At 61.4% G+C, this 114,297-nt stretch carries 104 protein-coding genes (2 of these 104 running past the window's edge); 66 read left to right on the top strand and 38 right to left on the bottom strand.

The window, feature by feature from the left end; genetic code table 11:
* The 9 genes from AX760_RS00740 to dhaK form a co-directional block, all read left to right on the top strand.
* Positions 1–456: the 3' end of an ABC transporter ATP-binding protein gene (locus AX760_RS00740; protein WP_071830911.1), read on the top strand. 642 nt of this gene lie to the left of the window's left edge; 456 of the gene's 1,098 nt are visible here — the last part of the coding sequence; the start codon falls outside the window, past its left edge; the stop codon is at positions 454–456.
* The gene (locus AX760_RS00735; protein WP_071830910.1) at positions 449–1,459 is read left to right on the top strand and encodes an ABC transporter ATP-binding protein; all 1,011 of its coding nucleotides are present in this window, start codon (positions 449–451) and stop codon (positions 1,457–1,459) included. The genes AX760_RS00740 and AX760_RS00735 overlap by 8 nt, the downstream gene beginning before the upstream one ends.
* Before the next feature lie 72 nt (positions 1,460–1,531).
* Positions 1,532–3,178 carry a dihydroxyacetone kinase subunit DhaK gene (locus AX760_RS00730; RefSeq protein WP_071831034.1) on the top strand — a complete coding sequence of 549 codons (1,647 nt, stop codon included), beginning with the start codon at positions 1,532–1,534 and terminating at the stop codon, positions 3,176–3,178.
* Positions 3,175–3,813, top strand: a complete 639-nt coding sequence (dhaL, locus tag AX760_RS00725) for a dihydroxyacetone kinase subunit DhaL (RefSeq protein WP_245294902.1) — start codon at positions 3,175–3,177, stop codon at positions 3,811–3,813. The genes AX760_RS00730 and dhaL overlap by 4 nt, the downstream gene beginning before the upstream one ends.
* A complete protein-coding gene (gene dhaM / locus AX760_RS00720) occupies positions 3,810–4,211 on the top strand; it encodes a dihydroxyacetone kinase phosphoryl donor subunit DhaM (protein ID WP_071830909.1) in 402 nt (133 codons plus the stop codon). The genes dhaL and dhaM overlap by 4 nt, the downstream gene beginning before the upstream one ends.
* On the top strand, positions 4,208–4,564 hold the full coding sequence (locus AX760_RS00715; protein ID WP_083531021.1) for an HPr family phosphocarrier protein: 357 nt from the start codon (positions 4,208–4,210) through the stop codon (positions 4,562–4,564). The genes dhaM and AX760_RS00715 overlap by 4 nt, the downstream gene beginning before the upstream one ends.
* Positions 4,536–6,137, top strand: a complete 1,602-nt coding sequence (locus tag AX760_RS00710; protein WP_087149123.1) for a putative PEP-binding protein — start codon at positions 4,536–4,538, stop codon at positions 6,135–6,137. The genes AX760_RS00715 and AX760_RS00710 overlap by 29 nt, the downstream gene beginning before the upstream one ends.
* A gap of 2 nt (positions 6,138–6,139) precedes the next feature.
* Positions 6,140–6,550 (top strand): hypothetical protein, encoded by a 411-nt coding sequence (locus AX760_RS00705; protein ID WP_071830906.1) that lies wholly within the window; start codon positions 6,140–6,142, stop codon positions 6,548–6,550.
* Positions 6,551–6,643: 93 nt separating this feature from the next.
* A complete protein-coding gene (gene dhaK, locus AX760_RS00700; protein WP_071830905.1) occupies positions 6,644–7,639 on the top strand; it encodes a dihydroxyacetone kinase subunit DhaK in 996 nt (331 codons plus the stop codon).
* Between the two features lie 21 nt (positions 7,640–7,660).
* On the opposite strand, the gene AX760_RS00695 is transcribed toward dhaK, so the two are convergent.
* Positions 7,661–8,992, bottom strand: a complete 1,332-nt coding sequence (locus AX760_RS00695) for an NAD(P)/FAD-dependent oxidoreductase (RefSeq protein WP_071830904.1) — start codon at positions 8,990–8,992, stop codon at positions 7,661–7,663.
* A gap of 116 nt (positions 8,993–9,108) precedes the next feature.
* Complete coding sequence (locus AX760_RS00690) at positions 9,109–10,143, bottom strand: LacI family DNA-binding transcriptional regulator (RefSeq protein WP_071830903.1); 1,035 nt, start codon at positions 10,141–10,143, stop codon at positions 9,109–9,111.
* A 138-nt stretch (positions 10,144–10,281) separates the two neighbouring features.
* Here AX760_RS00690 and AX760_RS00685 point away from each other — a divergent pair, with 138 nt between their 5' ends.
* From AX760_RS00685 to AX760_RS00650, 8 genes are all read left to right on the top strand, one after another.
* Complete coding sequence (locus AX760_RS00685) at positions 10,282–11,322, top strand: Gfo/Idh/MocA family protein (RefSeq protein ID WP_280950743.1); 1,041 nt, start codon at positions 10,282–10,284, stop codon at positions 11,320–11,322.
* Positions 11,322–12,224, top strand: coding sequence for a sugar phosphate isomerase/epimerase family protein (locus tag AX760_RS00680; protein ID WP_071830899.1), 903 nt, complete (start codon positions 11,322–11,324; stop codon positions 12,222–12,224). Before AX760_RS00685 ends, AX760_RS00680 begins: the two co-directional genes overlap by 1 nt.
* A gap of 64 nt (positions 12,225–12,288) precedes the next feature.
* A complete protein-coding gene (locus AX760_RS00675) occupies positions 12,289–13,521 on the top strand; it encodes an ABC transporter substrate-binding protein (RefSeq protein ID WP_071830898.1) in 1,233 nt (410 codons plus the stop codon).
* A gap of 115 nt (positions 13,522–13,636) precedes the next feature.
* Positions 13,637–14,539: a carbohydrate ABC transporter permease gene (locus AX760_RS00670; RefSeq protein WP_071830897.1), complete on the top strand. Its 903-nt coding sequence runs from the start codon at positions 13,637–13,639 to the stop codon at positions 14,537–14,539.
* Positions 14,536–15,363, top strand: a complete 828-nt coding sequence (locus AX760_RS00665) for a carbohydrate ABC transporter permease (RefSeq protein ID WP_071830896.1) — start codon at positions 14,536–14,538, stop codon at positions 15,361–15,363. The genes AX760_RS00670 and AX760_RS00665 overlap by 4 nt, the downstream gene beginning before the upstream one ends.
* Positions 15,360–16,424: an ABC transporter ATP-binding protein gene (locus tag AX760_RS00660; RefSeq protein ID WP_071830895.1), complete on the top strand. Its 1,065-nt coding sequence runs from the start codon at positions 15,360–15,362 to the stop codon at positions 16,422–16,424. Before AX760_RS00665 ends, AX760_RS00660 begins: the two co-directional genes overlap by 4 nt.
* Before the next feature lie 123 nt (positions 16,425–16,547).
* A complete protein-coding gene (locus AX760_RS00655) occupies positions 16,548–17,285 on the top strand; it encodes an SDR family oxidoreductase (protein ID WP_071830894.1) in 738 nt (245 codons plus the stop codon).
* Between the two features lie 53 nt (positions 17,286–17,338).
* Positions 17,339–17,728: a winged helix-turn-helix domain-containing protein gene (locus tag AX760_RS00650; protein ID WP_071830893.1), complete on the top strand. Its 390-nt coding sequence runs from the start codon at positions 17,339–17,341 to the stop codon at positions 17,726–17,728.
* Here AX760_RS00650 and modC read toward each other — a convergent pair.
* The 3 genes from modC to modA all read right to left on the bottom strand — a co-directional run bounded on the left by modC (position 17,703) and on the right by modA (position 20,375).
* The gene (gene modC, locus AX760_RS00645) at positions 17,703–18,779 is read right to left on the bottom strand and encodes a molybdenum ABC transporter ATP-binding protein (RefSeq protein WP_071830892.1); all 1,077 of its coding nucleotides are present in this window, start codon (positions 18,777–18,779) and stop codon (positions 17,703–17,705) included. The genes AX760_RS00650 and modC overlap by 26 nt on opposite strands.
* Entirely contained in the window at positions 18,776–19,477 is a 702-nt protein-coding gene (gene modB, locus AX760_RS00640) for a molybdate ABC transporter permease subunit (RefSeq protein WP_071830891.1), read from the bottom strand. Before modB ends, modC begins: the two co-directional genes overlap by 4 nt.
* 103 nt (positions 19,478–19,580) lie before the next feature.
* Positions 19,581–20,375, bottom strand: a complete 795-nt coding sequence (gene modA, locus AX760_RS00635) for a molybdate ABC transporter substrate-binding protein (RefSeq protein WP_071830890.1) — start codon at positions 20,373–20,375, stop codon at positions 19,581–19,583.
* A gap of 187 nt (positions 20,376–20,562) precedes the next feature.
* Here modA and ung point away from each other — a divergent pair, with 187 nt between their 5' ends.
* On the top strand, positions 20,563–21,264 hold the full coding sequence (gene ung / locus AX760_RS00630) for a uracil-DNA glycosylase (protein ID WP_071830889.1): 702 nt from the start codon (positions 20,563–20,565) through the stop codon (positions 21,262–21,264).
* Here the strand turns inward: ung and AX760_RS00625 are convergent.
* The 3 genes from AX760_RS00625 to AX760_RS00615 form a co-directional block, all read right to left on the bottom strand.
* Positions 21,261–22,163: a DMT family transporter gene (locus AX760_RS00625; RefSeq protein ID WP_071830888.1), complete on the bottom strand. Its 903-nt coding sequence runs from the start codon at positions 22,161–22,163 to the stop codon at positions 21,261–21,263. The genes ung and AX760_RS00625 overlap by 4 nt on opposite strands.
* A gap of 114 nt (positions 22,164–22,277) precedes the next feature.
* Complete coding sequence (locus tag AX760_RS00620; protein ID WP_071831032.1) at positions 22,278–23,540, bottom strand: HlyD family type I secretion periplasmic adaptor subunit; 1,263 nt, start codon at positions 23,538–23,540, stop codon at positions 22,278–22,280.
* A gap of 65 nt (positions 23,541–23,605) precedes the next feature.
* Positions 23,606–25,381: a type I secretion system permease/ATPase gene (locus AX760_RS00615; RefSeq protein WP_245294901.1), complete on the bottom strand. Its 1,776-nt coding sequence runs from the start codon at positions 25,379–25,381 to the stop codon at positions 23,606–23,608.
* Positions 25,382–25,591: 210 nt separating this feature from the next.
* Between AX760_RS00615 and AX760_RS00610 the strand changes: the two genes are divergently transcribed.
* The 14 genes from AX760_RS00610 (at position 25,592) to AX760_RS00545 (ending at position 43,780) form a co-directional block, all read left to right on the top strand.
* A complete protein-coding gene (locus tag AX760_RS00610) occupies positions 25,592–26,182 on the top strand; it encodes an ANTAR domain-containing response regulator (protein ID WP_071830887.1) in 591 nt (196 codons plus the stop codon).
* Positions 26,183–26,241: 59 nt separating this feature from the next.
* The gene (locus AX760_RS00605) at positions 26,242–27,534 is read left to right on the top strand and encodes a CmpA/NrtA family ABC transporter substrate-binding protein (RefSeq protein WP_071830886.1); all 1,293 of its coding nucleotides are present in this window, start codon (positions 26,242–26,244) and stop codon (positions 27,532–27,534) included.
* 354 nt (positions 27,535–27,888) lie between these two features.
* Positions 27,889–29,181: a CmpA/NrtA family ABC transporter substrate-binding protein gene (locus AX760_RS00600; protein WP_071830885.1), complete on the top strand. Its 1,293-nt coding sequence runs from the start codon at positions 27,889–27,891 to the stop codon at positions 29,179–29,181.
* A 63-nt stretch (positions 29,182–29,244) separates the two neighbouring features.
* Positions 29,245–30,138, top strand: a complete 894-nt coding sequence (ntrB, locus tag AX760_RS00595; RefSeq protein WP_083531019.1) for a nitrate ABC transporter permease — start codon at positions 29,245–29,247, stop codon at positions 30,136–30,138.
* A gap of 14 nt (positions 30,139–30,152) precedes the next feature.
* Positions 30,153–30,950, top strand: coding sequence for an ABC transporter ATP-binding protein (locus tag AX760_RS00590; protein WP_071831029.1), 798 nt, complete (start codon positions 30,153–30,155; stop codon positions 30,948–30,950).
* 10 nt (positions 30,951–30,960) lie between these two features.
* Complete coding sequence (gene nirB, locus AX760_RS00585; RefSeq protein ID WP_071830884.1) at positions 30,961–33,408, top strand: nitrite reductase large subunit NirB; 2,448 nt, start codon at positions 30,961–30,963, stop codon at positions 33,406–33,408.
* Complete coding sequence (gene nirD / locus AX760_RS00580; protein ID WP_087149122.1) at positions 33,405–33,761, top strand: nitrite reductase small subunit NirD; 357 nt, start codon at positions 33,405–33,407, stop codon at positions 33,759–33,761. Before nirB ends, nirD begins: the two co-directional genes overlap by 4 nt.
* 116 nt (positions 33,762–33,877) lie before the next feature.
* Positions 33,878–35,272: a siroheme synthase CysG gene (gene cysG, locus AX760_RS00575; RefSeq protein ID WP_083531024.1), complete on the top strand. Its 1,395-nt coding sequence runs from the start codon at positions 33,878–33,880 to the stop codon at positions 35,270–35,272.
* Positions 35,269–39,369 (top strand): bifunctional nitrate reductase/sulfite reductase flavoprotein subunit alpha, encoded by a 4,101-nt coding sequence (locus tag AX760_RS00570; RefSeq protein ID WP_071830882.1) that lies wholly within the window; start codon positions 35,269–35,271, stop codon positions 39,367–39,369. The genes cysG and AX760_RS00570 overlap by 4 nt, the downstream gene beginning before the upstream one ends.
* 70 nt (positions 39,370–39,439) lie before the next feature.
* The gene (gene cobF, locus AX760_RS00565; protein ID WP_071830881.1) at positions 39,440–40,210 is read left to right on the top strand and encodes a precorrin-6A synthase (deacetylating); all 771 of its coding nucleotides are present in this window, start codon (positions 39,440–39,442) and stop codon (positions 40,208–40,210) included.
* Positions 40,211–40,330: 120 nt separating this feature from the next.
* Positions 40,331–41,650: a precorrin-3B synthase gene (gene cobG / locus AX760_RS00560; RefSeq protein WP_071830880.1), complete on the top strand. Its 1,320-nt coding sequence runs from the start codon at positions 40,331–40,333 to the stop codon at positions 41,648–41,650.
* A gap of 2 nt (positions 41,651–41,652) precedes the next feature.
* Positions 41,653–42,285 carry a precorrin-8X methylmutase gene (locus AX760_RS00555; protein WP_071830879.1) on the top strand — a complete coding sequence of 211 codons (633 nt, stop codon included), beginning with the start codon at positions 41,653–41,655 and terminating at the stop codon, positions 42,283–42,285.
* Positions 42,282–43,019: a precorrin-2 C(20)-methyltransferase gene (locus AX760_RS00550; RefSeq protein ID WP_071830878.1), complete on the top strand. Its 738-nt coding sequence runs from the start codon at positions 42,282–42,284 to the stop codon at positions 43,017–43,019. The genes AX760_RS00555 and AX760_RS00550 overlap by 4 nt, the downstream gene beginning before the upstream one ends.
* Positions 43,016–43,780, top strand: coding sequence for a precorrin-3B C(17)-methyltransferase (locus AX760_RS00545; protein WP_071830877.1), 765 nt, complete (start codon positions 43,016–43,018; stop codon positions 43,778–43,780). The genes AX760_RS00550 and AX760_RS00545 overlap by 4 nt, the downstream gene beginning before the upstream one ends.
* Here AX760_RS00545 and AX760_RS00540 read toward each other — a convergent pair.
* Entirely contained in the window at positions 43,744–44,514 is a 771-nt protein-coding gene (locus AX760_RS00540; RefSeq protein WP_071831027.1) for a cobalt-precorrin-6A reductase, read from the bottom strand. The genes AX760_RS00545 and AX760_RS00540 overlap by 37 nt on opposite strands.
* Here AX760_RS00540 and cbiE point away from each other — a divergent pair.
* Together cbiE and cobM are read left to right on the top strand one after the other, a co-directional pair.
* Positions 44,513–45,775, top strand: coding sequence for a precorrin-6y C5,15-methyltransferase (decarboxylating) subunit CbiE (gene cbiE / locus AX760_RS00535; RefSeq protein WP_087149121.1), 1,263 nt, complete (start codon positions 44,513–44,515; stop codon positions 45,773–45,775). The two genes, AX760_RS00540 and cbiE, sit on opposite strands and share 2 nt — an antisense overlap.
* Position 45,776: 1 nt before the next feature.
* A complete protein-coding gene (gene cobM, locus AX760_RS00530) occupies positions 45,777–46,541 on the top strand; it encodes a precorrin-4 C(11)-methyltransferase (RefSeq protein ID WP_071830875.1) in 765 nt (254 codons plus the stop codon).
* On the opposite strand, the gene mnhG is transcribed toward cobM, so the two are convergent.
* The 7 genes from mnhG to AX760_RS00495 are packed head-to-tail and all read right to left on the bottom strand — an operon-like array spanning position 46,538 to position 52,889.
* Positions 46,538–46,918 (bottom strand): monovalent cation/H(+) antiporter subunit G, encoded by a 381-nt coding sequence (gene mnhG / locus AX760_RS00525; protein WP_071830874.1) that lies wholly within the window; start codon positions 46,916–46,918, stop codon positions 46,538–46,540. The two genes, cobM and mnhG, sit on opposite strands and share 4 nt — an antisense overlap.
* Positions 46,915–47,196 carry a K+/H+ antiporter subunit F gene (locus tag AX760_RS00520; protein ID WP_071830873.1) on the bottom strand — a complete coding sequence of 94 codons (282 nt, stop codon included), beginning with the start codon at positions 47,194–47,196 and terminating at the stop codon, positions 46,915–46,917. Before AX760_RS00520 ends, mnhG begins: the two co-directional genes overlap by 4 nt.
* A complete protein-coding gene (locus AX760_RS00515) occupies positions 47,193–47,681 on the bottom strand; it encodes a Na+/H+ antiporter subunit E (RefSeq protein WP_071830872.1) in 489 nt (162 codons plus the stop codon). The genes AX760_RS00520 and AX760_RS00515 overlap by 4 nt, the downstream gene beginning before the upstream one ends.
* Positions 47,682–47,685: 4 nt before the next feature.
* Positions 47,686–49,308, bottom strand: a complete 1,623-nt coding sequence (locus AX760_RS00510) for a monovalent cation/H+ antiporter subunit D (RefSeq protein ID WP_071830871.1) — start codon at positions 49,306–49,308, stop codon at positions 47,686–47,688.
* Positions 49,309–49,315: 7 nt separating this feature from the next.
* A complete protein-coding gene (locus tag AX760_RS00505; RefSeq protein WP_071830870.1) occupies positions 49,316–49,651 on the bottom strand; it encodes a Na+/H+ antiporter subunit C in 336 nt (111 codons plus the stop codon).
* Positions 49,651–52,578 (bottom strand): monovalent cation/H+ antiporter subunit A, encoded by a 2,928-nt coding sequence (locus AX760_RS00500; protein WP_425348798.1) that lies wholly within the window; start codon positions 52,576–52,578, stop codon positions 49,651–49,653. The genes AX760_RS00505 and AX760_RS00500 overlap by 1 nt, the downstream gene beginning before the upstream one ends.
* Positions 52,575–52,889, bottom strand: coding sequence for a hypothetical protein (locus tag AX760_RS00495; protein ID WP_071830869.1), 315 nt, complete (start codon positions 52,887–52,889; stop codon positions 52,575–52,577). Before AX760_RS00495 ends, AX760_RS00500 begins: the two co-directional genes overlap by 4 nt.
* Before the next feature lie 64 nt (positions 52,890–52,953).
* Here AX760_RS00495 and AX760_RS00490 point away from each other — a divergent pair, with 64 nt between their 5' ends.
* From AX760_RS00490 to AX760_RS00480, 3 genes are all read left to right on the top strand, one after another.
* On the top strand, positions 52,954–53,670 hold the full coding sequence (locus AX760_RS00490) for a response regulator (protein ID WP_071830868.1): 717 nt from the start codon (positions 52,954–52,956) through the stop codon (positions 53,668–53,670).
* Between the two features lie 3 nt (positions 53,671–53,673).
* Complete coding sequence (locus AX760_RS00485) at positions 53,674–54,930, top strand: ATP-binding protein (RefSeq protein WP_071830867.1); 1,257 nt, start codon at positions 53,674–53,676, stop codon at positions 54,928–54,930.
* Between the two features lie 84 nt (positions 54,931–55,014).
* Positions 55,015–55,434: a DUF3830 family protein gene (locus tag AX760_RS00480; protein WP_071830866.1), complete on the top strand. Its 420-nt coding sequence runs from the start codon at positions 55,015–55,017 to the stop codon at positions 55,432–55,434.
* A gap of 45 nt (positions 55,435–55,479) precedes the next feature.
* Here AX760_RS00480 and AX760_RS00475 read toward each other — a convergent pair whose 3' ends face one another.
* From AX760_RS00475 to AX760_RS00445, 7 genes are all read right to left on the bottom strand, one after another.
* Positions 55,480–56,901, bottom strand: coding sequence for an efflux transporter outer membrane subunit (locus tag AX760_RS00475; protein ID WP_071830865.1), 1,422 nt, complete (start codon positions 56,899–56,901; stop codon positions 55,480–55,482).
* Between the two features lie 781 nt (positions 56,902–57,682).
* Positions 57,683–58,024, bottom strand: a complete 342-nt coding sequence (locus AX760_RS00470; RefSeq protein ID WP_071830864.1) for a hypothetical protein — start codon at positions 58,022–58,024, stop codon at positions 57,683–57,685.
* Between the two features lie 448 nt (positions 58,025–58,472).
* Positions 58,473–61,121: a bifunctional diguanylate cyclase/phosphodiesterase gene (locus tag AX760_RS00465; RefSeq protein WP_071830863.1), complete on the bottom strand. Its 2,649-nt coding sequence runs from the start codon at positions 61,119–61,121 to the stop codon at positions 58,473–58,475.
* 154 nt (positions 61,122–61,275) lie between these two features.
* Positions 61,276–62,904 (bottom strand): cisplatin damage response ATP-dependent DNA ligase, encoded by a 1,629-nt coding sequence (locus AX760_RS00460; protein WP_071830862.1) that lies wholly within the window; start codon positions 62,902–62,904, stop codon positions 61,276–61,278.
* Positions 62,904–63,914, bottom strand: coding sequence for a ligase-associated DNA damage response exonuclease (locus AX760_RS00455; RefSeq protein ID WP_071830861.1), 1,011 nt, complete (start codon positions 63,912–63,914; stop codon positions 62,904–62,906). Before AX760_RS00455 ends, AX760_RS00460 begins: the two co-directional genes overlap by 1 nt.
* A 70-nt stretch (positions 63,915–63,984) precedes the next feature.
* On the bottom strand, positions 63,985–64,938 hold the full coding sequence (locus AX760_RS00450; protein WP_071830860.1) for a nucleoside hydrolase: 954 nt from the start codon (positions 64,936–64,938) through the stop codon (positions 63,985–63,987).
* Between the two features lie 98 nt (positions 64,939–65,036).
* Positions 65,037–66,272: an NAD(P)/FAD-dependent oxidoreductase gene (locus tag AX760_RS00445; protein ID WP_071830859.1), complete on the bottom strand. Its 1,236-nt coding sequence runs from the start codon at positions 66,270–66,272 to the stop codon at positions 65,037–65,039.
* Between the two features lie 314 nt (positions 66,273–66,586).
* Here AX760_RS00445 and AX760_RS27540 point away from each other — a divergent pair, with 314 nt between their 5' ends.
* Positions 66,587–67,540, top strand: a complete 954-nt coding sequence (locus tag AX760_RS27540; protein WP_245294899.1) for a hypothetical protein — start codon at positions 66,587–66,589, stop codon at positions 67,538–67,540.
* A 42-nt stretch (positions 67,541–67,582) separates the two neighbouring features.
* On the opposite strand, the gene lysS is transcribed toward AX760_RS27540, so the two are convergent.
* From lysS to AX760_RS00420, 4 genes are all read right to left on the bottom strand, one after another.
* Complete coding sequence (gene lysS / locus AX760_RS00435; protein WP_071830857.1) at positions 67,583–69,079, bottom strand: lysine--tRNA ligase; 1,497 nt, start codon at positions 69,077–69,079, stop codon at positions 67,583–67,585.
* A gap of 198 nt (positions 69,080–69,277) precedes the next feature.
* Positions 69,278–70,735: a glutamate--tRNA ligase gene (gene gltX / locus AX760_RS00430; protein ID WP_071830856.1), complete on the bottom strand. Its 1,458-nt coding sequence runs from the start codon at positions 70,733–70,735 to the stop codon at positions 69,278–69,280.
* A gap of 272 nt (positions 70,736–71,007) precedes the next feature.
* Complete coding sequence (locus AX760_RS00425) at positions 71,008–71,763, bottom strand: TerC family protein (RefSeq protein ID WP_071830855.1); 756 nt, start codon at positions 71,761–71,763, stop codon at positions 71,008–71,010.
* Between the two features lie 198 nt (positions 71,764–71,961).
* Positions 71,962–72,669, bottom strand: a complete 708-nt coding sequence (locus AX760_RS00420; RefSeq protein WP_071830854.1) for a TetR/AcrR family transcriptional regulator — start codon at positions 72,667–72,669, stop codon at positions 71,962–71,964.
* Positions 72,670–72,799: 130 nt separating this feature from the next.
* On the opposite strand from AX760_RS00420, the gene AX760_RS00415 reads away from it, so the two are divergent.
* The 6 genes from AX760_RS00415 (at position 72,800) to AX760_RS00390 (ending at position 81,549) form a co-directional block, all read left to right on the top strand.
* Positions 72,800–74,023, top strand: coding sequence for an HlyD family secretion protein (locus tag AX760_RS00415; protein WP_071830853.1), 1,224 nt, complete (start codon positions 72,800–72,802; stop codon positions 74,021–74,023).
* 39 nt (positions 74,024–74,062) lie between these two features.
* Positions 74,063–75,673 (top strand): DHA2 family efflux MFS transporter permease subunit, encoded by a 1,611-nt coding sequence (locus AX760_RS00410; protein ID WP_071830852.1) that lies wholly within the window; start codon positions 74,063–74,065, stop codon positions 75,671–75,673.
* A 92-nt stretch (positions 75,674–75,765) separates the two neighbouring features.
* A complete protein-coding gene (locus AX760_RS00405) occupies positions 75,766–76,833 on the top strand; it encodes a LacI family DNA-binding transcriptional regulator (RefSeq protein ID WP_071830851.1) in 1,068 nt (355 codons plus the stop codon).
* Positions 76,834–76,854: 21 nt separating this feature from the next.
* Positions 76,855–78,312, top strand: coding sequence for a xylulokinase (gene xylB / locus AX760_RS00400; RefSeq protein ID WP_071830850.1), 1,458 nt, complete (start codon positions 76,855–76,857; stop codon positions 78,310–78,312).
* Positions 78,313–78,387: 75 nt separating this feature from the next.
* A complete protein-coding gene (gene xylA / locus AX760_RS00395) occupies positions 78,388–79,698 on the top strand; it encodes a xylose isomerase (protein ID WP_071830849.1) in 1,311 nt (436 codons plus the stop codon).
* Positions 79,699–80,037: 339 nt separating this feature from the next.
* The gene (locus AX760_RS00390; RefSeq protein WP_071830848.1) at positions 80,038–81,549 is read left to right on the top strand and encodes a globin-coupled sensor protein; all 1,512 of its coding nucleotides are present in this window, start codon (positions 80,038–80,040) and stop codon (positions 81,547–81,549) included.
* A 75-nt stretch (positions 81,550–81,624) separates the two neighbouring features.
* Here the strand turns inward: AX760_RS00390 and AX760_RS00385 are convergent, their stop codons facing one another.
* Positions 81,625–82,656: a LacI family DNA-binding transcriptional regulator gene (locus AX760_RS00385; protein ID WP_071830847.1), complete on the bottom strand. Its 1,032-nt coding sequence runs from the start codon at positions 82,654–82,656 to the stop codon at positions 81,625–81,627.
* Between the two features lie 166 nt (positions 82,657–82,822).
* On the opposite strand from AX760_RS00385, the gene AX760_RS00380 reads away from it, so the two are divergent.
* The 9 genes from AX760_RS00380 to AX760_RS00340 all read left to right on the top strand — a co-directional run bounded on the left by AX760_RS00380 (position 82,823) and on the right by AX760_RS00340 (position 92,690).
* On the top strand, positions 82,823–84,349 hold the full coding sequence (locus AX760_RS00380) for a sugar ABC transporter ATP-binding protein (RefSeq protein WP_071830846.1): 1,527 nt from the start codon (positions 82,823–82,825) through the stop codon (positions 84,347–84,349).
* A gap of 90 nt (positions 84,350–84,439) precedes the next feature.
* Complete coding sequence (locus AX760_RS00375) at positions 84,440–85,444, top strand: ABC transporter permease (RefSeq protein WP_071830845.1); 1,005 nt, start codon at positions 84,440–84,442, stop codon at positions 85,442–85,444.
* A 114-nt stretch (positions 85,445–85,558) separates the two neighbouring features.
* Positions 85,559–86,509 carry a substrate-binding domain-containing protein gene (locus tag AX760_RS00370; RefSeq protein WP_071830844.1) on the top strand — a complete coding sequence of 317 codons (951 nt, stop codon included), beginning with the start codon at positions 85,559–85,561 and terminating at the stop codon, positions 86,507–86,509.
* A gap of 242 nt (positions 86,510–86,751) precedes the next feature.
* Entirely contained in the window at positions 86,752–87,804 is a 1,053-nt protein-coding gene (locus tag AX760_RS00365; protein ID WP_071830843.1) for a sugar phosphate isomerase/epimerase family protein, read from the top strand.
* 178 nt (positions 87,805–87,982) lie between these two features.
* Positions 87,983–89,167 (top strand): Gfo/Idh/MocA family protein, encoded by a 1,185-nt coding sequence (locus tag AX760_RS00360; RefSeq protein ID WP_071830842.1) that lies wholly within the window; start codon positions 87,983–87,985, stop codon positions 89,165–89,167.
* Between the two features lie 83 nt (positions 89,168–89,250).
* Complete coding sequence (locus AX760_RS00355) at positions 89,251–89,499, top strand: type II toxin-antitoxin system ParD family antitoxin (protein ID WP_071830841.1); 249 nt, start codon at positions 89,251–89,253, stop codon at positions 89,497–89,499.
* A 73-nt stretch (positions 89,500–89,572) separates the two neighbouring features.
* On the top strand, positions 89,573–90,946 hold the full coding sequence (locus tag AX760_RS00350; protein ID WP_071830840.1) for a GH1 family beta-glucosidase: 1,374 nt from the start codon (positions 89,573–89,575) through the stop codon (positions 90,944–90,946).
* Positions 90,947–91,014: 68 nt separating this feature from the next.
* Entirely contained in the window at positions 91,015–92,259 is a 1,245-nt protein-coding gene (locus AX760_RS00345) for an aconitase X (protein WP_071830839.1), read from the top strand.
* Positions 92,250–92,690 carry an aconitase X swivel domain-containing protein gene (locus AX760_RS00340; protein WP_245294898.1) on the top strand — a complete coding sequence of 147 codons (441 nt, stop codon included), beginning with the start codon at positions 92,250–92,252 and terminating at the stop codon, positions 92,688–92,690. The genes AX760_RS00345 and AX760_RS00340 overlap by 10 nt, the downstream gene beginning before the upstream one ends.
* Positions 92,691–92,715: 25 nt before the next feature.
* Here the strand turns inward: AX760_RS00340 and trhO are convergent, their stop codons facing one another.
* Both trhO and AX760_RS00330 read right to left on the bottom strand, forming a co-directional pair.
* Positions 92,716–93,660 carry an oxygen-dependent tRNA uridine(34) hydroxylase TrhO gene (gene trhO / locus AX760_RS00335; RefSeq protein WP_071830838.1) on the bottom strand — a complete coding sequence of 315 codons (945 nt, stop codon included), beginning with the start codon at positions 93,658–93,660 and terminating at the stop codon, positions 92,716–92,718.
* Positions 93,661–93,723: 63 nt separating this feature from the next.
* Positions 93,724–94,191, bottom strand: coding sequence for a CYTH domain-containing protein (locus tag AX760_RS00330; protein WP_071830837.1), 468 nt, complete (start codon positions 94,189–94,191; stop codon positions 93,724–93,726).
* A 197-nt stretch (positions 94,192–94,388) separates the two neighbouring features.
* Here AX760_RS00330 and AX760_RS00325 point away from each other — a divergent pair, with 197 nt between their 5' ends.
* The 3 genes from AX760_RS00325 to AX760_RS00315 all read left to right on the top strand — a co-directional run bounded on the left by AX760_RS00325 (position 94,389) and on the right by AX760_RS00315 (position 96,330).
* A complete protein-coding gene (locus AX760_RS00325; protein ID WP_071830836.1) occupies positions 94,389–95,027 on the top strand; it encodes a 2-dehydro-3-deoxy-phosphogluconate aldolase in 639 nt (212 codons plus the stop codon).
* Positions 95,028–95,158: 131 nt separating this feature from the next.
* A complete protein-coding gene (locus AX760_RS00320; RefSeq protein ID WP_071830835.1) occupies positions 95,159–95,935 on the top strand; it encodes a tellurite resistance TerB family protein in 777 nt (258 codons plus the stop codon).
* Between the two features lie 179 nt (positions 95,936–96,114).
* Positions 96,115–96,330, top strand: coding sequence for a hypothetical protein (locus tag AX760_RS00315; protein ID WP_071830834.1), 216 nt, complete (start codon positions 96,115–96,117; stop codon positions 96,328–96,330).
* Between the two features lie 23 nt (positions 96,331–96,353).
* Here the strand turns inward: AX760_RS00315 and AX760_RS00310 are convergent, their stop codons facing one another.
* The 3 genes from AX760_RS00310 to AX760_RS00300 form a co-directional block, all read right to left on the bottom strand.
* On the bottom strand, positions 96,354–97,355 hold the full coding sequence (locus AX760_RS00310; RefSeq protein WP_071830833.1) for a nickel/cobalt transporter: 1,002 nt from the start codon (positions 97,353–97,355) through the stop codon (positions 96,354–96,356).
* Entirely contained in the window at positions 97,349–97,990 is a 642-nt protein-coding gene (locus tag AX760_RS00305) for a DUF1007 family protein (RefSeq protein ID WP_071830832.1), read from the bottom strand. Before AX760_RS00305 ends, AX760_RS00310 begins: the two co-directional genes overlap by 7 nt.
* Positions 97,991–98,075: 85 nt before the next feature.
* Positions 98,076–98,969 (bottom strand): LysR family transcriptional regulator, encoded by an 894-nt coding sequence (locus AX760_RS00300; RefSeq protein WP_071830831.1) that lies wholly within the window; start codon positions 98,967–98,969, stop codon positions 98,076–98,078.
* A gap of 701 nt (positions 98,970–99,670) precedes the next feature.
* Between AX760_RS00300 and odc2 the strand changes: the two genes are divergently transcribed.
* The 3 genes from odc2 (at position 99,671) to AX760_RS00285 (ending at position 102,612) form a co-directional block, all read left to right on the top strand.
* A complete protein-coding gene (odc2, locus tag AX760_RS00295; RefSeq protein ID WP_071830830.1) occupies positions 99,671–100,804 on the top strand; it encodes an ornithine/lysine decarboxylase in 1,134 nt (377 codons plus the stop codon).
* Positions 100,805–100,890: 86 nt separating this feature from the next.
* Positions 100,891–101,481 (top strand): GNAT family N-acetyltransferase, encoded by a 591-nt coding sequence (locus AX760_RS00290; RefSeq protein ID WP_071830829.1) that lies wholly within the window; start codon positions 100,891–100,893, stop codon positions 101,479–101,481.
* Positions 101,482–101,592: 111 nt separating this feature from the next.
* Positions 101,593–102,612: a serine hydrolase domain-containing protein gene (locus AX760_RS00285; RefSeq protein WP_071831024.1), complete on the top strand. Its 1,020-nt coding sequence runs from the start codon at positions 101,593–101,595 to the stop codon at positions 102,610–102,612.
* Between the two features lie 16 nt (positions 102,613–102,628).
* Here AX760_RS00285 and AX760_RS00280 read toward each other — a convergent pair whose 3' ends face one another.
* The 4 genes from AX760_RS00280 to AX760_RS00265 form a co-directional block, all read right to left on the bottom strand.
* A complete protein-coding gene (locus AX760_RS00280) occupies positions 102,629–103,306 on the bottom strand; it encodes a spermidine synthase family protein (protein ID WP_071830828.1) in 678 nt (225 codons plus the stop codon).
* A 46-nt stretch (positions 103,307–103,352) separates the two neighbouring features.
* On the bottom strand, positions 103,353–104,342 hold the full coding sequence (locus tag AX760_RS00275) for a WD40 repeat domain-containing protein (RefSeq protein WP_071830827.1): 990 nt from the start codon (positions 104,340–104,342) through the stop codon (positions 103,353–103,355).
* Positions 104,342–105,484 carry a CobW family GTP-binding protein gene (locus tag AX760_RS00270; RefSeq protein WP_071830826.1) on the bottom strand — a complete coding sequence of 381 codons (1,143 nt, stop codon included), beginning with the start codon at positions 105,482–105,484 and terminating at the stop codon, positions 104,342–104,344. The genes AX760_RS00275 and AX760_RS00270 overlap by 1 nt, the downstream gene beginning before the upstream one ends.
* An 81-nt stretch (positions 105,485–105,565) precedes the next feature.
* A complete protein-coding gene (locus AX760_RS00265; RefSeq protein ID WP_071830825.1) occupies positions 105,566–106,369 on the bottom strand; it encodes a creatininase family protein in 804 nt (267 codons plus the stop codon).
* A 94-nt stretch (positions 106,370–106,463) separates the two neighbouring features.
* Between AX760_RS00265 and AX760_RS00260 the strand changes: the two genes are divergently transcribed.
* The 3 genes from AX760_RS00260 (at position 106,464) to AX760_RS00250 (ending at position 109,091) form a co-directional block, all read left to right on the top strand.
* A complete protein-coding gene (locus tag AX760_RS00260) occupies positions 106,464–106,958 on the top strand; it encodes a MarR family winged helix-turn-helix transcriptional regulator (RefSeq protein ID WP_071830824.1) in 495 nt (164 codons plus the stop codon).
* 104 nt (positions 106,959–107,062) lie between these two features.
* Positions 107,063–108,097, top strand: coding sequence for a LacI family DNA-binding transcriptional regulator (locus AX760_RS00255; RefSeq protein WP_071830823.1), 1,035 nt, complete (start codon positions 107,063–107,065; stop codon positions 108,095–108,097).
* A 22-nt stretch (positions 108,098–108,119) separates the two neighbouring features.
* The gene (locus tag AX760_RS00250; RefSeq protein ID WP_071830821.1) at positions 108,120–109,091 is read left to right on the top strand and encodes a 2-hydroxyacid dehydrogenase; all 972 of its coding nucleotides are present in this window, start codon (positions 108,120–108,122) and stop codon (positions 109,089–109,091) included.
* 5 nt (positions 109,092–109,096) lie between these two features.
* Here the strand turns inward: AX760_RS00250 and AX760_RS00245 are convergent, their stop codons facing one another.
* Positions 109,097–109,852 carry a gamma-glutamyl-gamma-aminobutyrate hydrolase family protein gene (locus AX760_RS00245; protein WP_071830819.1) on the bottom strand — a complete coding sequence of 252 codons (756 nt, stop codon included), beginning with the start codon at positions 109,850–109,852 and terminating at the stop codon, positions 109,097–109,099.
* Between the two features lie 470 nt (positions 109,853–110,322).
* Between AX760_RS00245 and AX760_RS00240 the strand changes: the two genes are divergently transcribed.
* From AX760_RS00240 to AX760_RS00225, 4 genes are all read left to right on the top strand, one after another.
* Positions 110,323–112,629 carry a putative bifunctional diguanylate cyclase/phosphodiesterase gene (locus tag AX760_RS00240; RefSeq protein ID WP_071830816.1) on the top strand — a complete coding sequence of 769 codons (2,307 nt, stop codon included), beginning with the start codon at positions 110,323–110,325 and terminating at the stop codon, positions 112,627–112,629.
* A 239-nt stretch (positions 112,630–112,868) separates the two neighbouring features.
* Positions 112,869–113,624 (top strand): N-acyl amino acid synthase FeeM domain-containing protein, encoded by a 756-nt coding sequence (locus AX760_RS00235; protein ID WP_071830815.1) that lies wholly within the window; start codon positions 112,869–112,871, stop codon positions 113,622–113,624.
* A gap of 211 nt (positions 113,625–113,835) precedes the next feature.
* Positions 113,836–114,060 carry an aa3-type cytochrome c oxidase subunit IV gene (locus AX760_RS00230; RefSeq protein WP_071830814.1) on the top strand — a complete coding sequence of 75 codons (225 nt, stop codon included), beginning with the start codon at positions 113,836–113,838 and terminating at the stop codon, positions 114,058–114,060.
* A gap of 202 nt (positions 114,061–114,262) precedes the next feature.
* Positions 114,263–114,297, top strand: partial view of a Re/Si-specific NAD(P)(+) transhydrogenase subunit alpha gene (locus AX760_RS00225; protein WP_071830813.1) — the start only. 1,123 nt of this gene lie beyond the right edge of the window; the window shows 35 of its 1,158 coding nt (coding positions 1–35); its start codon is at positions 114,263–114,265; its stop codon lies off the right edge, out of view.

Below are 114,297 nucleotides of genomic sequence, written 5' to 3'. Positions count from 1 at the left end.
TTCGGCACGCCGCAGGAAATCTACAATCGCCCGGCCTCGATGTATGTCGCTGATTTCATCGGCTCGCCGCCGATGAACTTCCTGAAGTTCACGGCAGGGGTTCAGAAGGGTGATCGTTCGATCTCGCTCGAAGGCGTGGACGTCGCGCTGCCGGAAGTGCATCAGGATCTGGCACCCGGTGAACTGGCGCTCGGCGTGCGACCGGAACACATCCGTTTCAGCGACAGCGCTGCGCTGCGCGGTTCTGTCTATGGGGCCGAATATCTCGGCACCAACCAGATCGTTGCCGTCGAAACCGGCAAGGGTCTCCTGAAGGCACGCGTGCCGGCCGACCGGACGTTCAGGATCGGTGAGACCGTCGGCCTCGAACTCAACAGTGAAAAACTCTCCCTGTTCGACTGCGCTTCCGGTCGCGCCGTCCTGTCCTCGCTTCATACGGAGGCCCGTCATGGCTGAAGTTACGCTTCAATCCATCTCCAAGTCCTTCGCTGACAATCTGGCCGTGCAGGATCTGACGCTGACGATCCGTGATGGCGAATTCGTCGTCTTGCTCGGGCCGACCGGTGCCGGCAAGACGACGACGCTGCGGCTGATCGCCGGGCTGGAAAAGCCGGACAGCGGCCGGGTGACGATCGGCGGACAGGACATGGCAAGCCTTGCCCCTGCCAGTCGCGACGTCGCCTTCGTCTTCCAGCAATATTCGCTCTATCCGCATCTGACCGTCTACGAAAACCTCGCCTTTCCCCTGCGGTCTCCGGCGCGGCGGCTGTCCGCAGACGAGATCGATCGACGCGTCCGGGAAGTCGCCGGCATGGTGCGGATCGACCACAAGCTGGAAAACCGTTCGACGCGCCTGTCGGGTGGTGAGATGCAGCGCGTCGCGATCGGTCGTGCTTTGGTGCGCAAGCCGGCGATCTACCTGATGGACGAACCGCTGTCATCGCTCGATGCGAAGCTGCGGGGTGAATTGCGGCTGGAGCTGAAACGCATCCAGCGGGACCTCGGCTCGACGATGCTCTACGTCACCCACGATCAGATCGAGGCGATGACGATGGCCGACCGGATCGGCATTCTCGATAGCGGAAAGCTGGTGCAGATCGGCACGCCGCGGGACATCTACAGCAATCCGGCCAACCTGCATGTCGCCGCACGCCTCGGGCAACCGCACATCAATCTCCTGCCGGCAGGGCTTGTGCCGGGCGCGCAAGCGCCGCCGGGCACAAAGACGGTCGGCGCCCGCACCGAGCATCTGGAAATCCAGGCTGCCAACGGCAATGCCAATGCCCAGATCGACTGGATCGAACATCTGGGAGACCAGAGCCACCTGCACATGCGGATCGCCGGCCACAAGCTGGTGACGCTCGCCAATCCCTATGTTCCGGTCAAGCCGGGCGACAATATCACCTTGACGCTGAAGGATCCGCTCTATTTCGGTGCGGATGGGCAGCGCTTGATGTGATGCAGAACAGGCGATTGCTTTCTTTCCCGTGCGCGGAAAGGATGCCGATTGGAAACACACTGGATGAACGCGATGAAACACTTTTTCAACCGCAAGGAAAACATCGTCACCGAAGCGCTCGACGGGCTGCTGCGAACCACGCCTGCCGGCATGCTGGCGCGGCTGGACAGCTATCCGGAGATCAAGGTGATCCTGCGTGCCGACTGGGACAAGTCCCGTGTTGCGGTCATTTCCGGCGGCGGTGCCGGCCATGAGCCCTCGCATGCCGGTTTCGTCGGCAGGGGCATGCTGACGGCGGCGGTGTCCGGCGAAATCTTTGCCTCGCCCAGTGTCGATGCGGTGCTGACCGCGATCCGGGCCGTGACCGGCAGGCCGGGCTGCCTGCTGGTCGTCAAGAATTACACCGGTGACCGCCTGAACTTCGGTCTTGCGGCGGAGAAGGCCCGTTCCGAAGGTTTTGATGTCGAGATGGTCATCGTTGCCGACGATATTGCGCTTCCGGAGATCAACCAGCCACGCGGTGTCGCCGGCACGCTCTTCGTGCACAAGATTGCCGGTCATCTCGCTGAAAGCGGCGCCAGTCTTGCGGAAGTGGCAGCGGCTGCGAGGGCAGTAGCGCTTGATATCGTCTCTCTCGGCGTGTCGTTTTCCTCTTGCTCCATCCCTGGCCAGGGGTTTGAAGACCGGCTCGGGCCGCAGGAGGGTGAACTCGGCCTTGGCATTCATGGCGAGCCGGGGATCGAGCGCATTGCCGTCCAGCCGGCCGATGACATTCTTGCAACCATGATCGATCGCCTGTCCGCCGAGATGACGCCGGATGTGCCCCATGCCCTGCTGATCAACAATCTCGGTGCCGTTCCGCCGCTCGAGATGACGCTGCTTGCCAATGCGGTTCTGGCCGGACCGCTTGGTAAGACAGTGTCGCTGACGATTGGTCCGGCGCCGATGATGACGGCGCTGAACATGAACGGCTTTTCGCTCTCTCTCGTCCGTCTCGATGCAGCGCGCGAACAGGCGCTGCGCGCGCCCGTTGCGCCGCATGCCTGGGTCCCGGCGGTTGCCTGCCACGATATCGCGATCGTCGCCGCGCCGCAGGGGGCGGTTGGCGAAGGTGCTGTTGAAGCCAGCACGGATGCTGCAGCCGAGCGTGTTCTCGTTCTCGTCTGCAATCGTCTGGTCGCACTCGAAGCGGATCTCAACCGTCTCGATGCCAAGGCTGGCGATGGCGATACGGGCTCGACGATGGCTGGCGGTGCGCGCAGCATTCTGGCGCAGACGGCGCGCCTTCCGCTTGCCGACCGGGGAGCGACGTTGGCGCGGATCGGCGATCTGCTCGGCACCAGCATGGGTGGATCGAGCGGTGTGCTGCTGTCGATCTTTTTCACCGCTGCCGCAAAGGCATATGCCGCCAAGCCGGATATGCCGGCAGCACTTCTGTCGGGTCTGGAGCGCATGACATTTTATGGCGGCGCCCATCCGGGGGATCGCACCATGGTCGACGCACTCGAACCGGCCCTGAAGGCACTGGCTGAAACGGGATTGCGCGCCGCTGCGCTGGCGGCCGCGAAGGGCGCCGAGGCGACGCAATCGATGCGCAAGGCCAGGGCCGGTCGCTCTGCCTATATCGGCGAGCGCGAACTCGACGGCGTCATGGACCCGGGCGCGCATGCGGTTGCGCAGGTCTTTGCGGCCCTTGCAGACGGTCTGGATCCTGCATGAACGCGGCCTGCCAGATCGCTCCGATGCCCGTTCTGGTCCGGATCGGTCCCGTGATCGCTGCCTGTTGTGCGGACATTGCGCGGCATGCCGATCGCCTCAACCGGCTGGATGGTGCGATTGGCGACGGTGATCATGGAACCAACATGCAGCGCGGCTGCGAGGCGCTTCTGGCCGAGAGCCAACGGCTCGAAGCCCTGCCGCTTGCCCAATCCCTGGCGGAAGCCGGCCGCATACTCGTGATGACGATCGGCGGGGCTGCAGGGCCGCTTTACGGAACGCTTCTGATGGAACTGGGCAGGGCGATGTCGGAAACCAGCGGCACGGATGATTTTCCGACAGCCTTCGCGCATGCGGTGAACGCTGTTGCGAGACGGGGAAAGTCAGGGACCGGCGACAAGACGCTTCTCGACGTCCTGTTTCCGCTCAGCGATTTGCTGGCTGCGGACAACAAGTTTGAAACCACGCCGGCGAAGGTCGCGGCCTTGGCAGAAATGACGGTTGCCATGCGGGCAAGGCGCGGGCGTGCGTCGTTCCTGGGGGAGCGGTCCATCGGCCATATGGACCCGGGCGCCGCCAGCTGCGCGCTGCTGGTCGCGGCCGTGTGTCGGGAAATCAACGGGGGACGCCGGGCATGAGCGCTGCCACCCCGAATGTCGGTATCGTCATCGTCTCCCATTCGCCGCTGATCGCCAGGGGGGCGGCCGACATGGTGCGCCAGATGGTTGGCGACAGCGTGCCGCTCGCCTGGTGCGGCGGCAATCCGGCTGGTGGCCTCGGAACCGATATGGCCGCGATCCTGCAGGCGATCGAGGCTGCCTGGTCGGAGGCCGGCGTGGCAATCTTCGTCGATCTCGGTGGCGCTGAAACCAACAGCGAGATGGCTGTCGAGGCGATCGGCGCGCCACGGTCGGCGCGCATTGCCATCTGCAATGCACCGATCGTCGAGGGCGCTGTGATGGCCGCGGCCGAAGCCTCAGGCGGCGCATCGCTGGCGCGGGTCGTTGCGACCGCAGAGGAGCTTTCCCCCTCATGACGGAGAAACGGCCAAGTCTACAGGCAGAGGTGTCGTCTCCCGGGCCAGCTGCATCGGTCGAGCTGCTGATCACCCATGGGGTCGGGCTGCATGCCCGCCCGTCTGTACTGTTCACCCGGCTTGCCAAGAGCTTTCCCTGCACGATCGAGATCGAGGTCAACCGTTCCGGCCAATGGCTCAACGCCAAGAGCATCGTCAAGGTAATGGGCGCGCGCATCCGCAAGGGATCGACGCTGCGCATCCGGGCGCAGGGCCTGAAAGCGCAGGAGGCCATAGAGGGCATCGAGGCGCTGTTTGCGAGTGATTTCGGCGAGCCCGGCGCTGATGAAAGATCGCATGTCCGGGGCGCGTGACCTGCGCGGGCAGGGCAATGGCATCGGCCTTGCCGTGGGGCAGGCGCATCTCGGCGCAGATCCCTTCATGACAGTGCCAGCCATTCAGTCCGGCAGTCCGCAGACGCTTGTGATGGCGATTGATGCGGCGATTGCCGACCTCCAGGCGTTGATCGCCGTGTCGGAGCGCCGCAGCCGCGACATTCTTGAATTCCAGGTCGAAATGCTGTCCGATCCTGTCACCCGCGCCATGGGCGCGGATCGGCCGGATGCAGCGTCCGACGCAGTCCTTGCCTGGGTCTCTGCGATCGAGGACTATATTGCCGGCTTCGAAAGCTCGGAGGATGCCGATATCCAGGCCCGGGCCATGGATGTGATCGACATGCGAAACCGTGTCCTTGATGTCCTGAATGGCACCAGAGCGGACGATTTTCCGGCCGGGTCCATCTTCGTCGGGGTGGATATCGCGCCGAGCCATTTTCTGGCGCATGACTGGACTGCGGGTGGCGGCATCGTGCTGAGCGCCGGCAGCACCGCAAGCCATGTCGCGCTGCTTGCCCGTGCGCTGTCGGTGCCGATGGTCGTCGGCTCGGACCCGTTTTCTGTCGAGAATGGTACGCTTCTTTTGGTCGATGGCCGGCGCGGGCTGGTGATGATCGAGCCCGGCGAGGCGGCTATTGCGGCGGCTATGCTGGCTTCTGATCGGGCTGCCGATGCCGAAAGGGCAACGTCGCCTGCCTCTCTTTTTTCTTCGGCTGACAGCACGCAAGGCGATACGCTCTGCCTCGTCAATATCGACCATCCCGCGGAGCTTGCTGCTGTGCCTGCGGATTGTGCCGGCATCGGGCTGTTGCGCAGCGAGTTGCTGATGGCATCGGGTGCGGATCTCGCCAATGAGGAGCGACAATACCGTCTCTATGGCGAAGTCCTGCGCTGGGCCGGCGCGCGGCCCGTGACGGTGCGGCTGCTGGATCTGGGTGGTGACAAGGCGCTGGGCGGATTTGGCGAGAGCGAGCGCAACCCGTTCCTCGGATTGCGGGGCATCCGCCTGCTGCTCGCCCATCCCGATCTTTTGCGGGTGCAGGCGCGCGCCTTGCTGCGGGCATCGGTGCTTGGAAATCTCAAGGTCATGCTGCCGATGGTCACGGTCCACTCCGAGATCGTTGAAGCCCAGCGCATCTTTGCCGAGGAAGCGCAGGCCCTTGCGCGCAGGCACATCGAGGCACGCCTGCCGGATATCGGCATGATGGTGGAGGTTCCGGCGGCGGCGCTGATGCTCGACAGTTTTACAACTGCCGATTTCTTTTCCCTTGGCACAAATGATCTCGCCCAGTATCTGGCGGCCGCTGCCCGGGACAATGCGGCCCTGTCCAATCTCTACGACCAGACCCGGCCGGCATTGCTGCGGCTGGTCCGGCAGACGGTGTCGACGGCGCAGGCGATGGGCAAGCCGATCTCCATCTGCGGCGATCTCGCCGGTCGTCCGGACGCTTTGCCGGCGCTGCTCGACTGCGGGCTGCGGCAGTTTTCCGTTGCCCCCCGACAGCTTGCGGCCCTAAAGACAGCGCTTCATCATGCGAAGACGGGAAGCTGACAATGGCGCGCGACGCAAACGAAGATGCGATCACCGGCTATAAGGCGATTCTTGCCGCGATCATCGACAACCGGCCGTCCGGGACGCGCCAGCGCCTGGCCGCGGCTCTCGGCAAACATCGCAGCTTCGTTACCCAGATAACCAGCCCGAGCTATTCCACCCCCCTGCCGGCGCGACACCTGGCAACGATCTTCCAGGTCTGCCATGTCAGCAAGGCGGAGCAGGATCGCTTTCTGGACGCCTATCAACTGGCCCATCCCGGAAAGCTGCCGGATCTCGGCCATGCTGCAGGCCTGCGACAACTGACGCTGATGGTCGCGGATTTCGGGGATGACAAGAAAAACCAGCTGCTCGATGAGGCCATTCAGGATTTTATCCAGAAGATGGTCTCGCTTTCGCGCGAGGCCGATTAGTATGCGGTCTGCCAAAATTCTCCAGCAGAGCCTTGCTGCGACGGGACTGGAAAATTTCCGCTGCTCGGGTACGATCGGTAGCGGGGGAGCGCGATGAAGAAATTCATGAACGAGGCGGGATCGCTGGCGGCCGATAGCCTGGACGGTTTTGTCGGGGCCCATGACGATCTGGTTGCGTTCGGGCAGGACAGGAAACATGTACGTCGCCGAGTTCTGTCGCCTGGCAAGGTCGCCATCATTGCCGGTGGCGGCGCTGGCCATGAACCGATGCATGTGGGCTTTATTGGCAAGGGCATGCTGGATGCCGCCTGCACCGGCCACGTCTTCACTTCGCCAACACCGGATCAGATCCTCGGCGCAATCCGGGAGACGGACAACGGCGCCGGCGTCCTTCTGATCGTCAAGAATTATGATGGCGACCTGATGAATTTCGAGATGGCGGCGGAAATGGCTGTTTCCGACGGGGGGCACCGGATCGAAACCTTGATCGTCAACGACGATATTGCCGTCGAGCGGACCGCGCGCGGAACCGGGCGCCGGGGTGTGGCCGGCACGCTCGTCGTCGAGAAAATCGTCGGCGCTGCGGCCGAGGCCGGTCTTGATCTTTTTTCGCTGAAGGCTGTCGGGGAAAGCGCAATCGCTGCGACCCGCACCATGGGCGTCGCCCTGAAGGGCGCGACCGTTCCGCAGACGACGCGGGAAACCTTCGTGCTTGGCGAAACCGAGATGGAGGTGGGCGTCGGCATTCATGGCGAACCCGGTCGCTCGCGGCAGGACATCGCCGATGCGGCAACGATCGCAAGCCTTATCTGCAGGCAGATCCTCGATGACCTCGAGCCTGCGCAGGGACAGCGCATCCTGCTGTTCGTTAACGGTCTCGGCGCAACGCCACCCTCCGAGCTCTATCTGATGTTCGGTCTCGCGCGGCGCTTCTTCGAAGCGCACGGTCTGGTCGTCTGTCGCAAACTCGTCGGCACCTATGCCACCTCACTCGACATGGCCGGCATGTCCATTACCGTGACCCTTTTGGACGATGCGTCGCTCGGATTATGGGATGCGCCTGTTCATAGCGCTGCCTTGCATTGGTAAGTCTATACTGTCACTAGGCCATCAAACTGGCCCGGCGATCTCGATCGGCGTTCCGTCCGAAAAGCGCGAAAAGCGGAAGGGCAGGGGATCAACGATCGGTGGATTGCCCATCACCAGATCGGCTGTCAGATGGCCGGCGCCGGGTCCGATGCCGAAACCATGGCCGGAAAATCCGGTGGCGATGGTCAGTCCGGGGACGGTATCGACAGTCGATATCACAGGCACAGCGTCGGGCGTCACGTCGATCAGCCCGGCCCAGATCTGCAAGGGCTGCGCGGCCTTCAGAACGGGGATCGCTTCTGCTGCGGCCTTCAGGGCGGACAGGGCCGAGCGTCCGTCGGGCTTCGGGTCAAGGATGCGATGCCGCTCGAACGCGCCTGGCCGATCCAGTGCCGGTGCCGACAGCTCGAAGATTTCCTGCCAGCTGCGGGCGCTCAGTCCCACTTGCACGCTGTCACCTTCGGCCTTGCGGGCCGGTTGGAAATCCCGGTAGAAAACCAGGCTGTCAGGCACGATCGCGTGCTGGTTTTCGGCGCTGTGGGCAATCGTGTAGCCGCCGTCGAAGCGCTTCCGATAGGCATAGGTTCCGTCCGCACCGGCGCCGTCCGGTCCGCCGTCGACGGGGCTGGTGCGGAGCACGGAATTGCGCACCTTGAGCTGCGGCAGCCGCAGGCCAAGCCCCTTGCAGAACAGCCTTGACCAGGCGCCGCCGGCCAGAACAATCGCCGATGTTTCAATGCGGCCTCGTTCGGTGATGACGGCGGAAATCCGGCCGGCCTGTTTCTCGACGCCGCGCACGGCGCAGCCGGTCACGATCCGGGCGCCGGCCTTGCGCGCGCCGGTGGCGATCGCGGGAACTGCCTTTTGCGGTTCGGCGCGGGCGTCGCTTTTGGTATACATCGCGCCCTTGTAGCGGGCGACGGCGCCCGGCATCAGGGTGGCTGTCTCGTCCATGCCGATCAGGCGGCTGTCGAGCCCGTTCGCCCTTGCATGGGCGAGCCAGGCCTGATGCTCTTCGATTTCCCTGTCTGTCTGCGCCAGATAGAGGATGCCAGAGCGCCGAAACCCGGTTTTCCCGCCGACGCGTTCGTCCAGGCCGTCCCAGATTTTGAGCGATTCCACCGCAAGCGGAATTTCGCGGCGGTCGCGACCCATGACGCGCACCCAGCCCCAGTTGCGGCTCGATTGCTCGCCGCCGAGCACGCCCTTTTCACAGAGCACGACATCGACACCGCGCTCCGCCAGAAACAGCGCGGTACTGACGCCGATGATGCCGCCACCGATGATGACGACGTCAGCTTTGGTGGGTAGGGCGTGGTCTGTTTCCGTGGTGTCGAGGATCGGGCCGGGCATGCAAGTGGTCTCCGCCTTGGGCAAAACAGTCGATCTGGCTTTGCATGCTCCGTACTGTCTTTCAAGACGGAAAATCCGGCAGATGAAGACATAACATCGGCATCTGGCACCGCGTTTCAGGCGGGAAGGGTGTGGGCGTCGCTTTCGCCTTCGATCAGGTCTTCGGACCACACTTTGCGCGGGTCCGCGTCGGGATAGAGGTGGCTGAAGGCAGGCATGGTTGCCAGCAGCGCTTCGGCCAGCGCAATGCCGAGATCGCGGCGCGACAGGGTGAAGCCAGTCAGGCTGGGCGACAGGAAATGCGATTGCGGGCTCTGCCGCCCGATGATCGCGATATCACGGCCAGGTTTCACCCCGGCTTCGCTCAATCCCCTGTAAAACCCGATGGCGATGGTTTCATTGACCAAGAGAATGGCCGTCGGCCTGTCTGTCATTGCAAGCAGTTGCCGGGCGACCTGATAGCCGCCGGCCTCGTTGGGCAGGGAGCTGAAGATCAGCTCCGGATCGAGTGCGAGCCCGTGTCCAGCAAGCGCCCTTGCGCTCTGGTCGACGAAGAGATGACCGAGATTGACGTCGTCATGCGGACGGGTGACCGCGATGCGGCGGTGGCCCCTTGCCACGAGACGGTCGATCGAGATTTGCGCCATGCCTTCGAAATCGAGGTCGAGCCAGGGCTGGCCGACATCGGTCAGGCTGCGGCCGAGCGTGACGAAGGGAATTTTCCGCTTCGCCAGAAACTCGAAACGCGGATCGTGGCGCTGCGTGGCCGAGAGGATGAGGCCGTCGGCAAAACCGCGCGCCACGACACGCTTGAGATAATCGTCGGGATCCTCCGATGAGGAACACAGGAGGGCGACAAGATCGAGCCTGTGCCGGGCGAATACGGTCTGGATGCCGTCAAACACGCTCATGAAGAACGTGTCGCCCTGACCGGTGATTTCCGTACCGGTCTGCATCATGAAGCCGATAATGTTGGTTGTGCCCTGGCGCAGACTGCGGCCCGACTGGTTCGGCACATAGCCAAGTTCGGTTGCCGCCTGGAGAACGCGTCGGCGGGTTTCCTCGTTGACGTCGGGGCGGCCGTTCAGCGCCCGCGAGACCGTGCCGATCGAAATATCGAGATGTTGTGCAAGCCTGCGTATGCCGGTCATTTCACCTGCGTCCAACGTATGATTTCAGCCCCACTGAGACTCCTCTCTTGACACGTTTCAAAAATGGAACATAGTACCGTAAACGTTTACGGTGGTCAGGTAGGAGTGAAAACCGTAAGCTTGCAGGAGGAAGATCCGATTTTAAACGCTGTTCTATGCGGGTGCGGAGCTATGGCCAAAGGTTGGCTGAAAGCGATCGCGGAAACCCCGAAGCTGAAGTCGACGGTGCGCATTGTCGGGCTGGTGGATGTCAATCCGCAAGCGGCGCAGGCACTGGCGCAGGCCTTCGATTTGACCGACGTCGTCATCGGCTCCAGCCTGGAGGCAGTGCTCGTCGAAACCCGTGCCGATATTCTCTTTGACGTCGTCATTCCTGCTGCCCGCCATGACGTCGTCTCCACCGGCTTGCGGCTCGGCTGTCATGTTCTCAGTGAAAAACCGATGGCCGTTTCCTTGGAAGAGGGCAGCGATCTGGTGCGTCGTGCCGAGGTTGCCGGCCGTATTCATGCCGTCGTGCAGAACAGGCGTTATATATCCGGGATCCGGCGCCTGCGGGCATTTGTCGACAGCGGTGTCATTGGCGACCTCACGGGCATCCATTGTGATTTTTTCATCGGCGCGCATTTCGGCGGTTTCCGCGAGGCGATGGACAATGTGCTGCTGCTCGACATGGCGATCCACACCTTCGATGCCGCGCGCTTCGTGGCCAACAAGGTGCCGCTTGCCGTCTATTGCCACGAGAGCAACCCGAAAGGCTCCTGGTACGGCCGGGATGCTGCTGCGAACGCAATCTTCGAATTTTCCGATGACGTCACCTTCACCTATCGCGGCTCCTGGTGTGCCGAGGGCGCCAATACCAGCTGGGAAAGCCAGTGGCGGGTGATCGGCACGAAGGGCACCTTGCTTTGGGACGGTAACGACACGTTTAGCGCGCACCGCGTTGTCGGAAGCGATGGTTTTCTGCGCGAACTCGAGCCAGTCGACGTCCCGCATCTATCAGACGATGCCCGGACGCATGGCCATGCCAGCGTCATTGCAGACTTCATCGCCGCCATCCGCGACGGCTCGAAGCCGGAAACGGAAAGCAGCGACAATATCAACAGCCTAGCCATGGTCTTTGCGGCGATCGAAAGCGCCCGCAGCCGGCAACGCGTGACCCTTCAGAACAGGACAGTTTGATGAGCAATCCGGCAAAATCCATCCGTATCGGTACCATGGTCAGCGCATCCGCCGGCAAGGCCGCGGGCCGCATCGGCCAGATCGCCGATATGGGGTTTGAAAGCTTCGAGCCGTTTTTCTGGCAGAGCACCAACGGCCAGGACCTCGCCGAACTCGGCAAGCGCTGCATCGAGGCAATCGGCGACCGCGACATCACGATTTCGACGCTTGGCATGTTCGGCAATCCCCTCGAAGAGACCGACATGGACCTGCAGACCCTGCAGGGCTGGAAGGACTGCATCGACAATGCCCATCATTTTGGTGCGACCTGCATCGCCGGTTTCACGGGGCGCATCCGCAACAAGCCGCTGACCGACAGCCTGCCGCGCTACACGGAAATCTGGAGCGAGCTTGCCAGGCGCGCCAGCGACAAGGGCGTCAAGATCGCCTTCGAGAATTGCGCCATGGATGGCAACTGGGCGAGCGGCGACTGGAATATCGCGCACAATCCGGATGCCTGGGAGCTGATGTTCAACGAGACGCCGCACGACAATATCGGGCTCGAATGGGAGCCCTGCCACCAGATGGTCTATCTGATCGACCCTTTGCCGCAGATCCGCAAATGGGCGCCGAAGATCTTTCACGTGCATGGCAAGGACGCGACGATCCGCTGGGACGTGATCCGCGAACACGGGATTTTCGGCAAGGAGAAATTCGTCTTCATGCGTACGCCGGGCTTCGGCGATACCAACTGGACGGACGTGATTTCCGAATTGCGGCTCGCCGGCTGGTCCGGCTCCATCGATATCGAGGGCTGGCATGATCCGGTCTACCGCGATGCGCTGGAAATGACCGGCCAGGTTCATGGCCTGAATTATCTGAAGACATGCCGGGGCGGCGATTTCATCACCGATCCGGAGTGAAACGTGCATGCCGTGCCGGCATGGAGGATGCCGGCATTCTTGGGATAACCAACAGGAGGAAAAGATGGGTATCCGAAATCTCGTAATCATGGGGGCTTTCGCCCTTGCAAGCGTGTCTGTCTTCGCAGTTTCGGCGAAAGCCGAGGATGTGACGATCAACGTCTGGTCGCTCGACCGCGATATTCAGCCGGCGCCCACCCTGGTGGCTGATTTCAACAAGCTGAACACCGGCATCAAGGTCGAATATCGCCAGATCCAGTTTGACGATGTCGTCAGCGAGGCGATGCGCGCCTATTCGACCGGTCAGGCGCCTGACATTATCGCCATCGACAATCCGGAACACGCGCTGTTTTCGTCGCGCGGGGCGTTTCTCGATCTGACGGACATGATTGCCAAATCCACTGAAATCAAGACGGCAAACTATTTCCCGGGGCCTCTGGCATCGACGATGTGGGACGGCAAGAATTACGGCGTACCGAAGGCGACCAATACGATTGCGCTCTACTACAACAAGGATATGTTCAAGGCGAAGGGGCTCGACCCGAGCAAGCCGCCGCAGACCTGGGACGAACTGCTTGACGCGGCGCGCAAGCTGACTGACCCGGCGGCCAACGTCTATGGTCTCGCCTTCTCGGCCAAAGCCAGCGAGGAAGGCACCTTCCAGTTTCTTCCCTGGGCGCAGATGGCTGGTGGCGGCTATGAGGCCATCAACTCCGAAGGCTCGATCAAAGCGCTCGACGTCTGGAAGACGATCATCGAGGAGAAGCTCGCCTCACAGGATAGCCTGACCCGCGGCCAATGGGATTCGACCGGCACATTCAATTCCGGCAATGCCGCCATGGCGATCTCCGGTCCGTGGGAGCTCGACCGGATGCTGACGGAAGCAAAATTCGAGTGGGGCGTAACGCTTCTACCGGTGCCGGAAGCAGGTGCCGAACGGTCCTCCGCCATGGGCGATTTCAACTGGGCGATCTTCTCCAACACCCAGCATCCGGCAGAAGCCTTCAAGGTGCTGGAATATTTCGCCTCGCAGGATACCAGGATGTTCTCGGATTTCGGCCAGTTGCCTGCCCGCTCGGACATCGCCATTCCCGCGACCGGCAAGCCGCTCAAGGACGAGGCGCTCAAGGTGTTCATCGAGCAGCTGAAATATGCCAAGCCGCGTGGTCCGCATCCGGAATGGCCAAAGATCTCCAAGGCGATCCAGGATGCCATCCAGGCTGCCCTGACCGGCCAGATGAGCTCGAAGGACGCGCTCGACCAGGCGGCCGAGAAGATCAAGGCCGTGCTCGGTTGATCAAGGGCGCGCCGGACACGGGGCGCCATCTCACCCGTCTTTAAGTTTCCTCCCGGAAGGGGCTGTCGCTGCGCTTGCGTGACCGGCAGCCCCGTTCGGAACGGACGAGGGCACCATGAAACGACTTCTATCCAGCATCACGGACGGCAAGGGCTTCGACATCCTGCTCGTGGCCTTTCCGCTCGGCTACCTCTTTCTGATGTCCGGCCTGCCGCTTCTCTACAATGTCCTGATGAGCTTTCAGGAGGTCGACATGTTCAGCCGGGGCAGTTTCTGGCGACCCTTTGTTGGCCTGAAAAACTATCGGGATCTGTTTGCCATGCCCGAAACCCTGCCGATCCTCTACAACACCGGCATTTTCGTTGTGGCCTCGATTGCAGGACAATTCCTGCTCGGCTTCGGACTGGCACTGTTCTTCTGGACCAATTTTCCGGGCGCCACATGGCTGCGCGGCCTCTTCCTGGTGTCGTGGGTCATGCCGGGCCTTGTCGTCGGCGCGATCTGGAACTGGATCCTGTCGGGCGATTTCGGCGTCCTGAACTTTCTGCTGCGCGAAACCGGTATCATCGACGGCAACATCTTTTGGCGCTCCGACCCGGATTTCTCGCTCTGGGCTGTCATCATCGCCAATATCTGGCTCGGCATGGCCTTCAACATGATCCTGCTCTCGGTTGGCCTCTCGGCTATCCCAAAGGACCTCTACGAAGCAGCCGAACTTGATGGTGCGAACGCCTTCCAGCGCTTCTGGACGATCACCCTGCCGATGATGCGCTCGACGATTGGCGCGATCATTTCGTTGGGGCTGATCTTCACCCTGCAGCAGTTCGACCTGTTCGCCGCAATCACCTCTGGCGGGCCGAACAACTCGTCCAACGTCACCCAGTACTGGGCCTGGGATCTTTCGTTCCGGCAGTATGACTTCGCCAAGGGGGCGACGATCTCGGTCATCATGATCATCTTCGTGATGTTTGCCTCGGTCGTCTATGTCCGATCGACACGCCATGAGGTGCGGGGATGAGCAACACGATGCACAACCGCCTGATGCTGATCATCGCCCTTATCCTGGCCGCGGTCTATCTGTTTCCCCTCTACTGGATGTACATCACGGCGCTGAAGACCGGCTCGGCGATGTTTGCGACACCGCCGCAATTCTGGCCGAGCGATCCGCAATGGCAGATCTATGGCGATGTCTGGCGGAGCCGGAACATGGGCCGCTATATGGTCAATTCGCTGGTCATCGCATTTGGGGCCGTCTCGCTCATCTGCGTGCTGGGCGTCGGCTGCGCCTATGTTTTGGCGCGCTATCGGAACGTCTGGGTCGATATCGGCCTGTTCCTCATCCTGATGCTGCAGGTGCTGCCGGCGTCGCTGATGATCACGCCGATCTTCGTCGGCTTCTCCCAGATCGGGCTGCTCGCCAGCCCGCGTTTTGCTGTCATCCTGGCCATTGCCGCGAAAAGCATGCCGTTCTTCGTCGTTCTCGTGCGGGCTACCTTCATGAGCGTGCCGCAGGAACTGGAGGAGGCAGCGCTGGTCGACGGCAATTCGCGCATCGGGGCTTTCTGGCACATTGTCCTGCCCCTCGCGCGCAACGGCATCCTTGTCAGCGCGATCCTGATCTTCATGCAGGCCTTCGGCGAATTCGTCTATTCGAAGTCGATCATCCAGGCCGTCGAACTTCAGCCGGCCAGCGTCGGGCTCAATTCGTTCATGGGGCCGAACACCAATGAGTGGAACAACATCATGGCCTACGCGACGATGTATGTAACGCCGATCCTCGCCATCTTCGTCCTTCTGCAGCGCCGTATCGTTTCCGGCCTCACCTCGGGAGCCCTCAAATGACCCTTCAGATCGAACTTTCCGGCGTCAACAAATATTACGGCGCCTTCCACGCCCTGAAGAATATCGACCTGGCGATCGAGAAGGGCACGTTCGTGGCGCTCGTCGGGCCGTCCGGTTGCGGCAAGTCCACCTTGCTGCGCTCGCTCGCCGGCCTCGAGAGCATTTCGACGGGCGATCTTCGCATCGCCGGCGACCTGATGACCACTGTGCCGCCGCGCAAGCGCGATGTCGCGATGGTCTTCCAGACCTATGCGCTCTATCCGCACATGACGGTCGAGCAAAACCTGACCTACAGCCTGCGCATTCGCGGTGCGAGCAAGGCCGCAATGAAGAAGGCGGCGGCAGATGTGGCTGCGACCACCGGTCTTTCGGACTTGCTCGGCCGCTATCCGCGCGAACTCTCGGGCGGCCAGCGCCAGCGTGTCGCCATGAGCCGGGCAATCATCCGCAATCCCAAGGCGTTCCTGTTCGACGAACCGCTCTCCAATCTCGATGCGGCGCTTAGGGTGCACATGCGCAAGGAAATCCGCATGCTGCACGACCGGCTGGGCGCCACCTCCGTCTATGTCACGCATGACCAGATCGAGGCGATGACCATGGCCGACCATGTCGTCGTCATGCGCGACGGCATCATCGAGCAGCAGGGGCGACCGCTCGACCTCTATGATCGGCCGGCCAACAAGTTCGTCGCGGGTTTCATCGGGTCGCCGGCGATGAATTTCATTCCGGCCACCGTCGGTTCGGACGGTTTTTCGCTGGTCACCCATGTTGGCGAGCCGCAGACGATCGTCCTGGACCGCGCGCTCGATCCTGGCCGCAGCGTCGTTGCAGGCCTGCGACCCGAGCATCTGACTGTCGTTGATGGTGGCGGCATGTTTCGGTTTCCGGTCGGGATTGTCGAGACAACAGGCTCTGCAACCTATATCTCGACGGCAACAACACCGGAGATCACCATCGTCGATACGGCCCGCCGCTCGATCCGGACGGGCGACGTGATCGAGCTGACGATCCGTCCCTCGGATGTGCATGTCTTCGACACAAAGACCGGAATGCGCCTCTGATCAGTGGGCCGTTTTTTCTCGATAAAAATACGTTTTGGCGACTTGACAGGAAAAACCCTGCCGATATTCCTTGTGCCGAATTTAAGAGAACGGTTCTCCGGGACCGCGACAGGGAGGACTATCATGGCTGGACTACTCGCGGGCAAACGCGCCGTCATCACCGCTGCAGCACAGGGCATCGGGCGCGCCGCCGCAGAAGCCTTTCAGCGGGAGGGCGCCATTGTCACGGCGACGGACATCAACGCCGAAAAACTCGCTGAACTTAAGGCGCTCGGCATGAATGTCGCGACGCTCGACGTCACCAGCAAGGATGCGATCGAAGCCTTTGCCGCGGAGACGGGCACGATCGACGTGCTGTTCAATTGCGCCGGTGTTGTCCATGGCGGTGCCATTCTCGATTCCAGCGAACGGGACTATGATCTGGCCTTCGACCTCAACGTCAAATCCATGTTCCGGATCATTCGCGCCTTCCTGCCCGGCATGCTCGCCAACGGTGGCGGATCGATCATCAACATGTCGTCGGTGGCCGGCGTACCGGCGGGCGTGCCCAATCGTTTCGTCTATTCGGCAAGCAAAGCGGCGGTCATCGGACTCACCAAATCGATCGCCATCGACTACATCAAGCAGGGCATCCGCTGCAACGCGATTGCACCGGGCACGGTTCAGTCGCCGTCGCTGGAAGAGCGCATGAGGGCGCAGGGCAACTACGAAGAGGCGCGTGCGGCCTTCATCGCCCGCCAGCCGATGGGGCGCCTTGGCGAACCCGAGGAAATCGCAGCCCTTGCCGTCTATCTCGGCAGCGACGTCTCTGCCTATACGACCGGGCATGTGCATGTCATCGATGGCGGGCTCAGTCTTTAGGCGGGGTTTTTCCTGCCGGTGTACAGGGCGTGGCGGCGCGGTATAATCCGCGCATGACCGAGACAAAACCCCTGCCGCTCCACCCGGTGCTCCGCATCGATTTTCCGCAGGCCGAAAGGCTTGGGCGCGGCAAAATCCTGCTTCTGGAGCATATCCGGGAGACCGGCTCGATTTCGGCCGCTGGCCGCGCCATGGACATGTCGTACCGGCGCGCCTGGCTGCTGGTCAGTGCGCTCAACGCCATGTTTTCGCAAGCATCGGTCGAATCCCAGCGGGGCGGGAAACAGGGTGGGGGAGCCGCCGTGACACCGTTCGGTGAAGAACTGATCCTCCGGTTCCGGGCGATGGAGGCGAAGCTTGCGCAGGCGATGGCGGAGGATCTCCTGTGGCTGGACGATCATCGCGCCGACGGGACGGCTACTGCTCCAGCGCCACGCTCTTGATGACGACGTGGATGGGCATGCCCGCCTGAAGCGCGAGCCGTTCGGCCGAATGGGCGGTGACGCGCGAAACGATGGTGTTACCGCCGCAATCAACGCGAACGTCGATCGCCCCTTGCGCCTCCGCGCCGATTTCCAGGATCCGGCCTTCGAAGATGTTCAGCGCGCTTAGGCCTTGCGGGGCGCTTATGGCAAGAAGGACGTCCCGGGCTGCGATGTGCAGCCGGATCGCATGGCCGGCCGGCAGGGAAACCTTCGGCACCCGGAAAAGCGTTTCGCCGGCACGGATCACCGTCAGTCGCGGATCATCGCCGGCATCCGGTTCAATGTTTGCCTCGATCACGCAGCCAGCCTCCCTGCGCCCGATCATCGAGGTCAGCGCCGACAGGCTGAGGACAGTGGCGGCATCGCCTGAAGCGCTGACCCGCCCGTCTTCCAGCGCCACCACTCTGTTGGCAAGGCGGGTCACCTCTGCGACCGAATGGCTGACATAGACGATGGGAATGTCGGTTTCATCGCGCAGGCGTTCGAGATAGGGCAGGATTTCGGCCTTGCGGGCCTCGTCCAGCGCTGCGAGCGGTTCGTCCATCAACAGCAGGCGAGGGCTGGAGAGGAGTGCGCGACCAATGGCGATACGCTGTTTTTCTCCGCCCGACAGGTTCGTTGGCGCGCGCTCCAAAAGGGCTTCGATGCCCAGCAGGTCGACGATCCTGTCGAAATCCTGCCCCGTCTGGTTTGCGGGCGCGAACCAGCGGCCATAGGTCAGGTTGTGGCGGACGCTCAGATGCGGGAAGAGCCGTGCCTCCTGGAAGACCGAGCCGAAACGGCGCTGGTGCGGGGGCGTGAAGGAGCGGTTTCCACTGTCCATGATGATGTCGCCGTCAAGCACGATCCGGCCGCTATCGGGGCTCAGAAGGCCGGCGATGATGTTGATCAACGTGGTCTTGCCCGAGCCGGATTTTCCAAACAGGGCGGTGACGCCCCTGTCCGACGAAAAGGCCGCGTCCAGCGAAAAGCCACCCAGCCGGTGTGTCGTCTGGACCTCCAGCGTCATGTGCGCTCCACCCGGCGGGCGGCCATGCCGGCCAGCACTTCCGATACCATCAGGGCGGCCATGGAAATGACGATCGAAACGATCGTCAGGCGCATGGCCCCCGCATCGCCGCCCGGTACCTGCGTAAACGTATAGATGGCGGCAGACAGCGTTTGTGTCTCGCCGGGAATGTTGGAGACGAAGGTGATGGTGGCGCCGAACTCACCCATGGCCTTGGCGAAGGACAGGATCATGCCGGCGATCGCGCCTGGAATGATCAGCGGAAGCGTGATGGTGAGGAAAACCCAGATTGGCCCGGCGCCGAGCGTCGAGGCTGCCTGTTCAAGCTTGCGGTCCACCGCTTCGATCGACAGCCTGATGCTGCGCACCATCAGCGGAAAACCCATGATGGCGCAGGCAAGCGCGGCACCGGTCCAGCGGAAGGACAAGACGAGCCCGATTGTTTCCTCCAGGAACGACCCGATCGGGCCGCGCCTTCCAAACAGCATGAGCAGCAGATAGCCAGTGACGACAGGTGGCAGGATCAGCGGCAGGTGCACGAGGCCGTTGACGATCGATTTCCCCCAGAACCGGCCGCGGGCAAGCAGCATGGCGACCGCGATCCCGAATGGCAGGCTGACGAGCATGGCGACACTGGAAACGCGCAGGCTGAGCCGGATCGCCGTCCATTCCGCATCGCTCAAAACCAGCCAATCCAAACAAACGCTCCGTATCAAGTGGCCACAATGGCGCTCTGTCTTGCCTGTCGGTTTACGGCCGACGATAGGTGCTCCGGCGATGGGCCGCCAGCGCGCGATCGACTTATTTCAAGAGCGTGAAGCCTTGGGCTTCGAACAGAGCCGCAGCCGCGTCGGACCTGATGAAAGCGATATAGGCCGCTGCTGCCGGGCTCTTGCTGTCCGCAGTCACGGCGATCGGATAGACAATCGCTGGATGGCTGTCTTCCGGGAATGTGCCGACGATCCTGACGCCGGGATCGGCAATCGCATCCGTCCGGTAGACGATGCCATAGGGCGCCTCGCCCCTGGATACGAGCAGCAGGGCTGCCCGAACGTTCTCTGCACCGGCAATCTTTGCCTCGACCGATGACCAGACGCCGAGCTTTTCCAGGGCAGCCTTGCCGTATTTTCCGGCCGGAACCGAATCGACGGCACCCATGGCAAGCTTGCCGTCGCCTACCAGCGTGGCGAGATCGAAGCCTTGCCTGATATTGACTGCGGCCATGTTGTCGCTGGCGCCCACGAGAACCAGCTGATTGCCGAGCAGGTTCGCACGGCTGTCTTGCCTGATGCGCCTGCTTTCGGCGAGATAGTCCATCCAGGCCTGGTCGGCGGAAATGAAGACATCGGCAGGGGCGCCGGCCTCCACCTGCTTGGCAAGTGCCGAACTCGCGGCATAGGAGACGATCGCTTCGTTGCCGGTTTCCTTCTGCCATTCCGCGTTGACCATATCGAGGGCGTTTTTCAGGCTTGCGGCGGCAAACACGGTGATTTTGTCTTCAGCGAAAGCGTTGGAAGCCAGCGGCAAGATGGCAAGGCACATGCCGGCAAGGGCTGCTCCGAACGATTTCAGAAAAGTCCGACGGACAGGCCGCATCTTTTCCTCCGATGGCTGCCGAGATATTCTTGTGAATATAGCGATCTATGGGCAATTGACCAGCGCTATGTTTTCTCGGATATAGCGTATCGCCAGCACATGACCTGGCGTATTGGTACTTGTCTCGACTGTCGCCCGCACTACAGTCTGCCGCTCAGCACGCAGCGGAACGACAAGGGCCAACCGGATGGAAAATGATGTTAAGCTTGGGGAGGCTTGGAAGGCCGCACTCGCGCCGGAGTTTTCCGCTGATTACATGGCGGGCCTGAAGCAGTTTCTGCTGGGAGAAAAACAGGCCGGAAAACAGATCTTCCCGAAAGGGCCCGAATATTTCCGGGCACTCGATTTGACGCCGCTCGACACGGTGCGCGTCGTCATTCTCGGACAGGACCCCTATCATGGCGATGGTCAGGCGCACGGATTGTGTTTCAGCGTCCGGCCCGGTGTCCGCACGCCGCCATCGCTCGTCAACATCTACAAGGAACTGCAGACCGATCTCGGCATTGCGCCGGCCCGACACGGTTTTCTCGAAAGCTGGGCGAAACAGGGGGTTCTTCTCCTGAACAGCGTGCTGACGGTCGAGCGGTCTCTGGCGGCTTCACATCAGCGGAAGGGCTGGGAACGCTTCACCGATGCGATCATCCGCGCCGTCAACGAGCAAGCGCATCCGGTGGTCTTCCTGCTCTGGGGGGCCTACGCGCAGAAGAAGGCGGCTTTTGTCGACCAGAAGCGCCATCTTGTGCTGCGGTCTGCCCACCCTTCGCCCTTGTCGGCGCATGCGGGGTTTCTCGGATCCAGGCCGTTTTCAAAGGCCAACACCTTTCTCGTCTCGAAAGGGTTCGACCCGATCGACTGGGCATTGCCGGAGACGCCGGACGTTCTGTCCTAATTTCCCGGCCTGCCCTTGTCGGCCGCTTTCGCCAGGCGCCTTGAAACGACATGCTCGCGCCAGACCGTGAAGATGCCGGCGCTGACGACGATGACCGATCCGGCGACCATGGCGAGACTGAGGGTTTCGCCGAAAATGGAGACGCCGATCGCGCAGGCAAAGACCAGCTGGAGATAGGTGAGCGGCTGAACTTCCGCCGCATCGAGATGTTCATAGGCCTTGATCAGGAAGAAGTGGCTGAAGGTGCCTGTCGCGCAGAGCAGCAGCATCCATCCCCAGTCCGGCGTAGACAGCGTCGTCCAGTAGAAGGGGCCGACCAGGCTGATGGTGATTGCCCCGGCGACGCCGGTGTAGAAAAAACTGGTCATCGAGGAATCGTCGCGGCTGACCAGGCGCGTCGCAATCACGTAGATCGCGAACAGAAAGGCGCAACTCAGCGGCAGAAGCAGGATCAGTTCGAACTCGCCGCCATCCGGATTGAGGATCAGGAGAACCCCGAGCATGCCGACGATGATCGCGGTCCAGCGCCGCCAGCCCACCCTTTCGCCGAGCAGGGGCATGGAGAGCAACGCCACGAACAAAGGGCCGGCGGCAAAGATCGCCTGCGAATGGGCAAGCCCCACGCGGGAAAACGATGTGATGACGAGAACGATCTGCAAGACCAGCAGCACGCCACGCAGGATCTGCAATTTCGGCTTGCGGGTCCGGACTGCCGCTTTCAGGCCGCCGTTCGAGCGTGCCGCCAGAACGATCGCGAAGCTGGCAAAGGCCCAGTAACGGATCATCGTGATGAACACCGGCGGATACAGACTGCCGAGATGTTTGGAAATCGCGTCCTGGATCGAGAAGATCACCAGGGCCAGGAGGACGAAGATATAACCATTGCGCTTCGATTGCATGGATCTATCTTACAGCCGCCGGGACAGGGAGAGCCACGGATTTTTGCGCTGCAGCACAGATTCGCTGCAGACAGCGTTTTCGGGCAACACAGGCTGCGCTGCCGTCGCCTGGTCTCACTCCTCGCGGAAGGTGTGCTGGATCTGCTCCGTTAGCGGCTTTGCCAGATAGGACATGACGGTGCGGTCGGCGATCTTGATGAAAACCTCCGCCGGCATGCCGGGATAGAGCGTCAGGTTCTCGAGCTTGGCGATGCTTTCGGCTGTCGGGCGGATGCGCAGGGCATAATAGCTGGCACCTGTGCGCTGGTCGGTGATCAGATCCGGCGCGATGGTCGCCACTTCGCCGATCACCAGCGGCGTGGTGCGTTGGTTGAATGCGCTGAAACGCACGTCGACCGGCTGTCCGAGGCGGATCTGGTCGATGTCGTGGGTGGCGATGCGAGCCTCGATCGTCAGGCTGTCTGCTTCCGGAACGACCAGCATCAGCGTTTCGCCCGGATTGATCACGCCGTTCACGGTATGCACGGCGAGCTGATAGACGCGCCCACTGAGCGGCGCGCGGATGTCCAGCCGTTTCAGCTGGTCCACGGCTGCGATCCGGCGGTCCTCGTATTCCGCGATCTTGCCCTCGACGTCGGTCAGTTCCTTGGCGATCTCGGTTCGACGGTCCTCGTCGAGCTGGAGTATCTGCAGGTCGATTTCACTGGCCTTACCAGCGGCCTGCGCCCGCGCTGCGATCCGGGCTCCACGCTCGCCTTCGAGCTGGGCGCGATTGCGCTTCAGTTCCGTCAATCGCTGCATCGAGACCAAGCCCTTCGCATAGAGCTTTTCCAGTCCGACGAGTTCCTCGTTGATCAACGTTAGCGCATCTTCGATGGCAGCCAGCTGAACGGTCTGGCCCTTGTTTTCGTCTGCCAGCTGGTCCTTGCGGGAGGCGAGCTGGCTTTTCATGCCGCTCAGCGCATTCCGGCGGCTGATGAACAGCTTGCGCTCGCTGGCTTCCAGTGTCTCTGCCGACGCGCCGTTGGTCAATTCCGTCAGCTTTTCCGGAATGCTGAACGTATCGGCGGCAATCTGCTCTGCCAGCAAGCGGGCGCGCCGGGCATAGAGCTGGGCCAACGTGTTCTGAACGATCGACAGGTTGGCCTGAACTGTCGTGCCGTCGAGCTTGATGAGGATCTGGCCCGCGTCGACGCGGTCGCCCTCCTTGACGGTCACGGCGCCGACGATGCCGCCTGTCAGGTGCTGGATCTTCTTGACATTGCTGTCGACGATGACAGTGCCGGAAGCGACGATTGCACTCGACAGCTCTGTCGTCGCGGCCCAGCCGCCGATGCCGCCGACCAGGGCGACAGCGAGAACCGTCACGGCGGTCATGTGGCGCGCCAGCGAACGGCGGGCGCTGACGGGTTGTTTTTCCTCGGGGCCGGTGTCCTGATTGCTCACGATGCGCTGTCCTGTCCTTCGCCGACCACCTTCAAGGGTGAAGCGCGTTCAATCTGAGGCTGGCGGCCCTGGTTTTCCTTGCGGAGAATCTGCGACAGAACCTCCTCCTTCGGTCCGAAGGCCTGCATGCGCCCCTCGTTCATCATCAGCACCATGTCGGCGCTGGCGAGGGCGCTTGGTCGATGGGCAATGACGACGACGATGCCGCCGCGCGACCGGACCGTCATGATCGCCTCGGAAAGCGCCTGCTCGCCCTCGGCATCAAGGTTGGAATTCGGCTCGTCGAGAACGACGAGGAAGGGATCGCCGTAGAGCGCACGTGCGAGGGCGACACGCTGGCGTTGACCTGCCGAGAGGGCTGCACCGCCTTCGCCGATGTCGGTTTCGTAACCGTTCGGCAGCTTCAGGATCAGATCGTTGACACGAGCCGCGCGCGCCGCAGCGACAATGGCTTCGGACGTTGCGTCTTCGGCGAAACGGGCAATGTTCTGCGCGACCGTGCCGGCGAAGAGCTCGACGTCCTGGGGCAGGTAGCCGATATGGCGACCCAGCATGTCGCTGTCCCACTGGTCGAGGGCGGCGCCGTCGAGCCGCACCGCGCCGCGGTGGGCCGGCCAGATGCCGATGAGTGCACGCGCCAGCGAAGACTTTCCCGAAGCGCTCGGGCCGATCACGCCCAGCGCGCTGCCCGCCCGGACGGTGAAATTGATCTCGGCGAAGGTCAGCCGCTGGGCGCCGGGTGGGCCGCCCGCCAGTGCTTCTGCACTCAGCCGCTCCCGGGGTGCCGGCAGTTCGAGCGGGGCCTCCCGCTCGGGAAGGGCCTGCAGAAGATCCTTGAGGCGCTGCCAGCTTTGCCGGCTGGCGACGTAACCCCGCCAGTTGCCGATCGCGAGTTCAACGGGTGCCAGTGCACGGGCCGTCAGGATGGAGCCGGCAATGATGATGCCGGGCGACGCCGCGCCCTGAATGACGAGAACGGCGCCTGTTGCGAGCACTCCGGACTGCAAGGCCATACGGAACACTTTCGACACCGCGCCATAGCCATTGCCGACATCCGACGTCAGTCGGTTCTGGTCACGATAGGTGCGGTTGCGCCGTTCCCAGATTTCCGACATGCGGCCGAGCATGCCCATGGCCTGCATCACTTCGGCGTTGCGCTGCGATGCCTGGGCAAAGGCATTGCGGCGGTTGCCGGCTTCCGAGGCAGCGCGCGATGGGCCCTGCGTGCCGGCATTTGTCAAAAAGGTGAGGCCAATCAGGATGAGCGAGCCGACAATGGCGACATAACCGATCATTGGATGAAACAGGAAGCAGATGCCGATGTAGAAGGGCAGCCAGGGCAGATCGAAAAACGCGGCCGGTCCTGTTCCCGACAGGAACGAACGAACCTGGTCGAAATCACGCAGCGCCTGCAGGCCATCGCCCTGGGTCCTGAGTTTGAGCGGCGCCTGTACGACGGCGCGATAGATACGGGCGCCCATCGCTTCGTCGAGGGCACCGGCAATGCGCACGAGCATGCGTCCGCGCATCATTTCGAATGCCCCCTGGAACGCATACAAAAGGAGTGCCAGCAGGCAGAGGGCAATCAGCGTCGGGATGCTGCGGCTCGGCAGGACGCGGTCATAGACCTCGAGCATGAAGAACGATCCGGTCAGATAAAGGATGTTCACGAGCGCGCTGGCCATGAACACGCCGATAAAGGCGGTCTTGCAGTTCCGCAGCGCTGCGCCGGGCTCCGCAGAGCCCGTTTTCAATTTCGGATTTTTCGTCACAAGCACGTCCTCAAATAATCCAGTTGCTCAAAAAAGCTTTCACGTGTCGTGTATCTTATCAAATTTTTTGCCTGACAGGCCTGTAACCGCGGGAACTGTCGCGAGTGTACGATACTTGCTGGCAATCTTGAAAAACAATTCGGAATATATAGCGGTCATAAGGATGATTTTTGCATTGCACAAGAAGCCGCTTGTGGGCAGACTCGCACCATGTCGGCCAAACCTTTATCCATTCTGGTTATCGATGAAAACCATATCCGTGCCTCGATCATCGAGACAGGCCTGCGCGAGGCGGGTCATGAGCACGTGACGGTGCTGCATGAAATCGTCGGATTGGCGCGCCAGATCGAAGTGATTGTGCCTGATGTCATCGTCATCGATATCGAGAATCCGAACCGCGATATGATGGAGCACCTGTTCCAGTTGACACGGGCTGTCAGCCGACCGATCGCAATGTTTGTCGACAGGTCCGATACCGCCTCGATCGAGGCGGCGGTCGAGGCCGGCGTTTCCGCCTATATTGTCGACGGGCTGAAAAAGGAGCGGGTGAAGCCAATACTGGACATGGCCGTCAGCCGTTTCAACGCGTTTAGCCGCCTGCAGCGGGAACTGGCGGATGCCAAATCGGCGCTCGAAGAGCGCAAGATCATCGAGCGGGCCAAGGGCATTCTCATGCAGATGCGGCAGATTTCGGAAGAGGAAGCATTCACCATGCTGCGGCAGACGGCGATGAACGAGAAGAAAAAGCTGACCGATATCGCGCAGAGCGTGGTGACGGCCGCCGGATTGCTGATGCGATGAGCGGCGCTATCTGATGACGGACAGGATAACAGCAAGCAGGATATGTCAGGGTGTACAGAATGAAAGCGCGTGACGATCTGAGCCCTGGCGGCCATGCTGCCGGCGGTGCGGTGGCAGCGCCCGAGCGGGTGCGCAGCGAAGGCGCGCGGGTCGTGCGCGCGGGCTTCATCCCGCTTGTCGATGCGTCGGTGCTGATTGCCGCCGCGGAGTTCGGTTTTGCGGCGCGCGAGGGCATTGCGCTTGATCTCGTGCGCGACGTTTCCTGGGCAAATGTCCGCGACCGGCTTGCCTTCCGCCAGTTCGACGTGGCGCACATGCTGTCGCCGATGCCCGTTGCGGCAGCGCTTGGGCTGGGCTCCAATCCGTCGCCGACGATCACGCCGTTTTCGCTTGGTCGCGGCGGCAATGCGATCACGCTGTCGACACGGCTCTATGCCCGCATGCAGGCAGAGGCGGATCTGGCGGGCGGCGAAACGGCTCTTGCCAATGCCGAGGCGCTGGCGAAAGTGATCGTCCGCATGAAGAGGGATGGCGAGGCGCTGCCGACCTTCGGCATGACCTATCCGTTTTCGTCCCATAATTACGAACTGCGTTACTGGCTGGCGGCCGGCGGTATCGATCCCGATACGGATGTGCGCCTGATCGTCGTGCCACCGCCACTCACCTCGGATGCCCTTGCAGCCGGGGCCATCGACGGTTTCTGCGTCGGTGCGCCGTGGAACATGGTCGCGTCCGAGCGCGGCGTCGGGCGTATTGTCGCTGCAAAACAGGACCTGTGGCCGTCAGCGCCTGAAAAGGTCATGGCCACTCGTCCCGAATGGGCCGACAGCCACCCGGAAACACTGTCGCGCCTCATCGTGGCTCTGGATGCGGCGGCCCGATGGTGCGACCAGCCGGAAAACCGCGATGCACTCGCCGATGCGCTGGCCGATGCCCGCTACGTCGCCGCACCCGTCGATATCATCCGACGCGTCCTGCGCGGCGAATTCACCGTCGATCCGCAGGGCAGCCAGCGGGTCATCGACAATTATTTTATCTTCCATAACAACCTTGCGAACTATCCGCGGCCGAGCAAGGCGCTGTGGATCTACAGTCAGATGATCCGCTGGGGACAGATCGGGCACTCTGCCGAAGGCGAACGGCTTGCATCATCCGCCTATCGGCCGGATCTCTACCGCGCAGCACTCGGTCCATTGCCCGATCCGGCGGACGACCGGCGTATCGAGGGTGCCGTGGCCGGCGACACTTTCATCGACGGCCACGTTTTCGACCCGTCGGGCATACCCGCTTATGTGGCGGGATTTCCGATTCGAGTGGCCGATGCTGCCCCCCTTTCCCGGGATGATATCTGAACGAGCTCTGCATAAGAATGCTGCAATCGCTTCTGTGCGCTGCACAAATCGAAGGCCGATACGGCCATTGGTGAAATTTTGAGCATGCCAAAATACTTGAAAATACTCAATTAAAACAATATATTATAAAATAAAATACAAACTGGCACGCTGTTTGCTTTGTTTAAAACGCCGAGGTCAACGAAGATCTTGGCGCCATTGAACGGCATGCCGTTCAATCAGTGACATCGACGTCGCAAGGCTTTCTGCATCGAGAGGGACTTCTCCCATTCTCTCGACGCGTATGCCGAGCGGCGTTTTTTTGTGCGTTTTTTTTGGGCTTCGGGCCTTCGGGCAACAGAGAGGGAATCGACAATGAGCAGGATCCTGTCGGGCGGACTGACCCGCCGCAACATGTTGAAAACCACAGCCGCAACGGCGCTGATGGGTGCCGTGAAAATGGCTTTTCCCTCCGGCGCATTTGCGCAGGGCGCGGGGCCCGAGACGACGAAGGCCGTGCTCGGCTTCATTGCACTCACGGATTCGGCGCCGTTGATCATCGCCAAGGAAAAGGGCTTCTTCGAGAAGCACGGCATGCCGGATGTCGACGTCGTCAAGCAGGCATCCTGGGGGACGACGCGCGACAACCTCGTGCTCGGCTCGGACGGCAGCGGCATTGACGGGGCGCACATCCTGACGCCGATGCCCTACCTGATCTCCGCCGGCAAGGTGACCCAGAACGGCCAGCCATTGCCGATGGCGATCCTTGCCCGCCTCAATCTTGATGCACAGGCGATTTCCGTCAGCAGCGCCTATGCCGATCTCAAGGTCGGCATCGATGCCGGTGCCCTCAAGGAAGTCTTCGCCAAGAAGAAGGCCGATGGTGCGCCGGCCAAAGTGGCGATGACCTTCCCGGGTGGTACACATGATCTATGGTTGCGCTACTGGCTGGCTGCCGGCGGTATCGATCCGGACAGCGACGTGGAAACCATTGTCGTTCCGCCGCCGCAGATGGTTGCCAATATGAAGGTCGGCACGATGGACTGTTTCTGTGTCGGCGAACCGTGGAATGCGCAGCTCGTCAACCAGGGCATCGGCTATACGGCGACGAATACGGGGGAAATCTGGGCGAAACATCCGGAAAAGTCGTTCGCCATGCGCGCCGACTGGGTCGAGAAGCACCCGAACGCCGCCAAGGCGATTACCATGGCCATCATGGAGGCGCAGCAATGGTGCGACGACATGGCCAACAAGGAAGAACTGGCGACCATCGTTGGCAAACGCGCCTGGTTCAACGTCCCGCCACGCGATCTCGTCGGCCGCCTCAAGGGGGAATACGACTATGGCAACGGCAAGGTCGTGGAGAACAGCCCGCATTTGATGAAGTTCTGGATGGACCATGCGTCCTATCCCTTCCAGAGCCACGATGCCTGGTTCCTGACGGAGGACATCCGATGGGGCAAGTTCGAACCCGGCACGGATATCAAGGGCATGATTGCCAAGGTTAATCGCGAGGACATCTGGCGCGAAGCCGCAAAGGGCCTTGGCATCACCGATGTTCCGGCCTCCACCTCGCGCGGCATAGAGACCTTCTTCGATGGCAAGACCTTCGATCCGGCCAATCCGGAAGCCTATCTCGCCAGCCTCGACATCAAGCGTTTCGCCTGATCCATTTTCCCGCAGCCGGCGTTTCGCCGCCGGCTGTCTCCCGATCGATTACAGGAGACCGGCATGTCCGTGACCAATCTCAACATCAAGTCCGAAACGGCGGCGAAGCCGTCTGCAAGCGTCGTCACTTTGGCGCGTGCGGCCCGTCCATCGGCTGGATTTCGCCTCCCGCCTTTCGTCAAGACGCTTGCGGACAACGTCCTGCCGCCGCTGATCATGCTGGCCGTGCTGCTCGGCGCCTGGGAGCTTCTCTGTTCTTCGCCGACATCGAGCCTTCCGGCGCCGTCGCGTGTCCTTGAAGAGAGCTGGGCACTGATCGTCGATCCGTTCTATATCGGACAAGGTACCGACCAGGGCATGTTCTGGCATATTTTCGCCAGTCTCCAGCGCGTGGCGGTGGGTTATGCGCTGGCTGCGATCGCCGGCATCGCGCTTGGAACGCTGATCGGCCAGAGCGACCTTGCCATGCGTGGTCTCGACCCGATCTTCCAGGTTCTGCGCACCGTTCCGCCGCTGGCCTGGCTGCCGCTGTCGCTTGCCGCCTTCCGCGACGGCAATCCTTCGGCCATCTTCGTCATCTTCATCACCGCCGTCTGGCCGGTGATCATCAACACGGCCGTCGGTATCCGCAATATCCCGCAGGACTACCAGAATGTCGCCAAGGTCCTGCGCCTGAACGGTTTCGAATACTTCACCAAGATCATGCTGCCGGCCGCCGCCCCCTATATCTTCACCGGCCTGCGCATCGGTATCGGCCTCTCCTGGCTTGCCATCGTTGCCGCTGAAATGCTGATCGGCGGCGTCGGTATCGGCTTCTTCATCTGGGATGCGTGGAACTCCTCGCTGATCAGCGACATCATCGTCGCCCTCGTCTATGTCGGCATTGTCGGCTTCATGCTCGACCGTGTCATCGCCCTCATCGCCAACGCCGTCACCCGCGGCAACGTCAAAGCTTGAAGGAGCGCATCATCATGTCCAAAAGCTATCTCTCGCTGGAATTCATCGACAAGAGCTTCGAGCGCAACGGCGTTCGCAGCGAGGTGCTGAGCCAGGTGTCGCTCGGCGTCGAAAAGGGCGAATTCATCTCGATCATCGGGCATTCCGGCTGCGGAAAGTCCACCCTGCTCAATATCGTCGCCGGCCTCACTGAGGCGACAACCGGTGTCGTCTTCCTCGACGGACAGGTCGTCGATGCGCCCGGTCCGGATCGGGGCGTGGTCTTCCAGAACCATTCCCTGCTGCCGTGGCTGACCGTCTACGAAAATGTCTCGCTCGCCGTCGACAAGGTGTTTTCGCGAAAGAAGACGAAGGCCGAGCGTCATGACTGGGTGATGCGCAACCTCGACCTCGTGCAGATGGGACACGCCCGTGACAAGCGCCCCTCGGAAATCTCCGGCGGCATGAAACAGCGCGTCGGCATTGCAAGGGCGCTGGCCATGGAGCCGAAGGTGCTTCTGCTCGATGAGCCATTCGGTGCGCTCGATGCGCTGACCCGGGCACATCTGCAGGATCAGGTCATGCAGATCCATGCCGAACTCGGCAATACCGTGATGATGATCACCCATGATGTCGATGAGGCCGTGCTGTTGTCGGACCGTATCGTGATGATGACCAATGGTCCGGCTGCCCGGATCGGCGAAGTGCTGGACGTGCCGATCGCGCGCCCGCGCCGCCGCATCGAACTGGCCACCGATCCAACCTATATCCGCTGCCGTTCGGCCGTTCTCAAATTTCTCTACGAGCGCCACCGCCTCGTCGAAGCGGCGTGAGGAGACGACGATGAACCGCGAAAAACTGGTGATTATCGGCAATGGCATGGCGCCGGGGCGCATGCTGGAAGAGCTGTTCGAAAAGGCGCCCGGCCTCTACGACGTGACGATCTTCAACGCCGAGCCGCGCGTCAACTACGACCGCATCATGCTCTCGCCGGTGCTGTCAGGCGAAAAGGCCTATGATGACATCATCATCCATGGTGACGACTGGTATCGCGACCATGGCGTGACGCTGCATCGTGGCGCCAGGGTGGGTGCCATCGACCGCGTCGCAAAGACGGTGACGGCCGAAAACGGTATCGTCGCACCCTATGACCGGCTGGTGATCGCGACCGGCTCGCTGCCCTTCATCATTCCGGTGCCGGGCCATCAGCTGCCGGGCGTTCTCGCCTATCGCGACCTCGATGATGTCGAGAAGATGCTCGACATTGCCAGGAACAAGGGCAAGGCAATCGTCATCGGCGCCGGCCTTCTCGGGCTCGAGGCTGCCTACGGCCTGAAACGGCAGGGCATGGACGTGACCGTCGTGCACCTGATGCCGACGATCATGGAACGCCAGCTCGATCCGGCTGCCGCCTATCTGCTCGAGAAGGCGCTGACCGAACGGGGCATCGCGATCATCACCAAGGCGGACACCAAGGCGATCCTCGGCACCGACAGGGTTGAAGGCGTCGAACTCAAGGATGGTCGCATTCTCGACGGAGAAATGGTCATCATGGCAGTCGGCATCCGTCCCGCCTCGGCGCTGGCCAGGGATGCCGGCATTGCCGTCAATCGCGGCATCGTCGTCGATGACGGTATGATGACGTCGGATCCCAACATCTATGCGCTGGGCGAATGCGCTGAACATCGCGGCACCTGCTACGGCCTTGTCGCGCCGCTCTATGAAAGCGCGCGGATCCTGGCCGATCGGCTCTGCGGCGGCAACGGCGAATATGGCGGCTCCGTCACCAACACCAAGCTCAAGGTCACCGGCATCAACCTGTTTTCGGCCGGCGATTTTGCGGAAGGCGACGACCGCGAGGAAATCGTCCTGCGCGATGCGACGGCCGGCGTCTACAAGCGTCTGGTGCTGAAGAACGACCGGATCATCGGTGCCGTGCTCTATGGCGATACCACCGATGGCTCCTGGTATTTCGATCTGATGAAGCGCAGCGTGCCTGTGACCGAGATGCGCGACACCCTGATCTTCGGGCAGTCCTATCAGGGCGGCACGACGCTTGATCCGCGGGCCGCGGTCGCGGCCCTGCCGGCAGAGGCTGAAATCTGTGGCTGCAACGGCGTCTGCAAGGGCAAGATCGTCGATACGATTGCCGCCAGGGGGCTGACGACGCTTGATGAGGTTCGCGCCCACACCAAGGCGTCGGCGTCCTGCGGCTCCTGCACAGGTCTGGTCGAGCAGTTGATGTCGATCACGCTGGGCGACGCATTCAATCCCCATGCCGTGAAGCCGATGTGCGGCTGTACCGATCTCGGCCACAGCGATGTGCGCCGGCTGATCGTGGCAAAGCAGCTGAAGACCATTCCGGCGGTCATGCAGGAACTGGAGTGGAAGACATCCTGCGGCTGCGCCAAGTGCCGGCCGGCGCTCAACTACTACCTCGTCTGCGACTGGCCGGACGACTATGCCGACGATTACCAGTCGCGGTTCATCAACGAGCGGGTCCACGCCAATATCCAGAAGGACGGCACCTATTCCGTCGTTCCACGCATGTGGGGCGGTATGACGAGTTCGTCCGAATTGCGGGCGATTGCCGATGTGGTCGACAAGTTCGAAATCCCGGCTGTCAAGGTCACCGGCGGCCAGCGCATCGACATGCTCGGCATCCGCAAGGAAGATCTGCCGGCCGTCTGGGCCGATCTCGGCAAGGCTGGCTTTGTCTCAGGTCAGGCCTATGCCAAGGGACTGCGCACGGTGAAAACCTGCGTCGGGACCGACTGGTGCCGTTTCGGTACGCAGGATTCGACCGGGCTCGGCATTCGCATCGAGAAGTTCATGTGGGGCTCCTGGACGCCGGCCAAGCTGAAGATGGGCGTGTCCGGCTGTCCGCGAAACTGCGCCGAAGCGACCTGCAAGGATATCGGCGTCATCTGCGTCGATTCAGGCTTCGAGATCCATTTTGCAGGCGCTGCCGGCCTCGACATCAAGGGCACCGAAGTTCTCGGTCTGGTCCGGACCGAGGACGAAGCGCTCGAATATATCGTGGCGCTGACGCAAATGTACCGAGAGCAGGGCCATTACCTGGAGCGCATCTACAAATGGGCCAAGCGCATCGGTCTCGATGAAATCCGCCGGCAGATCATGACCGACGCCGAAAAACGTCAGGGCTATTTCGAGCGTTTCGTGCTGTCGCAGAAGGTGGCGCAGGTCGACCCCTGGTCGGAGCGCGTCTCCGGCAAGGACAAGCACGAATTCATGCCGATGTCTGAACTCAAGCTGGAGGCCGCAGAATGAACACGCATATGAACAGCTGGTTCGATGTCGGATCGATCTCCGACATTCCGCGGCGCGGCGCACGCTGTGTCACGACCGGAACCATGACGGTGGCGGTCTTCCGGACGGCGGACGACAAGGTCTTTGCGCTGGAGGACAAATGTCCCCACCGCAAGGGACCGCTGAGCCAGGGCATCGTCCATGACGGCTGCGTTACCTGCCCGCTGCACAACTGGGTGATCTCGCTCGAAACCGGCCGTGCGCAGGGCGCCGACGAGGGAGAGACGTTGTCCTTCCCCGTGCGTCTGGAAGGGGATCGCATCCTTTTATCGTTGATGCCGCAGACGGCGGAAGCGGTCATCGCGGCGGAATAGACGGGTCGTTCGAACAGGAGATCGGTGAGATGAACAGGGATAGCGATACACGGGCAATGACTTCGGGCACGCGGGTGCCGGACACTGCACCGGCAGGCCGCAAGCGCCCGGAGCGCATGCAACCGCTCGCCGTCCTGCCCATCTTTCTGCCGCTGAATGGCCGCAAGGCTATCGTTTCCGGCGGCACGGAGGCCGCTGCGTGGAAGGCCGAGCTTCTGGCTGCGGCCGGTGCCGATGTAGCAGTTCTCGCCGGCCAGCAGGTGTTGTCCGGCGATATGCGCGCCCTGCTTGAGGAGGGCAGGGTGCGCGTTCATCATCGTCCGTGGGGTCTGGTCGATTTCGACGGGATAGCGGTCGCCATCGCCGATGCGGAAACCGACGAGGCTGCGCGCACCTTCGCCTGTGCCGCCAGAATGGCCGGCGTTCCCGTCAACATCATCGACAAGCCGGCCTTCTGCCAGTTCCAGTTCGGAACGATCGTCAACCGCTCGCCGGTCGTCGTCGGCATCTCGACGGATGGTGCCGCACCGATCCTCGGGCAGGCAATCCGCCGCCGGGTCGAAACGCTTCTGCCGCCATCGCTGAAGGATTGGGCGGGTCTTGCCCGCTCCCTGCGCGACACGGTTGCCGAAAAGCTCAATCCCGGCCCGCAGCGCCGGGCCTTCTGGGAGCGCTTCGTCGACCGTGCATTTGGCGGGCAAAGCCCGGACGCTGCGAGCGTCGCCGATATTCGCGATGATCTTTCCCCGCCGCAGCATGCGGGAAGCGGCCGGGTGACGCTGGTCGGCGCCGGGCCTGGTGATGCGGAACTGCTGACATTGAAGGCGATGCGGGCGCTGCAATCGGCCGACGTCATCCTGTTCGACGATCTGGTTTCCGACGAGGTTCTGGAACTGGCCCGCCGCGAAGCCAAGCGCATGCTGGTCGGAAAACGCGGTGGCCGCGAAAGCTGCAAGCAGGACGACATCAACCGGATAATGCTGACCTTCGCCCGGCAGGGCAAGCGCGTCGTGCGGCTGAAATCGGGCGATCCGGCCGTCTTCGGTCGCGCCGGCGAGGAGATCGCCTTCCTGGAGCGACATGGAATTGCCGTCGACATGGTGCCGGGCATTACCGCTGCCAGCGCCATGGCGTCGCGCCTCGGCGTCTCGCTCACCCATCGCGACCACGCCCAGTCCGTGCGCTTCGTCACCGGCCATTCCCGGCATGGCGCCCTGCCGGCGGATCTCGACTGGCGAGCAATCGCCGATCCGCGAACGACGACGATCTTTTACATGGGGGGCCGCACGGCCGGCGAGATTTCGACGCGCCTGCAGGAGCATGGGCTTGATCCGCGCACACCGGTGGCAATCTGTTCCTCCGTCTCGAGGGCCAGCGAGAAACGCTGGTTCGGAACGGTCACCGAGATGGCGCATGGTATCGGCGAGATCGGTTATGACGAGCCGGTGCTGATCGCCGTCGGTGGCGTCTTTGCACGCCAGGAACAGCAGGCGGTGGCGCTCAGCGCATGAATATCCACACGTCGTCCACCCGCAAGGTCAAGAGTGCCTGCCCCTATTGCGGGGTCGGCTGCGGCATCGTCATGGAGGTCGCCGGCAACCGCGTCACCAAGGTCACCGGCGACAAGGATCATCCCGCCAATCGCGGCCGGCTGTGCACAAAGGGCATGACGAGCGCCCAGGCGATCGAGGCGACCGGACGGCTCGACCGCGCCTTCATTCGCGCCGATCGCAACGGCGAGCAGGTGCCGGTGGCGCTGGACAGGGCGCTTTCGGAGACGGCCGAGCGGCTGAAGGTGATCCTCGAGCGGGACGGGCCCGATGCGATCGCGCTCTATGTTTCCGGCCAGATGTCGATCGAGGCGCAGTACCTCGCCAACAAGCTCGCCAAAGGTTTCATCCGCACCCAGCATATCGAATCCAATTCGCGTCTGTGCATGGCCAGTGCGGCCAGCGGTTACAAGCTTTCGTTGGGTGCCGATGGTCCTCCGGGCTCCTATGACGATATCGACAAGGCGGATCTCTTCCTCGTCATCGGCTCGAACATGGCCGATTGTCATCCTGTCCTTTTCCTGCGGCTGATGGATCGCGTCCGGCAGGGGGCAAAGCTGATCGTCGTCGATCCGCGCCGGACAGCCACGGCGGAGAAGGCCGGCCTTTTCCTGCAAATCAAGGGCGGTACGGACCTGGCCCTCCTCAATGGCCTGCTGCATCTGCTTCACGACAGCGGCCGGATCGATACCGATTTCATTTCGGCCCATACGGATGGCTGGGCGGACATGCTGGATTTTCTCAGCGCCTATGCGCCGGATGCGGTTGCCGCCATCACCGGGCTTGCGGCAGAGGATATTCGCAATGCCGCCGAGATGATCGGCAATGCCGGCAATTGGATCAGCCTTTGGACCATGGGGCTGAACCAGAGCACACACGGCACCTGGAGCAGCAATGCGCTCTGCAACCTGCACCTGGCGACCGGGGCGATCTGCCGTCCGGGAAGCGGACCGTTTTCGCTGACCGGCCAGCCGAATGCCATGGGCGGCCGGGAGATGGGCTATATGGGACCGGGTCTGCCCGGCCAGCGTTCGGCGCTTGTTGATGCCGACCGGCAGTTCGTCGAGAAACGCTGGGCCTTGCCAAAGGGCACCATCCGATCCGATGGCGGCGGCGGCACGATCTCCCTGTTCGAGGATATGCGCTCGGGCCTTATCAAGGCCTGCTGGATCATCTGCACCAACCCAGTTGCCTCCGTCGCCAACCGCGCGACCGTCATCGACGGGCTGAAGAAGGCCGAACTGGTGATCACCCAGGACGTGTTTCTCGACACCGAAACCAATATCTATGCCGATATTCTCCTACCCGGTGCGCTCTGGGCGGAAGCCGAAGGCGTGATGGTGAATTCCGAGCGCACAATGACGCTGATGGGCAAGGCTGTCGAACCGCCCGGCGAGGCGCGCCCGGACTGGTGGATCATCGCCGAGATCGCCTGTCGCATGGGGTATGCCTGGGCTTTCACCTATGCTTCGGCAGCGGAGGTCTTTGACGAAATCCGTGGTTTTGCCAATGCCAAGACCGGCTATGATATTTCGGGTGCCACCCACGGGCGGCTTGCGGAAAGCCCGCTGCAATGGCCTGTTGCAAAAGGTGGAACAGATCGCAATCCGGTGCGCTACCGCGACCCGGCAAAAGGTTTCCAGTTTCCGACGGCAAGCGGCAAGGCGCAGTTTTTCGCCCGACCGCATCTCGACGCCTCGGAAATGCCGGACGAGCAATTTCCGTTCGTTCTCAATACCGGCCGCCTGCAGCACCAGTGGCACACGATGACCAAGACGGGAAAGATCCAGACGCTGAACAAGCTCAATTCCGGACCCTTTGTCGAGATCCATCCGCAGGACGCGCAGGCCTTCGGCGTGAGCGATGGCGATCGCGTCGAAATCCGCTCAAGGCGTGGTTTTGCCATCCTGCCGGCAATTGTCACCGATCGCGTCTTGCCGGGGGCCTGTTTCGCGCCGTTTCACTGGAACGACATTTTCGGCAACGACATAGCCATCAATGCCGTTACCTGCGATGCTGTCGACCCGATCTCGTTGCAGCCGGAACTGAAGGTCTGTGCCGTCGCGCTGTCGCCGGTCGGGCAGCCAAGCAAGGCGACGCCTTCAACGAGCACGCTCGTGCAAAAGGTCCTGCAGCCCGTCACCACCGGTGGATGGCTGGCGGCCGGTGCCGATCGATTTGCGAGCGCTGTCGGCCTCAAGGCCCCGGAACCGCTGGTTCTGGCGGGAGCGGAGAGGGCCTATCTCGAAGGCTTTATCCTCGGCTTGCGGATCGACGATCGCGCACCCTCAGGCGTGCCGGTCCTGCCGCCCAACGCACCGTTGCCGCTCGAGAAGCGCCAGCGGCTGAACGGTCTTCTGGCCGGGCTGTTTTCGCGGGACGGACCGAGCCTTGACGCTGTGCAAACCGCATCCGCCTCTCTCGAGGAGAAGCGCAATGACGGTATCCTGATGCTCTGGTCCTCACAGACCGGGACGGCTGAGGAACTGGCGAAACGCTGTGCCGCCGACCTTGGCGAGCATGGCCTGAAGATTCGGCTCGCCTGCATGGAAGAGTGTGCAGCCGATGCGCTTTTGCGGGAGAACCTGCTTCTGGTCGTCACCAGCACCTTTGGCGATGGCGAGGCGCCGGACAATGGAGCCGGATTCTGGCGCCACTTGCAGAACAGCAAGGTTCAGCTGCCGGATCTGGGTTTTGCCATTCTGGCACTCGGCGATTCGAGCTATGGCGAATTCTGCGGCTTTGGTCGGCGGCTCGATGAAAAGCTCGAGGCTTTGGGTGCGCGCCGGCTTCTGTCGCGGATCGATTGCGACGGGGACGGCGAAGACAAGGTCGATGGGTGGCTGGATGCGGTCATCGAAGCCCTGACGGATGACGATCCGGATCCGCTGGACACAATGACGGTTGCAAAACCAGCCCCGCTGCCGGCGATCACTTCCGGTACGCTCCGCGAGAAGGCGAGCACCGTCCGCCTCATCCGCAATCTCAGGCTGAATGGGGCCGGTTCAGCCAAGGAGACCCGGCAGATCGGTTTCGATCTCCGCGATACCGGGCTCAATTACGAGGCCGGCGATGCGCTCGGTATCCGTCCGTCCAATTGCCCCGCTCTGGTCGCTGAAATTCTCGACACAACGGGGCTTTCGCCAGAGGCCTTGGTCATCGTTCCCGATGCCGGAGAGATGCCGCTCGCCGATGCACTGGCCGATCATTTCGAGATTGCCCGGATCACACCCGATTTCCTCCGGTTTGTCGCGGAGCGGAGCAGGAATGAGGGGCTCAATGCGCTGCTGCATCGCGACAACAAGGCTGGCCGCGAAAACTGGCTCTGGGGACGGCAGGTGGCCGATGTTCTGTCCGAGTACAGGCCGCGTGTCGATGCCGGTGATTTTCTCTCCAGCCTGAAGCGGCTGCAGCCGCGGCTTTATTCGATCTCCTCCAGCCCCAAGGCGCATGCGGGAGAGGTCCATCTGACGGTCTCGACCGTGCGCTATGCGCATCAGGGCCGCGCGCGGCATGGGGTCTGTTCGGTTTTTCTCGCCGACCGGGCGGAGCAATCCGGCGCGTCGATTTTCGTGCGTCCGGCCCCGGGCTTCCGATTGCCGGGCGATGCAGAAAGGCCCGTGATCATGATCGGTCCTGGAACCGGCATCGCGCCTTTCCGGGGGTTTCTCGCCGATCGTGCGGCGTCCGGTGCCACCGGGAGAAACTGGCTGTTCTTTGGCGAGCAGCACGCAAGCAGCGATTTCTACTATCGGGACGAGCTTCTTGATTGGCAGCACTCGGGCGTGCTGACCCGCCTTGATACCGCCTTTTCGAGGGATGGCACCGACAAGGTCTATGTGCAGGATCGCATGCTGGAAAAGGCCGCGGACCTCTGGCGCTGGATCGAGGAGGGAGCCTCTGTCTATGTCTGCGGGGATGCCTCGCGCATGGCCCGAGACGTCGATGCTGCCCTGAAGGCCATCGTCGCCGGTCAGGGGCAGATGAGCGACGACAAGGCGGCCGATTATGTTGCGCGTCTCGCTCGCGACAAACGCTATCTGCGCGACGTCTACTGATCGCGCGGAAACCCTTGCATCCCGCCAGCCGATCCGTCAAAGACGCGTCCACAAGCGCAGGGGTGGATGCATGAGACAGTTACTGATCGTCGGCATCGGGGCCGGCAATCCCGAACACATGACGGTGCAGGCGATCAATGCGCTGAACCGCGCCGATGTTCTGTTCATCCCCACCAAGGGCGAGGCGAAATCGCAGCTTGCCGATATCAGGCGCGATATCTGCGATCGCTATGTCACCCGCGCCGATGGTCGTATCATCGAGTTTGCAGTGCCGGTGCGCCAGACGGCGGGCCGATCCTATGACGCCAGCGTCGATGGCTGGCATGCGGCGATCGCGCAATCCTATGAGCGGCTATTGCTCGACGAACTAGGCCCCGAGCAGACGGGCGCTTTCCTTGTCTGGGGCGATCCGATGCTTTACGACAGCACGATCCGCATTGTCGAGCGTGTGCGGGCGCTTGGCACGGTCGATTTCGACTATGCTGTCATTCCCGGCATCACCAGCGTGCAGGCGCTGACTGCGAGCCATCGCATTCCGCTCAATCTCGTTGGAAAACCGGTGCAGATCACCACCGGCCGGCGTCTTGCCGAGAGCTTTCCGGGGCTGGCCGAAACGGCGGTTGTGATGCTCGACGGCGAGCAGGCCTTCATGGCGATCGATGATCCCGAGGCCTTCATCTATTGGGGGGCCTATCTCGGCACGCCGCAGGAAATCATCCTGTCGGGCCGGGTGTTGGAGGTTCGCGAGGAAATCCTCAAGACCCGAAGCCAAGCCCGCGCCCGCCATGGCTGGATCATGGATGTCTATCTGCTGCGAAAAGGTGCCGATTTCGACGCATAGTCGGCGGGTTGAAAGCGGACGCATGTTGGCCCGCACGTTACAATCCTGTATGGACGGCGGATGGAGCGGAACGCAGGGCATCTGGCAAGGGAGAGGCAACCGGCAGGCGGTGCAGCAGAGATGCGGCGCGGCGCCTGTCCGACGCTGGCTACGCCCATGCAGACCGGCGATGGTCTGCTTGTCCGCCTGCGTCCGGTTCGATCCGGTTTCGCCCTTTCGGAGATCGTGACGCTGGCCAGCGCGGCGCGCCGGTTCGGCAATGGCATTCTGGAAGTCACGGCGCGTGGCAATCTGCAGATCCGGGGTCTTGTCCCGGAGACAGTGCCTGCTCTTGCGGCTGTCATCGCCGATGCGGATATCGACATTACCGACGGTGTGGCGATCGAAACGCCGCCGCTGGCCGGCATGGATCCGGCCGAAATCATCAATCCGCTGCCTTTGGCTTTGCAGATCCGGGCTGCGATCGCGGGCCATCGGCCGGCGCTCCTTCTGGCACCAAAACTGTCGATCATTATCGATGGCGGCGGAGGTCTGCATCTTGATCAGACAAGCGCGGATATTCGCCTGCGTGCCTTTCGCGTCGGCTCCGACGTGCTGTGGCTCCTGGGCATTGCCGGAACGGAGAAAACGGCGGAACGCATCGCCGTGCTGCCGGCGGCTGACGTCGTTCCGGCGGTCCTGCTCATCCTTGCCGAACTGGCGCGGCGCGGACGCGATGCCCGTGGCCGCGATCTCGACGGCGGCATGCTTGCGCGCGTCCTCGGGTCCACTGAGGGTTTGCAGGTGATCTCGTCGAGGGAGCCGGCACCCTTGCCCGCCGGCATTCATGACTGTGGTGGGAATGGCCCGGTTCTCGGCCTTGCGCTTGCCTTCGGCCAGACCGACGTCGAAAGCCTGCTGGCGCTTGCAGACCGTCTGGAGCGGCTGGGCGTCCATGAAATCCGCCTCGCGCCCGGTCATGCGCTGCTCGTTCCGGGGCTGAAGCACGGCGACGTACCGGAGACCCAGGCCTTTGCGCGCACCCTTGGCTTTCTGATCTCGCCCGATGATCCCGGCAATCACATTGCCGCCTGTGCGGGCATGGGGGCCTGCGCCTCGGCGCTGCTCGACACCAAGGCCGTTGCGCGCCTGTTCATCGACACAGCGCCGGAGGTTCTGGACGGCTCGCTGGCGGTGCATCTGTCCGGCTGCGCCAAGGGGTGCGCCAGGCCTTCCGCCGCGACACTGACCATGCTGGGTGCGCCATTAGGCTATGGGCTTGTCGTAAATGGCCCTGCCTCGGCTGCGCCCAACGCCTACATCGAACAAAAGACTATCAAAACCGCGGTCGTGCGCCTTGGTGCCCTGGTGCGGGATAACAAACACGCTGGCGAATCGGCACGGTCCTGCCTTACACGGCTGGGGACCGACGTCGTGATCGCCGCGGTGCAACAGGGATAGAGATGCCAGACTACGATTACATCCGGGATGGCGATGCCATCTATGAGCGCTCCTTTGCCATCATCCGCAGCGAGGCGGATCTTTCCCGTTTTGCAGAGGACGAGGCGGATCTTGCGGTGCGCATGGTGCATGCCTGCGGTCTGGTCGAGGCGGCCAGGCAGTTCGAGTTCGCGCCGGGTTTTGTTTCCGCGGCCCGCACGGCGCTGCAGGCCGGTGCGCCGATCCTCTGTGATGCCTTCATGGTGGCGCATGGCATTACCCGCGCGCGCCTGCCGGCAAACAACGAGGTGATCTGTACGCTCCGGGAGGCCGAAACACCCGTGATCGCAAAAGAGATCGGCAATACCCGCTCGGCGGCCGCGCTCAGGCTCTGGATCGATCGCATGGCCGGTTCGGTCGTTGCCATCGGCAATGCGCCAACGGCGCTATTCTATCTGCTTGAACTTCTGCGGGACGGTGCCCCGAAGCCGGCGGCAATCATCGGCATGCCGGTCGGTTTCGTCGGTGCGGCGGAATCCAAGGATGCGCTGGCCGAGCATTCCTACGGCGTTCCCTATGCCATCGTGCGGGGCCGTCTTGGCGGCAGCGCGATGACGGCAGCGGCGGTCAATTCGCTGGCGAGGCCGGGCCTTTGAGCGCGCCGCTTTCGGGAAAACTGATTGGCGTTGGAACAGGACCCGGTGATCCGGAGCTTCTGACGGTCAAGGCCGTCAAGGCGCTGGCGGCCGCCGATGTGCTGGCCTATTTCGCCAAGGAAGGCCGACGCGGCAATGCCCGTGGCATCGTTGACGGCATGCTGAAAGCCGACCTGATCGAACTGCCGCTTTATTATCCCGTCACCACCGAGATCGACAAGGAACACGACGACTACAAGAGCCAGATCACGGGCTTTTACGACGTGTCTGCCGCAACCGTCGCCGCGCATCTGGACGCCGGCCGGACCGTCGCCATCCTCAGCGAGGGCGACCCGCTGTTCTACGGCTCCTACATGCATCTGCATGTGCGTCTGGCCGGACGCTTCCCGGCAGAGGTCATACCCGGCATTACGGCCATGTCCGGCTGCTGGTCGATGGCCGGCCTGCCGATCGTGCAGGGCGATGATGTTCTCTCGGTTCTGCCCGGGACCATGGCGGAGACCGAACTGCTCCGCCGTCTGTGCGATACGGAAGCGGCGGTCATCATGAAGGTTGGCCGCAACCTGCCGAAGATCCGCCGTGCGCTGGCAGCGTCCGGAAAGCTGGCGCAGGCGGTGTATGTCGAGCGCGGCACGATGGCGAGTGCGGCGATGATCCCGCTTGCCGAAAAGGCCGACGATGTCGCGCCGTACTTTTCGCTCGTGCTGGTCGCAGGCTGGAAGGGCAAGCCATGAGCGGCACGCTCTATGTCGTCGGTACTGGCCCTGGGGGCGCGCAGCAGATGACCCCCGAGGCGTTGCAGGCCGTGTCGAGGGCGACGGAGTTTTTCGGCTATGGTCCCTATCTCGACCGGCTCGACCTGCGGCCCGACCAGCGCCGCATCGCATCGGACAACCGGGAAGAACTGGATCGCGCGCAGGCGGCCCTGACCCGCGCTGCGGCCGGTGTCGACGTTTGCGTCGTCTCTGGCGGTGATCCCGGCGTGTTTGCCATGGCTGCCGCCGTCTGCGAGGCGATCGATGCCGGACCGTCGGAATGGCGGGCGCTTGATCTGGTCGTCACACCGGGCGTGACGGCGATGCTGGCGGTCGCGGCGCGTATCGGCGCGCCGCTGGGTCACGATTTCTGCGCGATCTCTCTTTCCGACAATCTCAAACCCTGGGATGTCATCACGCGGCGCCTGCGGCTGGTGGCAGAGGCTGGCCTTGTGATTGCCCTCTACAACCCGATCAGCAAGGCCCGGCCCTGGCAACTCGGCGCTGCCTTCGACATTCTCCGTTCCGTTCTGCCGCCATCGACTCCGGTGATTTTCGGGCGCGCTGCCGGTCGGCCAGACGAGCGCATGCAGGTTATGTCGCTGATCGAGGCCGATGCCGGGCGCGCCGACATGGCCACCTGCGTAATCATCGGCTCGGCCCTGACCCGGGTCATCGAACGGCCCGGACGGCCGGATCTCGTCTACACGCCGCGCTTCATCGCAGGAGAGAGCAAGTGATCGATCCGGTCGAGAGCATCGGCAAGCGTTCCGACCGATGGCAGATCGACCGAATCCTGCCGCTCGACCATCACCACGTCGATGCCGAGCTCGCGCGCTGCAGCGATCTTGCCATAGGTGGCGTTGCCGCCGCTGTTCTTGGCGACGATGACGGCGATACGGTTTTCGACCAAAAGCCTGCGTTCGTCGGCTGGATCAAAGGGACCGGCCGCAAGGATATAGCGCACCCGGGGAACATCGAGCTGCGGTGTCACCGGATCGACGCTGCGGACGAGATAGTGGTGCTGTGGCGCCTGTTCGAACAGGAAAGCCTCCTGCCGGCCGATGGCAAGGAAGACATTGCGCGATGCGGTTCCGAGCGCCGATACGGCGTCTGCCATGGTCGACACCGAGGTCCAGCGATCGCCGGGCTGGCGCTCCCAGGCAGACCTGCGCAGCGCAAAGGCGGGAATGCCGGTTTGCCGGGCGGCGCCGGCCGCATTGGCCGATATGCGCGTGGCGAAGGGATGGGTGGCGTCGATCAGCAGGCCGAAATCATTGTCCGTCAGGAACGCTGCCAGGCCGTCTGCGCCTCCGAAACCGCCGCTGCGCACCGGCACCGGCTGAGTCATGGGTTCGGCCGTACGCCCGGCAAGGGAAAGCAGCACGTCGTAATCGGTGCGGCCCGCAAGCCGGGCCGCCAGTTGCCGGGCTTCGGTCGTGCCTCCCAGTATCAGAATGCGGTGTCTGCCCATGCATGATGCTTTCGTGTTTTCCCCTGGCCTGCAGGCGCCGTGGCTGACGATCATCGGTCTTGGAGAAGATGGTCTAGCGGGTGTCGGCGATGAGGCCAAGCGCTGCATTGCTGCGGCAAGCGTGATCTTCGGCGGTCACAGGCACCTGGAGCTTGCCGGTGAGCTGATTACCGGGGAGAGGCATGCCTGGATGAGCCCGTTCGAGCGGTCGATCGAGGCCGTTGTCGCGCTGCGCGGCTCGCCCGTCGTGGTTCTGGCATCCGGCGATCCACTCTTTTTCGGCGTCGGCGCAACGCTGGCGCGCCGGATAGACCCTGCCGAAATGCGGGTCCTGCCGTTCCCGTCCGCCTTCAGCCTCGCTGCCGCAAAGCTTGGTTGGGCACTACAGGATACCGCGACCGTTTCGCTGCACGGCCGTCCTGTCGACCTGATCCGCCCGCATTTGCATCCCGGTGCGCATATCCTCGCCCTGACCTCCGATGCTAGCGGCCCGGAAGCTTTGGCACGATTGTTAATCGAGAGCGGATTTGGTCAGTCATCGCTTACGGTTCTCGAAGCGCTTGGTGGACCCGAGGAGCGTGTCACGCGGCATGTCGCGGCGCAATTCTCGCAGTCGGACGTGCATGCGCTGAATATCTGCGCGGTGGAGGTCGTGGCCGAAAGCGGCGCGCGCATCCTTTCGCTGGCCAGCGGTCTCGATGATGCCTTGTTCGAACATGACGGGCAGATCACCAAGCGTGAAATCCGCGCGCTGACGCTGTCGGCGCTAGCACCGCGTCGCGGTCAACTGCTGTGGGACATTGGCGCCGGATCCGGCTCCATCGCTATCGAATGGATGCTGAGCGATCCGTCCCTGCGGGCTGTGGCGATCGAGGTCTCCGCAGAGCGTGTCGCCCGCATCGGCCGCAATGCGACGCAATTCGGGGTTCCGGGCCTGGTCGTCGTCCATGGCGGCGCTCCCGGTGCGCTGCTGGACCTGCCGCAACCCGACGCGATCTTCATTGGTGGCGGCGGGAGCGGCGACGGGGTAATGGAGGCTGCCATCGCGGCATTGCGCGATGGTGGACGGCTGGTTGCCAATGCGGTGACTACAGAGATGGAGGCGGTGCTTCTGTCCTGCCATGGCCGCCTTGGCGGTAGCCTGATCCGTATCGACATCGCACGGGCATCGCCCGTCGGAGCCATGACAGGATGGCGCCCGGCAATGCCGGTAACGCAATGGTCCTGGACCAAACAAGAGACGACGTCTGAGAGGATATGACATGACAGTGCATTTTATTGGCGCAGGCCCCGGCGCTGCCGACCTGATCACGGTGCGCGGACGCGACCTCATCGCCCGCTGCCCGGTTTGCCTCTATGCGGGCTCGATTGTTTCGCCGGACCTTTTGCAATATTGCCCGCCCGGTGCGCGCATCGTCGATACCGCGCCGATGTCGCTGGACGAGATCGAAGCCGAATATGTCAGGGCCGCTGCCGATGGTCAGGACGTCGCCCGGCTGCATTCCGGGGATCTTTCCGTCTGGAGCGCTGTCGCCGAACAGGTCCGCCGTCTGGAAAAGCACGGCCTCGACTATACGATGACCCCCGGCGTTCCTGCTTTTGCCGCAGCGGCCGCAACGCTCGGCCGGGAACTGACCATTCCGGCTGTCGCCCAGAGCCTGGTGCTGACGCGGGTTTCCGGCCGCGCCTCGCCGATGCCGAATGCAGAGACACTGGCCGGCTTCGGTGCCACCGGTGCGACGCTTGCCATCCACCTGGCGATCCACGCGCTGAAACAGGTTGTCGACGAGTTGACGCCGCTTTACGGGGCAGACTGCCCAGTCGCCATCGTGGTCAAGGCGTCCTGGCCGGACGAACGCGTCCTGCGGGGAACGCTTGCCGATATCGAAGCCAAGGTCGCCGCCGATCCGATCGAACGCACGGCACTGATCTTTGTCGGGAAGACCCTGGGCGTGACCGACTTTCGCGAAAGTGCCCTCTATGACGCGGGTTATCAACGGCGCTTCCGCGGTCGCGACGGGCTTTAAGGGGTTTCCGTTTCTGGCGTTGGCAGATCCGGTGTCGTCTTTCGCGGGACGCCGTCTTTTTCTTCGATCCGGTCGCGGTAGAGCGCGGACTGCCCCAGCAGCATCAATGTTACCGGGGTTGTCAGGATGATGAAAACGATGATCAGGACCTCGTGGAAGATCCAGCGGTTTTGCAGAACGGCAAAACACAACATGGACGCGAGGCAGATCATGATGACGCCGGCACTGGCGCCGAGCGTCGGCGCGTGCAGTCGGCTGTAGAAGCTTTTCAAACGCAGCAGCCCGATCGAGCCGATCAGCGTGACGATGGATCCTGCCAGGAGAAGCAGGCAGACGGGAATGGCGGCCCAGAGCGGCAGGTCGGTGAGATGGCTCATTCGATCACCTCGCCGCGCATCAGGAATTTGGAAAAGGCGATCGAGGAGACAAAGCCGAGCAGGGCGATGATCAGGGCCGATTCGAAATAGATCGTGTTGGCGGTGCGGATGCCGAAGGTCAAAAGCAGCAGCATGCCGTTGATATAGAGCGCGTCGAGCCCGAGGATGCGGTCTTGTGCTCGCGGCCCCTTGACCATCCGGAACAATGCGCAGCCCATGGCCAGCCCGAGGATGATCTGGGAGCCGAGGATCGACCAGATGATGAACAGTTCGGTCATTCGAATAGCTCCTTCAGGGGCGCTTCGTAGTGTGTCCGGATCAGATCGGCCCAGGTCGGGCCGTTTTCAATGTCGAGCACATGCAGCAGCAGGACCCGCGTCTGGCTGTCGAACTCGATCCAAGCGGTGCCGGGTGTCGCCGTCAGGATACAGGCCAGCAGGGCGATGGAATTTTCGTCGCGAAGCGTGATGTCGATGGCAATGAAGCCGGAGCGGACCGGCCGTCGTTTGCTGCGCAGGATGGCACGCATCACGGCGAGATTGGATCTGGCCACGTCGACGGTCACCTGTCCTGCAAGGCGGGCGACCAGCCAGGCCTTCTTCGTATGGGTCTTGCTCGGCCTCAGATTGACCATCAGCCAGGCATGCGAAATGCCGAGCGCAGCGCCGAGAAGAATCTGGGCGATGGACAGCGACTGGTTGATCAGCAACCAGAAGACCATGAGGGCGAAGGACAGCAGCGGATAGGGAAACCAGTAGCGCATGGCGTCAATCGCCTCCGGCCGGGCGAACGCGGGGTGCCGAAAGCACCCGGTCGGTATAGTTTTTCGGATTGGCGAGCGCATTGGCCGTGGCATCCATGTAGCGCATCGCCGATCCCGCCTGCAGGCTGAGGAAGATCGTTGTCAGCAGGAGCAGCAGCACCGGAGTGATCTCGATGAGGAAGACGCGCGGGATGGTGCCCTCAAGCGAGGTCCAGAACGTGCGGATGCCGATCCGGTTCATCGCGATCATTGCGGAAAGCCCGGACAGGATGAGCAGTGCCACAAAAGCCCACTGCGCCGCCCTGATCGGCAGGTTTCCGCCGAAACCGTTTTCGTTGAAGAGTTCGTGCAGCATGGCGAACTTGGCGAGGAAACCCGAGAGAGGCGGCAGGCCGGACATCAGGATGGCGCAGATGCAGAAACACAGGCCAAGCACTGCAAGCGTGCCCGGCACGGCCACGCCGACTTCCTTTTCCTCCTCGTCCTCATCCATGTCGCCATAGGCCTCCATCGTGACCGCCAGAACGTCGGCACCGGCGTCGCGGCCGCGCTCCACCAGTTCGATCAAGAGGAAGAAGGCGCAGATCGTCAGTGTCGAGCTGACCAGATAGAACAGGGCGCCCCCGATCACGGCACTGTTGCCAAGGCCGATGGCCGCCAGAAGGGTGCCGGAGGAGACGAGCACGCTGTAACCGGCAAGCCGGCCCATCGCCTGCGAGGCCAGCACGCCGATCGCCCCGAAAGCAATCGTCAGCAGGCCGCCGCACAGCAGCAGCGTCTGGCCGAAACCGGTGGAGGTGCCGGCTTCATGGCCGAACAGGAGCATTGACAGGCGGAGGATGACATAGAAGCCGACCTTGGTGAGGATGGCGAAGATGGCCGCGACCGGCGGCGTTGCGGCGGAATAGGCGGTGGGCAGCCAGAAGCCGAGCGGCCACATTCCGGCCTTGACGAGGAAGGCTATGCCAAGCAACGCCGCTCCCGATTCCATCAGCATGCGGCTTTCCGGCCCGAGCGTGGTGATGCGCACCGAGAGATCGGCGATGTTGAGCGTGCCAGCCGCGCCGTAGATCAGGCTGACGCCGATCAGGAACAGGGAAGATGCTGCAAGATTGACCGCGATGTAGTGCAGGCCGGCCTTGACCCGCAACGGGCCGGAACCATGCAGAAGCAGTCCGTAGGATGCGGCCAGCATCATCTCGAAAAAGACGAACAGATTGAACAGATCGCCCGTCAGGAAGGCGCCGTTGAGACCGGCGAGCAGAAGCTGGAACAGCGAGTGAAAGTGATAGCCGGCGGTGTGCCAGCGCGCCATGGCATAGACCTGTGCCGCGAGGCCCAGCACGGTGCTCAGGACGAGCATCAGCGCCGAAAGCCGGTCCAGCACCAGGACAATGCCGAACGGGGCCGGCCAGTTGCCGAGCTGGTAGACATAGGTTCCGCCTGTCGTCGCCTCGGAGGCGGCAATGCCCAGAAGAATGATCGTCGCCGCGAAAAGCACCAGCGTGGAGACGAAACTCAGCACACCCTTCAGGGTCCGGTTCCGCTCGTCGATCGGGATCATGGCCGCGGCTGTCGCCATCGGAAACAGGATCGGCAGTATGATCAGGTGGTTTGCCCAACTCATCGTGCGATCACTCCCTGCCGTCCACGTGGTCGGTGCCGGTGAAGCCGCGCGACGCCAGAAGGACAACGAGAAACAAAGAGGTCATGGCAAAGCCGATAACGATCGCGGTGAGCACGAGCGCCTGTGGTATTGGGTCCGTATGGGTGAGCAAACCGCCGGTGCCGCCGGGTTCCAGCACCGGCGGGGCGTTGACGCGCAAGCGGCCCATGCCGAAGATGAACAGATTGACCGCGTAGGACAGAAGCGAAAGGCCGATGATCACCTGATAGGTACGTGGGCGAAAGAGCAGCCAGACGCCGGAAGCTGTCAGGACCCCGATGCCGATCGAGAGGACGAGTTCCATTACGGGGTTTCCTTTCCGGCCATGCGCGCGGCCTTGACCTGCGCACGCGGGGCGCGCACGGACTGGTGGGCAAGGGCGATCAGGATCAGCACGGTTGCACCGAGCACCAGCGAGAAGACGCCGAGATCGAACAGGATCGCCGTTGCCAGCGGAATTTTTCCGATGAGCGGCAGGTTGGCATACTGCATGTGCGACGTCAGGAACGGATAGCCGAAAAGCCAGGAGCCAAGGCCGGTCGCCATGGCAACGAGAAGGCCGATGCTCATCCAGCGCAGCGGATGGATGCGCAACCGCTCCTCGACCCAGCGCGTGCCGCCGGCCATGTATTGCAGGATGAAGGCGATCGACATGGCGATGCCGGCCGCAAAGCCCCCGCCGGGAAGATCATGGCCGCGGAAGAACAGGAAGGCTGTCAGCATGCCGATAACCGGGAACATCCAACGCATGATGACCGATGGTATCAGCAGATATTCGGCGATGCTGTCGCCCTTCTTGCGGTCGGGATGATCGTCGTCGAAGGCATTCTGGATTTTTTGCTGTTCAGGCTTTTCAAGGCTTTCGGTCGCCGGTCGAAACCGCCGCAGCAGCGAAAACACGGTGAGGGCCACAATGCAGAGCACGGCAATCTCGCCGAGCGTGTCGAAGCCGCGGAAATCCACGAGAATGACGTTGACGACGTTGGTGCCGCCGCCCTCGCTATAGGCACGCTCCAGGAAGTAGCTGGAGATCGTGTCGGGTATATTGCGCGTCATCATCGTATAGGAGACGAGCATCATGCCGACCCCGCAGGCCAGTGCCAGGGCCAGGTCGCGCAGGCGCCGCAGGCGGACCGGAAAATTCATCAGTTCCGGGTCGTTCGGGTCCTCGATGCGTTTGGGCAGCCAGCGCAGGCCGAGCAGGATCAGAACCGTGGTGACGATCTCCACCAGCAACTGGGTGACAGCCAGGTCCGGCGCCGACAGCCAGACGAAGGTGATGCAGGTGACAAGACCGGCGCCGCCCAGCAGCACCAGCGCCGCCAACCGGTGGAACTTCGCCTGGTAGGCGGCACCCACCGCGCAGATGATGCCGATGATCCAGAGCAGCGCAAAGGCCGGATCGACGCTGCGCAGGGCCATGGCTGAAGGCTTGAAGCCCTGCAGCAGCAGCGGGAGCGTGCCGGCGACAAAGGCGATGAAGACGAGGATCCGCATCTGCGGCTGCAGCCGGCGCGAACTTGCCGTCCGTTCCAGCCAGCGCGCCCATTTCCAGGAGAGGGTGACCAGCACGCGTTCGAAGATTCGCTGTCCTTCCAGCCGCCGGAAGAAGGGCGGCCCCTCGATGCTGGTGGCAAGATAGGATTTCATCAACAGAAACAGCACGACGCCGCCGATCAGCGCGACGAGGCTCATGGCGAGCGGCAGGTTCCAGCCATGCCAGACAGCCAGGCTGTAGACCGGCGTCGAGTCTCCGAGCACGGATTGCACGGCAGCATGCAGGAAGGGACCGATCGTGAAGGCCGGTATGACGCCGACGACGAGGCAGGCGAGCACCAGGAATTCGATCGGTGCCCGCATCCAGTGCGGCGGCTCGTGGGGTATCTTCGGCAGGTCCTTTGGTGGTGGGCCGAAGAAGACACTGTAGATGAAGCGCAGCGAATAGGTGACGGCAAACATGCTCGCCAGCGTCGCGACATAGGGCGTGATCGTATCGAGTATGTTGTAGCGGTGCGTCTCGATTGCTTCGGCGAAGAACATTTCCTTCGACAGGAACCCGTTCAGAAGCGGTACCCCGGCCATGGCGGCACTGGCGACCATGGCAAGCGTCGCGGTGAAAGGCATGTACCGGAAGAGGCCACTCAGCTTGCGCATGTCGCGCGTCCCGGTTTCATGGTCGATGATGCCGGCGGCCATGAACAACGAAGCCTTGAAGGTCGCGTGGTTCATCGTGTGGAAGATCGCCGCGACTGCCGCCAGCGGACTGCCAAGGCTCAGGAGGACGGTGATCAGGCCGAGATGGCTGATCGTCGAATAGGCGAGGAGCCCTTTCAGGTCCTGCTGGAAGATCGCAAAATAGGCGCCGAGCAGCAGCGTCGTCAGGCCGGCGCAGCCGACGATCCAGAACCAGGCGTCGGTTCCCGCCAGCACCGGCCAGAGCCGGATCAGCAGGAAGACCCCGGCCTTAACCAGGGTTGCCGAATGCAGATAGGCGGACACCGGCGTTGGTGCGGCCATGGCGTGGGGCAGCCAGAAATGGAAGGGAAACTGCGCGCTCTTTGTCAGCGCACCCAGCAGGATCAGGATGAGCACAGTCGTGTAGAGCGGGTGTTCTCGAATGACATTGCCGGAGGACAGGACGGCGTCGAGATCGTAGCTTCCGACGATATGGCCCATCAGAATCAGGCCAACAAACATGCACAGGCCACCCGTGCCGGTGATCGTCAGGGCCATGCGCGCGCCGTCGCGGGCCTGGGCATTGTGATGCCAGTAACCGATCAGAAGAAAGGAGGTGATGCTGGTCAGTTCCCAGAAAACCGCCAACTGGATGATGTTGCCGGACAGCACGATGCCCAGCATGGCGCCCATGAAGGCCAGAAACATCGAGAAGAAACGCGGCACCGGGTCGCTGGCGGACATGTAGTAGCGGGCATAGACGACGACCAGCAGCCCGATGGCCGTAATGATGCTGGCGAACATCCAGGCGAAACCATCCATTCGCAGGGTGATGTTGAGACCCAGTTCCGGCAGCCATTGCAGGTCGTATCGCAGCACGCCGCCGGATGCGACCAGAGGATAGAGGCCGGCGACCAGCAGCTGGCACAGAAGCGCAACGGCCCCCGAAAACCACGCGGCGGCAGTCCCCTTGTCTGATGGTAGGAAGATTGCAGCAAGGCTTCCCGCAAACGGTGCAAGGCTCAGAATCAGAAGCAGGGGTGCGGCGGTCTCTATGTCTGTGTTTCCTCGATCGTACCGAATGAAGGGGAGCACATCGGCTCCGCGAAGGTCCGCCCGGCGATGTGGCCGGAACCGTTGTCCGAAGCATGCCGCATTGCAGCAAAATCGACATGCAATTTATGTCCGGTTTCGGCCCGCATGCCAACCCGGAGAAGCCATAAAATCCTGCGCTTGATCGCTTTTTCGCATGCTGTTCGAGAGACCTGATCGATCGTCGACGGCTGCGGCAAACACGGCTTGCGAAATGAAAGGCGGGTATTTTGTAACGAAATGTATTTTGCCCGCTGCGGGAAATATTCGGACATGCAATTTCCGTGGTGTCGCCAGCCGGGACCGTGCGTTTGCGCAAGCGTCCGGGTATAAGGCGTCATGGAAAACACACCGCATATTCTCGTCGTGGACGATGATCTGGAAATCCGCCGCCTGCTTGGAAAATACCTGGATGGCCAGGGATTTCGGGTCAGCCTCGCCGGCAGCCGCGCCGAATGCGAAGCAAAGCTTGCGGAACTGAAGATCGACCTGGTCGTGCTCGATGTCATGCTGCCGGACGGGTCGGGGCTTGATCTCTGCCGGTCGCTGCGCGAGCGCAGGCCGCAACTGTCGATGATCTTGCTCACGGCCCTGAAGGAGGATGTCGATCGCATCATCGGGCTGGAGTTCGGCGCTGACGACTATCTCGGCAAGCCGTTCAATCCACGCGAACTGGCCGCGCGCATCCGTGCTGTGCTGCGGCGGGGGCGCAGCGAACCGGCCGCGCCGGGTACCGAGCGTCGCTTCGTCTTTGCCAATTATGTCGCCGATGTCGAAAGCCGGTCGCTGACGGCGCCGGATGGAACGACTGTCGATCTCACCGGCGGCGAGTTCGAGTTGCTGATGGTCTTCCTGCAGCGGCCCGGACGCATCCTGTCGCGCGATTCTCTGCTTGACCTGACGCAGGGCCGAACCGCGGATCCGTTTGACCGCTCGATCGATATCCTTGTCAGCCGGTTGCGCCGGAAGCTTGGCGATGCCAGCGTCTTTCATCTTCTCAAGACCATTCGCAACAAGGGCTACCAGCTGGCGGTTCCCGTCGAACGCGGGCACTAGGCCATGTGGTCGCTGCGCACCCGGTTCACGCTGCTGCTCGTCGTCGCCGTTGTTCTGGTTCTGGTCGCCGCGGCGTTCGTCACCGCGCAATTGCTGCGCAAGCCGGCGGCGGCACGTTTCAATCTCGCAATATCCGAAAATGCAGAACTTGCTTCTGTCCTCCTGCGTGCCGACCCGGCGGCTGCGGCAAGGCTGAATATCCCGATTGGAAGCCGGCCGACTGAGGATCGCATCGACGCGTTTCCAACACGCTTGCTCAATGCCGACCGGATGAACAAAGGCTACACCTCGGAATTGCTGCTTCTGCACGACAAGGGCCCGAATGCCCGCAATCTGGCGGTGCATATCGACGGTAACCGTTGGGCTTTTCTCAATTTTCCGGGGCCGGGGCCGTTTCCGCTGGTCCCGCTTGCCGCCTATCTGACGCTTGTCGCTGCCGGCATGATCGGTATTGCGGTCTATGCCAGTGCGGTGATGATGCGCCCCCTTCGGATCCTCGACGAAACGATTGCCAAGATCCGCCCCGATGGCGTCATTCCCGATATTCCGGAGACTGGTCCCATGGAGGTGCGCACGACGGCCCAGACCATCAACCGGCTGGCGGCCCGCCTCAATGCCGCGATCTCAAGTCGCATGCGACTGGTGGCAGCGGCAGGCCACGATCTGCGCACGCCGATGACCCGCATGCGGCTGCGCGCAGAATTCGTCGCTGATGCCGACGAGCGCCAGTCCTGGCTCAAGGACCTCGACGAACTCGATCACATAGCCGACAGCGCCATCCGGCTGGTTCGCGAGGAGGTCAGCAATGCGGCCGACGAGACCGTACGGCTCGACAGGATCATCGAGGAGATCGTCTCGGAAATCCGCGAGACGGGGCTTGATGTCGATCACGGTCCGCTTCTGCCCGTCGTCGTCACAGGCGCACCGTTTGCCCTGAAAAGGGCGATTCGCAATCTGGTGATCAATGCGGCGACCCATGGTGAAGGGGCCTGCCTTTCGCTTGGCGGTATTGCAGATGGCGATGCGGTCCTGACGATCTGCGACAATGGCCCCGGAATACCGCCGCATCTGCTCGACCGGGTGTTCGAACCCTTCTTCCGCGTCGATCAGGCCCGCCGCCAGATCGTGCCCGGTGCAGGTCTCGGGCTCGCCATTTCCCGGGAGATCATCGAAAACAATGGCGGTTCGGTTGCCATCGTCAACAGGCCGGAAGGCGGGTTATTGCAGACCGTACGGCTGCCGGTCTCCCTTGCGGATTGAGGGAAGACATGCCGCTTCATTTGCCCCATGGGTGCTGCTAGAAGAAGTCTTTCTCAGGCACAAGATGACAGGGCAAACACGGGAATGACAGACAACCTCATCGTCAGGGCAGGGCCCTTCACGTTTTCGGCGAGGCTCGAAACCGCTTTGGCGCCGAAGACATGCGCCGCCATCCGCCGGGTTCTTCCCTATCGGCAGAAGCTTATTCATGTGCGCTGGAGCGGCGAGGCCATGTGGATCCCGCTTGGGGAGGAGGATTTCGGTGTCGGCTATGAAAACCACACCAGCTTTCCGGCGCCAGGGCAGATGCTTCTCTATCCGGGCGGCATCAGCGAAACAGAAATGCTGCTCGGCTATGGCGGGGTGCATTTCAAGTCGAAAATGGGCCAGCTTGCCGGCAACCATTTCATGACAATAACGTCCAACCTCGACGACCTGCCGCAGTTGGGCAAGATGGTCCTATGGGAAGGGGCGCAGCCGATCGAGATCAGCAACGCCCCCTGATTTCGCGCGATCCGCCTGCCTCTGGCAGGCGGTCTTTCAACGCTTCTACTGGCCGGCAACCTCGATTGCCGAGCCGCCACCAACGGCGATGTTCAGTGCGACATAGTTCGTTGCAAGGCTCCGAATACCGGCAGCCAGCTGAATGCGCGACGACGACAGCGAGCGCTCGGCATCGAGAACATCGAGCAGCGATGTGGCGCCGCCCTTGTAGCTTTCACGTGCCAGGCCCAGTGCTTCTTCATAGGACGCGACGACCTTTCGCAGGGCGGCGACCGTCTGGTAGTTCTTGCGCAGCGAGATCAGCGCATTCTCGACGTCCTCGACGGCGCGCAGCACAGTCTGCTTCCAGGCGATGTACTGCTGGGCAGCGCCAGACTTGGCAATGTCGACATTGGCCTTCAGGGCGCCGCCGTTGAAGATCGGCAGGTTCAGGCTCGGTCCGAACGACCAGGCCGCTGCGCCCCCCCGGACGGCGTTGGAGATCGTGCGCGAACCGTCGATCGTGCCGCTGAGCGAGATGCTCGGGTAGAGCTGCGATTCGGCAACACCGATCTGCGCGGTCGCTGCCGCGAGCAGGCGCTCGGCACGGCGGATGTCGGGACGGTTGCGGATCAGGTCGGCCGGGATGCCGATCTTGGTGTTGTAGCGCGGCATTGGCTGCGCTGCGCCACGAATGAGGTCGGCGGTGACCGTGGTTGCCGGCACACCAAGGAGCGTGGCGATATGATTGGCCGCAACGTGGAAGCCGGTTTCATAGGCTGGCAGTTCCGCCAGCGTCTGGTTGACGAGACCTTCGGACTGGACGACGTCCAGATTGGAGGCTGCACCGGCGGCCTTGATGTCGTTGGTCAGCTTCAGTGTTTCGCGCCGCGACGACAGGCTCTTCTGCGCCAGTGCCAGGGCTTCCTGGTTGTAGCGGGCGTCGATATAGGAGCTGACGAGATCGGACAGATAGGCCAGCCTTGCTACGTTCACGTCATCAAAGGCGGCGTCGAGCGAGGCATTCGCCGACTCCTTGGCACGACGATACTGGCCGAAGAAATCGAGCAGCCACGACGCATCGAGACCGGCTGTCAGCGTTGAGGACTCGCTGTGGTCATTGCCGGTAACGGAACTCCGGCGCGCAAACGAGCCATCTGATCCTTGTCTGCTCGCGGACGCGCCGCTGTTCAACTGCGGCAATCCGCCGGCGCCAGCAGAGATGACGTTGGCGCGCGCCTCGACGATGCGCTCCATCGATGCCTTGACGTCGAGGTTTTCGGCCAGACCCTGCGCAACCAGGCTGTTCAGCTTCTTGTCGCGGAAAGCCTGCCACCAGGGTGACAGGGTAACGTCATCGGCAACACGGGCGTTGCCCTCGGAGAACTTTCCCGGAAGGGCTGCATCCGGGGACTGATAGTTGGGGCCGACGACGCAGCCAGACAGAAGGAGAAGGCTCAAGGGAAAGAGCACGTTTGCAATTTTCATCTGGTATCCCCATCCGGCAAGGCATGCGCGGCTTACTATTCAAATTTTAATCGGTCTTTAACAGTTTTCCGCGTATCAAGAACGCAGTCGATGTCAAAGTTTGAGGGGACGAAACTGTCCCCAGAAATTCTTGTGGCATGCCGTGAGCCGACAGACGGAAATCACTCCCCGATTTCCACGGCCTTCACAGACAGCAATTCCACGATCCTAGTCTTAGTCGCCCTACGTCATCGAGCAAGGCCTCGGATGCGTCGCAGTACCGAGCGGACTCCATATATGATGGTCCCTCACTGAATGCAATCGGACAATCTGGGGATTCGTACCCGGCGCAGTCTTGGCATTCACGACCCTCCTGCCGCACCCGTCACCGTGTCTTCAGCACCGGTCTGGTGACCCGCCAGGCGGCTTTTCGCGTCTATCGCATGTGACTGGGGCCGATATTCCGTCGCTGTGCATGAAAAAGTGCGCGCCAAGCCGAACCGGCGGGTTGAAATCGTGTGATCGGTTCGAATGCCGCAGACAGCCCGGCGTGCCTGAGCCTCAGAAAAATATCAGGCGCTTTGCCGAGCGCACCGGCCCGCCGAATAACCAGGAGTGGTGCAAATTGGTCGCAGGTTGGACGCGGTGCCATGCTGAAGGCGAACGCAAGGAAAATGTGCATCGGCGGGCGCAGCCAGATGCCGGCAATGCTTGCGCGGACCGGTCATCGGTCTTGCCCCCGCCCGTATTCAGAGTAAGGCATTCAGGGATTGTCTTCCTCTTGAGGACCGGTGGTTCGTGATCAGACCCACATCTCGCGCTCGCCGAACTGCTCGCCGTCCTTGAAGTTTTTCGTGCCGATCAGTGACGCCGCTTCGGATGGGGCTTGGTCTGCCTGGGTGTGAGGCGTTTGTTGCTGTTCGGTCTTGCTGCTTTCCGTTGCCGCCAGGGCTGCAAGCTTGGCCTTCAGTTCGGCGATCCCCTGTTCAAGCTCGGATTTTTCCGCATCGGTTTTCGCTTCGTCGAGTTCGGTCTGCTTGGTTTGGATCTGGGCTTCAAGCGAAGCCTTCTGGGCCGTGCCACCGCCGGAACTGCTGGTCGTCGTTGTGGTCAGGAGCGTTGTGCTGGAAATAGCGGCAACCATTGTCTTTCCTTCGTATTTTCGGTGTTGCGATCCGCAACAGTGGTCATGGATCCCCTAACCAAAGCTGACTTCAACAGTCGAGACCTTATCCCTGCAATCTTCGCTTTTTCCGCGCGGAAACATTTCAGGACGCAATCGGCCACCGCTGCAAAAGCGGCTCAACCTTCGGAAACATCGCTGTATTGGCCCGTTTCGACAGAGGGCGGCTCGGCGTCGCCTAGCTGTCGGCCAGATCAGGCGAAGAGATGGGAAAGCAAACGCAACGCAGCCTTACAGGCGCGACGCACGCGAGAAACAAAGACAAACAAAAAACCGCCACAAGAAACAATTTGATACGCTATTTATGGCTGAAACGATCCGAATCCGGGGCGGAAACGGACGCAAGCGCGCAGGTTTTTGTGCGCGGGCCCGGTGCTGTTGCGAATCAGTCCGGGGCGGGAATGGCGTTTCAGGCGGCCAGCCATTTCCGCTCGCGGGCAAAATTGGCGAGGTCATTGGCGCTCATCGGGCGGGCAAAGGCGTATCCCTGAAGACCGTGGCAACCGAGCTCCCGCAGCGCCTGGGCGTGCTCCATGGTCTCCACGCCCTCTGCGATGACTTCTATCCCGAGCGAGCTGCCGATATCGATGATCGAGGCGACGAGCTGGCGCTGCTTCGTCGAAGTCAGGATCGGGATAATCAACTGGCGATCGATCTTGAGGCGCCGCGGGGTCAACTTCAAAAGACTGACGATGGATGCGTAACCCGTGCCGAAGTCGTCGATCTCGATATCGATCCCCAGGCTCTTGATGCGTTCAATATTGGACAGAACCGTGACATCGCTTTCATCAAACGAAATCGATTCCAGAAGTTCGAAGGACAGGCGTCCGGCCGGTATGGTCAATTGCGAGAGACGTTCGATGAGGTGTTCATCGTGCAGTCGCTGGTAGGACAGGTTGACAGAGAGCTTCGGTATATGGATGCCGGATGCTTCCCAGCGGTGCAATTGGAACAGCGCCTGCTCGAGGATGCGCTGATCGATGTCAGCAATGACGTTGATGTCTTCCGCAGTCTTCAGGAAGGCGTGGGGGGCGAGCAAGCCCTTTGTCGGATGATCCCAGCGGGCCAAGGCCTCGACGCCGATAATGTCGAGCGAGGCCGGGCAGAACTGCGGCTGGAAATGGGCGATGAATTCGTTCTGTTCGAGCCCGCGCAGGATTTCGTCGGCAGTCTGCTTGGATTTGATCACCGCTGTCTTGAGCGAATGGGTGAAGACCTCGTAGCGGTTACGGCCGCGGCGTTTGGCTTCGTAGAGCGCGATGTCGGCATTCACCAGAACCTGGATGCGCTCTTCATCTGGACGCGTCTGGTGCGCGATGCCGATGCTGACGCCGATGCGGCACTCCTGTTCCTTGTAGCGGATCGGCAGGCTCATCTCGTCGATGATGCGGCTTGCCATGGTCGTGTCGCTGATGTCCGTCGAGCCGCTTTTCGAAATGATCACGAACTCGTCGCCGCCGATGCGGCCGACGAAATCGCTGTCACGCGTGTTCGCCCTTAGAACCTTTGCGGCATGGCGCAGCACTTCGTCGCCTGCCGCATGGCCCAGTGTGTCGTTGATTTCCTTGAACCGGTCGAGATCGACATGGAAGATACTCACCAGGTCTGCGTTGTCGCTGTGCACGCTCCTATCGGCGAGGACCTGATCGAGATAGCGGCGGTTTGGCAGGGTGGTCAGCGGATCATGCAGGGCGTTGAATTCCATGCGGTGTCGGGCCGCTTCAAGTTCGGTATTATGGGCCTCCGCCTGGGCCTTGGCCTCTTCGAGGATCGCGTTGGTTTCGACGTCCCGGGTGACGTCCCAGTTGACGCCAACAATTTTCTGCCGCCCGCCGGCTCCGAGATATTTCGAGCCGATCGCGCGGATATGCCTGATATTGCCATCGGGCAGGACAATGCGGAACTGGGACATGTAGCTTTGGCCATCAGCCTGGGCTGCGGCGAATTCGGCTTCCGCCTGTTTCAGGTCGTCTGGATGCAGGGTTGTCTGCCAGTCTTCGTAGGTGCCCTTCAAATGGAGCCCGCCGTAGAGCTCTTTCATGCGCTCGTCCCAGAACAGCGTGCCGGTTGTGATATCCAGCTCCCATATGCCGATCTGCGATGTATCAAGCGCAATCTTCAGGCGATAGGATAGTTCCTGCAGGCTTTCCCTGTTCTGCTTCAGCACCTCGATATTGCCCTGACGCTCCTCCATCAACCGGCCTGTCAGGAACATCGGAACGAGAATGAAGAGGCCGCCCGTCGCCACCAGCACGCGCAATTGCCATGTGTTCGGTGGCTCGCGCTGCCAGCCCCCCTTAGGGGTGGCCATGACCTGCCAACTGCCCGAGTGGAGGAATATATTCCTTACGACGGGATCCAAAGCCCGGATGGTCGGCGAGCCGTAAAACTGTTCACCATCCTCGCCAAGGCCATCGCGACCGATGATCGCGATGTCGATATCCGAAGCGGCGGCGAGGAGGCCACTGTCCTGGTAGAGCCGGGGAACATCGATGACGGCAGAGAGGATGCCCCAGAAGCTGTTCGTACCGCCGTGACCGGAAATGAAGACCGGGAATCGGCCGATCAAACCTTCACCCCCCTGGACCAGTGACAGAGGGCCGGCCATAACCATCCGCGCAGTTTCCTTGACGCGCTCCGCTGCGGCGCGCTGATCCTCGTTCTTCCGATAATCGAGGCCGAGGGCCTTCCTGTTCTCTTCAAGCGGGTAAACCAGCGAAACCACGAGATTGGGGGCGGCTGCGATGCTGCGCAGGCGCGACTGCTCGTTGAAAAGATGCCTTGCCAGTTGGGAAAAGCGTTTCTGATCCATGCCGGGTTCGGTGGAGATCGTTGCGATCAGCCCCCGCACCAGTTGGATATCGCCGTTGATGTTGGCCTCGAGCTTCGACCGGATGGGATTGAGGGCCGTTGCAACCTCTTCCCGTAACTTGGCGTGATGGACCTCGCGATTTTGCTGTTCGGCAAAAATACCTGCGGCGATGACGACAATGAGCACCAGAAGGCTTGGCAAGTGGTTCGCCGTGAGCCAGCGTGTTGTTCTCGGTCTTTCCGGCATGTTTGATTGGTCTGACTGCACACGATCACCACATTGCGGTCCTGTCGGACAGGGTGGCGGGATAGTCGCAAAATCATCTTAACAAGATGTATGAAACGACAGGGTCAAGCAGTCGTGGCGACCTTGTGCCCTGCAGTCGGCCCTTGGATGCTGTTTACGGCTGCCTTGCTCCGCCGTCGATCATGGCGATCAAGGTTGCAAGCCTGTCGGCGTCGCGCGGCAGCTTGTCGGTTCGCAAGCGCGAAATCCGGGGGAAACGCATGGCAACGCCGGACTTGTGACGGCCGGAGCGGTTGATGCCCTCAAAGGCCACTTCGACCACGAAACCGAAATCCGGCTCCGCACGCACCGATCGAACCGGGCCGAAACGCTCGATCGTATTGTTGCGGACAAAGCGGTCGAGAACGTCCAGTTCGGCATCCGTAAAACCGAAATAGGCCTTGCCGACAGGCACGAGGGTGTCCTTGCCATCACTCTCGGTCCAGACGCCGAAGGTGAAGTCGGAATAATAGCTGGATCGCTTGCCGTGGCCGCGTTGCGCATACATCAGCACGGCATCGACATTGTAGGGATTGCGCTTCCACTTGAACCAGGGCCCTTTGGCCCGGCCGGGTGTATAGGGCGAATCCAGCCGTTTGAGCATGATGCCTTCGATCACCGGATCGGGTGGATCGCTGCGCAGACGGTTGAGTTCCTCCCAGCTTGAAAACGGCACCAGCGGCGACAGGTCGAAATGCGCGGCGGATGTCGTCTCCAGAAGTCCCGCCAGTTGCTCGCGTCGTGCCAGAAAGCCGTCGCCACGAATATCGACTGTGCCGGAAAACAACAGGTCATAGCCGCGCACGAAGGCCGGATAGTCTTCCAGCATTTTGGCGCTGACGGTCTTGCGGTTCAGGCGCTGCTGCAGGTCGGAAAAGGTGCGTGTCGCCTGATTGGTGCGCGATGTGCCGCCGACCAGAAGCTCTCCATCAAGGACGCCTTCGAAATCGGTGGCTTCGAGAATATCCGGGAAAGCCCCCGAAATATCGTCGCCACTGCGCGAATACAATCGCCGCGTACCGCCGAGATTGGCCAGTTGAACGCGGATGCCGTCCCATTTCCATTCGGCGGCGAAATCGGCCGGATCCAGGTTTTCGAGGTCCTTGTCGCCGACCGGTGTTGCCAGCATGACGGCGTGAAACACAGCCGGTGTCGTCAGTTGCGGCTTGTCCGCCTTGCCTTCGAGCCACTGGAAAAGCTCTCTGTAGGGCGGCGCAAGCCCATGCCACAATGTCTCAATATCGCCGATGTCTTTTTCGCCGACATCGGCGACCGCCTGTTTTGCCAATCTCGCGGAGACGCCGATACGCAGCCCGCCGGTCACGAGTTTGAGGAAGGCAAAGCGGCTGGAGCTGTCCATCTGGTCGAGAAGACTGCGGACCAGCCCGCGCACCTCCGATCGCCCGACAGACTGGAGCAGGTGGATGATCGCGCCCAGCGACAGGTCATGGGCTTCCGATCCGGCTTCCGTCGAGGGTTCCCAGACCAGCGAGATCGTCTCTGCGAGATCACCAACATAATCGTAGGAGTAGCGGAACAGCACCTCGTCCATGCGCTCCATCACCAGTTCGCGCAACAGCGCCGGCTTGACCGCTTTCAGCGACAGCGTCGAGGCGATGGTGGCCAGGGCATAGCCGCGGTCCGGGTCGGGCGTTGCGCGGAAATAGTCTGACAGCAGCCTGATCTTGGCGTTGCGCTGCGGGGTGAGGACCAGACGGTCGAGAAGTTCGGCAAAGGCACGCATCACTCGCCCTCGTCGTCGTAGCCGACCAGATGCAGCGGCCGGGCGGCAATGCCCTGAAGCTCGCACCAGCGCACCAGGGCTTCCTCGCGGCCATGCGTCACCCAGACCTGGCCCGGTGCGATTTCGAGGATCGTCCGGGTCAGTTCGGGCCAGTCGCAATGATCCGAGATGATCATTGGCAGTTCGACGCCCCGCTGCTTTGCGCGCTGCCGCACCAGCATCCAGCCGGAGGCGAAAATCGATACGGGGTCTGGAAAACGCCGTGCCCATTTGTCGGCGAAGGCCGATGGCGGACCGATGACGATGGCGCCGGCAAAGACCTGGCGGTCATGTCCAACCAGCGTTGCCGGTCTGAGATCGCCGAGATCGTATCCCTGCGACTGATAATAATCGCAGAGTTTAACAAGGGCGCCGTGGATATAGATTGGCGCCTCATGGCCGGCCTCCCTGAGCAGGGCAATGACCCGTTGTGCCTTTCCCAGAGCATAGGCGCCGACAAGATGGGCACGTTCTGGGAACTGCCGCAGCGATGTCAGGACCTTTGCGACTTCCAGCCGATCGTCGGGGTGGTGGAAGACCGGCAGGCCGAAGGTCGCCTCCGTGATGAAGACATCGCAGGCAACCGGCTCAAATGGCAGACAGGTGGGATCGCGGCGGCGCTTGTAGTCTCCGGAGACGACGATGCGCGTTCCCTGCGCTTCGACGGCAATCTGCGCGGAGCCGAGAACATGCCCCGCCGGATGAAAGCTGACGGTTGCCCCGTTGATGACCAGTTTTTCCCCCAGGGCTGCCACCTGCTCACTGTTGCAGAAGTCCTCGCCGTAGCGGATGCGCATGATATCAAGCGTTTCGCGCGTGGCGAGCACGTGGCCGTGACCGGAACGGGCATGGTCGGCATGGCCGTGCGTGATCAGGGCGCGATCGACCGGCTGGACCGGATCGACGTAAAACTGGCCGACCTCGCAGAAGAGGCCTTTCGGCGTGGGGTAAAGCAGGGCGTCCGGTTTCATGGAGTGGAAGATAGCCGGCAAACGCGCGTCTGCCAGCCATGTCCAAGATTTTTTTAGCGCATGCCGTCGATCATGCCGGCCGGCCGATCGTTTTGGCGATGAGAGCGAGCACGGCGTCGGCATCGACGGAGGTGCAGACGCTCTGGCTCGGCAGATCGTCCCAGGGGCTTGGCGGGAACGACCGGCTGTCGGGCTTCTGAATGGTCTGTCCATCGGCAATGCCGCCGCAGATAACCCGGATCGCACCGCTGCGTGTCTCGAACAGATGCGGCGCGACCACGTAGACGCAGGCGCAGCTGTCATGCACGACCATGCCGTCCTCGACATGCTGCTCGTAGAATTCGATGTAGAACTGCGAGATTTTCGCCAGAAGCGTGGCGCGCTCGCCGCCGGTCATGGCAATGTCGGCCATCAGTTTACGCGTCATGACGGTCTTCGTCGTGACGTCGAGACCGACCACCGTTACCGGCCAGGGGGCTGTCATGGTCACGTCGGCAGCGTCCGGGTCTCCATGGATGTTTGCTTCCGCAGCCGGCGTAATGTTGCCGGGTACGTCGAAGGCACCGCCCATGATCACCACGTCCTTGACCAGCACGGCAATATCAGGATCTTCCTTCAGCGCCAAAGCGAGGTTTGTCATGCGCCCGACGGCGACGATCGTTACCTCTCCGGGGTGGGCCCGCACAGTCTCGATGATGAAGCGGTGCGCCGGACGGGGATCGAGATCGACATCGACCTTGTCGGAAACGCCGATATTGCCCAGCCCGTCATCGCCATGGATGGCTGTTGGCCAATCGACATGCGGCCGTGACGGATCAAGGGTCTCGCCAAGACCTTTTGCGACCGGCGCAGCGATGTTCCATGTCTTCTTCAGGTAAAGCGCGTTGCGCGTCGTCGTCTCGATCGAGGCATTGCCGAAAACGGTCGTGATGCCGATCAGGTCGATATCGGGGTGCTGATGCAGGAAAAGCAGAGCCATCGCATCGTCAATGCCGGGATCCGTATCGAAAATTACCTTGTGCATCGTGTCTTCTTCTCGTTCTCTTGGCTGTCGTCAGGGTTGATGGTCTGTCTATGGAGGCAAGCCTGGGCTGAAAGTCAATCTTGCCCCGGCTTCGGTTGTTACTGGAAGCGCTTGATTGAGAAGGGCGCAAGGTCGACGGTTTGTTCGCCCGACATCAGCCGGGTCACGGCCCGCGCTGATGCGGCCGATAGGGTCAGGCCGAGATGCCCGTGACCGAAACACATGGCGATCCGCGGATCGTCCGGGCTGAGGCTGATCACCGGAACCGAATCGGGTGTCGATGGTCGCCGGCCCATCCATTCGACGCCACCGGTCTCGGGCAGCGACGGCACGTAGCGGCGCATCTTTTTGCGCATCGCGGCAGCCCGGGCGAAATTTGCCGGTGCCTCCGGACGCGCCAGTTCGACAGCACCACCGATCCGCAGCGCATTGCGCATCGGGGTTGCGACGAAGCCATGTTCGGCGAAGAAAACCGGCACTTCGAGCTTGACCTGCGGGTCGGTAAAAGTGGTGTTGTATCCGCGTTCGGTTTCCAGAAGAACCTTGAGGCCAAGCCCTCGCACCAGGTCGCGCGACCAGACGCCCGCGGCGATGACGACCTTGTCGAACATCTCGCGTTCTCCTGCCGCGGTGATCAGGCTGACGCCGTCACTCGCCGATTGCACGGCCTTGACGGTCGCGTCGACGAAGCGGCCACGTTGCCGAATATGGTTCTGCAGGTGGCGCAGCAAGGCCAGAGGGTCGGCAAAGGTCTGGTAGCCATGCGAAAACACGCCGCCTGCAAATGCGCCTTCCAGGGCGGGGACACGGGCGCGTGCCTGTATCGTATCGAGTTTTTCTACGGCATAGCCCAGAAGCTCGGCCGTGCGCTGTTCATGCTGAAAGGCTGCTTCCACAGCGCCGGGACTGTCGAAAACGGTCAATGCTCCGGTTTTTGCCATGTGGCCGGACAGATCGACCATGGAGGCGAGTGCCAGATGTTCGCATGGTGCTGACCGCATCAGTCCGAGCAGGGCAAGGCGCGATGCCGCAACCCTGGCAGGGGCCGCGGCCCTCAGAAACGCGGTCATCCAGGGCATCAGCGCCACGAGATCCTGCCAGCGCAGTGTCAGCGGTCCGAGCGGATCCATCAGCCATTTCGGAGCGGCGAGAATCATGTCGGGGCGGGCAAGGGGATCGATCTCCGGAACGGCGAGAATGCCTGCATTGCCAACGGAAGCGGGTAATCCCTGCGCGTCCTTCTCAAAAACAGTGACGTCGTGCCCCTGCTCGAGCAAGTAGACGGCTGTCGCGCATCCAATGATGCCCGCGCCTGCAATGCCAATACGCGCCATGATGCGGTGAATGTCCTTTGGGAAATAAGATGGTCGTTGTCACGGTTTTAGCAATGTGGCTGCAGCGATCAACCGAATTCGCCGTGAATGTGGTGCTTGTCTGTTTTAGGCTTGCTTCAAGTGTGCGCGGCCAAAACGCAACCGCAACCACCTTCCTGCAAGCCATCGCAAACCGGGATGCGTCAGGACGAACCACATTTTGCCGGCAGATGGCCGCCGGATGCGATCGCGCTTAAACTTTCCGAAACGTCGAACCCGTATCTTTGCCGCTTATCGTGTGTGTTTGGAGTAGAAGCGATGGCGGAGCAATGGGCGTGAAGGCGAAGATCCTCAAGATGCGCTTTCCGAAGAAAGTCATGCTCATCCTGTCCGGTGTGCTTCTGCTCGGCGGCGCGTCCGGTGCATTTGCACTCTACGCAGCCAAGAGTACGAGCCATGCGGAAACAGCCAACGCTGTCTCGCTTTCGGGCCAGGCATGCACCACGATCCAGACCCTGAAACTGCGACGCAACGGCCAGCGCTGGATCCGCAAATATGTGAATACCGACAGCATCGGCGGGATCGATCGCGTCCGCACGGCGTTGCGGGTCACCGGCGTTCTCGCAAAACAGGAAAAAGCGGACTTCTATCAGGTCATCATTCTCGATCATGCCGGTCCAACGGAGCGCGCTCATATGCGCGGTGCGGCAATCGGCGCCGAAGTTCTGTTCGCACCGCAGCCGGACCAGATCCCCGGCATGACGGCCCCCTTCGTTGCCAAGTACAACGATGCGGAGGCCAATATGGTCGGGCTGTTCCACGGCAAGGAAGTCGTGGTGCCGCTTGACGAGATCAAGGCGACGCTGACGGCGATGGACGACAAGTCCGATTGCATCGATACCACAGTGGAGATTGGCGAGCCGGGATCGGAAGTCGCGCACAAAAGCATGCCCGGTGACGAAGAGGTTGTGGCTGGTCATGAGCCTGCCGGCGAACATGGCGAAGCTGCGGAAGCCGGCCATGGTGAGGCAGCGGCCGATGGAGCCCATGCCGAACCTGCCGCAGAAGCCGAAACGGGTGGCGGCATGTTCGCGTCAATCAAGGCCATGATTTTCGGCGGAGAAGAGAACGCACAGTCACCGACGCCGGAGCATGAGGCCGCCCTGCCGGCGGAAGCAGGCGAGCACGCAACGACGGAAGGTCAAGAAGACCCTGCCGCCGCCCATGATGCGCCAGCACCTGCCGAGGCTGAAGAACATGCGGCGGCGCAAGAATCCGTCGCGCATTGACGTTCTCCCGGTTTTTACGGCCGGGAGACGAAACAGTTTCGATCAGTCGTTTCGGTTGCGCCGTGCCGGGAACAGGATGATGTCGCGGATCGACGGTGCGTTGGTCAGCAGCATGATCAGGCGATCAACGCCGATGCCGAGGCCGCCGGCCGGGGGCATGCCCTGGTCGATCGCGTCCAGGAATTCGTCATCAAGCTGCTTGGCCTTCTCGCCGCGGGCATGCGCCTGCTCCAACTGCTCGACCATGCGCTTGCGCTGTTCTTCCGGATCGTTCAGTTCCGAGAAAGCGTTGCCGATCTCCCAGGCGTTGCAATAGGTCTCGAACCGCTCGACCAAGCGCGGCTCGCCCGGCACTTCCTTGGCGAAGGGCGAGATATCCTTCGGGAAATGGGTGACGTGGCTCGGCTGGATCAGCGTGCCCTCGACCTTTTCCTCGAAGATGAAGGCGAGGCATTCGCCCCAGGTCGCATCCTTCTCGACTTCGAAGCCGGCAGCCTTGGCAGCGGTGCGGGCTTCCTCGTCTGTCTTCATGGCCAGAAAATCGATGCCGGTCGCTTCCTTGACGGCGTCCGGCATGGGCACGCGCTTGAACGGCCCCTTGAATGAGATTTCCTTGTCACCGAAGGCAAATTCGGTGCTGCCGTGAATGCTCATTGCCAGCTTGGCGAACAAGCGCTCGACGAGGTCCATGATGTCCTCGTAGTCGGCATAGGCCCAGTAACATTCCATCATGGTGAATTCCGGATTGTGCCGGGTGGAGACGCCTTCGTTGCGGAAGTTGCGGTTGATCTCGAAGACCTTGTCGGTAAGGCCGGAAACCAGCGTGCGCTTCAGGAAGAGTTCCGGCGCGATGCGCAGGAACATGTCGAGCTTCAGCGTGTTGTGATGCGTCTTGAAGGGCTCGGCGGTGGCGCCGCCATAGACCGAATGCAGCATCGGCGTCTCGACTTCCATGAAGCCGTCTTCCTCCATGAAATGCCGGATGCCGGAGACGATCTTCGAGCGCTGCTGGAAGCGGAGCTTCGAATCCTCGTTGGTCATGATGTCGAGGTGGCGCTTGCGATAACGCTGCTCGACATCCGACAGGCCATGCCACTTTTCCGGCATCGGCAGCAGCGCCTTGGTCAGCATGGTGATCTCATGCGCATTGATCGACAGTTCGCCGCGCTTGGTGCGCCGCACGATGCCGGTGACGCCGATAATGTCGCCAATGTCGATCAGCGGCAGAAGCGCCCGGGCGTCCTCGGGCGTCGTGTCCTTGTGGGAGAAGATCTGGATCTTAGCCCCGGCGTCATGGATGTCCATGAACATGCCGGAATTGCGCGCGGAATAGACGCGGCCGGCAACCGTGACCGTATCCTCCGTCACGACGTCGGCTTCAAGCGTCTCGTATTTTGCAGCCAGGTCCGCATTGGTGATGGTGCGGTGGAAATGCGCGGGATAGACGTCGCCGATCTTTTCGCGCAGCATTTTCAGCTTCTGGGCGCGCACTTCCGTGACGTCGGAGGAGAGGGTGATTTCTGGTGTCTTGTCGGTCATGGGGTTCGCCTTGGATAGGGCCTGTGTTCTTATAAGGTGTGTGCTCGAGCGCCTCTTCCTCTTCTCCCCAGCGGGGAGAAGGTGGCCCGCAGGGCCGGATGAGGGGGAGCCGCTTGCACCGAAGTCTGCCGTGCGCCCCCTCATCGCCTCGCATTCGCTCGGCACTTCTCCCCGATGGGGAGAAGAGGGAGTTTGCCGTTATTTCCCGCTGCCAGCCATGCTGGCGGCAACCTGCGCTGCCAATTTCAACCGCTGGCGCACGACCGAGCGGCCGAGGATGGCCATTGAATCGAAAAGCGGAAGCGAGCGCGAGGAGCCGGACATGGCGACGAACAGCGGAGCGACGACAACCTTGAGCTTCTTGCCCATGCGGTCGGCAATGGCGCGCAGTTCGGCCTCGATCGTCTCGACATTCCATTCGAGGATCTTTTCGAGGTCGGGCTGGACGGTGTTGAAAATCTCGACCAGTTCCTCCGGTGTCGATTTCACCTTGGCAAAGGCGGATGCGTCGAGCCCGAGATCGGACTTCAGCAGGAAGCCTGCGAGATCCGGCAATTCGCCAAGCTTGGTGATGCGCGACTGCGACAGCTTCAAGCCTTCCTTCAGCCGGTCGTTTTCCATCGCCCAGGCAAGCACACGGCCTGCAAATTCGTCTTCCGACAGTTTCTCCCGGATCCAGCGGCCGTTCAGCCAGTCGAGTTTCTGGATGTCGAAAATGGCGCCGGCCTTGGAGAGGTTTTCCGGGTCGAACTTTGCAGCCAGTTCTTCCATGCTCAAAAGCTCTTCGCCTTCGGAGATCTGGATGAAGAACAGGCCAAGGAAGTTCATCAGCGCTTCGGGCAGGTAGCCGAGCGCCGTGTAATAGGAGATCGAAGTCGGGTTCTTGCGCTTCGACAGTTTTGACTTGTCGTGGTTGCGCATCAGCGACAGGTGCATGAACACCGGCGGCTCAAGACCGAGATACTGGTATATCAGAATATGCTTCGGCACCGAGGAGAGCCATTCCTCGCCGCGCGCCACATGGGTGATCTTCATCATGTGGTCATCGACGACATTGGCCATGTGATAGGTCGGCATGCCGTCCGCCTTCAGCAGAACCTGCATGTCGACGGCATCCCATGGAATATCGACGTCGCCATAGACGCCGTCGGTGAACTTGCACGAGCCTTCGGTCGGGATCTTCATGCGCACGACGGTCGGTTCGCCGGCGGCCATGCGGGTGGTCACTTCTTCGGCGCTGAGGGTGAGGCAGCGACCATCATATTTCGGCGGCTTGCCAGCGGCACGCTGGGCATCCCGCATTTCGGCCAGCCGTTCGGGCGTGCAGAAACAGCGAAAGCCGTGGCCGTTGGAAACGATCTGCTCGACAAAGGGAAGATAGGTGTCCTTGCGGTCGCTCTGGCGATAGGGGCCATAGGGGCCGCCGATATCCGGGCCTTCCGACCAGGTAAGGCCGCACCATTTCAGCGCGTCGAGGACCTTCTGTTCGAATTCGGGGGTCGAGCGCGTTGCGTCCGTATCCTCGATGCGCAGGATGAATTCGCCGCCGTTTTTCTTGGCGAAGAGATAGTTGAACAGAGCGATATAGGCGGTGCCGACATGCGGCTCGCCTGTGGGGGAGGGGGCAATGCGTACCCGGACTGGTCTGTCTGTCATGATCGTGGCCCGTTTTGACTGCTCTGAACCGTCCCGTCGTAAGGTTTCCCCGAGGATGAAGGTTCATGCTTTGAAGGGAAGGAAAAGCCCTGGAGGACGCTCAAACGAGCCGAATTTCAGGATTTTCCATTTGGCTCGCGTGAGACCATATTCAAAAGGACGCGTCAAGGAAAACTGCGGTCGTTGGGCGGCCGGGTCTTTTCTTGATGCACAGCAAATGGCCCGGGATCTTTCAATCCCAGGCCATGTCATTGATGCGGTGGACCGCACTGTTAGTGTGTGGCGGCCTTGTCGCGCTTGCGCTTGCGGCGCGTCAGCATGTTCAGAACCTCGACCAGCGCCGAGAAGGCCATGGCGGCATAGACGTAGCCCTTGGGAACATGGAAGCCCATGCCTTCGGCAATCAGCGTCGTGCCGATCATCAAAAGGAAGCCGAGCGCGAGCATGACGATGGTCGGGTTCTTCTCGATGAAGCGGGCCAGCGGCCCGGCGGCGACCAGCATCACGGTGACGGCAACGACAACGGCAACAACCATGATCGGCAGATGCGGCGTCATGCCAACGGCGGTGATGATGCTGTCGACAGAGAAGACGAGATCGAGCAGCAGGATCTGGCCGATGGCGGCGGCAAACGTCGTGTTCACGGTTGAAGACTTGGCAATGAAGTCTTCTTCATGATCTTCCGGATCGACGCTGTGATGGATTTCCTTCGTGGCCTTCCAGACAAGGAACAGGCCGCCGGCAATCAGGATCATGTCCTTCCACGAGAACTCGTTGCCGAGCACGGTGAAGACCGGTGCGGTCAACTGGACGATCCAGGCGACGGTGCCGAGAAGCGCAAGACGCATCACCAGCGCCAGCCCGATGCCGATGCGCCGAGCGCGTTCGCGGCTTTCAGGCGGCAACTTGTTGGTCAAGATGGAGATGAAGATCAGGTTGTCGATGCCGAGCACCACTTCCATGATGATCAGGGTGACGAGCGCGATCCAGGCGGCGGGATCTTGCATGAGAAGCAGAATGTCCTGCATCGCGGTTGGGTCCTTCTTCGATTCAAGCTGCAGATGGCGCGGACCCGCGACGCCGGACAGGCCCGCGGGTCAATGAAGTTTCTCTATGTATGGAGAAACAGCGTCAAGGCAAGCGCTGAAACAGCGCCGATCGCTGCGATTTAACGTTAAATGTGGTCGGTGCAGAGGGTATTGATGCGTTGCAAGGGCCCGTTGCCGCTAAATGCTCATCGCCGCAGGCTCCCCGCCATAGGCCAGGAGGAAGATCTTGACGCCTGAGGCGACTGCCTTTTCGATGTAGGCCAACGCTGGCGGGGCCTCCATTTCGCCGAAAAGCCGCCGTTTCAGCATGCCGGCCATACAGATTTCGATGAACTGGCGCGTGGCAAGATCGGTATCCTCGATTTCAATCCGTGCCTGCTGCACCTGCCGTTCGAGATAGGCTTTCAGAACCGTATAACCATTTTCCGGCGCGGCGGCGAAAAAGCGCTTCGCCAGTGTCGGCATGCGGTCGCTGACGCCCAGAACCATACGCATGGCGCGGATCGTGTCGTCGGAGGTGATGTGGCTGGTCAGTGTCCGGCCGAATTCAAACAGCGCCTCATCAATCGGCTCATGATCGTCAAGTGCGTGCTTGATGCTGCGCACGACGCGGTTTCGCTCCTGCTCGATCAGCGCGACAAAGAGATCTTCCTTGTTCTGGAAGTAGACGTAGATGGTGCCCTTGGAGACGCCGGCCTCGCGGGTGATGTCGTTCATGCTGGCAGCGTCGAAACCGACGCTCATGAAGACACGTTTCGCCCCATCGATGATCTGCTCGCGTTTGGCAGGGTCCTCGCCAGCTGCTTTGCGGCCCACGGCAGAGCGATCATCAGGACGGTCGTCCTGCGTCAGGTGTTCGTGTGCATCGTTTTCTGCGGCCGACATCGTCTTGTCTCGTTGTTAACTTTTCGAACCGATTGGTTCGATTCCTCTTGATATGTGTATTGTTTCGCCCTAAGTCAATCGAACTGAACGGTTCGGTTCGAACTTCTCATATAAGGGCTGGTAGCGCAACATGTCCGTTTCCAACAATTCCAAAGCCATCCATGTTCGCCCCGTCGGCGACGATGGTTCGCGAGATCATCGCACTGAAACAGAAGCGAGGGCGGTTGACGAGCCCGTTGCAGACCTGCAGGCGACCCCGTCAGCGCCGGACGCTCCAGCGCAGACGCCTGTACCCAAACGCCGCAACAAGATCCTGCCGGTGATCGCCCTGGCCGTCCTGGCCGCGGGCGGCTGGTACGGTTATGAATGGTGGACGAACGGCCGTTTCATGATTTCGACCGATGACGCCTATATTGAGGGTGACATCGCTTTGATCTCGCCGAAGGTGTCCGGCTATATCGAGACTGTCAACGTTGTCGCCAACCAGCACGTCAAGGCCGGCGCCCCGCTCATCACGCTCGACCGCGAAGACTACCGCATCGCTGCCGATCAGGCGCAGGCGCAGATCGATACGGAAAAACTCTCGCTGCAGCGTTTCGACGCCCAGATTGCCGGCGCAAAGGCGAGCCTCCAGCAGGCGCAGGCGCAGAAGTCAGCCCTCGCGGCGACGGTGCGCGGCGCTGAAACAACGCAGAAGCGTGCCAGCAATCTCGAATCGAAGGCCGTCGGCACGGTCGCTTCCCTTGACAACGCCCAGGTGGCGCTTGACCAGGCCAAGGCGAACCTGATCGGCGGCGATGCCAATATCGCCGTTGCCAGCGCCAATATCGCCGTTCTCCAGGCACAGCGGGCAGAAGCCGAAAGTACGATCCGCTCCCTGGAACTGGCCCGTGACAAGGCCAATCGCGATCTCGCCTTCACCGTGCTGAAGGCCCCCTATGACGGGATTGTTGGTAATCTTGCCGTACAGGACGGCGACCTTGTCTCCGCCGGCCAGCGTCTGGCAGCCCTTGTTCCGGTCGATCAGCTCTATATCGATGCCAATTTCAAGGAAACCCAGATTGCTGGCCTGATCCCCGGTTCGAAGGTCAAGATACACGTCGATGCCTTCGAAGACGAAACAATCGAGGGGACCGTTGCGTCGATCGCGCCGGCATCCGGCTCGGTCTTCTCCCTGCTGCCGGCTGAGAATGCCACCGGCAACTTCACCAAGGTGATCCAGCGCATCCCGGTTCGCATCGCCTTGCCCAAAGACGTTCTGGACAGCGGTCGCCTGCGGGCCGGCCTCAGCGTCGTCGTCGATGTCGATACCCGCACATCGCCGTCGAGCGACGGGACTGCCAAAGGCCAGTAACGGCAAACCGGCGCTGCCGGTTGAACGGAGTGTGTGTTCATGTCTGCCACCACGACAGCCGGAGCGGTATCGCGCCCGGCGACGGCTGCGCCTGCCGCCGAGAAGGCCTCTGAAAAGATGGACAGAAGACGGCTGATCGCCTTCTTTGCGATGGTGTTCGGCATGTTCATGTCGATCCTCGACATCCAGATCGTCTCTGCATCGCTCGCCGAAATCCAGGCCGGCTTGAGCGCCGGCTCCGATGAAATCGGCTGGGTGCAGACATCCTATCTGATTGCCGAAGTGATCATGATCCCGCTGTCCGGCACGCTGGCGCGCATCGTCTCGACTCGCGTGCTTTTCTCCGTGTCGGCGGCAGGCTTCACCCTGGCCAGCGCGCTTGCGGCCACGGCCACCAATATCGACCAGATGATCGTCTACCGGGCCATTCAGGGCTTCATCGGCGGCGGTATGATCCCATCGGTCTTCGCTGCCGCCTTCACGATTTTCCCGCCCTCCAAGCGTGCCATCGTCTCGCCGATTATCGGCCTTGTTGCAACGCTTGCACCAACGATCGGCCCGACCGTCGGTGGGTATCTCAGCCACGCCTTTTCCTGGCACTGGCTGTTCCTCGTCAACATCATTCCGGGCATTCTGGTGACGATCATCACCTGGAACTTCATCGATTTCGACAAGCCTGAACTAAGCCTCTTCAAGAAATTCGACTGGACCGGACTGGCCTCCATGGCGGTCTTTCTCGGCGGGCTGGAATATGTGCTCGAGGAAGGCAACGCCAATGACTGGTTCAACGACAGCCATATCGTTTTGGGTGCCGTCGCATCAACAGTCGGCGCGTTCATCTTTTTCTACCGGGTGTTCACGGTGAGTTTCCCGGTCGTGGACCTGCGCGCCTTTGGCAATCGAAACTTTGCGTTCGGCTCCCTGTTTTCCTTCGTCATGGGCATCGGGCTCTACGGATTGACCTATCTCTACCCGCTCTATCTAGGGCGTATCCGCGGCTATGACTCGCTGATGATCGGCGAGACGATGTTCGTCTCGGGCCTGGCCATGTTCCTCACCGCGCCGATCGCCGGCATCCTGTCGAACAAGATGGATCCGCGGGTGATGATGATGATCGGCTTCGGAAGTTTCGCGTCCGGCACCTGGCTGATGAGTTCGCTGACCGCCGACTGGGATTTCTACGAATTGCTGATCCCGCAGATCCTGCGCGGGTTTGGCCTGATGCTGTGCATGGTGCCGATCAACAACGTCGCGCTGGGCACGCTTTCGCCCGATCGTGTGCGCGCCGCCTCCGGCGTGTTCAACCTGACACGCAATCTCGGCGGTGCCGTCGGCCTGGCGACCATCAACACCATTCTGACCCAGCGCCAGCAGGAACACTATGCCCGTCTGTCAGAGCATGTGCAGTGGGGCAATCCGCAGGCCGTCGACCAGTTGCGCGATATGGCGTCGAACTACAACGCCCATGGGCTGGATGGCGCAACCATCGCCCTCCAGAAGATGTCGGAGCTTGTGCAGCGGCAGGCCAGCATCCTGTCCTTCGCCGATATCTTCGTCATTCTCACCGTGCTGTTCGGCTCCCTCGTCGTTCTGGCTTTCCTCATCAAAAAACCGCAGGCAGTGGCTGCTGACGCAGGCGGCGGCCACTGATCCGGAGCAAGGCAGACCCTGCTGGTTCGCTGCTAAAATTTTTTGATTTACGTACATCAAAAACTCCTCTAAGGATTTTTCCCGGAGGAAACATGCGTCCTACAGTTCATGACATTGCGGCCAGTGCCGGGGTCAGCCTTGCCACCGTCGATCGGGTTTTGAACCATCGGCCGGGTGTGCGCGGCGTGACCCGTGCGAAAGTCGAGGCGGCGATCGAGACGCTCGGCTATGTCCGCGACGTGGCGGCTGCCAATCTGGCGAAGGGGCGCGTCTATCCACTCGTGTTCATTGTTCCGGCCGGCGACAATCCCTTCATGCGCGGCCTGGAAGCCGAGATTTTGGTCGCCGGTCGGCGCTCGCCAGCCGATCGGGCGCAGATTTCCATCCTGACAGTCCCCGCGTTTGATCCGCTGGCGCTTGTGGAAGCCATCGACACGGCTGCGGCCGACCAACCCGCAGGCATTGCCGTTGTTGCCGTCGATGCGCCGGAGGTTGCTGCGGCGATCGACCGTGCCCGCACGACCGGCGTGCCCGTCGTGACGCTGGTGTCGGATCTTGCTGCGTCCGGACGGGATCATTTTGTCGGCATCGACAATGTTGCCGCGGGTCGAACGGCCGGAAGCCTGATGGGGCGTTTCCTCGGCAGTCGGCCCGGGCCGGTGGCGGTGCTGGCCGGTTCGATGCTGGTTCGCGATCACCGCGAGCGCCTGGAGGGGTTTACAGCAGCCATGGCAGAGCATTCCGAGGTGCGGGTGATCCTCGACGTGCTCGAGGGGCAGGACGATCCGATGCTGGCCGAGGAACTGGTGGCCATGTGTTTCAATGCGCATCCGGACCTTGCCGGAATCTACAGCCTTGGTGCCGGCAACCGGGGCCTCGTCACTGCAATTTCGGCCAGGGCTCCCAAGGGTCTGCGCGTCATCGCCCACGACCTCACGTCCCATACACGCTCGGCGCTCAAGGCTGGACTGATCGACGCCGTGCTGCATCAGGATGCCGGCCATGAAGTCCGCAGCGCGATCCGCGTCCTGAAGGCCAAGGCCGATGGTGTTGCGGTGATCGAGGCGCAGGAGCGCATCCGCATCGATATATTCCTGAAAGACAACCTGCCGCCTGAACAGCGAGGCGACCTGCGCGACCAGGTCGAGCAGGACGACTGAAACCCTATGGAGGAGAACACAATGTATCTCGGTCTCGATCTCGGAACATCGGGCGTCAAGGCGCTTTTGATCGACGGTAATCAGACGATCGTCGGCTCGGGCACAGGATCGCTTGACGTCTCCCGGCCGCATCCGGGCTGGTCGGAACAGGACCCGGCACACTGGATCCGGGCGACGGAAGAAGCGATCGCGGCCCTGAAAGCCACTCATCCGGCCGAACTTGCCGCTGTGCGCGGCATCGGCCTCTCCGGTCACATGCATGGCGCGACGCTGATCGATGCGGCGAACCAGGTTTTGCGGCCTTGCATTCTCTGGAACGACACCCGCAGCCATGCGGAAGCAGCCCTGCTCGATGCCGACCCACAGTTTCGCGCGATTACCGGCAATATCGTCTTTCCGGGTTTCACCGCACCGAAACTGGCGTGGGTGAAGAACAACGAGCCGGACATTTTCGCCAAGGTCGACTGCGTCTTGTTGCCGAAGGACTACCTGCGGCTCTGGCTGACCGGCGAGCGGATTTCGGAAATGTCGGATTCGGCGGGTACCTCCTGGCTCGATACGGGCAAGCGCGCCTGGTCGGAGAGCCTGCTCGCAGCCACGGGGCTGACCGAAAGGCAGATGCCGTCGCTTGTCGAGGGCACGGATGTCGGCGGCATGCTGAAAGCCGATCTGGCCGCGAAATGGGGCATGGGGTCCGGTGTCGTCATTGCTGGTGGCGCCGGCGACAATGCGGCCTCGGCCTGCGGCATGGGCACGGTCGGCGAGGGGCATGCCTTCGTCTCGCTCGGCACGTCCGGCGTGCTGTTTGCAGCCAATGCGTCCTATCTGCCCAATCCGGAAAGCGCCGTGCATGCCTTCTGCCACGCGCTGCCCAACACCTGGCACCAGATGGGCGTCATCCTGTCGGCGACCGATGCGCTGAACTGGCATGCGGGCATCACCGGCAAGAGCGCAGCCGAGCTCACGCAGGAACTTGGTGACAGTTTGAAGGCACCGTCCGGCGTGACGTTCCTGCCCTATCTCTCGGGCGAGCGGACACCGCACAATGATGCCGCGATCCGTGGCGCCTTTATCGGTCTTGGCCACGAAAGCAGCCGGGTGGTGCTGACGCAGGCGGTGCTGGAAGGCGTATCCTTTGCACTGCGCGACAGTCTGGAAGCACTCAAGGCGGCCGGCACCAACCTGTCGCGCGTTACCGCCATCGGTGGCGGTTCGCGCTCGCGCTACTGGTTGAAATCGATTGCGACGGCGCTCGACCTGCCGGTCGACCTGCCGGCGGATGGCGATTTCGGTGCGGCCTTCGGGGCAGCCCGGCTTGGCCTGATCGCCGCAACTGGTGCCGATCCCGTCGCGACCTGCACCGCCCCGAAAACCGACGAGACGATTGCCCCGGATGCCGCCCTCAAGGGCGCCTATGAGGAGGCCTACCAGCGCTACCGCAGGCTTTACCCGGCGCTGAAGGCGATGGCTGCAAGCTGAGGCTCCAGCAGACTGAGCATTTTCAATCGAACCACCCCATAAAATACCCAGTAAAACACCCAAGGAGAACACAAAATGAGCACCGGTTTTTTTGGTGATATCGGCACGATCCAATATGAAGGCCCTGACAGCACAAACCCGCTGGCCTTCCGCCACTACAATCCTGACGAGATCGTCATGGGCAAGCGCATGGAAGACCAGTTGCGCTTCGCCGTCGCCTATTGGCACACCTTCACCTGGCCGGGCGGCGATCCTTTCGGCGGCCAGACCTTTTTGCGCCCCTGGTTCGAAGACACGATGGCGGCTGCAAAGCTGAAGGCCGACGTAGCGTTCGAGCTGTTCACCAAGCTCGGTGTGCCGTTCTACTGCTTCCATGATGCCGACGTGCGCCCTGAAGGCAAGAATTTCGCCGAGAACACCAAAAACCTCAACGAGATCGTCGACTACTTCGCCAAGAAGCAGCAGGAGACCGGCGTGCGCCTGCTCTGGGGTACGGCGAACCTGTTCTCCAACCGCCGCTTCATGTCGGGTGCTGCCACCAATCCGGATCCTGATGTCTTCGCCTTTGCAGCGGCGACCGTGAAGACCTGCATGGATGCGACGCTGAAACTCGGCGGCGAAAACTATGTTCTCTGGGGCGGCCGCGAAGGCTACGAGACGCTGCTCAACACCGACCTGAAGAAGGAACTCGATCAGCTCGGCCGTTTCGTCAACATGGTCGTCGAGTACAAGCACAAGATCGGTTTCAAGGGCGCCATCCTGATCGAGCCGAAACCGCAGGAACCGACGAAGCACCAGTACGACTACGATGTCGCCACCGTCTACGGCTTCCTCAAGACCTACGGCCTGGAAAACGAGGTCAAGGTCAATATCGAGCAGGGCCATGCGATCCTTGCAGGCCACTCCTTCGAGCATGAACTGGCGCTGGCCAATGCCTATGGCATTTTCGGCTCCATCGACATGAACCGCAACGATTACCAGTCCGGCTGGGATACCGACCAGTTCCCGAACAATGTTCCGGAAATGGCCCTTGCCTATTACCAGGTCCTTGCGGGCGGCGGCTTCAAGACCGGTGGCACCAATTTCGATTCGAAGTTGCGCCGTCAGTCGCTCGATGCCGAAGACCTGCTGATTGGCCACATTGGCGGCATGGATTGCTGCGCCCGTGGCCTGCGCGCGGCAGCGGCGATGATCGAGGACAAGGCGCTGTCGGGCCCGCTCGATGCCCGTTATGCCGGCTGGAATTCGGCCGAGGCACAGAAGATGCTGAAGGGCGAATATACGCTCGAGGACATCGCCGCGCAGGTCGAAAAGACCGATCTCAACCCGCAGCCACGTTCCGGAAAGCAGGAACTGCTCGAGAACGTTGTCAACCGCTACGTCTGATCCTTTTTTCTACCGTTCCGGAAGTGTCAAAGGGGTGGATTGGGTCCACCCCTTTGAGTTTTGAAAATGTACGTGCAAAAATACTCTTATGCCGGGCAATTATGAAATTCTGCATCCGGAAGTTTTGTTAGCGAATAAACATGAAATCCTTGATCTGGATCAATGCGGACGGGGGATTTTTATGCATTCTCCAAGCTATTGATATATTTCACATAAACAATGTCTTATCAGTCCGTTAAGCATTTCTGCTTAATCTGACCTATACGCGTTTATCACTGCCGGCATGAAGCCGATCCAGCAGTTCGCATGTCCTTGGCCCCTCAGTACAGGACGGATGACATGACGGGAATGGATTCCACGACGAAATTGCTCAATGAGCGGCTCGATTTTGTCGGCATCGGAGCGGCAGAACGACAGGCGCTGGCGCAGGCCAAGCCCGTCATTTCCGCATCGCTCGATGTCGCGCTCGACAAATTTTATGCCAAGGCGCGGAGCGCGCCGGAAACGGCCAAGTTCTTCAACAGCGAAGATCATATCAAAAGCGCAAAGGCCCGCCAGGCAAGGCACTGGGACTTGATCGCATCCGGAAATTTCGATGCCGCCTATGTCAAGGCGGTCACGACGATCGGCAACACCCATGCCCGTCTCGGGCTGGAGCCGCGCTGGTATATCGGCGGCTATGCGCTCATCCTCGAATCGATCATTGGAGCGGTTGTCGATTCGCATCTGAAAGGCATGCTCTACAAGAGCAAAGCTCCGCAGATCACGCGGGACATCTCGGCTGTGGTCAAGGCGGCTCTGATCGACATGGACTATGCCATCACCGTCTATCTCGATGCGCTGCAGATCGAACGCGAAAAGGCAGAAGCCGCGCGTCGTGAACAGGGTGCGCAGCAGGAGCAGGCGCTGACCGCTCTGGAGACTTCGCTGCAGAAGCTTGCCGACGGCGACTTGACGGCGGTGATTGCCCAGAGCCTGGCGCCCCAGTTCGACGGGTTGAAATCCAATTTCAACAGCGCGATCGAGAAACTGGACGAGGCCTTCGGCTCGATCATCAACGCCGCCGACGAGACGACGTCGAATTCGGGCGAACTGGTGAGCGCCACCGACGACATGGCGCGCCGCACCGAACAGCAGGCGGCTTCGCTCGAGGAAACCTCCGCGGCCCTTGAGGAAATCACCACGATTTCGAAGGAATCGGCCAGTCGCGCCCAGGAGGCAATGCGTGTCGTCTCGGTCGCGACGGGAGAGGCAAAAAAATCCGGCGAGATCGTCGAGCAGGCCGTTGCGGCGATGACGGCGATCGAGGATTCCTCCCGCAAGATCACCCAGATCATCAGCGTCATCGACCAGATCTCTTTCCAGACCAATCTTCTTGCGCTCAACGCCGGTGTCGAAGCGGCTCGGGCTGGGGATGCCGGAAAGGGATTTGCCGTGGTGGCGCAGGAGGTTCGTGAACTGGCGCAGAAATCGGCTGCTGCAGCCAAGGAGATCAAGGAACTGATCGACAGGTCCTTCCAGGACGTGCTTCTGGGCGTCTCCCTCGTCAACAGAACCGGCGATACGCTGCGCACGATCGGCGAACAGGTGGTCGATATCAACGGCCATATCGATGCCATTGCGGGGTCTGCCCGGGAGCAATCGATCGGCATCGTCGAAATCAACACGGCTGTCAGCAGCATGGATCAGATGACCCAGCAGAATGCCGCCATGGTCGAGCAGACCAATGCGGCAACGCACAGCCTGATGCGCACCAGCACATCGCTGAAAGAGCTGGTCGACCAGTTCAAGGTATCGGCGGGCCGTTCGACCGGCAATCACGCGCCGGTTCGTAGTCAGCGGTACGGTTGACGACAAACATGGGACGGCGCCGCTAAAGCGGCGCAGGGCGAGACGTGCATATGAAGCGCTGGTGGTGCAGAACCGTCAGCGTTTCGCCCATTGCCGGGAGGGAGCGGATACCGAGTTCCGCACGATCAGGTCCGGCCGCAGCAGGATCTCGGTCTCGGCCGGTTGACCGTTCGAAAGCAGCTCCAGCAGGAGCGCCATTGCATGCTTGCCGATCAATGTGCGCGGCTGGCGTATCGTCGTCAGGGGCGGTGACATGAAGACGGCCTGCGGCACATCGTCGAAGCCGGTGACCGAAAAATCCTCGGGTATCTTGTAGCCGCGCGCCGTCAGCCCGATCATCACGCCTATGGCGGTCTGGTCGTTGACGCACATGAATGCCGTTGGCAGCGTGTCGCGCATGAACAGTTGCTCGATCGCCAGCCGTCCGCTCTCGATCGTGCCGTCGCCTTCGAGCACTATGCGCAGATCCTGCGGTACGCCGGCGGCATCCAGTCCGGCGTCGTAGCCGGCGCGCCGGCGGCTGTAGGCAAGCCGTGTGCGGCTATCGCCGATAAAGGCAATCTTGCGGTGACCCTCGGCCAGAAGCAGGTCGATCGCCTTGCGCGCGCCTTCGATATCATCGACCCCGACATAGGGAATACCGCCATTGAAGACGGGTTCGAAGACGCCGACGCTCGGCGGCAGCCGCGCGGTCATCGTCTGATGCCCGAAGGGCAGGATGCCGGTGAATAGGATCAGGCCCGCTGCCTGGTTTGAATTGAGGAACTTCAGGTATTCCAGCCCGCGCTGGGCATCGTTCTGGGTATGGCCGATCAGGATGCCGTAGCCATGGGCGCGGGCCTCGTTTTCCAGACCAACCAGAATGTTGGAGAAATTCGGGTCGCCAATATCCGGTGCCACCACAAGAATCATGTTCGAGCGGCCGAGCCGCAGGCTGCGCGCCATGGCGTTGGTCGTATAACCGGTGATCGCAATCGCCTGGTTGACCTTGAGCCGCGTCGAATTCGCGACTTTTTCCGGCATGTGAATGGCGCGCGACACGGTCGCGATCGAAACTTCGGCGATCCTCGCGACGTCTTCTATGGTTGCCGGCGTGGAATTCGACACTGCGCTCTGCCTTGGGTTCGGTCTCGGCGGGACACTACACAGAGTTCCACCGAGGTCAAACCGTGCGTCGCGGAATTCACTGATAAGTCCCGATGTAAACCTTTACATGATGTATGTAAAGGTTTACATAGCTCTCCACGCGGATGGGAGCCGCTGGGAGGAAGCCATGGATTCGAAGACCGTCGACGCTGGCGCCGTTGTGCTGTGCGCAAAACGCATCAGCAAGTCGTTCAGCGGTGTGCAGGTCCTGTTCAGCGTCAATTTCGAACTGCGGGCGGGAGAGATCCATGCGCTGATGGGCGAAAACGGCGCTGGAAAGTCGACGCTGGTCAAGGTTCTCTCCGGTTTCGAACAGCCGACGTCTGGGGAAATCCTGCTCGACGGGAAGCCCGTGACGCTGCCGCCGAATGGCGCCGCCGAGGCGCTCGGCATCGTCATCATCCACCAGGAATTTAATCTTGCAGACCATCTGACGGTCACCGAAAGCCTGTTTCTCGGTCGCGAGGTAACGCGCTTCGGCATGCTTGATCGCCGGCATATGCGGTCCGAGACGCGTCGCGTGCTCGACCAGCTCGGCTCGCATGTGGACGAGAACGCCATGATCAGTTCGCTGTCGATCGCAGACAAGCAGATGGTCGAAATCGCCAAAGCCATCAGTCGCGATGCCCGGGTCGTATTCATGGACGAGCCGACTGCGGTCCTGTCGCGCGAGGAAACCAATTTCCTGTTCCGGCAGGTGCGCAAGCTGCGCGACAAGGGCACAAGCTTCGTCTTCGTGTCGCACAAGCTGGACGAGGTCATGGAGCTGACGGACCGCGTCACGGTTTTGCGCGACGGCCAGTGGATCAAGACATCGCCGACATCGATTCTTGACGGAGAATCGATTGCCCAGCTCATGGTCGGGCGTGAGCTTTCCAGTCTCTACCCGGCCAAGAACGAGCCTGATGTCGACGAGCAGGTCATGCTCGATGTGCGGTCGCTTTCGACATCCTATGTGCAGGATGCGAGTTTCGAGGTGCGCAAGGGCGAGATACTCGGGTTTTCCGGCCTGATCGGCTCTGGTCGCACGGAATTGATGGAAGCGGTCGCCGGTCTGCGGTCCCGCCACGCCGGCGAGGTGGTCATCAAGGGGGAGACGGTGCTGTCTGGTGACGTCCATGCGACGAACCGCTGCGGCCTTGCCTATATGACGAAGGATCGCAAATCCAAGGGTCTGCTGCTGAACTCCGGCATGACTGCCAATCTGACGCTGCAATCGCTCGATCGGCACGGCAAGCTCGGTTATCTCAACCCGTCCAGCGAGGCAGCAGCTTTGGTCCGCGCCCGGCGGCGCTTCGATATCCGTGTCCGCGACGGCAGCATCGTTGCGCGCCGGATGTCCGGCGGCAACCAGCAGAAGCTGCTTCTCGCCAAGGTCATGGAGACCGAGCCTGATATCATCATCATCGACGAGCCGACGCGCGGCATCGATGTCGGCACCAAGCAGCAGATCTATCATTTTATTTCGGCGCTGGCCCGGGACGGCAAGTCGATCATCGTCGTGTCGTCGGAAATGCCTGAGATTATCGGCCTTTGCACGCGGGTCGCCGTGATGCGGGAGGGACGGATCGTCGGCGTGCTCGAGGGCGATGAGATCTCCGAGCAGGAGATCATGCGCTATGCGGCCGGGTTGAAGAAGAAGCAGGCGGCCTGAACGCGGCGCTTTCAGCTTTGAAATCAGGTCAAAAACAAAGCGCCCGGGGATAATGGGCCACAAAAATACTGCGGGAGGCAGGTCTAAAATATGAGCGTCAATGAGGAAACCAGGGACATTCGTCGTCGCAGCTGGCGGGATATCGATCTTCGGGCTGTCGCACCGTTTGCAGCGCTGGCTCTGCTCCTGGTCGTGGGCGCGCTGGTCAACCCGAATTTCATCGGCGTGACGAACCTTGCCAATGTCGCGACACGCAGCGCCTTCATCGCCATCATCGCCGTCGGTGCAACCTTTGTGATTTCGTCTGGTGATCTCGATCTGTCCGTCGGCTCGATGGTCGCCTTCGTTGCCAGCGTGATGATCCTTTTCATGAATTCCGGGGTGATTGCCGACCCGGCGCTGATGCTGACGGCGGCCGTGGTCTTTGCCGTCTTCGTCGGCGGTGCCTGCGGTCTTGCAAACGGCCTGATCACCACGGTCGGTCGGATCGAGCCTTTCATTGCAACGCTGGGCACCATGGGCATCTATCGCGGCCTGACAACCTGGCTGTCGCAGGGCGGCGCAATCACGTTGCGCGAACCGGAACTGCAGGCGCTGTATCGCCCCGTCTATTTCGGTTCGATCCTCGGCATTCCGGTGCCGATTGCGGTGATTTTTCTCGTCACAGGGATCGCGGCGTTCATTCTCTACCGCACCCGCTATGGCCGGCATGTCGTGGCCGTCGGTTCCAACAGCGATGTCGCCCGTTACTCCGGCATCGCGGTCAATCGTGTGCGCACTATTGCCTTTGTCATCCAGGGGCTCTGCGTTGCCATTGCGGTGCTGCTTTACGTTCCGCGGCTCGGCTCCACCTCGGCAACAACCGGCATTCTCTGGGAGTTGCAGGCGATCACGGCCGTCGTCGTTGGCGGCACGGCGCTCAAGGGCGGTGCCGGACGGGTCTGGGGCACGATCTGCGGTGCCTTCATCCTCGAACTGGTCGGCAACATCATGCTGCTGTCCAATTTCATCAGCGAATACCTGATCGGCGCCATCCAGGGCTCGATCATCATCATTGCGATGCTCGTCCAGCGCTCGCTGGTACGGAAATCGTGAGGCCAGGCAAGTCCAGCAAGAGTGCGCGCGGTTTGCGCCTGGAACTGCAAGGAAACAGCCGGGTCAACAGGTCGCCCGGCCCGAAAACCAGACCTGAATTATGGGAGGACTATCATGCGTAAGACAATGTTGAGCCTGACCGTTGCGGCAGTGGCGCTTGCCTTTGCCAGCACAGTGCAGGCCCAGGAGACAAAGACGATCGGCGTTTCGATCCCGGCCGCCGACCATGGCTGGACGGCAGGCGTCGTGTTTCATGCCGAGCGTGTCGCCAAGCTTCTGATGGCCGAACATCCCGGCCTGAACGTCATCGTCAAGACGTCGCCCGATCCGGCGACGCAGGCCAATGCGGTGCAGGACCTTGCGGTGCAGGGCATCGATGCCCTCGTCATCCTGCCGTCCGATCCGGATCCGCTGGTCAACGCCATCAAGGAAGTCAAGGATGCCGGCAAGTTCGTGACGATCGTCGACCGCGCGCCGAGCGTCAATGACAGCACTGTGCGTGACCTCTATGTCGCGGGTAACAACCCGGCACTGGGCGAAGTCGCCGGCAAATACATCGCCGAAACCACGCCGGATGCCGAAGTCGTCGTCATTCGCGGCCTGCCGATCCCGATCGACCAGCAGCGCCAGGACGGTTTCGACAAGGGTATTGCCGGCTCCAACGTCAAGGTTCTCGATCGCCAGTTCGGCAACTGGAACCGCGACGATGCCTTCAAGGTGATGCAGGACTATCTGACCAAGTATCAGAAGATCGATGTCGTATGGTGCCAGGATGACGATATGGCCGTCGGCGTACTCGAGGCCATCGCTCAGTCGAAGCGCACGGACATCAAGTATGTCGTCGGCGGTGCCGGTTCCAAGGACATGATCAAGAAGGTCATGGACGGCGACACGATGATCCCGGTCGACGTTCTCTATCCGCCGGCAATGGTTGGTACCGCCATGGAAATGACGGCGGCTGCGCTTTACAGCCAGGTTCCCGTCAGCGGCACCTACACGATCGACGCAACCCTGATCACCAAGGATAATGCTGCCAACTACTACTTCCCGGACTCGCCTTTCTAATCAGGACCTGACGCGTGGGCCGCCCGTAGCAGGATGCTGCGGGCGGCTTTTCAGCGGCGGAAAATTCCGAAAATCGACATTGTTCCGGTTGCCGGTCGGCGAAGTTATGATAGCTTTCCCCGAAACCTGCAACGTTTCAGGTGACGCTGTTTTGCTCGATCGAGCCAGTCAGCCGAACGCAGATCAAAAACAGATCGATCTGGCCGGGATGAGCGGCCATCTTTCGACGGAGGAGACGACAGATGAAGACCATCAAGGGCCCCGCGCTCTTTCTCGGACAATTTGCAGGCGATGCCGCGCCCTTCAATTCATGGGATGCGATCACGAAATGGGCGGCCGATTGCGGCTATGTCGGCGTGCAGGTTCCGACCTGGGCGAGCCAGTTGATCGACCTGAAGAAGGCCGCGACGTCCAAGGATTATTGCGACGAATTCGCCGGCAAGGCGCGCGAGAACGGCATCGAGGTGACCGAGCTTTCGACCCATCTCCAGGGCCAGCTGGTCGCGGTCAATCCTGTCTATGACGAGGCATTCGACGGTTTTGCAGCACCGGAAGTGCGCGGAAATCCGAAGGCGCGCCAGGAGTGGGCGGTCGAGCAGGTCAAGATGGCGCTGACAGCATCCAAACATCTCGGCATCAAGGCGCATGCGACCTTCTCGGGCGCACTGGCCTGGCCCTTCATGTATCCCTGGCCGCAGCGCCCGGCCGGTCTGGTTGAGACCGCTTTTGACGAGCTGGCCCGCCGCTGGACGCCGATCCTCGACCATGCGGAAGAGTGCGGCGTTGACGTCGCCTATGAGATCCACCCCGGTGAAGACCTGCATGACGGCGTCACCTTCGAGATGTTCCTCGAGCGCGTCGGCAACCATCCGCGCGCAAACATGCTCTACGACCCCTCGCATTACATCCTGCAATGCCTGGATTATCTCGACAACATCGACATCTATCACGAGCGCATCAAGATGTTCCACGTCAAGGATGCCGAGTTCAATCCGACCGGGCGCCAGGGCGTCTATGGCGGTTACCAGGGCTGGGTCAATCGCGCCGGGCGCTTCCGCTCGCCGGGCGACGGCCAGGTCGATTTCGGCGCGGTGTTCTCCAAGCTGACGGCCCATGATTTTGACGGCTGGGCCGTGGTCGAATGGGAATGCGCGCTGAAGCATCCCGAAGACGGAGCCCGCGAAGGCGCCGAGTTCGTGAGGCACCACATCATCCGCGTCACCGAAAAAGCCTTCGACGACTTCGCCGACACAGGCACGGACGACGCGGCCAACCGGCGCATGCTGGGGCTTTAGCTACTTTTTCTCCCCGGCGGGGAGAAGGTCGCCCGAAGGGCCGGATGAGGGAGCAGCGCCTGTCAGAAACTGCCGGTAGCCCCTTCATCGCCTCGCATTCGCTCGGCACTTCTCCCCGTTGGGGAGAAGAGGGGCCGAAACCCTCTACGAACACAATGGATATTCAGGAGACACTCTTATGGCAATCGAAGGAAGCTCTTCGGAAACACGCGAGAAGCGCATTCGCCTTGGCATGGTCGGCGGCGGCTCCGGTGCGTTCATCGGCGCGGTCCACCGCATGGCCGCACGGCTTGACGATCATTTCGAACTGGTGGCCGGCGCCCTCTCGTCAACGCCGGAAAAGGCCAAGGCCTCCGGTGCGGAACTCGGTCTTGATCCGGCGCGCAGCTATTCGGATTTCAAGGAAATGGCGATCCGCGAAGCCAAGCTGAAGAACGGCATCGAAGCGGTTGCGATCGTCACGCCGAACCATGTGCATTACGAGGCCGCGAGGGAGTTTCTCAAGCGCGGCATTCACGTCATCTGCGATAAACCGTTGACCTCGACGCTTTCCGATGCGCGCAAGCTGAAGAAACTCGCCGACGAAAGCGATGCGCTGTTTGTTCTGACCCACAACTACACCGGTTATCCAATGGTGCGCCAGGCCCGCGAGATGATTGCCAATGGCGATATCGGAGCGGTCCGTCTGGTGCAGATGGAATATCCGCAGGACTGGCTGACCGAGAATATTGAGCAATCCGGCCAGAAGCAGGCGGCATGGCGGACCGATCCGTCAAAATCAGGCGCCGGCGGTTCCACCGGTGATATCGGCACTCACGCCTATAATCTCGGTGCCTTTGTGTCCGGCCTCGACCTGGAAGAGCTTGCCGCCGATCTCGACAGTTTTGTCGAGGGCCGGGCGCTCGACGACAATGCCCATGTGATGATGCGCTTCAAGGCGAAGGACGGCCAGCGGGCCAAGGGCATGTTGTGGTGCAGCCAGGTTGCTCCCGGCCACGAGAACGGCCTTATGGTCCGCGTCTACGGCACCCAGGGCGGGCTCGAATGGACCCAGAAGGACCCGAACTACCTCTGGTACACGCCGTTCGGCGAACCGAAGCGGCTGATTACCCGCGGCGGGGCGGGTTCGGGACCTGCCAGCGCCCGCGTCAGCCGCATTCCGTCGGGCCATCCGGAAGGTTACCTCGAGGGCTTCGCCACCATCTACACCGAAGCCGCCCGCGCCATTTATGCCCGGCGCAAGGGTGTGGCGGTTGATCCGGCGGTCATCTACCCGACCATCGACGACGGCATGAAGGGCATGGTCTTCGTCGATGCCTGCGTGCAGTCCTCGAAGCGCAACGGAGCCTGGGTGAAGGTCTGATTGCGTGTGATCTTCCCGAGGCATCTGCCTCCTGCTATGCTAACAGTTACTAAAACCTGTTCATTGCGACATAGGAAGCGGGCATGGCGAGCAGTGCGAATCTCGGGCGTCATCTGGAAGACTATGTGACAGATCTTGTGAAAAGCGGACGGTACAATTCCCGCAGTGAAGTGCTGCGGGAAGGTATTCGAATGATCGAGGAGCGTGAAAAACGCCTTACGGCACTCGACCTTTCCATCGCGCGGGGCCTTGCGCATGCTGGTGAGGGGCGGACGAAAAGCGGAAAAGAAGTGCTGACTCGTCTCACAACCAAGCTGTTTCCGGAAGTATGATGGTCGGAACGGAGGTTGACATTTCTACATAGCCTTTTACTGCAACGTTACAGATTTGCCGCTGGAGCCTCCTATGATCGATCCCAAAACTCTTGCCGCACGTTTTCCCGGTGATTTCATGTTCGGTGTCGCCACGGCGGCCTTCCAGATTGAAGGCGCGACGAAGGTGGACGGCCGCAAAGCCTCCATCTGGGACGCCTTCTCGAATATGCCGGGCAGGGTTTACAAGGGTCACAATGGCGACGTCGCCTGCGATCACTACAACCGCCTCGAAGCCGATCTCGATCTGATCCACTCGCTGGGCGTCGAGGCTTACCGGTTCTCGATTGCCTGGCCGCGGATCATTCCCGAGGGCACGGGACCGGTCAACGAGAAGGGGCTGGATTTCTACGAGCGCCTCGTCGATGGACTGAAGGCGCGAGGCATCAAGGCGTTCGCGACGCTCTACCACTGGGACCTGCCGCTGGCGCTGATGGGCGACGGCGGCTGGACATCGCGGACAACCGCCTATGCCTACCAGCGTTATGCCAAGACCGTCATCCAGCGGCTGGGCGACCGGCTGGATTCGGTGGCGACCTTCAACGAGCCCTGGTGTTCCGTCTGGCTCAGCCACCTCATGGGCGTGCATGCGCCGGGCGAGCGCAATATGGACGCGGCGCTGCATGCGCTGCATTTCACCAATCTCGCCCATGGCCTCGGTGTTGCAGCCATCCGTGCGGAGCGTCCCGACCTTCCGGTTGGCCTCGTTTTCAATCCCATGCATGTCTATGCTGGCAGCGATAGCGCCGAGGACACGGCGGCGGCGGATCGCGCCTTCGATTTCCACAATGGCGTGTTTTTCGGCCCCGTCTTCAAGGGACAATATCCCGAAGGTTTCATGAGCGCGCTTGGCCACCGCATGCCGGCCATCGAGCCCGGTGATATGGAAACCATCGGCCAGAAGCTCGACTGGTGGGGCCTCAATTACTACACGCCGATGCGCGTCAGCCACGATCCGACGCCCGGTGCGGACTATCCGGCGACGGTCGGCGCCAAGTTTGTCAGCGACGTCAGGACCGATATTGGCTGGGAAGTCTTTCCGCAGGCACTGGGTGATGTCGTGCGCAAGTTGAACGCCGAATATGCAATGCCGGACTGCTACATCACGGAAAACGGCGCCAGCTACAACATGGATGTCGAGAATGGCGTTGTCAATGACCAGCCGCGGCTCGACTACATTTCCGACCATCTTTCCGTCACCGCCGATCTGATCACCGAGGGCTATCCGATGAAAGGCTATTTCGCCTGGAGCCTCATGGACAATTTCGAATGGGCGGAAGGATACCGCATGCGTTTTGGCATCGTCCATGTCGATTACCAGACGCAGGTGCGCACCCTCAAAAAGAGCGCCCACTGGTACAAGGCGCTGGCCGAACAGTTTCCGAAGGGCAATCATAAACCGGGCTGACGGGAATGGCGTCCTGTCGGCCGGGCTTGGAATTGACACAGACGGACTGACCGGCTTACTCCGGTTTCATGGCGCTTGATCTTTCCGATTTCGACAAGGCCCTGCTGGCGGGGATGCAGGGCGAGGCTGCAGCCTTTTGCATGCGGCTGCTGGTGCGTTTTGCCGATGCTGTAGGGGCAGAGCGCTTCATCGATATTGAGGCCGCCCACATCGATGGCTGCCTCTATCTCGGACAGGTCAGCCTGGACTTTGTCGAGCACCTGGTGCGCCACAAGGGGCGGGTGCGGGTGCCGACAACGCTGAATGTCGGTTCGGTCGATCTCATCCATCCGGAATTGTTCATTGGCGAGGCGCAGATCGGCACGGGCGGAGCGCGGCTGATGCGGGCGCATGAAGACCTCGGCTGCTTCTCGACCTTCACCTGCGCGCCCTACCAGACGCTGTTCAGGCCCCGCTTCGGTGCCCAGATCGCCTGGGCCGAATCCAATGCCATCGTCTTTGCCAATTCTGTTATCGGCGCCCGCACCAATCGCTACGGCGATTTCATCGATCTCTGTTGCGCCATGACGGGAAGGGCGCCGCTTTACGGGCTCCACCTTGCGGAAAACCGCCGGGCGCAGGTGCTCGTCGAGATCGAGAGCCTGCCGGAGGAATGGCAGGATGCCGGCCCCGTCTGCGTGGCCGTCGGCCACACGATCGGCAAGCGCTGCGGCAGTCTCATTCCGGCGATCGTCGGTCTGCCGGGCCATGCCCAGGAAGACGACCTGAAGGCGCTTGGCGCGGTTGCCGCGTCGTCGGGGGCCGTGGCGCTGTTTCATGCAGTCGGCCTGACACCCGAGGCGCCGACGGTTGAGGCCGCGTTCCAGGGTCAGGCGCCGGTGGAGACCATCCGCCTGACCGCCGATGATCTGCGCCGCACCGTCCGCGACCTCTCGACCGTTCCGGATGGCACGCCGCTTACCGGCGTCAGTTTCGGCACGCCGCATTTCTCGTTTCAGGAATTTACCCGATTGATGCCCCTGCTCGAGGGTGCAAGGCCGATCGTCGATATCTACATCAACACCCATCGCGGCGTTCTCGATCAGCTTGCAGCGTGTGGCTGGGACAGGGTTCTGACGGCCGCCGGCATCACACTGGTCATCGACACCTGCACCTATGTGACGGCAATCATGCGCGATATGAGCGGCGCGATCATGACGAATTCCGGCAAGATGGCCTATTATGCGCCCGGCAATATCGGTGTCGAGATCGCTTTCGGATCGCTTGCCGACTGCATGGCATCGGCCCGGGCGGGAAAGGTGGTGTGGCTGTGAGCGGAGACGCCAAAAAACATATTGCGACCTTGCTGGCGCCGGGCTTTGCGGAAGCGTCGCCATTTGTGCTTGCGGAGCCCCTGAGCTTCTGGGGCGGCCTTGATTCCGCGACCGGGCGGATCATCGACCGCTGGCATCCGCAGAAGGATGCGATCATCACCGGCAGGATCCTGCTGATGACGGCGGGCAGGGGGTCGAGTTCGGGCAGTTCGGTTCTTGCCGAAGCAATCCGCCTCGGCAAGGGGCCGGCCGGCATCGTGCTTCTCAGCCGGGACGCGATCGTTACCGTCGGTGCGATGGTCGCCGCCGAGCTCTACGGCATTGCCTGTCCGGTGGTGATGGCACGGGAGGAGGATTGGGCAGAGATTTCTTCTGCGTCGCGCCTGACGCTGCAGGCCAGCGGAGACGCCGCTTTTATCCTGCTGCCATGACGGCTGCCATCATGGGTCGGCGCATTCAGCTCCCCAGATGTCGGATGCCGCGTGTGCGGGCGATCTCGATCTGTTGCTGGCGCTGCCGGTAACGCTGCCGGTCGTCTTCCGTGCGGCTCTCGTGGCAGTGGATGCAGGCGACCCCCGGTTCATGATGCGGCGATGTCAGGTCTTCTGGTGTCAGCGGCTGGCGGCAGGCATGGCAAAGCGTGTGTTCGCCTTCGGCAAGGCCGTGGGTCACGGACACGCGGTCGTCAAAGACGAAGCAGGCGCCATCCCACAGGCTGTTTTCTTCCGGCATTTCCTCCAGATATTTCAGGATGCCGCCCTTCAGGTGATAGACCTCGTCGAAGCCCTGTTCCTTCATGAAGGCCGTCGCCTTTTCGCAGCGGATTCCGCCGGTGCAGTACATGGCGATTTTCGGCTTGTTGTGCAGGCCGGGATTGTTGCGCACCCAGTCGGGAAAATCGCGAAAGCTCTTGGTCTTCGGATCGACGGCGCCGCGAAACGTGCCGATCGCGGTCTCGTAGTCGTTGCGCGTATCGATGACGATCGTCTCCGGATCGGAAATCAGCGCGTTCCAGTCCTGGGGTGCGACATAGGTGCCGACAACGCGCCGGGGGTCGATATCCTCGACGCCCATGGTGACGATCTCTTTTTTCAGCCGCACCTTCATGCGCAGGAAGGGCATGGCAGACGCCCGGCTTTCCTTGTGCTCGAGGGCCGCGAATTCCGGCTGGGCGCGGAGATAGGAGAGCACGGCCTTGATGCCGGCATCCGTGCCGGCGATGGTTCCGTTGATACCTTCATGGGCGATCAGAAGCGTGCCCTTGACGCCCTCGGCATCGCACAGCGCCTGCAATGGCGCGCGAAAATCCGCGTAGCGCACGAAGGAGACGAAATGATAGAGCGCGGCAACGAGGAACTGGCCCTCTGCCTGTGGGCGCGGAATTGAAAGAGTGTCGGTCATGCGGCGTGAAATACAGCGTTCCGACCGTTGACGCAATTCCCCCAGGCATTGCGCCGGGCCATGTCAATCCGGCGGGCGCCCGTCCAGCGCCAGATACTGGTTTGAAAAACGCCGCTCGCCGCTCACCTCCCGGCCGATCCAGTCTGGCAGGTCCGGCCTGTCGTCCTCGCTCCGCATCTCGACCTCGGCGATCACCAGTCCTTGCAGGGCGCCATCATAGACGTCGACCTCCCAGACGAAGCCGTGGAAGGGCACGCGGTAGCGGGTTTTTTCGATGACGATGCCGACAGCGAGATCAATCATGGCCAACGCATCCGACAGCGGAATTTCATATTCGAACTCGTCGCGCACCACTGCGCTTTTCCCCACCTTGAGTGTCATGCGGGCGCTTTTGCCATCGGCAATTCTCACCCGTACCGACCGGTCGTCCATGGTGACGATGTAGGCCTGCTGGAACACGCTCCCCGTTTCGGCCTCGCTGCGCCAGCCGTCTCCCGACACCAGAAACTTGCGTTCGATCTCTTTGGCCATTGCCGCTCCCGAACAGAAATCCGCCTGCGTCTCTCTGTCGCTTTCCTTGCAATCCAGCGCCCAGCAGGTGTTGTCAATGCGCTGTCGCCATGTTGCTATAAACGTCTACCATATGCAAAGCCGGGTTTTGTCTCGACAAAACAGATCGGCGGGAGTATTCGGGTCCAACATTCAATCGTTTTAAAAGGCGTTTCGGCATGAGTGAAAAAAACGACAAGCTCCTTTCCATCCTGAAATTGCAGCCGGTTGTTCCGGTTCTCGTGATCGATGATCTGGCCTCTGCGGTGCCGTTGGCACGCGCGCTTGTCGCCGGTGGATTGAAGGCGATCGAGATCACGCTGCGAACGACCGCGGCGCTCGAAGCCATCCGTGCGGTGGCCAACGAGGTCGAAGGTGCCGTGACGGGTGCCGGAACCATCCTGAATGCAGCGCAGTACGAGGCAGCCGTCGAGGCCGGCTCGCAGTTCATCGTCAGCCCTGGCACGACGCAGGAACTGATCGACGCCGCCGCGGATTCCGAAATTCCGCTGCTGCCGGGTGCGGCAACTGCCAGCGAAGTCATGGGATTGCGCGAGGAAGGCTTCACGATGATGAAGTTCTTCCCGGCCGAGCAGGCAGGGGGCGCCGCCTATCTGAAGTCGCTGTCTTCGCCGCTGGCCGGCACGTTCTTCTGCCCGACGGGTGGCATTTCGCTCTCCAACGCACGCGACTACCTGTCGCTGCCGAACGTTGTCTGCGTTGGCGGATCCTGGGTCGCGCCGAAGGAACTGGTCGCCCGGGGCGATTGGGCCGGCATTACCAAGCTGGCATCGGAAGCCTTCGCGCTGCGCGGCTGATGATTCCGGATGTTGAAACAACCAAGGCCGGGCGGAAACGTCCGGCTTTGTCGTTTCCGTCATCCGATTGTATTTCACGGAAGGCATTCCTATGTTGCGATGAACACCAACACGGGACGGAGTGAGAACCTATGTTCGACGCTAAGAAATTGCTGGATCAGTTGCTCGGCTCGCAGGTACCGGGAGCCGGCGGCACGGTCCGCGATCGCGCCGGCCAGTTGACGCAGATGGCGAAAGACAATCCGCTGAAGACCGCGGGCCTGGCTGCCGTGCTTCTCGGCACAGGAACAGGTCGCGACATTGCCGGTGGTGCGCTCAAGCTGGGTGGCCTCGCAGCCATCGCCGGGCTCGGATACCAGGCCTACAAGAATTACCAGGCGGGACAGACGCCGGCCGCTGCCGATGCGCCGGTCCAGTCGACGCCGGAACTCCTGCCGCCACCGGCTGATTCCGGTTTCAGCACCGCGCCCGAGGTGATGCGCAACGATTTCGTTCTCGTTCTGGTGCGCGCGATGATCGCTGCGGCGCGTGCCGACGGTCATATCGATGATGCCGAGCGCGCTCGCATCATGGACAAGGTCAAGCTGTCAGGTCTCGATTCGGAGGCCGAGAGCTTCCTTCGGGACGAGTTGAGCAAGCCGGTCGATCTCGATGCCATGGTCTCGGCGGCAAGGACCGAGGAAGAGCGCGTTGAGCTCTACACGGCCTCGCGCCTCGCGATCGATGCCGACAACCGGGCCGAGCGCGGCTATCTCGACCAGTTGGCCGGCCGCCTTGGCTTGGCCGACGCCCTGATCGATCATATCGAGGCGACGGTGTCCGCCGCCAAGACGGCGACTGTCGAAACGCAGCCGGCTCAGACATCCGTGCCGCAGATCGGCGAGACGCCCGTCAAGTCTCCCTGGTAGACAGTCGTTTGCTGCGTATGACTGGAGGGTTTCATTGCGGCGTGTCAAAGCGCCGCAATGGCCTTCTGGTGTAAATGGCCTTTACTGACGAATGTTTTCGGGGCATGGCTGGCGCACACGGCGTGGCCGCCCTGCCAGCCATGACAAAAACAACAGCACGGGCATCAGCAAGGAAGAGCATGACCGATCCGGTCCGAAAAGAACGTTCGCCGGCCATTGCTGCCGCCATCATTCTCGTGGTCGTTGCCATCGGTTTCTACCTGCTGCCATCGATGATGTTGTGGCTCGGTGATTATTCGCCATGGCTTGCAGCCGTTTTCGGTGCCCTGTTCGTGCTCGGCTTCTTCTTGATCTTCTGGTTGCGCGCCCGCTATCAGCGCCGGCGCGGCCTTTAGGGCCAGCTATCAGAGGCCAGACCTCAGGCCTGCAGGGATGCGACGAGCAAAATCAGGCCCAATACCAGGACCAGCAACGCGCCGGCAATCTCGATGCCGTTGCCGACCCTGACGGCGGCTGCATCGCTTGAGGCGTAGCGCACAGCAAATCCCTTTGCCGTCACGGCCAATGTCGCCAGGAGCGATACCGTGAGCGCTGTTCCGATCGACATGGCAAAGACGGACAGGATGCCGCCAAGGTAAAGCCCGTTCAAAAGGGCGAAGCTCAAAACAATCAGTGCGCCGGAGCAGGGCCGCAGGCCAACCGCAATGATGGCAGACCATGCCTCGCGCAAGGCGAACCGGTCGCCCTTCAACAGGGACGGGTCGGGCGCATGGGCATGCCCGCAGGTGTCGCAGACTTCGCCATGCGCATGATTGTGGTGATCGTGTCCCGGATGCGCATGACCGGTGTGGTGATCGATGGTCGCTGCCCGGCTTGCCGCCATGGCGCGCAATTTCCGGAACAGAAGCCAGCCGCCAAAGATGGCGATCAGCGCGAAACTGACAACTTCGAGGAAATGCGTGGCTTGGGTCATCGAGATCGAGCTGCCGCGCAGCACGAGATAGGCGGCGCCGACCAAAAGGATTGCGACGATGCCCTGCAGGAAGGAGGACATGAAGGAGAGCAGAACGCCGCGCTTCAGTTCGGTCTCGTTGGCGATCATGTAGGAGGAAATGACGGCCTTGCCATGGCCCGGACCAGCGGCATGGAAGACGCCGTAGGCAAAGGACAGGCCGATCAGCGAGGTCAACTGCCAGGGGTTCTCCCGCATGCCTTTCAGCGCGCCCGTCAGGGTGCGGTAGAAGCCCTGTTGCTCCATGTTGACCCAGGAAAAGAAACCGCCAAACAGGCCGGTCGTCTGGAAGGCCGGCTCGGCCGTGCCGATGCCGAGCGGCGACTGGGCGTGGGCCACCGCCGCGAAAGCTGCCGCCAGGCACAGGCTGATCGTCGCGATACGGGCGACAGTTCCGGCCTTCAGCATGTGAGCTCCATGCGCGTTGCAAACATTTTCGACATGTCGGTGCCTGTCGGGTCGTTGAAGAAGGCATCTGTCAGGCTGCCCTGGTTCTGGGCGAGCACTTCGTCGGGGTCCGGGCGTACGACCTTGTGGGAGCAGGCGTTCACCTTGTCGCCGATCAGCGCCAGGTCGTCATCCGTCGGAAAGTCCATGGCGGTATACATCGAGGGATCATAGACGCCGAAGGACATGGTGCCCTTCAGTGCCAGGGTCACTGCCGGTTTTACGCTGAAGAACAAAAGTAGCTGGCCGTCCTTGTAGTCGGCATGGATTTCTGAAGGTTTCTGGACCTTGACGCTTTTGCCATTGTCGAAAATGGTCGTGTAATAATCGTACTCTTCCAGCGAATCGAGAACCGTCTGCCCAACCTCGGCGAGTTCGTCCGGATCGAGCTGCGCATTCGAGTTCTTGTCGAAATCGAGCATGACGCTCGATGAGAACAATTCGTCGAAGCGCCAGATATTGCGCAGTTCGGTGATCTCGTCCTTATCGTCGGAGACGATTTCGAGGCGTGCCTCTGCAAAGATATGCGGGTGCGCAAAGGCAAGCGACGGCGCAAGCACCAGCGCCGCTGCCAGGGTCATGAGCTTTGTCTTCATTGTGCGGTTGTCCCGTCTGCCTGCGCCGAAGCACGATGCGATCTGCATTCCTTGTAGCGGAATTGGGACGGAATTGGGACCCGTATCATGCGTTCTTCCGGAACCAGGCATGCAGGAAATCGACCAAGGTGCGCACCTTGGCCGGCAGGTAGCGCCGGTGCGGATAGATGGCATAGATGCCACGATCCCTAGGCAGGTAATCCTCCAGCAGCGAGACGAGCACGCCCGACGCAATCTTCGGTCGCGCTATGAATTCTGGGACGGCGGAAACGCCGAGCCCTGATTCGGCCGCGCGGATGGAAGCCAGCGGACTGTTGACTTCCATCGGGCCTGTGACGGGAACACTGAAACCGGTGCCGTCCTTCTCGATAAAGCGCCAGTTGCTGTAGGATCGGCCGTTCGTATCGATGACGCAGGGCACACGGGCGAGATCCGACGGATGGAGTATCGGGCCGTGTTTCTCGAGAAAGTCCGGCGACGCACAGATCTTGATCTGGAAATCGTCAAGCTTGCGCGCGATCAACGTCGAATCCTCAAGCTTGGTGATGCGGATCGCCACGTCGAAGCCTTCCTCGACGAGATCAACGAAACGATCGTCCGAGACGATTTCAAGAGCAAGCTCCGGGTGCTCCTTGGCGAAATCCATCAGCGACTGGCCGATGTCTGCATCGATGAATGTGCGCGGGGCGGTGATCCTCAGCTTGCCCTTGAGGTCGGAATTGTTGGCGCGTACGAGATCGGCAAGATTGTCGATTTCCTTGAGGATCTCCGACGCGGTCCGATAATAGGTGTGCCCCGCCTCCGTCAGTGAAAACTGTCGTGTCGTGCGGTTGAGAAGGAGCGCGCCGAGTTCGTCTTCCAGCTCACGGACATATTTTGACAGGAGCGCCTTGGAGCGTCCGATCTTGCGCGCCGCGGCCGAAAATCCTTCCGCATCGACGACGTCGATAAACGCGCGTATCCGGGTGAGGGTGTCCATGGTTTGCGCTCCTTGCTCGGGCGTCGCGTGTGCGCCGCAAATGATTCGATCGTATTTCGCGCAACTTCCGGAAATCTGTCGATGGCAGTCTCGTGTCGCCTTCCCGGACGATGCCGGAACTTCAAGCGGTTTTTCGATAAAAACTATTTAAAATCAGTGCTTTGTGTCAGCATTTTGCGATCACTTCACTGTTCGGTAAATGTGAACGATGGAATTGGCTTCGTCCAGCGCAAAAAATCAGAGGCTGATTTCAAAAAAGTCTTGATTACGACAATGTTTTTTCTTATCTCCCTCTCAGCCCAAAGTCGCACGTGCCCATGGGTGTCCGCCGACCCTCGAATTTGGTGAGGAAATCGGTAAGGTACCTGGAATTAACCCCTCCAGTCGCTAGCCCGGCCAACCGGACAATGCGAGGACATCTGAAGCAACGACGGTGCGGGCCTTTTTGTTCTCTTCCGGCTTTCCATCAGCCGGGGTTACTGAAGAGGCACACCTTCATTGCCCGAAGTGCGGTAGGGACACCCCTCCAATCAAAGGCAGACAAAGCCGAACAAAGCTCCTGGCAGGGCGTTGTTCACTTATCCGCGCATCGTGCGCATGTCTGGATCCGGGGTTTCCACCGGCTGGTTCCAGCTCATGTTCGCGCATGTCCTTTGTCCTCCGGTTTTCCCGGAGCGTTTGGAATATGGGGAATTAGAGCTATGACCACTGCACGCATCATCGACTTCATCAACACCCGCCGTCCCGAAGGCCCTTGCCTTGTCGTGGACCTCGATGTCGTCGCCGGCAATTTCAAGGCCTTCAAGCATGCGCTGCCGGACAGCTCGATCTATTATGCGGTGAAGGCAAACCCAGCGCCGGAAATCCTGCGCCTGCTCGCCGGTCTCGGCTCCAATTTCGATTGCGCCGGCGTGGCTGAAATCGAAATGGCGCTCGACGCTGGTGCCACCGCAGCCCGCATTTCCTATGGCAACACGATCAAGAAGGAGCGTGATATCGCCAAGGCGCATGCGCTCGGCGTTTCGCTCTTTGCGGTCGACAGCCATGAGGAAGTCGAAAAGATCGCCCGTGCCGCTCCCGGTGCCCGTGTATTCTGCCGTGTCCTCACCGATGGCGAAGGTGCCGAATGGCCGCTTAGCCGCAAGTTCGGCTGCGTTCCGCAGATGGCTGTCGACGTTCTCGTCTACGCGCATCAGCTCGGCCTCGTGTCCCATGGCGTCTCCTTCCATGTCGGCTCGCAGATGACCAAGGTCGATGCCTGGGATTCGGCATTGGCCGATGCCAAGCGCGTCTTCGTTTCGCTGGCCAAGCAGGGCATCGAACTGAAGATGGTCAACATGGGCGGCGGTTTCCCGACCAAGTACCTGAAGGATGTGCCGACGGCGGAAGCCTATGGCCAGGCGATCTTTGGCTCGCTGCGCAAGCACTTCGGCAACAACATTCCGGAAACGATCATCGAGCCGGGTCGCGGCATGGTCGGCAATGCGGGTGTGATCAAGGCGGAAGTCGTTCTGATTTCGAAGAAGTCGGACAATGACAACCATCGCTGGGTGTTCCTCGACATCGGCAAGTTCGGCGGTCTCGCCGAAACCATGGACGAGGCAATCCGCTACCCGATCCGCACCGCGCATGATGGCGACGTCATGGAGCCCTGCGTTCTGGCCGGTCCGACCTGCGATTCGGCAGACGTGCTGTACGAGAAGAACATGTATCCGCTGCCGATCTCGCTTTCGATCGGCGACGAGGTTCTGATCGAGGGCACCGGTGCCTATACGACGACCTATTCGGCCGTCGCCTTCAACGGTTTCGACCCGCTGAAGTCCTACGTCATCTAACGGTCTGCTCCGGTTTTGCCGGAGCAGCCACCTTCACAATTTGTCACAACCGCCGCTAACTACGGTATTGGGTACGGGAGGCCGACATGGCCGCTGTTCTTGATTCTGTCCGCGCCTTCTTTGCGCAGAATGCCTTCACCATCGACATGGAAAATCCGGGCGACGTCGTCGCACGCGAGAACCTGCTGGACCGCACCATGGGTCCCGGCCGTCGCCGCAAGTCGTCCGAGACGCTGCGCCGCAACCGCGTGCCGGCCGAGGGGTTGGCGCTTGTGGCACGTGATCCGGACGGTCATGTCATCGGTACCGTGCGCCTGTGGAATGTCGAGGCAGGGGTCAGCCGCTATGGTGCCCCGGTGCCGGCCTTGCTGCTTGGCCCGCTTGCCGTCGACGATGGCCATGAGGGCAAGGGCATCGGCGGCGCGCTGATGCGGGCAGCGATTGGCGAAGCCAAGACGCGCGGCCACGGCGCCGTCCTGCTCGTCGGCGATGCGCCCTATTACGAGCGCTTCGGCTTTTTCGGCGAAAAGGCCGCGCATCTGGTGATGCCGGGTCCGTTCGAGCGCAGCCGTTTCCTGGCGCTGGAACTGAAGGAAAACTGGCTGCAGGGAGCTGCCGGCATGCTGACGGCCACCGGCCGCAAGCTGATGCAGGCGCCGATGAAGCGGGCGGCGTGACAGGATCGGCGTGATAACGCCGGTTCACCTTCCCGTGACATGACAGACCATTGCCATAACTGCCGCTTTTTCAGCAAAAGCGGCAGTTATGCGTTGGTGATGAAAACCCTGATGACTTCCGCCCTTCTGCTTGCCCTGTGTGCGCCCGTCGCGTCTGCCCAGGCGCAGGCGACGCCACCTGCCGCGCAAACATCCGTTTCCCCCGCGCTCATGAAAGTTCTGGAGGGTGCGTCGTCTTTGACGCCACTGAAAGCCGTGATTGTTTCGCGCCAGAGAGAGGTTCTGGGCGAACGCGGGTTGGGCGGGCACAGTCCGGCGGAATCCGCCAATATCAAGTCGGCCTCCAAATCCGTGATTTCGGCTCTTGTCGGTATCGCCATCGATAAAGGCGTGCTCACCGGTGTCGATCAGCCGATCGCCCCGATACTCAAGGCCGAACTTCCTGCCGCTCCGGATCCTCGCATCCACAAAATCACCATCGGCAATCTTTTGTCCATGCAGGCCGGCCTCGACCGCATGTCCGGGCCGAACTACGGGCGCTGGGTTTCGAGCCGCAACTGGGTGCGTACCGCTCTTGCGGCTGACTTCGTCGATGAACCGGGCGGCGACATGCTGTATTCGACAGGGTCCAGCCATCTTCTTTCAGCCGCTCTGTCCCGCGTGACCGGGCGCTCGACGCTTTCGCTCGCCCGCGAGTGGCTCGGTCCTGTCGAAGGTTTCGAAATCCAGGCCTGGGATCGCGACCCGCAGGGGATTTATCTCGGCGGAAACCAGATGGCGATGAGCACCCGCTCGCTTCTTGCTTTCGGTGAGCTCTATCTCAATGGCGGTAAAAATCGCGCCGGCGCACAGATTGTTTCGCCGGACTGGATTGCGCAATCCTGGACGCCGCGCACGAATTCGCGCTTTTCCGGTGATAGCTATGGCTACGGCTGGTTCACCCGTGAGATCGGCGGCAGCACAGTGCACCTTGCCTGGGGTTTCGGCGGTCAGATGCTCTATCTTGTGCCGGAGCTTGATCTCGCCGTGGCGATGACGTCGGATGAGAGCGGGCCGTCTGCGCGAACCGGTTATCGCGATGACCTGCATGCGCTGATGGCGCAGATCATCGGTGCCGTGCGCGAGGGATAAGGGTGCTGCTTGACACTCAGGCCTTCTTGACCGCCAGCCAGATCGTATGTCGGGCGCCGCCGCGCTTTCCATTGGCGCGGACGCTGACGTCCTCAGCCACAAAACCCGCCGTCTTCAATCGCCTGGTAAACTGACTATCGGGCGCCGAGGACCAGACGGCGAGCACGCCGCCGGGTCGCAACGCTGCCTTCGCGGCATGGAGCCCGGCAAGGTTGTAGATGTCGTCATTGGCCGGTCGCGTCAGCGCTTCCGGTCCATTGTCGACATCAAGCAGGATTGCGTCATAGGCGGCGCGCTCAGCGCGGATCAAGGCGCCGACATCGCTCTCGCGGATGGTGACGCGCGGGTCTGACAGGCTGTCACCGAAGACTTCGGCCATCGGCCCGCGGGCCCAGGCGATAACCGCTGGCACAAGTTCGGCAACGACGATACTGGCTGTGTCGCCGACCTCTTTCAATGCCGCGCGCAGCGTGAAGCCCATGCCAAGCCCGCCGATCAGGATGGCGGAGCGGGAAGCGCTGCGGATCCGGTCGCAGGAGAGCTTGGCCAACGCTTCTTCCGAACCGCTCAGCCGGCTGTTCATCAGCTCGTTGGTGCCGAGCATGATCGAGAATTCCGTGCCGCGCTGCTTCAGCCGCAGCGTGTCCGTTCCGCCGGGCATGATTGCGGTATCGATCACGGTCCAGGGGATCATCGCTTGCTCTTCCGGTGCTGCGACGGCTGACGACCGACGCGATGTTTCAGGCGGTAATGTCGATCACGCCGCAATCGCCGGCTTCCGATCCGAAGGCCAGCTGCTTGCCGCTGCGGTTCCACGCCATGGCACTGATCGCGCCCTTTCCGGGGCGGCGCAGCAGCACTTCCTTGGCATCGGCGAAGCGAACGGCAAGGATCATGCCGTCGGCATAGCCGATGGCAGCGATATCGTCGGTCGGGTGGCAGGCGACCTGCGTCACCATCATATTGCCGCGCGTGCCGAGTTCGAGCGGCGCCTTGCCCATCGGGCCGTCCTTCGCCTGGAATGGCCAGACAATGGCCGCTGGCGCGCCGGAGGATGCCAGCCACTTGCCCTTGGCCGACCAGGAGATCGACTTGATCTTGGCAGGATAGCCGGTCATGCGCATGTGGCGGGTTTCCGACCCTGGCTTGCTGTCCATTTTCCAGCCGTGCAGGGCGTTCTCCTGCATCATCGTCACGACGAAACGACCGTCCGGCGAGAAACTGACGCCGGTATGGGCGCCCTTCCATTCGAGATCGACCGGCGCTGCCGCCATGGCGACCCAATGCAGCGAGACGCCGTTGTAGCGGGCGACCGCGATGCGCAGGCCCTTGGGGGCAAAGGCGATTCCCTCGACCGTGCGCTCCTCTGTAAAGTCTTTTTCCGTCCCGTCCGCGAGCTTCACATGGGCCGTCTTGCCATGGGCATAGGCAACGGCACCTTGCGGGCCGGCGGCGATCTGCGAAATCCACTTGCGCGGCACATGGGCGATTTGCGTTACGCTACCGTCGATGCCGATGCGCAGGACCTTGCCGTCCTCGCCGCCGGTCAGAAGCGTATCGGTCGCCTCGTCGCGCACGCAGGCAAGAAGCCCGTCATGGGCCTCCACTGTTTTGTGACCATGGTCGAGACGGTGGATCAGGCCAGCGGACTCGGCAAAGAAGGGCACGTCGCCGAGATAGGCGACGCCGGCCACGTGACCGGCGAGATCGAGAGGAGCAACTGTCGGCATCAGTTCGGCTTTGCCTCGGCTGCGCAGGCGTTGAACGTCCGCTCGAGCTTTTCCCGGTCGAGTTCACGCCCGATGAAGACGAGACGGCTTTCGCGCTTTTCACCGTCCTTCCAGGGGCGCTGGTGATCACCTTCGATGATCATGTGCACGCCCTGCACGACATAACGCTCCTCGTCGCCCTGGAAGGCGATGATGCCCTTCAGGCGCAGGATGTTCGGGCCGTCCGTCTGGGTGATTTTCTGGATCCAGGGGAAGAAGCGGTCCGGGTTCATCTCGCCACCCCGCAGGGAAACCGACTGCACGGTCACATCATGGATCGGCGAGGGTGCGTGGTCGTGGTGATGATGATCGTGTCCATGGTCGTGCCCGTGATCGTGCCCGTGATCGTGATGCTCGTGCGCGTGATCATGCCCGTGATCATGATGGTCATGGCCACAATCGGGACCACAGGTGTGGTCATGCTCATGATGATCGTGATCGAGGAAATGCGGCTCGTTTTCCAGTGCCCGTTCCAGGTTGAAGGCGCCCTGGTTGAGAACCTTGTTCAGGTCGACATTGGAACGTTCGGTGCGGTGAATGCGGGCCGAAGGATTGATGGCGCGCACGGTCGCTTCGATCTTCGCCAGTTCTTCCGGCGTCACGAGATCGGTCTTGTTGAGCAGGATGACGTCGGCAAAGGCGATCTGGTCTTCGGCTTCGCGCGAATCCTTCAGCCGCAGCGGCAGATGCTTGGCGTCGACAAGGGCGACGACGGCATCGAGTTCGGTCTTGGCGCGGACGTCGTCGTCCATGAAGAAGGTCTGCGCGACCGGCACGGGATCGGCCAGGCCGGTCGTCTCGACGATGATCCCGTCAAACCGTCCCGGACGGCGCATCAGGCCCTCGACGACGCGGATCAGGTCGCCGCGCACCGTGCAGCAGACGCAGCCATTGTTCATCTCGTAGATTTCCTCGTCCGATTCGACGATCAGATCGTTGTCGATCCCGATCTCGCCGAATTCGTTGACGATCACAGCATATTTCTTGCCGTGGCTGTCCGACAGGATGCGGTTGAGCAGCGTCGTCTTGCCGGCGCCGAGATAACCGGTCAAAACGGTGACGGGAATGGGCTTGATTGCGGGGGCGGATGCGGTTTCGGTCATGGGAGAGCCTCGACAGATTGGCGGGCCGGAAATCCGGCCATCAGTGTTGCCATGTCATATAGGAGATGAAAAGCACCAACGCTACCCGTTGGCCGCATCGAATCCTCTGATATCGAAGCGATGGACATCCTTCAGGAGCTCGATGATCCCGTTGACCGCATGGGCGATGAGCGCCTCGCCCTTTTCGGCCGTTGCCACCGAAGCATTGCCGGCGACGCCTTTTGCATTGAGGTCTGACATCTTCCAGCCGAAGGCATGCGGACCATAGGCGCGCAGATGGGTGAAAAGGCCGGTAAATTCGCTTTGGCGTGAGGAAAAGTTTTCAGCCTTCGTTCTGTCCACCCTGTCTGGGTAGAGCGCCAGCATGACCGAGGTCTCGATATCGCCACCATGGATATCGATCGCCTTGTCCTGCGGCGCGATCCAGCCCGGCGGCTGGCCGAAGCGCGTCCAGCTCGTGGCAACAGCCAGCATGTTCAGCCGCACCCGCGCTTCCGTTGTGACGATCGTCATCAGCGGTGCGTTGCCGCCATGGGCGTTGAGCATGACCAGCTTGCGAAAGCCCTGTCGGTTCAGCTGTTCGGCGATGCCGAGCCATTTGCGGATGGCTTCGTCATAGGTGAGTGACTGCGTACCCTCGATATCCAGGTGCTCGATCGAATAGCCGACTGGCTCTGTCGGCAGAAAGGTGACGGGCAGACCAGCGGGCAGGGCGGCGACGAGGCGGTCCACCAGGCCTTCCGCAATCAGCGTGTCCGTCTCGAATGGCAGATGCGGGCCATGTTGCTCGTGGGCGCCGAGCGGCAGCACTGCAATCCAGTCGCGCCGGTCTTCGCGTGACGATCCGTCGCTTTCTTCCGTCCAGCGGGCGGGCGGGAATGGCATTTCTTTTCAAGCCTTTCGCTTCTGCTTGCGGGAATGGTGCCGTTTGAGTCATACAGGGGTGGTAAGGCCGTGCAAGAAATTTGGTGGAGGACCGATGGGAAAGAAAAGCAAGGCCGAGAAGAAAAACAAGGGCAAGAAGAAGCACGATCTCTCCATAGGGCCGCAGGATATTGCCTCGGTGCTGGTGCAGGCTGCCCGCTCGATGCGCACCGTCGTGTCGCGTAATCTGCTCGACAGCGGTCTTTATGCCGGCCAGGACGGCGTGATGCTGTTGCTGGCCGAAACGGACGGACTAACGGCCGGCAATCTGGCCATCAAGCTCGGCGTCAAGGCACCGACCATGACCCGCACCATCGGCCGGATGGAGGCGCAGGGTTTCGTCGAGCGTCGAACCGATGATGGTGACGGGCGACTGACGAAGGTCTATCTGACCGAGCTTGGCCGCAACAGCCTGCAAACGATCGAGGCCGCCGGGAAAACCTCCGAGACAATGGCCACGCAGGGCATGAGCGACAAGGAGATCAAGACGCTGATGAAGCTGCTTCGCGTCGTGGATGCCAACCTCCAGGGATCAACGCCCGGCGAATAGCGGCAGTGCTTGCCTTTTTTGCCGATTGCGGCGCCAATTTAAACAGTTTAAAGAGAATTTAAAAAGAACGGCCCGAAGGCCGACATGGAACGGCCGGAGGAAACGTGGCGCAGAAAGTCAAACTGTCAACCATCGCCGAAACGCTCGGCGTCTCGACGGCAACCGTGTCGCTCGCCTTGCGCGACAGCCCGCTCGTGGCAGCCACCACCCGCGACAAGATCAAGGAACAGGCCCGCGCGCTTGGCTATATCTACAACCGGCGCGCCGCCAGCCTGCGGACATCACGCTCCGGCATTATCGGTGTCGTCGTCCATGACATCATGAACCCGTTCTACGGTGAAATTCTGAAGGCCATCGAGGCCGAACTTGACCGCGACCGCCAGACTTTCATCCTTTCGAACCACTATGATTCCGTCGAGAAACAACGGGCTTTTATCGAAACCTTGCTGCAGCTCGGTGGCGATGGCGTCATCATGTCTCCGGCCATCGGCACGCCGCCGGAGGATATCCAGCTGGCGGAAGACAACGGCATGCCGGCGATCCTGATTGCCCGGTCGATCGAGGGGCTCGACGTGCCGATCTTCCGCGGTGACGACGCCTATGGTATTTCGCTGGCCACCAATCACCTGATCAGCCTCGGGCACCGGGTGATCGCCATGGTCGGCGGCACGGACCAGACATCCACCGGCCGCGACCGCTACCAGGGTTATGTCAACGCGTTGCGCAAGGCGAACATCGAGGTCGATCCGGATCTGCGCATTCCGGGCCCGCGCTCCAAGCAGGGTGGCTTCGAGGCGGCGGTGCATCTCCTGTCCCTGCCGCAAAAACCGACAGCCGTCGTCTGCTGGAACGACCTCGTCGCCATCGGCATGATGAACGGCATTGCCCGCGCCGGCCTCATTCCCGGCCGGGACGTGTCGGTCACCGGTTACGACGATCTCGAGGAAGCCTCGATCGCCACCCCGGCCCTGACGACGGTCTGGAACGGCCAGGCAGAGGTCGGCCGCAGTGCTGCACGCGCGTTGCTCGACAAACTGTCGGGCAGTCACGAACCGGATGGTATCCACCTGATCAAGCCGGAAATGCGTATCCGCCAGTCCACCGGCCCGTTGCGCATTCCCGTATCCGACCTTTCATAATTCGATTCCAAAGGAGCGCATCATGCCGCAAGGCCGCCCCCGCATTCTCGTGCCCGGAAAAATCAACACGCGTGTGCTCGATCGCCTGCCGGATCATTTCGAGCCGGTTTTCGTCTCTGCGGCCGATCCGGCACTGATCACGCCGGAGCTATCAGCCGGCATTTCCGGCATTGCGGTCCAGGGCAAGATTTCTGCAGCGTTCATGGATGCGTTCGCGCATCTCGAAATCATCGCCAATTTCGGCGTCGGCTATGATGGTGTCGATGCGGTCCACGCCGGCCACAAAGGTATTGTGTTGACCAATACGCCGGATGTCTTGACGGAGGAGGTGGCCGATACGACCATCGGTCTTCTGCTCAACACCGTGCGGCAATTGCCGCAGGCGGAGCGCTGGCTGCGGGCCGGTCGGTGGGCGCGCGACGGGGCTTTCCCGCTGTCGCCGCTGACGCTGCGTGGGCGCACTGTCGGGCTTTATGGAATGGGCCGCATCGGTCTTGCCATTGCCAAGCGCCTGGAAAGTTTCGGCGTCGCCATTCATTACCACACCCGGACGGCACGCGAGGGGCTGGCTTACGTCTATCATCCGACGCTGAAGGACATGGCCGCGGCTGTCGATACGATCATCGTCATCGTTCCCGGAACGGACAGCACGTCAAAGACGATCAATGCCGAGATTCTGGCTGCTTTGGGTGCCAATGGCGTGCTGATCAATGTCGGGCGTGGTTCGACGGTTGACGAGGCTGCGCTGACGGATGCGTTGCAGCGCGGCGTGATCGCCGGTGCCGGCCTTGATGTCTTCGAAAACGAGCCGCATGTCGGCGACGATCTGATGGCCCTGGAGAATGTTTCGTTGCTGCCGCATGTCGGCTCGGCCTCTCAGGCGACCCGCAACGGCATGGCCGATCTGGTGGTCGACAATCTCGTGGCCTGGTTTACGACCGGCAAAGCGCTGACGCCGGTGCCGGAAACACCGTTTACCCGCAAGGCAGGCTGATCCGTTCAGCCAGCCTTGGTTGCGGCATAGGCCCGGACGGCATCGCCGAAGGCTGCAAACAGGGTGGAGGACGGGCCGTCCGTGCCGACCCAGTATTCCGGATGCCATTGCACGCCGACGGCAAAGACCTTGGCATCGATGACAGACACCGCCTCGATGGTGCCGTCCTCGGCCACAGCTTCCACCGCAAGACGCGGCGCGGCCCTGGAAATGGCCTGGCGATGCAGGGAATTGACCTGCACGGAGCCTGCGCCCAGCACCGAGGCAAGGCAGGTGCCTTCACGAATGACGACGTTCTGGCGAATGCCGTAGGCTATGTCGAGATCCGGGACATCCGGTTTGCGATGGTCCCAGTTGCCGGGAACATCGTGGATTTCGCTGGCCAGTGTGCCCCCGAGCGCGACATTGAGTTCCTGGATACCACGGCAGATGGCCAGAAGCGGAACGCCGCGTTCCAGTGCCCGGCGGATCAGCGGCAGGCTGGTCGCGTCCCGGCCCGGGTCGAAAGGGCCGTCTGAGTCTACGGCGACCTTTCCATAAAGTGAAGGATGGACGTTGGAGCGGGATCCGCTGACGAGGAGACCATCCACGCGGTCAAGAATCGCGTCCGCATCGTTTCCGCTTTCCAGCGCCGGCACAAGGAAGGCCATGACCCCGGAACCCTCGACGGCAGCGCGGACATATTGATGCGGAACGCCATGCCAGACATTCCCGTCGAATTCGCGGAAGTCTGCCGGAATGGCAACGATCGGCTTGTGCATAGTCCGTCTCCAGGCAATGTTTCGGCGGCGGTTTGTCGCGGTATCGGCGCGTCCATCGGCGATCCTTGCCCTCCGCTTTGCCTTGACAAAGGGCCTGAAGTCAATCGGATTGCATGGCGGCTTACGCTTTGAGATGAGGCGATCGGCAAAGCCTTTGCGCCAAAGTGGCAAGATCTGGCCGGAACTCTTAGAGACCGGGTAACCATTTCCGGATTTAACCTGTTGAACAGTCAGATTTGTGATGTTCCGAAGCGCAAATGCGAGCAAAAAGATTTTGCACCCGTTCTCCATGCATGGTTGTAAAAGGCGCGTATTCTTTAGGTTTCACTGCAATATGGGGTTGAATACGCTGGGCAGTCGTGTCTCCACTGAAGAGTGGTGCCATCGGCAGTCTGTTTTACATGCCAATGGATGCAATCTTTCGTTAAAGCCTCCGGAATAACACTTCTTCAAACCGGAGCAGAGGGTTCATGAAAGCAACAGAACAGGGCGCTCTTCCGACCGATGTCTATCTTTCGTTCGTGAGTTCTCTCTATGAGTATCGCCAGACTCTCTTGATCGGCATGCTTTCGCATGTCGTGACCTTCAGCCTTGTTTTCGCGAAAACCTCCGATCCCTTCTATCTTGCCTGCTGCGCTGCCGTCATCGTCATCTGGCTGGGCCGAAGTGTTGGCATGCGCCGGTTCGACCATGTCGATCGTTCGGCACTCGATTTCAACGGCATTCGCATGTGGGAAAACCGCTACAATGCCGGCGCGGTCTGCGCGACCATTACGCTCGGTTCTGCCTGCGGCTATTCCATTCTCGTCTCCCGGGATGCCTTTGCTGAACTGGCCTGCATCTCCGTAACGCTTGCCACCATGGTCTCCGTAGTCGGACGAAATTACGGTTCGGCGCGTGCGGTGGTGATGCTGACCTTCTCGGCCTGCGGACCGATCGTGATTGGCCTGCTCGCCTTGCTCGATGGTTTCATGGCTCTCCTGGCCTTGCTGATGGTTCCCTTCATCCTGACCACATGGTCTATGGCAACCGGTGTCCGCGAATTCCTCCACAAGAATGTCAAGGCGGCGCGCGAAATCTCGACGATTGCGGCGCGCTTCGATGTCGCCCTCAACAATATGCCGCATGGTCTGTTCATGCTGGATTCGGGGAACCGCATTCTTGTCGCCAACCGGCGTGCCTGCGAGTTGCTCAATCTCGGCGATCAGGCTCGGCTCAAGGATTGCCATCTCGATGCGGTTTTGCGCTACGGGGTGCGCCATACGTTCCTGGAGCAAGATCGGGCCAAACAGGTGTTGCGCCAACTCGACCAATTGATGAAAGGCGTGCAGTCGCGCGCGCTCATCCCCTTCTCCGATGACCTGTTTCTGGAATTCTCCGCCAGCCGCCGCGCCCACGGCGGTGTGGTGCTGATATTCGAAGATGTCACGGCGCGGGTCAGGGCGGAGAAGAAGATCCTGCAGATGGTCCGCTTCGATACGCTGACGGGCCTGCCCAACCGCGACTATTTCGCCGATCTCGTCAGCAATGCCCTTTCCGAGCGGACGCAGGCCGGGCCGATCGGTTTCATGGTTCTCGATGTGGCCGAGTTCAAGCATGTCAATGACACCAAGGGCCATGTGGTCGGTGATCGACTCCTGTGCGTCATCGCGGAACGCTTGAAAAAGGTCAGCATCGATACAGCGATTGCGGCGCGCCTGATGGGTGACGAATTCGTGCTGTTCTTCCCCAATGCGGACAATCGTGACGATCTGGAAGACCGTATGCGCGCCGTACACGGGCAGATGCGCGGTTCCTACAATGCCAGCGGTTTTACCTTCAACATGTCCATGAGTGCCGGTTACGTCATCAGTTCCAGCAGCGGCTTCCGGCTGGAGGATCTGCAGATCAAGGCCGATCTGGCGCTGTTCGAGACGAAGAGCCGCAACAAGGGTGGATGCACGGCCTTCGAAGCGGAGATGGATGCGCTTTATCTCGATCGCCAGAAGCTGAAATCAGATCTCCGGGAAGCCCTGGACAACGATAATCTTTCCGTGGCCTATCAGCCGATGTTCCTGCCGGATGGAACCCGGATAGAATGCTGCGAGGCGCTGGCACGCTGGACGCACCGCGAGCGCGGTCCCGTATCGCCCGTGGTCTTCATCCAATTGGCCGAGGAAATGGGCGTCGTTTCGGAAATCACCCATATCATGCTGCGCCAGGCCTGCCGCGACTGCATGACCTGGCCGTCCCATGTTGCCGTGTCCGTCAACCTTTCTGCCCTCGACCTGCGCAACAGCGATATCGTTGCGTTCATCACCGATACACTGACGGAAACCGGACTTGACCCGGCGCGGCTGCATCTCGAGGTTACCGAAAGTTGCCTTCTGGAAGAGGCCGTCAAGGTCCAGACCATCCTGCAGGAGCTGCGGGCACGTGGCATCACCATCGCCATCGACGACTTCGGAACCGGCTATTCCAGCCTTAGCTATCTCGATGCGCTGCCGCTTGATATTATCAAGATCGACCGTTCGTTCGTTCGCAACATCCGCGAGGACGCACGCCGCTTCAAGCTGCTGCGGGGAACTGTGAACCTGTCGCGCGAGCTTGGGCTGAAGATCGTCATCGAAGGGGTCGAGACCGAAGACCAGCTCGCCTTGATCAACGAGTTCAAATGCGCCGATCTGGTGCAGGGGTATGTGTTCGCGGCCCCTATGCCATCCTTCTCGATCGTGGATCTCTGCGATACCCTGGCGAAGAAGAGACCGTCGACAAAACGGCGCCGGCGCACCGCCTGATACAGCCCACATTGATGCCGAGTACGGCTTCATCTGCGATCTCCTTTTGATCCGCAGAGTTTATTTCTGTGCGATTCAGCCGCGTATTCCGTGAATATTCATAGTTAAGTGCGATTTGTTGTAATAAAAAGTTTACGATTCATTAACCTTAACAAATGGTAAATTGTTAAAATTGTTCGTCCCCATTGTGGCGCCGATGCGGCTTGATAGATTAATATTTCGTTAACGAGGTATTATTCATGGACGCTATTGGCTCGACGCGGAATCGGTTTTCCGAAAAACTATTGGAGTTGCTGGACCATGTAGAGTACCGGCGGGTCGAGTCCGGCGAGGACATGGAAGATGTCGCCCGCATCCGCTTCAAGGCCTACAAGATGGCGGATATCCTGCCTTTGTCCGGCTCGACGCTGATCGACGACATCGACTTCGACAGCCATGCCTATGTCTTCGGCATCTACTACGAGGAGCGCCTGATCAGCACGGTGCGTGTCCATCACGTCACGCCTGAGCATCGGGCCAGTTCGTCGGGATCCGTTTTCGGCAAAGAGATCGACAGTTTTCTTGATGCCGGCATGAGCCTGATAGACCCCGTGCGGCTCGCCGCCGATCCGGAAATCCTCAAGGAGATGCCGGCCATTCCTTATCTGACGCTCCGCGTCGCGACCATGGCTTCGGAACATTTCGATGTTGATCGCTGCCTGTCGCTGGTCAAGCCGCAGCATGCGGCATTCTACAAGCGGGTCTTCGATGCCGATACCATCGTTTCCCCGCAGAAGAACTGCGGCAACTACAAGATCGACCTGACGCTGCTTGCCGCCCGCGTGCGCGAAATCCGGCCTTGGCTCTATACCCGCTTTCCGTTTTTTGATTCCGAGCCTTTCGAGCGCAGGATGATGTTTAACGGCAATGAGCGGGCTTCCTTCACGCCATTGACGGTCCGGCCCACCGCCCGTCTCGCGATGACAACGCAGCATCGAACGCGGATGCCGCTCTGATCATCGCGGGCAAAGCCGAAACTATATGCCACAGCTTTGCGTGACGGGTTTTTATTGCGCTTCATCGCCGCTTTGTATATGGCCAGTGGACGATGCTTTGCGCGTTATGCTGGATGGCGTCGCAGGAATTGGTTTTATATTTGGTTTCATATGATGTGCGGATCGGGACGGCTTGACCGCGGAGCGCGCAGAATTCTGGGAGATAGGGACGATGGCTGAACATCAATCCGGACCGGTCGAAACCGGCGCGCCGATGGATTATCCAGAGCATGAGAAAACATATACGTTCTTCCTTGCTGCATCGAAGTATCTGACAATTTTCTGCGTTGCGCTTCTGATCGCCATGGCCGCGGGTTTCTTCACCAGCGCCGGTTTTTTCACGGCAACCGTGCTGTTCATTCTTCTCAACGTTGCCGGCGTCGTGCTTTTGCGCTGATCGGCTTTCCGGACATTGACTGGAGCCTGCCCATGGGAGTGATGGGCGGGTTTCGCATCGCCTGACATTTTGATCGGGTTTACCGACGCGCGCGTTTGTTCTGCGGCGCGAACCGTGCAGGCGGGCGAGAACAGACGGGGATGAAGGACAGGTCCGTTGCGGTGCTGGATTGCGCCGTGGACTGTCCATCAGGGAGGGTTGAGTGACTGAAACCGTATTTGTTGCCAGGGAAAGCAA

This window comes from Pararhizobium antarcticum, from assembly GCF_001885585.1.
Taxonomy (GTDB): domain Bacteria; phylum Pseudomonadota; class Alphaproteobacteria; order Rhizobiales; family Rhizobiaceae; genus Pararhizobium; species Pararhizobium antarcticum.
The sequence above is the reverse complement of the archived record's forward strand: the minus strand, read 5'-3'. Positions and strand labels throughout refer to the sequence as shown.

Bases quoted from the DNA above. Each gene is read 5' to 3' on its own strand.
- AX760_RS00280 (WP_071830828.1), bottom strand. From the start codon at position 103,306: ATGATCCCCTGGACCGTGATCGATACCGCAATCATGCCCGGCGGAACG.
- AX760_RS00480 (WP_071830866.1), top strand. From the start codon at position 55,015: ATGACAGACAACCTCATCGTCAGGGCAGGGCCCTTCACGTTTTCGGCG.
- nirD (WP_087149122.1), top strand. From the start codon at position 33,405: ATGAACACGCATATGAACAGCTGGTTCGATGTCGGATCGATCTCCGAC.
- cobF (WP_071830881.1), top strand. From the start codon at position 39,440: ATGAGACAGTTACTGATCGTCGGCATCGGGGCCGGCAATCCCGAACAC.
- AX760_RS00235 (WP_071830815.1), top strand. From the start codon at position 112,869: ATGGACGCTATTGGCTCGACGCGGAATCGGTTTTCCGAAAAACTATTG.
- AX760_RS00425 (WP_071830855.1), bottom strand. From the start codon at position 71,763: ATGCAGGACATTCTGCTTCTCATGCAAGATCCCGCCGCCTGGATCGCG.
- AX760_RS00460 (WP_071830862.1), bottom strand. From the start codon at position 62,904: ATGCGTGCCTTTGCCGAACTTCTCGACCGTCTGGTCCTCACCCCGCAG.
- nirB (WP_071830884.1), top strand. From the start codon at position 30,961: ATGAACCGCGAAAAACTGGTGATTATCGGCAATGGCATGGCGCCGGGG.
- AX760_RS00370 (WP_071830844.1), top strand. From the start codon at position 85,559: ATGCGTAAGACAATGTTGAGCCTGACCGTTGCGGCAGTGGCGCTTGCC.
- AX760_RS00265 (WP_071830825.1), bottom strand. From the start codon at position 106,369: ATGCCATTCCCGCCCGCCCGCTGGACGGAAGAAAGCGACGGATCGTCA.
- modA (WP_071830890.1), bottom strand. From the start codon at position 20,375: ATGCGGCCTGTCCGTCGGACTTTTCTGAAATCGTTCGGAGCAGCCCTT.
- AX760_RS00330 (WP_071830837.1), bottom strand. From the start codon at position 94,191: ATGGCCAAAGAGATCGAACGCAAGTTTCTGGTGTCGGGAGACGGCTGG.
- AX760_RS00445 (WP_071830859.1), bottom strand. From the start codon at position 66,272: ATGGCGCGTATTGGCATTGCAGGCGCGGGCATCATTGGATGCGCGACA.
- xylA (WP_071830849.1), top strand. From the start codon at position 78,388: ATGAGCACCGGTTTTTTTGGTGATATCGGCACGATCCAATATGAAGGC.
- AX760_RS00515 (WP_071830872.1), bottom strand. From the start codon at position 47,681: ATGCGCTACTGGTTTCCCTATCCGCTGCTGTCCTTCGCCCTCATGGTC.
- AX760_RS00230 (WP_071830814.1), top strand. From the start codon at position 113,836: ATGGCTGAACATCAATCCGGACCGGTCGAAACCGGCGCGCCGATGGAT.
- AX760_RS00305 (WP_071830832.1), bottom strand. From the start codon at position 97,990: ATGAAGACAAAGCTCATGACCCTGGCAGCGGCGCTGGTGCTTGCGCCG.
- AX760_RS00365 (WP_071830843.1), top strand. From the start codon at position 86,752: ATGAAGACCATCAAGGGCCCCGCGCTCTTTCTCGGACAATTTGCAGGC.
- AX760_RS00665 (WP_071830896.1), top strand. From the start codon at position 14,536: ATGAGCAACACGATGCACAACCGCCTGATGCTGATCATCGCCCTTATC.
- AX760_RS00540 (WP_071831027.1), bottom strand. From the start codon at position 44,514: ATGGGCAGACACCGCATTCTGATACTGGGAGGCACGACCGAAGCCCGG.
- AX760_RS00610 (WP_071830887.1), top strand. From the start codon at position 25,592: ATGTCGGCCAAACCTTTATCCATTCTGGTTATCGATGAAAACCATATC.
- AX760_RS00655 (WP_071830894.1), top strand. From the start codon at position 16,548: ATGGCTGGACTACTCGCGGGCAAACGCGCCGTCATCACCGCTGCAGCA.
- AX760_RS00245 (WP_071830819.1), bottom strand. From the start codon at position 109,852: ATGCACAAGCCGATCGTTGCCATTCCGGCAGACTTCCGCGAATTCGAC.
- AX760_RS00320 (WP_071830835.1), top strand. From the start codon at position 95,159: ATGTTCGACGCTAAGAAATTGCTGGATCAGTTGCTCGGCTCGCAGGTA.
- AX760_RS00250 (WP_071830821.1), top strand. From the start codon at position 108,120: ATGCCGCAAGGCCGCCCCCGCATTCTCGTGCCCGGAAAAATCAACACG.
- trhO (WP_071830838.1), bottom strand. From the start codon at position 93,660: ATGACCGACACTCTTTCAATTCCGCGCCCACAGGCAGAGGGCCAGTTC.
- AX760_RS00620 (WP_071831032.1), bottom strand. From the start codon at position 23,540: ATGACCGCCGTGACGGTTCTCGCTGTCGCCCTGGTCGGCGGCATCGGC.
- gltX (WP_071830856.1), bottom strand. From the start codon at position 70,735: ATGACAGACAGACCAGTCCGGGTACGCATTGCCCCCTCCCCCACAGGC.
- AX760_RS00495 (WP_071830869.1), bottom strand. From the start codon at position 52,889: ATGTCCGAATATTTCCCGCAGCGGGCAAAATACATTTCGTTACAAAAT.
- dhaM (WP_071830909.1), top strand. From the start codon at position 3,810: ATGAGCGCTGCCACCCCGAATGTCGGTATCGTCATCGTCTCCCATTCG.
- AX760_RS00455 (WP_071830861.1), bottom strand. From the start codon at position 63,914: ATGAAACCGGACGCCCTGCTTTACCCCACGCCGAAAGGCCTCTTCTGC.
- AX760_RS00605 (WP_071830886.1), top strand. From the start codon at position 26,242: ATGAAAGCGCGTGACGATCTGAGCCCTGGCGGCCATGCTGCCGGCGGT.
- dhaL (WP_245294902.1), top strand. From the start codon at position 3,175: ATGAACGCGGCCTGCCAGATCGCTCCGATGCCCGTTCTGGTCCGGATC.
- AX760_RS00390 (WP_071830848.1), top strand. From the start codon at position 80,038: ATGACGGGAATGGATTCCACGACGAAATTGCTCAATGAGCGGCTCGAT.
- AX760_RS00735 (WP_071830910.1), top strand. From the start codon at position 449: ATGGCTGAAGTTACGCTTCAATCCATCTCCAAGTCCTTCGCTGACAAT.
- AX760_RS00600 (WP_071830885.1), top strand. From the start codon at position 27,889: ATGAGCAGGATCCTGTCGGGCGGACTGACCCGCCGCAACATGTTGAAA.
- AX760_RS00380 (WP_071830846.1), top strand. From the start codon at position 82,823: ATGGATTCGAAGACCGTCGACGCTGGCGCCGTTGTGCTGTGCGCAAAA.
- xylB (WP_071830850.1), top strand. From the start codon at position 76,855: ATGTATCTCGGTCTCGATCTCGGAACATCGGGCGTCAAGGCGCTTTTG.
- AX760_RS00290 (WP_071830829.1), top strand. From the start codon at position 100,891: ATGGCCGCTGTTCTTGATTCTGTCCGCGCCTTCTTTGCGCAGAATGCC.
- AX760_RS00285 (WP_071831024.1), top strand. From the start codon at position 101,593: ATGACTTCCGCCCTTCTGCTTGCCCTGTGTGCGCCCGTCGCGTCTGCC.
- AX760_RS00570 (WP_071830882.1), top strand. From the start codon at position 35,269: ATGAATATCCACACGTCGTCCACCCGCAAGGTCAAGAGTGCCTGCCCC.
- odc2 (WP_071830830.1), top strand. From the start codon at position 99,671: ATGACCACTGCACGCATCATCGACTTCATCAACACCCGCCGTCCCGAA.
- cbiE (WP_087149121.1), top strand. From the start codon at position 44,513: ATGCATGATGCTTTCGTGTTTTCCCCTGGCCTGCAGGCGCCGTGGCTG.
- dhaK (WP_071830905.1), top strand. From the start codon at position 6,644: ATGAAGAAATTCATGAACGAGGCGGGATCGCTGGCGGCCGATAGCCTG.
- AX760_RS00730 (WP_071831034.1), top strand. From the start codon at position 1,532: ATGAAACACTTTTTCAACCGCAAGGAAAACATCGTCACCGAAGCGCTC.
- AX760_RS00325 (WP_071830836.1), top strand. From the start codon at position 94,389: ATGAGTGAAAAAAACGACAAGCTCCTTTCCATCCTGAAATTGCAGCCG.
- AX760_RS00300 (WP_071830831.1), bottom strand. From the start codon at position 98,969: ATGGACACCCTCACCCGGATACGCGCGTTTATCGACGTCGTCGATGCG.
- AX760_RS00505 (WP_071830870.1), bottom strand. From the start codon at position 49,651: ATGGAACTCGTCCTCTCGATCGGCATCGGGGTCCTGACAGCTTCCGGC.
- AX760_RS00555 (WP_071830879.1), top strand. From the start codon at position 41,653: ATGCCAGACTACGATTACATCCGGGATGGCGATGCCATCTATGAGCGC.
- AX760_RS00420 (WP_071830854.1), bottom strand. From the start codon at position 72,669: ATGTCGGCCGCAGAAAACGATGCACACGAACACCTGACGCAGGACGAC.
- AX760_RS00350 (WP_071830840.1), top strand. From the start codon at position 89,573: ATGATCGATCCCAAAACTCTTGCCGCACGTTTTCCCGGTGATTTCATG.
- AX760_RS00545 (WP_071830877.1), top strand. From the start codon at position 43,016: ATGAGCGGCACGCTCTATGTCGTCGGTACTGGCCCTGGGGGCGCGCAG.
- AX760_RS00415 (WP_071830853.1), top strand. From the start codon at position 72,800: ATGTCCGTTTCCAACAATTCCAAAGCCATCCATGTTCGCCCCGTCGGC.
- ntrB (WP_083531019.1), top strand. From the start codon at position 29,245: ATGTCCGTGACCAATCTCAACATCAAGTCCGAAACGGCGGCGAAGCCG.
- AX760_RS00355 (WP_071830841.1), top strand. From the start codon at position 89,251: ATGGCGAGCAGTGCGAATCTCGGGCGTCATCTGGAAGACTATGTGACA.
- AX760_RS00470 (WP_071830864.1), bottom strand. From the start codon at position 58,024: ATGGTTGCCGCTATTTCCAGCACAACGCTCCTGACCACAACGACGACC.
- AX760_RS00490 (WP_071830868.1), top strand. From the start codon at position 52,954: ATGGAAAACACACCGCATATTCTCGTCGTGGACGATGATCTGGAAATC.
- cysG (WP_083531024.1), top strand. From the start codon at position 33,878: ATGCAACCGCTCGCCGTCCTGCCCATCTTTCTGCCGCTGAATGGCCGC.
- AX760_RS00680 (WP_071830899.1), top strand. From the start codon at position 11,322: ATGAGCAATCCGGCAAAATCCATCCGTATCGGTACCATGGTCAGCGCA.
- AX760_RS00360 (WP_071830842.1), top strand. From the start codon at position 87,983: ATGGCAATCGAAGGAAGCTCTTCGGAAACACGCGAGAAGCGCATTCGC.
- AX760_RS00310 (WP_071830833.1), bottom strand. From the start codon at position 97,355: ATGCTGAAGGCCGGAACTGTCGCCCGTATCGCGACGATCAGCCTGTGC.
- AX760_RS00345 (WP_071830839.1), top strand. From the start codon at position 91,015: ATGGCGCTTGATCTTTCCGATTTCGACAAGGCCCTGCTGGCGGGGATG.
- AX760_RS00275 (WP_071830827.1), bottom strand. From the start codon at position 104,342: ATGCCGACAGTTGCTCCTCTCGATCTCGCCGGTCACGTGGCCGGCGTC.
- AX760_RS00510 (WP_071830871.1), bottom strand. From the start codon at position 49,308: ATGAGTTGGGCAAACCACCTGATCATACTGCCGATCCTGTTTCCGATG.
- cobG (WP_071830880.1), top strand. From the start codon at position 40,331: ATGCGGCGCGGCGCCTGTCCGACGCTGGCTACGCCCATGCAGACCGGC.
- AX760_RS00485 (WP_071830867.1), top strand. From the start codon at position 53,674: ATGTGGTCGCTGCGCACCCGGTTCACGCTGCTGCTCGTCGTCGCCGTT.
- AX760_RS00405 (WP_071830851.1), top strand. From the start codon at position 75,766: ATGCGTCCTACAGTTCATGACATTGCGGCCAGTGCCGGGGTCAGCCTT.
- AX760_RS00590 (WP_071831029.1), top strand. From the start codon at position 30,153: ATGTCCAAAAGCTATCTCTCGCTGGAATTCATCGACAAGAGCTTCGAG.
- AX760_RS00650 (WP_071830893.1), top strand. From the start codon at position 17,339: ATGACCGAGACAAAACCCCTGCCGCTCCACCCGGTGCTCCGCATCGAT.
- mnhG (WP_071830874.1), bottom strand. From the start codon at position 46,918: ATGAGCCATCTCACCGACCTGCCGCTCTGGGCCGCCATTCCCGTCTGC.
- AX760_RS00520 (WP_071830873.1), bottom strand. From the start codon at position 47,196: ATGACCGAACTGTTCATCATCTGGTCGATCCTCGGCTCCCAGATCATC.
- AX760_RS00375 (WP_071830845.1), top strand. From the start codon at position 84,440: ATGAGCGTCAATGAGGAAACCAGGGACATTCGTCGTCGCAGCTGGCGG.
- AX760_RS00410 (WP_071830852.1), top strand. From the start codon at position 74,063: ATGTCTGCCACCACGACAGCCGGAGCGGTATCGCGCCCGGCGACGGCT.
- AX760_RS00670 (WP_071830897.1), top strand. From the start codon at position 13,637: ATGAAACGACTTCTATCCAGCATCACGGACGGCAAGGGCTTCGACATC.
- AX760_RS00660 (WP_071830895.1), top strand. From the start codon at position 15,360: ATGACCCTTCAGATCGAACTTTCCGGCGTCAACAAATATTACGGCGCC.
- AX760_RS00450 (WP_071830860.1), bottom strand. From the start codon at position 64,938: ATGCACAAGGTAATTTTCGATACGGATCCCGGCATTGACGATGCGATG.
- ung (WP_071830889.1), top strand. From the start codon at position 20,563: ATGGAAAATGATGTTAAGCTTGGGGAGGCTTGGAAGGCCGCACTCGCG.
- AX760_RS00715 (WP_083531021.1), top strand. From the start codon at position 4,208: ATGACGGAGAAACGGCCAAGTCTACAGGCAGAGGTGTCGTCTCCCGGG.
- lysS (WP_071830857.1), bottom strand. From the start codon at position 69,079: ATGACCGACAAGACACCAGAAATCACCCTCTCCTCCGACGTCACGGAA.
- AX760_RS00695 (WP_071830904.1), bottom strand. From the start codon at position 8,992: ATGCCCGGCCCGATCCTCGACACCACGGAAACAGACCACGCCCTACCC.
- AX760_RS00625 (WP_071830888.1), bottom strand. From the start codon at position 22,163: ATGCAATCGAAGCGCAATGGTTATATCTTCGTCCTCCTGGCCCTGGTG.
- AX760_RS00705 (WP_071830906.1), top strand. From the start codon at position 6,140: ATGGCGCGCGACGCAAACGAAGATGCGATCACCGGCTATAAGGCGATT.
- modC (WP_071830892.1), bottom strand. From the start codon at position 18,779: ATGACGCTGGAGGTCCAGACGACACACCGGCTGGGTGGCTTTTCGCTG.
- AX760_RS00710 (WP_087149123.1), top strand. From the start codon at position 4,536: ATGAAAGATCGCATGTCCGGGGCGCGTGACCTGCGCGGGCAGGGCAAT.
- AX760_RS00315 (WP_071830834.1), top strand. From the start codon at position 96,115: ATGACCGATCCGGTCCGAAAAGAACGTTCGCCGGCCATTGCTGCCGCC.
- cobM (WP_071830875.1), top strand. From the start codon at position 45,777: ATGACAGTGCATTTTATTGGCGCAGGCCCCGGCGCTGCCGACCTGATC.
- AX760_RS00465 (WP_071830863.1), bottom strand. From the start codon at position 61,121: ATGCCGGAAAGACCGAGAACAACACGCTGGCTCACGGCGAACCACTTG.
- AX760_RS00475 (WP_071830865.1), bottom strand. From the start codon at position 56,901: ATGAAAATTGCAAACGTGCTCTTTCCCTTGAGCCTTCTCCTTCTGTCT.
- AX760_RS00260 (WP_071830824.1), top strand. From the start codon at position 106,464: ATGGGAAAGAAAAGCAAGGCCGAGAAGAAAAACAAGGGCAAGAAGAAG.
- AX760_RS00675 (WP_071830898.1), top strand. From the start codon at position 12,289: ATGGGTATCCGAAATCTCGTAATCATGGGGGCTTTCGCCCTTGCAAGC.
- AX760_RS00270 (WP_071830826.1), bottom strand. From the start codon at position 105,484: ATGACCGAAACCGCATCCGCCCCCGCAATCAAGCCCATTCCCGTCACC.
- AX760_RS00690 (WP_071830903.1), bottom strand. From the start codon at position 10,143: ATGACCGGCATACGCAGGCTTGCACAACATCTCGATATTTCGATCGGC.
- AX760_RS00240 (WP_071830816.1), top strand. From the start codon at position 110,323: ATGAAAGCAACAGAACAGGGCGCTCTTCCGACCGATGTCTATCTTTCG.